The organism is Bacillus sp. HSf4 (assembly GCF_029537375.1).
GTDB classification, from domain to species: Bacteria; Bacillota; Bacilli; order Bacillales; family Bacillaceae; genus Bacillus; species Bacillus sonorensis_A.
This window is the reverse complement of sequence record NZ_CP120679.1, coordinates 167,501-282,843: the sequence shown is the minus strand read 5'-3', so window position 1 is coordinate 282,843 and position 115,343 is coordinate 167,501. Positions and strand designations below refer to the sequence as shown.

The window sequence follows — 115,343 nt, the reverse complement described above, 5'->3', positions numbered from 1 at the left end:
CGATGGAAAACAGGCCCGCAGCCGGGATCATGAGCAAAACGATCATCGTCAGCGGAAACTTTTCTCCGCCAAAAAATGAGAACATGCTCGGAAGCCGTGTGTCATGAAAGCGATTGTAAATGAAAGCGGCCGCCAAACCGGCGATGACTCCGCCGAACACGCTCATGTCAAGGTCCTGATTCATGATGCCGAGCCCTTCTTTTAATATGGTGATCGCCAAGTATCCCGTCAGTGCGGGTATTCCCTTATCTTTGGTTTTGGAGAGCCCCATGGCGATGCCGATGGCAATCAGCACGTCCATATTGCTTAAAATCACGCCTGACGCCTGAAAGAGCGGAATATCAAGCATGTCTTCGGCCGACAGACGCAGCAAGAGGCCTGCTATCGGAAGAACGGCAATCGGGATCAGCAATGACTTTCCTAATAACTGCAGAAAATGTTTCATACCGCGTTTCTCCTTATGTCAGATTTCTGAAAGGTACAAGCTGGACATCTGCAAGCGTCCGCAAACGGAGGACGACATCCGGATCGATTAAAAATTCAAGTTCATCGACCCGCGGATAAGTGTAGGAAGAGCCCGCCAACAGCTCCTTATCGAGATAAGCAGGGTGTGTCATGACCTCAACTGTATCATGGTGTTGAAACAGCCCTGCAATAGCTTCATCATCCTTTAAAGCGGTTTCGAGAACCGTCGCGAAAAAGTCTGTGGTATTCACATTTTTTTCTCGTAAAACGTCTGTCTCGATATTATGTCTGACCGGCAGGCGGTACTCTTTGGCAAGCGCCAAAAACACCTCGGAAATCTGCGGATAACGATTGATGTGATGATGGCTGTCCAAATGGTCGGGCTCAAGGCCAAAAGCAAGGCATTTTTCAATCTGCGCTTTCCATTCGTCGTACACTTCATCAGCATCTATCGTATATGCGCCTTGATAAAAGGCGAGATCGCGAAAGTTTCCCCGCGCATCGACAATGGTCCGATGACCGGGCAAAAGCGGCCTCCCGCAAGTGAGAACCAGATGAACGCCGACTCCCAACTCGGGAGATTCACGGGCCAAGCGGGCGGCATGACCTGCACCCGGCATATTCGTCATTAATGTGGCCGATGTCAGTATTCCCAGCTTATGGGCATCGATAATTCCGTAATTCACACCTCTTGAATAACCAAAATCATCAGCATTGATGATTAACTTTTTCATCTCCCATTCCCCTTCTCTATTTTGAATTCGCATTCGTTCTGCTCTTTTCAAAATATGCACAAGCAGCCGGTTTTATCATTGTCTCGGATGCCGCTTTGATTGACCGCAAAAAAAGAACCTGCTCCCGAAAAATCAAGTAACAGGCTCTTCTACTTTGGATGATTTTGTGCTCTCGCTTGACCTGAAGACAAACGCCACATCCCGCGATTCACGAATACCATGAACAGATCGTTTCTGTTGCGGATTCGTCATGTTTCACCAATTGACAAAAATGATCCCGTCTTTTAAACTATTTTTCATATATTTTTAAAAACTCTGAAAGGAGGCTGGGGTTCGAACGATAGAACCTCATTTTTTTATGAATCCCATCCAGTCAATCTTGAATCAATTCCCGCTCATCATCCTTGACGGTGCAATGGCCACAGAGCTTGAACGCCATGGCTGTGATTTGAATGACAGTCTGTGGTCTGCCAAAATCCTGATCGAAAATCCCGGCCTTATCAAACAGGTGCATGCGGATTACTTCAGCGCGGGGGCAGATTGCGCGATAACCGCCAGCTACCAATCTACCATTGCAGGCTTTCTAAAGCGCGGTCTGAGCGAAGAAGAAGCGCTTCACCTGATAAAAGAGTCCGTCCGGCTTGCCACCGAAGCGCGGGATGAATTTTGGTCTCTTCCTGAAAATCGGAACGGCAGACCGAAGCCGCTGGTTGCCGCTTCAGTAGGCCCTTACGGCGCTTTTCTTGCCGATGGTTCAGAGTACAGGGGGGATTACGGCGTATCCGAGGACGAATTAGTCGATTTCCACAGACCTCGCATGAGAGCGCTGATTGATGCGGGCGCCGACATTTTGGCCTGTGAAACGATCCCGTGTCTTCAAGAAGCGAGAGCCATCGTCAAGCTATTAAAAGAATTCCCCCAAACGTATGCGTGGATCAGCTTCAGTGCAAAAGACGGCCACCTCATCAGCGACGGAACGCCTGCCGCCGAATGCGCCGAATGGCTTGACCGGCAAGAACAAGTCGCCGCGGCGGGAATCAACTGTACGCCGCTCGAACACATTCCATCACTGATCAGTGAAATGAAAAAGCATACGGATAAACCGCTCATCGCCTATCCGAACTCCGGGGAAGCGTACGATCCCGAAACGAAAACATGGCATGGTCCCGCGTGCAGCGAATCATTCGGAGACAGCGCCCGCCTCTGGTACGACTCAGGCGCACGGCTGATCGGCGGCTGCTGCCGGACAAGCCCGGAAGACATCAATGCTGTTGCCGAATGGGCAAGAAAGTTGGAGGTATGATGGAACAATCAAACAGCAATCATCAGAACTTTCAAAGAAAAATGCAAAGCAGACACCTTGTGATGCTCTCATTGGGCGGTGTCATCGGAACAGGACTTTTCTTAAGCTCAGGCTATACAATTTCCCAGGCCGGGCCGGCCGGGACGATTTTGGCTTACTTGGTCGGCGCCCTGATCGTCTACCTTGTCATGCTTTGTCTCGGCGAATTATCGGTCGCAATGCCTGTCACAGGGTCGTTTCATATGTATGCCGCCAAATTCATCGGCCCCGGCACGGGATTCACGGTCGCCTGGCTTTACTGGCTGACCTGGGCCGTCGCCCTCGGCTCGGAATTCACCGCAGCCGGATTATTGATGCAGCGCTGGTTCCCGCATACTTCAGTCTGGATGTGGAGCGCCGTTTTCGCCGCCTTGATTTTCCTGTTGAATGCTTTCTCAGTGAAATTTTTCGCCGAGTCGGAATTTTGGTTTTCCAGCATTAAAGTGTTAGCCATTTTATTGTTTATTATTTTAGGCGGTTCAGCGATATTCGGCGTTATTCCCTTACAAAATGGCGATTCCGCCCCGCTGTTATCAAACTTTTCCGGAGAAGGCGGACTATTTCCAAACGGTATGCTTCCCATTTTTATGGCGATGCTTTCTGTGAATTTTGCCTTTTCAGGAACGGAATTGATCGGGATCGCGGCCGGGGAAAGCGCCGACCCGGAAAAAAACATTCCCAAAGCCATCAAAACAACGATTTGGAGGCTGGTGCTTTTCTTCATCGGTACGATCTTCGTGCTCTCATGCCTGATTCCGATAAAAGAAGCCGGCGTCGTCAAAAGCCCTTTCGTGGTTGTCTTTGACCGCATCGGCGTGCCATTTGCCGCTGATATCATGAACTTTGTCATTCTGACGGCTTTGCTTTCCGCGGCCAATTCAGGCTTATACGCCTGTTCCCGGATGCTGTGGTCGCTCTCCAAAGAAAACACGCTCCATCCTGCTTTTCGGAAGCTGACGTCAAAGGGGATACCGTTTAACGCACTGATCTTCAGCATGATCGGAGGAATTTTATCGCTTCTTTCGAGCGTCTTTGCTCCCGACTCGGTTTACATTGTCCTTGTGTCGATTTCAGGGTTTGCCGTGGTTGTTGTCTGGATGAGTATCGCTGCCTCACAATACATGTTTCGCAGACGCTTTTTATCTGAAGGAAACAACGCAGACGCTTTAAAGTACAGGACACCGCTTTATCCGGCCGTGCCGATTGCCGCATTTCTCTTGTGCCTGGCGTCCTGCATCGGCATCGCCTTTGATCCGAACCAGCGGATCGCCCTTTTTTGCGGTGTGCCTTTTATGGCGGCATGCTACTTGATTTATTACGTCAAAAATGGGAAAAAACATCCCGAAAATATAGATGAGAAAAAGAACATTCAAAAAAGCACGCCCATCTGATGATAGGCGTGCTTTAAAACGTGATCCGGCCGATTTGGCCGCACTCTTCTGCAAACCAGATCGATTTGTCAGGTCCGGCAGCAATGCCGTGGGGCTCGGAGTGCTTCGTCGGAATCGGATATTCTGTTATTTTTCCATCCACTGTGATTCGTCCGATTTGACCGGTTCCCCATTCCGTAAACCACAGCGCCCCGTCTCCGCCGGCAGTAATCGCATGGGGGCGGGCATTTTCGGATGGAATCTGAAATTCGCTGATGGTTCCGGATGCAGTGATCCTTCCGATTTGATTTCCGTTAATTTCCGTAAACCACAATGCTCCGTCAGGGCCCGATGTGATGCCGACAGGACCGGATTGCGTCTTCGGAATCGGGTATTCAGAAATATCTCCGTTCACCGTGATCCGGCCGATCGAATTGCTTTGATTCTGTGTAAACCAAAGCGCTCCGTCAGACCCTTTCACAATAAACGAAGGGAATGATCCCGGACTTGGCAGCCCATACTGTGTAACATGCCCCGATGGCGACATCCTGCCGATTTGATGATTCCCCATATCCGTATACCAGATGGCGCCGTCTGGTCCTTCAGCGACCCCAAACGGCGCCGCTCCGGCCGGAAGGGGGTATTCGGCGATCACGCCTTGAGCCGTGATGGTCCCGATTTTGCCCGCTTTATATTCTGTAAACCATAGATTGCCGTCTGTCCCCTGAACGATAATCGACACGCCTGCATTCGCAGTCGGAACAGCGTATTCTATCATTTCTCCGGAAGGCTTCATCCTGCCGATCCGATTTCCCTTTTGCTCCGTAAACCAAATATGTCCGTCCGTACATGAAGCGATTCCATACGGACCTGATGCAAGATCCGGAACCGGATATTCATTTATGCTGACCTGCATGCTATCCCCCCCCCCTTTTAGTGTTATCCAAACAAACCGAAGCTTGCGGCAGCTGGCATCCCATCTGCCGATACCCCATTTCCATGGCGAACCTCTTTTTTCCACAAATTCATTTTTTCATTCGAATGGCCTAAATGTCCTTGTATTCTTTTTAAGATTACACTATAGGGTAATTTAGTTAAATAGGAAATTGATTTTAATTCCAGTCTGTCGATATCATATCCGCAAAACATACTAGATCGAAATGACCTATACAGCCCCGCCTCGATTTAATAAGATGGTTTCATCGAATACCTTATTTTTCAAAAGATGGAATATTAGCGGACAGCTTGATCTTTCCATCTTATTATTTGACAGATAATTCATTTTTTCGCCCTATCAACTCAATAGCTGCGGCATATTTTGTTATGAAGATGGTCGCTGTCCCTTCCCGGGAAGGCCAAAAACTAAATTGGAGTGGATGTGGTCGATATGTTTGAAGATGATAAACTGGAGCATTTGATATTTCCCTATACCCCGCTTTATCAAAAAGACTTTCCCATCATTCTCTTTTGGATCCCGAAAAGCGGCTGCACGACGTTGAATCGCTGGTTCTTTTTCCAAAACGGACTCTGGGAAGATGCGGCGCAAACATCTGAAGGAGACATTCACCATTACAGAAATAAGATCTTTACACAACAACCCGACTACATGAATGATCTTTCTTTGCAATTGCTTGGAAGAAAAAAAGATACCTACAAACTCGTGCGCAATCCATTCCAACGGGCAGTCAGTTCTTTTCTGACAACGATCTGCTCGCCGAATTTTATCTGTCTTTTTGACCGAGACATCGACACCGGATTGTCGTTTACAGAATTTTTATATCACCTAAAGGATTTAGGCTCTGATATTCATGCTCTTGACCGTCATCTCGGGCCCCAGTATATAAAAGGGGAAGAGGAATTTGTCAATCATTATATCTACCTCGAACAATTCACCGCGCAAATCCGAGAAATCGAAAATAAATACAAATTGTTAAAATCACCGCTTTCACAGCTGTCAAAATCACCGCACCATTTGTCAGATCTGATGCTGAAAAAAGGGAAGTTCGCAGACACGGTCCTGACCATCTCATCATTCGACTGGGTCCTGCCAACTTATGAGAGCTTTTACAATCAGGAAACAAAACAATTGGTCCAAGATATATTTATGAAGGACTTTCAGATATATGGCTTTGATACGAAACATTTAAAATAAACATTACGATCTCCTTTCAATTCGATGACAAATTGGAAAATTGATGGCAAATGGTTTATTTTTAAGAACAAATCGGTTAGAATGCAACATTAGATCAACTCTTCAAGATCGACTTCTGATGAGAAGAAAGGAGATATCCATGAAAAAAATCATATCCTCTCTCATGATCGGTTTAATGGCTGCCGTATTAGCCGCTTGCGCTTCTCAGCCTGATAAGGATGCGTCTCAAAGCGGGCAGCCGAACCAGGAAGAACAAATGAAAGCCTTGCAGAAAAAGCTCGACAAGCAAAAAGTCGATGATACGAAAACCGTTGTTGTCGTAAACAAACAAAAGATCACCGGCCAAGACTATAACAGGCTGCTGTCAACCGCACAAATGCAGTATCAGCAAACCGGTCAGGATCCGACATCAGCTGATGCCGCCAAGCAGATCAAAAAACAAACGATCGACAGCTTAGTCGGACAAGCACTCATTTCCCAGGAAGCGGACAAAAAAGGCTATAAAGCCACTGCAAAAGAGATCGAAACACAGCTCGACCAAACGAAAAAGCAATATAAAGATGAGAAAGAATTCAATGAAGCCTTAAAAAAAGCCGATTTAAGCTTAACAACCCTTAAATCTGACATTGCCGACAGCATCAAAACCGAAAAATACATCGACAAAGAGCTGCCAAAAGATAAAGTCACAGACAAAGAAATCAAGGACTATTACGACCAGTATGCAGCACAGCAAAAAGAAAGCAATCAAAAAGACACGCCAAAGTTCGAGGATGTCAAATCCCAGATTAAAGAACTGCTTGAACAGCAAAAACGGCAGGAAAAACTCGGACAGCAAGTGGAGAAGCTGAAGAAGAACGCTGATGTGAAAGTGGAAATTTAGCAGCCCAGCATCTATGAAATCTAAGTCTGTACTGTGGGTTTTCATTGCTGTTCTCATCTTTGCTGCCGGTATATGGATTCGTACCTCAACACCGGAAGCATAACAGCAGGTTACGTTCTGCAATCCCTTGCTTTTACTTTAGCTTTCAGCCTTGTCTATTTTATGAGGTTCAAATATAAAAATAAATAAGCTTTCCAATAAACCGAACAGCCATCCTTTCGACAGGATGGCTGTTTCATTATTTATCAATATCTTCTTTTGACAAATGTCCGTCTTTCACAACGGTTTCGTTAATATTGCTTTTCGTGACCGCATATGGCTCAAGCAGAATCGATGGCACCTTTGTTTTTCCGTTTTCAACGGTTGTATCGGTTTTGATTTCTTCGCCTTTTGCCGCTTGAATCGCTGTTTCGGCGGCCTTTTTGGCGATCGTCGGAATCGGTTTGTAAACGGTCATCGTCTGCGTTCCCTTCACGATCCGCTGAACTCCTTCGAGTTCGGCGTCCTGTCCCGAAACCGGTATTTTTCCGGCCAGTCCCGCTTCCTTGAGGGCTTCAATTGCTCCGCCCGCCGTACCGTCGTTGGCGGCGATGACGGCATCGATATCCTTGTTTTGCTTTAACGCTTGTTTCATATTCTTTTTCGCTTGTTCAGGGAGCCAGTCTTTCGTATATTCGTCAAAGACGATATCAATTTTCCCCTGCTTCTTCAGCGGTTCGAGGACCTTCATGGCCCCGTTGCGGAATAATACGGCATTGTTGTCGAGAGATGATCCGCCGATATAGACAAAGTTGCCCTTCTTCGCTTTTTTGACAATGGTCTCTGCCTGCAGTTCGCCGACTTTTTCATTATCAAATGAAACATAATAATCAACATCGGCATTGCGAATCAGCCGGTCATAAGAAATCACTTTCACACCGGCTTTATGAGCCATGTCGACAATCTCAGCCGCAGCATCCGCATTCGTCGGGACAACGACGAGCACATCAACGCCTTCGTTGATCAAAAGCTCGGCTTGCTGGAGCTGAACATCTTGATTCCCGTTTGCCGCGAGCGTTTTGACTTCTCCGCCGAGGGTTTCCACCTCTTTTTCAAATGCCGCTTTGTCTTTGTACCAGCGCTCTTCTTTCAGCGTGTCGATCGCAAAGCCGACATATAATTTGTCAGAATCGGCAATCAGCTTTACTTTTTCCTCTTTTTCAGCACTCTTTTGCACAGTATTGAACGAGCACCCCGCTGCAGCGAACAGCAGGCCGAACAAGACGAGCGCAAACAGTCCTCTTTTCAAATTTGCTGTCAACATGAAAACCTCCCATTTCATTGAAACATCACAGTTTAAACCGCTTGATCATCCCGTTCATCCGCTCGACCATTTCTCCGAGCAGGCGGGCGCTTTCATCCATTTTTTCAATGGAACCGCTTTGTTCATGAACAGATGCGGAGATTTCTTCAGAACCAGCCGCGCTTTCTTCAGATATCGCCGCGATATGCTCAACTGAGCCGTTAATCTCTTCGCTTGAACGTTTGAAATTGGATAATGCGGCGGAAATGTCCGACACCCGCTCTTCCATATCCGTCACTTTATGCTTGATCTCTGAGAAATACCGGCCCGATGTTTCAATCTGGGTTTTTCCTTTGTTTACTTCAGAAAAACCGGTTTTCAAATCCGCTGCCATAGACGATGTCTCCGTTTGAATCGTACTGACGATCTCCGTGATGCTTCCGACAGAGTTTTTCACTTCTTCCGCGAGCCGCTTCACCTCGCCGGCCACAACCGCAAATCCTCGTCCGGCATCACCGGCTCTCGCCGCTTCAATCGACGCATTTAAGGCCAGCAGGTTCGTTTGCTCAGCCATGCCCGTAATCACTTCGACAAGCTGATGGATAGATTGCGTTTGTTCTTCCAGGATGCTGACCTTTTCAACAGACGCCTCCATCACATCGTTGATGACGTGCATTTGCTGCAAGGATTGCGTCATTTGTTGATCACCGTCGACCGAAACGTTCAGCACTTCTTTAGAAAACTTCGCCAATGTTTCTCCATTTTCATCGGCTTTCTGTATTTGTCCGGCCAGCGCTTGCGTCTGTTCGGAAATATTGGCCGCTTCATTGGCCTGATTGCTTGCACCGTTTGCCAGCTCTTCGACCGTGACGGCGACCTGTTCGCTTCCCTCTTTCACTTCGCTGGAGACATTCGTAAACGTGAGGCATTGCTTATCGACCTCATTGGCGATCTTGGACACCTCGACGATCATCTCGCGCAGGCTTTCCCCCATATCATTAATCGATTGTGAAAGCTGTCCGATTTCATCTTTCCCTTTGTAGTCAAGGGCTGTAAAGTTTAAATGGCCTTGTGCAATCTCATCGCTTGCGGCAACCACCCGATTGAGATTTTTCTTAATCTGTCTGCTGACAATCATGAGAAGTCCTGCGGAAACAACGGCTGACACAAGAATCGACACCACGAGGATCATAATGGTCCGCGAAATATTGGACTGTGCGTCCCCTATTGCCTCTACATTTGAACTGACAGCGTTTTCTTTCAATTTGTCACCGAGCGCCAAAGTTTCCTCTTTTAATTGATTCGCTTTTTGCTGCAGCTCCAAAAACTTTTTGGTATTGATCTGCTGTACATTCGGTACGATATTACTGAAAAAATATTCATCTAAAGCATGGTTGTTATCGATAATTTGATGAAACATCTCAAGCTGTTCATCTGAATGAAGCTCTTTTTTCAGCTTTTTTGCTGTATCGGCAAACTCCTGGCTGTATGTCATGTAGTCCGATAATTTTTCATCCTTGGCGTTGATAATATATTCGGGTATATGTAAATATTTATTTTGATAAAGCGACATCAGCTTAGCTGACTGAACCGCCGTTTCATTTTTTGATTTTGTATCCTGTATCGTCTGGCTTGTATTCTTCAACAGACTGTACGTCATCAAAACGGATGCTAAAAAAGCGGTTAACATCACAAAAAAGATGATGCCGTATTTGCCGCCGATCGTGATATTGTTCCACCTCGGTTTTTTCACATTGCTCCCCCTTCTTTTTTGCAAAGTCATTTTTTATTTATATCGGTAAAAGACTGAACTTTTTCAGAAATAACATGAGGAGCCATACAAATAACGCATCTTCAAGGGCGGATTCCCGATTATTCAAGCGATTCTATCGCCGCGATCACGTCAGCTTCGCGAAACGATCCCATGAGGGATAATGATTCTTCAGGTCTGGCCGCATGGGCCGCTATCGTTTGTTTTGCCTGCTCCACGTTTTCTGTAATACCTAAATCACATAGCCTTCTCGGAAAGCCGAGCGACTCGTAAAACGGAAGCAGCTCAGCAATTTCGTCCATCCGTCCTTCCAAAGCAAGCTGGACCAGGATTCCATAGGCAACTTTCTGGCCGTGCAGGACATGATGGGTTTCCTGAATAAATGTCAGACCGTTATGAACCGCGTGGGCCCCGGCCATTCTGCCGTACCGGCCTGCATAGCCGCCAACCGTTCCCGCAAGCGCAATAACCGCTTCCAAAACATTTGTTAAAGCTGGAGACGGCTCGCCTTTTTCAATGCTTTCCACAGCCTTGAGGCCATCTTTCAACAAGATGTCGCGAATGAAGACGGATTGCCTCAGCCCCGTCTGAACCATGATCGAAAGCGAATCAGCCGTATTTCTGATAATCGCTTCCGCTTCATACCATTTCGCCAGTGTATCACCGATCCCGCTTTTCACATAAGCGAGCGGTGAAGATAAAAGCAGCAGCGGATCAACCAATGTTAAATAGCTTGAGCGCTTATGGTATTGCACCCCGGAAAAGTTGCCTTCATCATCATAGATCACGCTCAATGGCGTGCTTGCCGCACATGTCCCCGGAATCGTCGGGATTGTCATGACTTCAGTGTGTAACAGATCAGCGGCGGCTTTCGCCGTATCTAACACAGTGCCTCCGCCGATGCCGATGATGATATCGGCTGTGCCGGCGCGCTCAGCCGCACGTCGTATCCCTTCCAGTGAGCTGTAGCCTTTATGCTGGATGACGGTCCAATCAGCGGGCAGCTGCACGTGTTTTGTAAAAGCCGCAAACGATTGAACACCGGTTATGATGACAGGACGGTTAAATCTTTCTAAAAGCGACGGCAGCTCTTTCGTGATGCCGGCTTTGCATATATATTGGTTCGGTCCGCTTCTGACGATATCTTCCGGCTGCATAATCCCCATCTCCTTCTATTATTTTCTAATTTTTATCATCTCACTTTCTTTAAAAATATGTCAAATTATATAACAAAGCGTTCTCCCGTTTCCTTTCGTTTTACATACATGACATCGTCTGTCCGCTCCAGCTCAAACAACTCCTCCAGATGAAACATTCCCCGCTGAAAAGCTCCGGCATACAAAGCGGAAGCAGCGGCAAACGCGACCCGCGCCGTGATCAATGATTCATTCTCACCGTACATGGAAAGACCGACGGCGTGATGCCGGCCGCCTTTCAGTCCTTCCGCATCCACTTTGACCGCGTACTCCGCCGAACCGATTTTCAGCGATTCCAGCAGCTTGACGGTCCACCCGCGGATGACGCTGTTTTTTAAAAGGCGAACAGCACCGCTTTTTCTCAAGCCCGCAATTGCCAATGTCGCCAGCCTGGAATCAAAACAAAGCCGGGTGGAAACGGAGGGGATCTCCAATGTCCGCGGCAATGTGGCCTGATCTGAAAAAGGGAACCGATAAGCAGTCCGGCATCCTAAACGGCCGCCAAAGTCTGTTTGCCGGCCGTCTGTGAAACTGCTCACCTTTTTGATGTCACCGTTTTCGGTGACGTCAAACACCGTATGCAAATGATCCACCGTCCATTCAATCGCCGCTTTCCCATGGCTGTCTCCCAAACCGAGCATGATTGTGATGTTGATGCGGCTCGTCTCATCTAATGTCTTTGCCGCTTCCTGCGCCAGCAGATTGGTGAGTCCCGGGGCCAAACCGACGCTCAGCAAACCTGTGCCCTCACAATGCCCGTGATTCAGCCGTTCAAGCTGTGCCAAAAACGGACCGTTCGCCGTAATGTCCAAATAATTCACACCGTTTGCCAAACATGTCTCAGCCAAAACCGTATCCACCTGATCAATGCACACGATCACAAGCTTCGTCTGTTCAAGCCAATCCCAATCAGCCGCATCATCTCTATTGAAATGCATCGGCTTCACTTTCCCGCCCGTTTCCCGGCAAAACCGCTGCGCGCGGTCCAAGTTTCTCCCCGCCGCATACACAAGCCCGGGGTATGTCTCTCCGAGCATCCGGCAGATGTGACCGCCGACATGTCCGTAACCGCCAATGACAACAATATGCTGTTTCAACATGTGCCGCCTCCTTTGACAGCGAACCAGCCATCAATTAAATAAGCGCTGAAAAACCGCGTCACATTCGTGAAACCTGATTCCTTCAGCAAAGCTTCCGCCTCCTCAGCCGGAACCGGATGAGACTGTCTGCCGATTGAAGCCGCAAAGCTTTCCCACTCCGGTTCAGAAATTCCGTTTCCCAGCATATGCTCCTTCCAGGCTTCCATCTGCCACCTGAATGACTCAGAATCAAGGTCGCCTTGAATCGCAGCCAGAAAAAACGGCGCCCCTTCCGTTAAGCGGGCCGCAATATTCTGCAAAAATGTCCGCTTGTCGCGAACAAAATGGAGGACAAGCATGCAAGTCGCTGCATCATATTGATGCTCCCGCTCCAGCTTCTTCACTTCTCCTTCAATGAAGTCGGCTTTGAGCTGGAGACGAGCGTTTTTCAGCCGATGCCGCGCCAAATTGAGCATATGAGCCGATGGATCGACCCCTGTATACGACCAATTCGGATGCCTTCTGCCCAGTGTCAGCAATTCCTGTCCTCCTCCCGCTCCGACAACCAGCACATCGGCTTCATCTTGATCAAGCCGAACCGTCAGCAGACGGTCCATCATATCGTATAACATGTGATAACAAGGGATTTTCAAAGCGATCTTTTTTTCATATTGCTGCACATCAGGATGATTCCAATCCATATTCATGACAAGGCGCACTCCTTTTAGTAAAATAATTAAGAATTATTCTCAATTATAAAGAGGTTTTTGAACAGCACCATCCCACAAATATGGGATTTTTAAGAGGAGGGAAGCAAATGGAACGGGCCTTAAAAGACCAATTCAATGAGCTTGAACGAACATCGCAAACTTCACCGCAATACATGGAAGCCGTACTCTCCGCGCTGCGAAGCGCCATTCCATTTGATGCGTCATGCTGTACAGCCGTCGATCCGAACACCCTCCTGTCCATCGGAGCGATCACAGACGAGCCAATTGAAAGGATGCATCCGCAATTATTTGCACTTGAATATATGGATGATGATGTGAATCAATACGAAACATTAATCAAAACAAAGCAGACAGCGGCGATGTTAAGCGGGGCGCTGGAAGGGGATCTTCACAAAAGCAAACGATACCGCATGGTTCTCGAACCGGCGGGTTTTGGGGACGAAATGCGGGCCGTTCTGTTAAGCAAGGGGGACTGCTGGGGCTATCTTACACTATGGCGAAAAAGCGGACAGCCGCCATTTCATGAGAAGGACCGATCCCTTCTCGCTTCACTTGCACCGATTATCGGCCGGCACTTGCAGCGTTTTCGACATCAAAAACCAAAAAAGGACTTGTTTCACATGAAACATGCCGGCGGCATTCTGATTATGTCGAAAGAGCTCAGACCTATCTCATGCAATGACGCCGCGCTTCATTGGCTAAACATCCTCCGAGACTGGGAAAAGATCGGCGGCACGTCAATACCGAGACCGATCAGAGCCGTCTGCTCCCGCGCCGCAGCGGAGACAGATGATCCGGCGAAAACGGTTATTTCCATTCCGGGCCGTCCCCTCCTGTCCCTCAAAGCGAGCCGCTTGGACGGTTTCGGCCCCTCAGGACAACTTGCCGTTTCCTTCGAGCCGGCTTCACCCGCGGATACGATACCGCTCGTTGCAGACGCTTACGGCCTGTCTGAACGGGAAAAGGAGATCGTATACCGGATCATCCGCGGACTTTCCACAAAAGACATCGCTGACGACTTGCACATCTCCGTGTACACCGTTCAAGACCATCTGAAGTCGATTTTTTTGAAGATGAAAGCGGGAAATCGGCGGGAGTTGCTGTGGAAGCTGCTTGATGATGTTCTGGTGTAGGAAAAAGGGCGGCGGACAGCACGCCCTTTAATCTCGGTTCTGCAAACTGAATACACACTGTTTTTCACTGTGTCTCTTTGTTCCAACAGACATATCACCCGAGTTCATCCTTCTCACAGAACTGGACGATTCCCCCCGTTTTTTGTTTTTTCCATAGTAATACACCACATGAGGCTCATCATGAAAAACGACCATATATTGTGTTTGGAAATCGTCTTGATTGATAGCTGTCTTCGGCAACATCACATGACGCTCTTTATAGTCATGAACATGATAGCCCAAGCTGTCCAAATGTTTTTCAGCATCTGCCTGTACCCACGCATTCATGATCGGATTGCCATGGTCAAGCAAATAAAGAACAGCATACGGGCCGATTAACAAGAGAAAACTAATTGTTCATAATATCACATTTAATTTCTTCATCATTCAACACCGTCATTCTCATGTATAAGCTCGTCCAAACGCGCCAGTGCATCCTGTTTTTCGAACGTGCTGAACCACAGATCGTCATAGGAATCGAGAATCCGGTAGTGGTGAGAAATCAAATTTTGCTGCAGACGAAAGTCGCCCTTTCTTGCGACTTCTCGCCACCACACCCTGCCGCCAAGCGTCTTCCTTTTCGGCCGGTCAATGCTTCGGTGTGCCACAGTTTCAACAACCTCCAAAGGTTCATCACCGAGCACAGACTGTAAAACCTCACTGTTTCGAAACAGCGCGCACACAGCCACAATATACGCCCAGCCAGCCGTTGACCTCCCTTTTTCGATTTGAACAAGCGTCTTCTTCGAAATCCCCAGGACATTAGCCATTTTCTCCTGCGTATAACCGCTTTCCGTGCGGATTAACCTTAATTTTGATGAGATGAGTGCTGTTATGTAGTCTTTGTCCATGACAGACCTCCACTCTTCACTTTTAGTGTAATTTTATACTAAAAGTGAAATTCATTCAACCAACTCGTAATTGATCTCTTGTGCTCCGCGACATCCATAAACAAATAGGGATGCCCGCTCCATCTTCACTTTTTTTCATCATACAAGAAACCCCCTTTTTTCGCTTCTTTAAGAGTTGAAGGATCACTCAGACCAGGCTCTTAGGGTGTAAAGTGCCTTTATTTAAAACTAGAAATTAAGTAATGAAATTGAATGGAATTTAGTTCCTCATGTTCATTTTTTTGAAAATAAATTTATGTTACCTTCATTTACGAGGTGATGAAAATGGCAAAAGGAAAGTTAACAATAAAACAGATGAAAAAAAATTTTATCACATGGGCTAGGCTCTTACCTCTTCTTACAACTGCTGCGTCTGTGATATTTGTCTTAGGACAGTTGCTGATAGGATATTTAAAAGGCAAACCAGTATTTACAGTTGAATTTCTTATTTTTTCAATCGGATTTATCATCTTCGGAGTTGTATTAGGTTTTACTCTAAGATACTTCTATTTAAAGATAGGAGATGCTTGGATAGATGATCGTAATGATTAAAATACGCTTATGCGTATTTTGAAAATATTACTAGAAAGGAAGAAAAGCAGTATGAAAAAATTTATGCTAATGTTCTTGATTTCTGTTGTGTCTATCATGCCTATTCATGTCGTAGCCATTGAAAATGGAAGTAATGACAAGGGAGATTGTACAGCTTGTACGAATAAAAAAGATAGGGAACAAATCATCACGGAAATTGAAGACGTTTACAATGTGAAAACTGAAGTGCTTAGTGAAAACGAAGTGAATAATGTTGAGCAGATAGCTCTTGATAGGAAAGAAAATTTTAAAAAATACATTGAAGAATATAAAGATGCAGGATATAAAAAAGTAGATCTTAAGGATAAAAGTTTGTTATTCAAGGGTGCCCAAATTGACGAAGAAGGTACAATATCTGACTTAGAATTTGTTTATGGAGCTTATAAAAATGATAAAGGGGATTCCATAATTTATACTTTAGGATACAGTAAAGAGACTGAAGAGTTTTTTAATTTCAGTCTAATAGGTATACCCAAAGACTTCAGCGGCAATTATGACGACCTTGATATACTGATTCAAGATCATAATAACTCATTTAAAGTTTTCGGAAAAAATCCCCATGATATCCAACAGGGTGAATTTCAATTAAAAAGTTTCAGCGTTTGGGGAAAGAACTTTGCTTGTGGAATGTTAGGTTTTTTAGCTTGCTCCCAATACTGTGGGGCTGTTGCTATGGTAAATGTAGGTGCAGGAGCTGCATGTGAATTAATTTGTGGAGCAGCGATGACTGCAGCCTGTTCATAGAATTCAAGCATGGAGACAGGAATTATGAAAGTGTACCCTTTGTAAAGGACATTTTTGAAAAAGACGATGTAGAGTTAATGGGATGATCTCTGTTATTGAACAGGGTTCATCTTCTTTTAACCCCTTTGATATCTGTGATCGTTGTAATATGTCATGAGTTTTGATTTCTTTTTTCAGCACGCCCCTAATGTCTTGTTTTTTCTGATTCATCATATTTAAGGCGCTCCATGATTAATTATAGTATCTGGAACGTGAAACTCCTGGAATTATACACAAGAAAATCATCGTATATTTCAATTTGATCTTTTCTATAACTGAATGAACGAGGTGAAATTCTATTAAATGGCACATTTTTCATCACCTCGGATTCCCTCTACTTAGCATCAACTTCTACTTTAGCTCCAAGTAAGTAGATTACGCAAACGATCTATCACTTCAACTATAAAGTCTCCCCTTCTTCATTTATCCATCTTTTATTCCCGCTTTAATATTTATTTATCATCTTTACCACTCCTTAATATCAAAAACGCAAATGATAAAAAGGTGCACTACAGCAACATCATACAAGAAATCCCCCAAAAACATGCTAAACTAAAAAAATCATCATACACAGGAGGCCCGCTCATGCGAAACGAAACCCGGACGCTTTTTCTGGATCCCGATCTGCAGGTTGAAGCTTACCGCTTCAAAGGCATCATGCAGAAGTTTCCGAATCACTTTCATGAATATTATGTGGTCGGCTTTATCGAGAAGGGGCAGCGCTATTTGCTTTGCAAGGGGCAGGAATACATCATCAATCCCGGTGATCTTGTGCTGTTTAATCCGCATGACACCCACAGCTGCGAGCAGATTGACGGGAAGGCGCTCGATTACCGCTGCATCAATATTATGCCGGATGTGATGATGAAAGCCGTCAAGGAACTGACGGGAGCAGAAAATCTGCCATACTTCACGCAAAACGTCTTGTTCCGCCATGAACTGACCTCAAGCTTGAAGGAACTGCACATCCACATTTTGCAGAAAGAAAAAGCGTTGAAAAAAGAGGAATTGTTTCTCCATCTGCTTGAAGAGCTGATCCGGACCTGCTCTGATGTCGCGTTTTTGGAAAACGCGCCTGAGCCGTCCGATCAAGTGAAAGCGGTCTGCGATTATTTAGAAGCGCATTACACGGAAAATATTACGCTGGACGATCTCAGCCGGCTGACGGGCTGGAGCAAGTACCATTTGCTGCGGTCGTTTACGAAGCAAAAAGGGATTTCTCCTTACAGCTACTTGGAGACCGTTCGCATCAACCATGCGAAAAAGCTGCTGGAACAAGGAGTTAAACCGATTGAGACAGCGTTTCAGACCGGCTTCAGCGATCAGAGCCACATGACCAAATTTTTCAAGCGGCAGGTCGGACTGACACCGAAGCAATATATGAAAATCTTTGAATGTGACAGACAGGAGATTAAAGGATGAATACTCGACGTGAAACCGCCGGACACCTTGCGGCTGTTTTAACCATTCTGATTTGGGGCACGACTTTTGTTTCGACAAAGGTGCTGCTTGAGGATTTTTCGCCAATGGAGATTTTGTTTTACCGTTTTCTGCTCGGATTGATCGTGCTGATCATCGTCCATCCGCACGTTCTGACAGTGAAAAGCTGGCGGGAAGAATTGCTTTTTGCCGGGGCCGGGCTCTGCGGTGTAACACTCTATTTTTTGCTGGAAAACATCGCGCTCACCCTTACCTATGCCTCAAATGTCGGCATGATTGTAGCCATCATTCCGATGATCACCGCGGTTCTGGCCCATTTTCTCCTTGCCGGCGAGAGGCTCAAACCGCATTTTTTCATTGGATTTGCCGCCGCTTTTACCGGCCTCGCACTCATTTTTTTCAATGGAAACGCGGTGCTTAAACTGAATCCGCTCGGTGATATGCTTGCGTGTGCCGCAGCGCTCGTTTGGGCCGTATACGCCATCTTCATGAAAAAAATCAGCGCATTTCGGTATCACACGATTCAATGTACACAGCGGATCTTCCTTTATGGACTGATATTCATGATCCCAGCCCTATTCCTGTTTGACTTCCGCTTCACGCTCAGCCCCTTCGCTTCCTCCATCAACCTGTTAAACATGCTGTTTCTCGGGGCTGGCGCATCAGCGCTTTGCTTTGTGACGTGGAACTGGTCAGTCGGTGTCCTGGGAGCCGTGAAAACGAGCGCCTACATATATATGGTGCCCGTGATTACGATTGCCGCATCCATCATCATTCTCCATGAAAAGCTGACATGGATCGCACTCGTCGGAGGATCGCTTACATTAACAGGCCTCTATATTTCAGAAATGAAGCCAAAACCGCTGCTGAAGGAGGAACAAATCTGATGAATGAAACAAAGTGCGCACTTGTGATCGACGAAACTTTGCCGCTCGGGCTGATCGCCAATACAGCGGCGATCCTGGGGGCGGCGCTCGGCAAAAACAACCCCGGCCTGCTCGGGGAAAATGTAACAGACGGGTCTGGGATTGAACACCTTGGAATCGTTAAAGTCCCCATTCCCATCTTAAAAGGGAATGCCGAGCTGCTTCATGAATTAAGAAGCAAGCTTCAGGCCGACGACTTTCACGACCTGCTGACAGTTGACTTCACCGATGTTGCACAAAGTATTCATCACTATGATGAATATACGGAGAAACTTCAAGCATCAACAGCTGCCGATTACCGCTATTTTGGCATTGGCATATGCGGGGATAAAAAGAAGGTCAATCGGCTGACCGGGAGTTTGGGATTGTTGAGATAAACAAAATACGGACATTGACTCTGCAAATAAAGCAGAGTCAATGTCCGTATTTTTTATGTCATACGTTTGCCACCTAATAGTGAAAGCACTAATAAAGAAAAGAGGGATCATTTATGGATCAAATGGTGTTGAAAACGCAGGAATGGCTAAACAAAACCTACAGCGGAAAACACGGTTACAACAAGGTTGAAGAGAACGGTAAACCAAGCTGGGAGACGATTTACGGTTTAACGAGAGCATTGCAGATTGAGTTAGGCATCGCAGAGCCCGCTGACAATTTCGGACCGGCGACAGAAAGTAAGTTTGTTCCGCTAAAAAAGCAGGAGAAAACTGAAAAACCGACAAACTTAAATTATATTCTGCAAGGTGCTTTTTGGGTGAAAGGAAAAGGATTTAATCCCGGCGGATTAACAGGCAACTTCTTTGAGGGTACAGAGGATGCCGTGAAAAGATTTCAGAAAGCCGCGGGCCTGGCTAAACAAGACGGTGTTGTCACAGCACAGCTCATGAAAGCACTGCTCAACATGAGCGCTTTTACATTGGTTCGAAACGGTGATACAAAAATTCGTCAAATTCAGCAAAACCTAAATCGGGATTACAATCATTATTTCGGACTCATGCCTTGTGATGGTGTTTATTCCCGAGAGACAAATAAGGCGCTGATTTATGCTTTGCAAAAAGAAGAAGGCATGAGTACAAGTGTGGCAAACGGCTTTTTTGGCCCAGGTACAACAAGCAAATGTCCGACACTCAAACCAGGTGATTCAAGAACCAAATTCGTGCTGATTCTTCAATACGCATTATATTGCAACGGCTATCCTTCGGGTGATTTTGACGGTGTTTATGATGCGGAAGTCGAATCTGCCGTCTCACGTTTTCAAAGCTTCATGTGCTTGCCTGTAACGGGAATTGCCAACATGGCGACGATCAAAGCATTATTGGCAAGCTCCGGCGATACTTCACGTGCTGCCGCGGCCTGTGACACTGCCACGATCCTAACGGCCGCCACTGCAAAAACTTTACGAAGCAACGGATATAAAGTGGTCGGCAGATATTTGACAGGCAATGTGCGGACAAGCAGCGGGCTTCAATCAAAAGCGATGACACCTGCCGAGCTTTCAATCATCTTTAATGAAGGTTTGAGAGTGTTTCCGATTTATCAGGACGGCGGCTACGAATCCTCTTATTTCGTACCAAACCAAGGAACAACAGATGCGTATGCCGCTGTCAACGCAGCGCAAGGATTAGGCTTCCCATCCGGCACCACCATTTATTTTGCCGTTGATTTCGACGCTTATGATTATGAAGTCACAGACAAAATCATCCCGTATTTTAATGAAATCAGAGCAGTGTTTGACAAAATGCAAAGCATTCCGAATTCGCCAACATATAAGATCGGCGTGTACGGGCCTAGAAACATCTGTATCAGAACAGCCGACGCCGGATTGACGGAATACAGCTTCGTCGCCGACATGTCAACCGGCTTCAGCGGCAACCTCGGCTACACGATGCCGCAAAACTGGGCCTTTGACCAATTCTACGAATATTCAATCGGCACAGGCAGCGGCGCCATCGGTATTGATAAAGACGCTTATTCTGGCAGAGACAAGGGAACAGCTAATGTCACCCCGTCGTCAGATCCGGTCTATGACGCACGAGTAAGAATGTTGAGAAATGTTTTGGCAAATATCCCGGCACTGAGCAGTATTTCTGAACTATTTACAACAATGTTTATTTTTGATAAAACTGAGACAGTTTACGAGTCTCTATACTTAGATATTACGTTATCTACTTCACTGAGATTTAAAAAGCCAAGTGAAACATCACCGGGCACACTACAAGTTAAAAACGGAAAGGTCGGAGCATCCATTACCGAAGTATTAGGAAACTCAAAAACATCATTGAGTTCTTCACAAATTCATTCGTATGATGAGCTTTTAAAGAATATCGGCTTGTCGGTTCGTAACGGATATATCATGGTAGACGTTTCACCTTCTGTTGAATCTTTGGATCTTTCATTAACGATATTCAGCGATGAAATTCCGGTAGTCGATGGTACAAAAACTGAAATGTCGGCTACAATTACCTTTAAAATTAAGAAATTATATGTCTCACCTAACAAACCAGTTGCAGCTCCTGTAGAAGCGTTACCAATCGATTGGGGAGCAATTGGGGTTGCAGTCGGAGGATTTATGGTAGCTGCTGTGGGTGTAGCAGCTGTTGTCATAGCGGGAATTGCAGCACCTGAAATCGCTATTGGCACGGCAGTGTCCGCTGTGTTATTTGCAATATTTGGTGAAACGACTGATTAATTTGTTTATTTAATGAAAACTGCATAAATACATAATATAATGTATTTATGCAGTTTTTCCAAATCTTTAATATATAAAATATCGTGGAGGTATTCATATTGAACACAGACAAACAAGTATTCATTGAAACGCAGAAAACAGCCAAAACCCTTAAAACTTACCGCGATAAGAGCGACGAAGAGCTATTAGCCTTTCTCGCTAAACAAGATTCACTGACCTTAAATCAGCTGAAAGTCTATTACTCAGATCCTTCATTTGCGCTTCATTATTTCATCAGTGCAGCATTTTTCAGTATAATATTGGCTTCGTTCATAACTGCAATTCTTTCTGGTCAAGCAGATTCGATATTCCCTTTCATTTCCGGCATCTCCATTATAATATTAGCTGTCATATTTACGGGGTGTTTATTCTGGGTGCTTAAACAGCTTGTCATCCTGAAAAAAAAGCCGATTCAATTCATTACACACTTTTCCAAGAAAGCCGAGTTTGCACGTATCGTAAAAATGATTGATTATGTTTTACAACAAAAATACAAAAAGGCATTAAAAAATATACCGAACCAATAAAATCTCATGTTTTTTATGAATAGGAGTGACAATCCAATGAGAAACGAAAAACAATTATTTCAAAAAGCTGAACATACAGCCAAACTCCTTGAGTCTCACAAAAGTGACGAAGAGCTGCTTACATACCTTGCAAATCAAGAATCTGTTACATTAAATCAGCTAAAAATCTATTTTTCAAATCCAAGTTTTACATTAACGTATTTGATTAAAGGGATTTTTTTTAGCAGTATGACTGCTGTCATTATGGCGACCTTTTTATCTGGTCAGATCTCCTCCCTCAACCATGGTCTTTCAAGGCTATTTTCATTCTTCTTCATGTTCTATCTGATCTTCTCTTTTCTTTGGATCGTCAAGATGCTGATCTCCTCGCGAAAAGGACCGATGCAAACAATCCTGCACTTCCAAAAAAGAGCGGAATATTCCAGAATCACGGGTATGATTGATTTTATTTTAGATGAACGTTTTAAAAAAGAGTTTGATTAAAAAGCAGAGAAACATTACCTCTGCTTTGGTTGGTCTATTAAACAAAAAAGAAGGACAAAAGACATGCAAACAGACAAACAATTATTCGAAGAAACAAAACAAACGGCTGAAGCTATATTGTCATCGAAAGCTGAAAACGATGAAGAGCTGATGGCATACCTCGAAAAACAAGATTTATCCACGTTAAACCGGCTGAAAGTTTATTTTTCAGGTCCAACGCTTAAAATCAGCCACGTGATCAAAGCTTCGCTTTATAGCTCCATTACCGCCGGCATTATGACTGCTATATTTTCTGGTCAAGTCGTCTCCATTTCATATGACATCGAGCATACTTTTTTTCCTTTGATATTAACCATATTACTTTTAGCCAGCTCCATCTGGGTGTTCGGCACGATCACTAAATCACAAAGAAACAAAGACCAAAACTTTTTACACTTTAGAAAAAAATCAGACCATGCAAAAATCATCGGGATGATGAATGTCATTCTGGAAAATAAATATAAGGATATGTTAACCACAAAAAAATAAAGAAGGCATCCTCTGATGCCTTCCCTCATCATATCACTCGCCACTAGACATATTCTGTCTTCTCTCCTGCTCGGCGATGATTTCATTATCTTCCGCATTGTCTCTCGTTACTTTCTGCGTCAAAATCGCACCGACCGCAACGAGAATCATCACAGCGATGTAATAGCCTTTTTCATTGAGCTGCAAGTTATCGGCGTTGTAAAGACCGATGCCGAACAAAAAGACCCCCGCAAAAAATGTGAAATATGACATGACTGTAAATGCCGTTGTGTTTCTTTTTCTGTATTTCTGCATCTTAATACCTCCTAAAGAATACAACTATTATACTTGATTTACATCTCCAGAAGAAGAATGATCTTCCTTTTCACACACAATTTAGTAAAATTGTCACACCGTGATCAAATAGGCCTATGCATATAAAAAACCGGGGATATCCCCGGTTTTTAATGCTTTTCGATTCCAAGAACAGCTTCTGCAATATTGACGGCATGGTCGCCGATTCTTTCCAGGTTGCTGGTGATATCGACGAAGATCACGCCGGCTTGTCCGCTGCATAATCCGTCGTTTAAGCGAAGAATATGCTTTTTGCGAAGCTTGCGTTCCATTTTATCAATTTGATTTTCTTTTTCGATGACACTTCTTGCAGCTTCTTCATTATTTTCGCCAAGTGCGGTGATGGACTCCTTAACGGTAGAAATCGTCAGATCAAGCATTTCCGTTAAATCGGCCATCGCTGCTTCGGAAATTTTCACCCGGTTGGATTGCTGGTACTCACCAAGCTCAACCAAGTTTTCGAAGTGGTCGCCGATTCTTTCAATGTCTCTGACGGTATCCATCAACTTATGATGTTCTTCAGATTCCTGTTCAGAAAGCGTAGTGGCTGACAGTTCGATCAAATAATCCGTAATCTTCCGGTCCAAATTGTTGATCGCATCTTCTATCTGAAATGCGTTTTGTGCATGCTTTGCCTGTTTTGTATTTAAAAATTCCTTTGTTTCCTCAAGCCCTTTTACCGCAAATTCACCCATCCGCAAGACTTCTTCTTTCGCCTGGCCGAGAGCGATAGACGGTGACTGCTGAATAAACAGCGGGTCAAGATGTGTTGCTTTATAATCGACGACCGAGTCCTTGCCTGGAATTAGCTTTGTGACAATAAAAGCCAAGACACCGACGAACGGCAGCTGAATCAGTGTGTTCGACGTGTTGAAGATCCCGTGGGCAAACGCGATCATCATCTTAGGGTCAAGCCCTAAAGAAGATTGAAGCATGAGGATCAACGCTGTGAAAGGCTTTAGCAAGATCAGGAAAATCGTTGTTCCAATCAGGTTGAACAAGACGTGAACGGCAGCCGCCCGTCTTGCAGCGACGGAAGCGCCAAGCGATGCCAATACAGCGGTAATCGTCGTTCCGATGTTGTCCCCGAACAGTACAGGCAGAGCGCCGTGAATATCAATTAATGAATCGGCAAACAACCCTTGGAGGATACCGATGGTTGCACTTGAACTTTGGACAAGAACCGTGAACAGAGTGCCGATAAGCACGCCAAGAACAGGGTTCGTACTCATGCTGACCGTTAAATCATGAAAAGCTTCAAACGTTCGAAGCGGCTTCATTCCGCTGCTCATCAATTCCAAGCCATAGAAAAGCGCACCAAATCCAAACAAAACTTGTCCGAGGTTTTGAAATTTTTTGTTCTTAAAGAAAAATAGCAAAAACGATCCAATGGCGATGATCGGCAGCGCATACGCACCGACATCAAAACCGATGATAAATGCCGTAACCGTCGTTCCGATGTTTGCCCCCATAATGACGCCGATCGCCTGGCGAAGGGTCATAAAGCCGGCGCTGACGAGACCGACAGTGATAACGGTCGTGCCGGAACTGCTTTGAATTAAAACCGTGACAATAATACCTGCCAAAACCCCCATCAGAGGGTTGCTTGTAAAACGATCTAAGATGTCTCTCAGCTTATCTCCTGCTGACTTTTGGAGCCCATCTCCCATAAACTTAATACCTAAAAGGAAAATACCGAGGCCGCCAATAAATTCAAAAAGCAATTTCTGCACATCTATTTCCAAAGTGTTACCCTCCTAATTCGACATAAATCAACAAACATGTATGATTATGATGGAGATTAAAGCTTATGTAAACGATTCATATTTAAAATTTACAATAACTTAACATTAGCCCTTTTGGATTTACATTCTCTTAACATTACCCACTTCCGAATAAAAATACGATGTGGATTGATCAGAACTTTTGGTTGAGTAAACCGTATATCAAAACAAAGGGGGACACGATATGCCACATTCAACCGACGGTTCAAACATCAAAATTCCGAAAACGAAAAGCGAACGGATTTGCGATGGAATTGGCTATCTCTTTTACATTGGATCGATTATTTTTTTGATCGCCGTTTGGGGAACGCTTCCCGAACAAGTGCCCGTACATTACAATGCTCTCGGTGACATCGATCGCTGGGGATCGAAGTGGGAGCTCCTTATTTTACCCGGAATCGGATTCTTTATCCTTCTGTTCATGCAATTGCTTGAGAAATTCCCTGAGATGTACAACTACCCCAAACGCCTGAACGAAAAAAACGCCGGACAGTTTTATTTGCTCAGCCAAAAGCTGGTCAATCGAATCAAAAACGCCTGTTTCATCATTTTTTCCCTCATCTTATTTGAATCGGCATCGATTGCTTTGCGCTGGGGAAGCGGATTTGGCGGATGGTTTCTTCCGGTGATCATACTCGGCATCGTCATACTTATCGCAATAAGCGTCATTCAGCAAAAAAAGATCAAATAATGTTCGCTACTATTCGTTCACAAACTTATGAGACACGATCGCGATTTGGTACAACAGCACCGGCCTATATGGCAATCGTTCTGAAAAACTTTGTCCTGGCTTATCCGCTGCAGCTATTCATTATTGGCCCCTTAGTCAGAAGTCTCTTCACTAGGTTTTTTCAAAGCAAGCTTAGGCGGCGGCGCCTCATTAAAAAAAGACACGAGCGGCCCCGAAGGAACACCACCGCAAAAAAGGCGGGCTTTCATGCCCGCTCCCTTTTTTACATCACATGCTTAATGCCTTTTTTCACTAGGTACCAATTGGCTGGATAGCTGGTGAAAAAACCGATGATCATGGCGATTTGCATCATCAGCCAAAAAACAGGGCTGTCCGGTTTCGGACTTTCCGCAAAGAATACAAAGTGCACAAGCGCCATCCAGCCAAACATCCCAATCTCAAACGCGATTAATGACCATGTATCCGCTTTAAGGGCGGCTGATAAACGGCTTTTCCCATGGGCGCCCATGCCGTAATATTGAAAGACGATCCCAAGAATAAACGCCAGAATAAATTCGACTGCAAACTCTGCAAACAGCATGCTCCCCAAAACAGTCCAGCCAAGGAGATAAACAAGAGGAGCGCCGATCAAGTCTCCTAATGAACAGCCGCTCGTGCAATGCGTCGTTGATATGAAAACGCTTTGCCAAAACGGTTTATGATCATTTCCCGCTTGTTCAGTTTGTCTTCCCAATGAATCGTACGCCCAAAAACCGATAATCGGAAAATATAAACCAGTCACCGGCCAGACAACATTCATGATCGGCAAATGCTGCGGTCGCCTGATGACATCTATTGTGATCACGGCTGCCTGAACAAGGCCTATGGCGATTCCTATATAAGAAAACATCTCTAGAACGGCCATATATGATCCCCCCACACTTCAACCTTCTGAGAAAACCATACCCGGAAGGCTTCCATTTAAAACACAAAAAAAGTGATGGACATGATCCACCACTCTTTTTTCTTATTCAATTGTCTTTTTCCTGCCGAACGGCCACCAGTTCCCTTCTCCAAATGTCACAATCAGCGCCGGAATCAACAACGGAAGGATGATGAGTCCGTAAAGCAGAAGACCGACAATCACAACGGTAGCCACTTGCATGAGCGTATTGACCCCTGACGGCATCATCGCCGCGAATGTGCCGGCCAAGATGATCGCTGCTGTTATAATGACAGAGCCCATCTTGCCCATTGACTTGACGATGCCTTGATGGATGCCGAGGTGCACCTCTTCTTTGAACCGATCGAGAAGGAAGATCGAATAATCGATTCCTAAAGCAATCAGAATCACAAAGCTAAAGAACGGCACAGCCCAGCTGACTCCGTCATTTCCCAGAAGATCAACAAACATGAACTCCGTGATCGACATCGACGTATAATACGTGATAAATAGAGATGCAATCATATAGATCGGCATAATCATAGAGCGGAACAAAATGGTCAATACTAAAAACAGCCCAATGATCATAATGACCATCGTCCGGGACAGGTCCGTTGTGGAGATGTCTTTTAAATCCGCGTTCTGGCTCGATACCCCGCCGTATACAATATCCGCATCATCAAAAGGTGTGCCGTCAGCCGCTTCATTCACGACTTTTTTAATCTGATTGACGGTCGCAATCGCCTGTTCTGAATAAGGATTGATGTCTAGGACGACGCTTAATTGAACACCTTTGCCATCTGAAAACGAGTAGTTGTTAATCGATTTTTTAAAATCTTTGTTTTTCATCACTTGTTCGGGAAGGAATATGCCTGTGTCCTTCACCGCAGAGCTTTTGCTCATGTTCTCCAGCATGTCAGCGGATGCCGTCACACCATCGGTGATTTTCACAAGACCGTCGTTTGCGCTCTTCACACCGTCCGCCAGCTGGCCGAGACTACCTGTTAAAGCGCCGGCTTGCTTTTGCTGTGACGAGAGCTCGCGGTCGGCTTGCTCAAGCCCGTTTTGAATCTGTCCCAGCTGTCCGCTGATGGCCGTCAGCTGCGGCACCGCTTGTGAGACATCGCCTGTTTGGGCCATCTGCCCGCTGACGAGCTGAAGCTGGCTGTTGATTTTCCCCAATCCATCCGCCGTATCAGCAAGCGAGCCGCCGGATGATCCATTTGCTGATGAACCGCCCGTTTGCCCCGCGATTTTTCTCAGCCCATCTTCCACAGTTGTTAGACCGCTTTGAACATCAGCAAGTCCTTTTGTTGTTTGATCCAGGCCGTCTGATACGGCTTTCAGCTGGTGATCAATACTTAAATCTTCTATTTCTGTTCCAGTCGGCTGTGTGATGGTCATGACCGAATCAACATGATCGACTTTCTCGATCGCTTTGCTGATGTTTCTGAGATAGGGGATCGTTTCCGCCGTCGTCAGCTTGTCATCCCCTTTGATGACGACATTGACAGGAAAAGCTCTCCCTTCGCCAAGACCTTCTTTAATCGCCTCCAAGCCTTTAACCGATCGATAGCTGCTGCTGATCTCTGAAGTCGAGTCAAAGGAGATTTGATCATCATGCGTCAGCATAAACGGCACGGTTATGATGGCTGTGATCACGAGAAACAGGAATGGCCGCGCCACCGAATGCCTTCCAAGAAAAGCCCACAATCGATTATCATGATGAGAAAGAACCTTTTTGGACGGCCAAAATAATTTATCGCCAAGTGTTGCCATAAACAATGGCAAGAGCGTATACAAGATGATCATCAAGACGCCGACTCCGACGGCGACGCCTACAGCGGATTGGAAGACGGCAAACTTGGCAAATCCCAAAACGGCAAATCCGATCAATACGGCAAAACCGCTGATAAACAATGTTTTCCCCGCCGTACGGTAAGCGATCAGCGTCGATTCGACCTTGTCATGTCCGTTGGCCAGCTCTTCGCGGAAACGCGTCAAAAGCAGGATGCAATAATCCGTCCCAATCCCGAACAAGATGGCGACGAGAAACGTTTGCGTAAAGGTCGAAATCGGAAAGCCAACATTGTCGACTAAAATCGCTAATAAGGATTGGCTGATCAAATAGGAAAAACCGACAACAATAATCGGAACGAAAGGCGTGACCACTGAACGGAAAACGACCAGAAGCAAGCCGATAATCAAAATGACCGTGATGACTTCCGTTTTCTTCAGCCCTTCTTCTGAACTGTGGGCAAAATCCTGATTGATAAGGGACGCTCCCGTAATATAGGCGGTCATATCATCGGGAACCATTTGATACATACGATCCGCCATTTTTTCCACCTGTTGATCAGACCCCGTCACCGTTACAGGAATGAGGACCGTTTTCCGATCCTTTGACATCAATTGATCGCGGATCTGCTTGTCGCCTGACAGAGGAGATGTGACACCTTCCACTCCATCAATCTTTTGAATTTGGTCTATGAATTCCTGCATATTCTCTTTTTCATTTTTCTTTAAGGCATGATCCAGCGCAAAGACAACACTGACCGTGTTGTTGTTTTCCCCGGCGCTTTTGAGAATATCCTTCGCCCTCTCGGAGATGGAATCAGCCGGAAGCTGAGCCTGCCCCTTTTCATTGGCGAGCTCGGTCAAGTTTGGCGAAAATATGCTCAATATGACCGTCAACGCTAAAACAACCGCCGCGATGATCCACTTACTTTTGACGATAAATCTCATGGCGTGTGGTCTCCTTTAAATTTATTCTTTAGAATTTTGAATATTTCAATAAAATCGTCCAAATGTTCCTCATCTGTATCATCAATCAGTTTTCTTAATGATTGAAAAACGGCTGAATTTAATTCTTCCATCATTTTTTCGCCTTTTTCCGTTATGTTGATCAGCTTGGATCGTTTGTCACGATTGACTTGCGAATCATCCCATTCGACAAACCCTTTTTCCAGCATTTTCTTCAATCTGTTGGATATAGCGCTTTTATGTACGTTTTGGATGAGCGCCAAACTTCCAGGTGAACAAGGTCCTTTGATTTTCAGAATCGTCAGCAGGTCAGCCTGTTCCCTGGAGATGTGCTGAAAGACATCGTCATTGATTTCACGCTGTACAAACTCCGTGCCTTCAAACAATACCTCTGCAAACAGATCGATCGCTTGACACAACTTTTTTTCATCCAACATTTTCACCTCTGTATTGGTTTATACCTCTAAACTTTATTCATAATGAATATAGTTTATACCTGTAAACTATATGATGTCAACTGGATGTTTAGACATAAAAAAAGAGCCTGAAGTTTTACAGGCTCTCTTATTGTTGCGGAGGACAACGCCGCTTATAACTTTGTCTCAGACATTCCAGCAACGATTTGCGCAAGCGCTTCTTTTATCGGAGTCAACGGGCGGCCAAGGACGTTTTCGAAGTCATCGCTCTCGACTGCAAGTGTGCCTTCGCGAATCCCTTTTTGGATGTCGACAAGCATCGGAACAAGGAAATCGGGTAAACCGGCGTTTTTCATCACTTCGGCATAGCCGGCGTCGTCAACGTGTTGAAGCGGCACTTCTTTGCCCAATACTTCGGACAGGACGGACACCAGTTCATCTTGCGTCAATAAGCGGCCGGAAAGCTCATAGACCGTGTTTTCGTGTCCGTCTCCCGCAAGCACTGCTGCCGCTGCGTCTGCATAATCCTGCTGCAGCGCCCAGCCCACTTTGCCATTGCCGGCCGATGTTACCCAAGGTGCACCTGCCAGAACGCCTTGGATGCTTGAGATTTCGTTTTCCAAATACCAGTTATTGCGCAGAAAGGAATAAGGAATTCCCGTTTTTAAAATGGCCTCTTCTGTCGCCTTATGCGTCGGCGCCAGGAAGTTTTCGCTTTCTCGCGCATTCGCGATGCTCGTATAAGCGATGAATTGAACCCCGGCGCGCTCTGCGGCAGCTACCGCATTGCCGTGCTGCCGAATTCTTGTTTCATTATCGCCATCCGCAGAAATCATCAGCAAACGGTCGACACCTTTAAACGCGGCATCCAATGTTTCCGGCTGATCAAAATCTCCATGGCGCACATCCACCCCGCGCGCTTTTAAGCTTTCCGCTTTTTCCGGATTGCGGACGCTGACCGCCAGCTGATCCACCGGTACAGTTTCCAGCAGTTTTTCCGCAATTTTTGATCCTAATTTTCCAGTTGCCCCCGTTACTAGCATTTTCATTTCAAATTCCTCCTGAATGTTTTAACCTCTATCTGTAACAAAATTTGTTACACTTTATGTAACTATCATAATTACAAATAGGCTGCTTTGTCAACAGGAATGTCCTTTAACTTGGAAGTAGACGACATATGCCCTCTCGGCCGTCTTGTCAATATGGAAATAATAGAGTAAGATGTTGTTATTGATTTTGGTCGACTGTATACCGTCGACCATTAGATTGCACGAAATCAGGTATTCATAAAGGAGAAGAAGGAACATGTTGATTGTGCTCGTTATGTTTTTATTAGGTCTTGTGCTTGGCTTTGTCGGAGCCGGCGGAGCCGGATTCGTTATCGCACTGTTAACGATGCTGTTTCACATTCCGATTCATACAGCATTGGGAACGTCTCTGGCCGGCATGGCTTTTACAAGTTTATCAGGCACGTACAGCCACTTTCGCGAAGGAAATATCAAGCTGAAAATCGGCTTAACCGTCGGCTGTTTTGCTGCAGCCGGATCCTTTGGAGGGGCTAAGCTGACTTCTCTTATACCTTCAAGTTCATTGCATTATATGACCGCAGGAATGTTATTTTTATCAGCCATCCTGATTTTAATCAGATTGTTCTTTTTGAAAGCAAAAGAAGCTACCCAGGAAACGAACCTTGCCTTTTGGATCAAGGCCAGTTTATTGGGAATCATGGCCGGCATTCTGTCCGGAACGTTCGGAATCGGCTCTGCGCCTTTTATTCAAATCGGGTTGATGATGATGCTGAACCTGTCGATTCGCCATTCCGTAGGAACGACGATGCTCGTCATTATTCCGCTCTCGTTAGGCGGAGGGGCCGGCTATATTTCAGAGGGATTCGTCGATTATATTCTATTGCTCAAAATCTTGGCCGGTACGATGTGCGGTGCATATGTCGGGGCTAAATTCACCAATGTCCTGCCGAAAGCCGTCTTGAAATCAGGTTTATTTTTAACTCCTGCCGTTTCAGGGTTCATTCTCTTGTTTTAATTCAGTGCCCGGCTTGCAGCCGGGCATTTTGTTTATCCTGCACTTGCAGTGGTTATAGTGGGAGATAACGAAGGAACCTGTGGTAAAATACGAAATGAGAACGAATACGAGGATGAGAAGCGTGATTGAAAAACCAAAACCGTTTTATGAACAATCCTACCACGCGATTAAGCGAATGATTTTTGAAGGGAAATTAAAACCCGGTGAACGAATCGCCGAAGCGAAGTTAGCCAAAGAGCTCGGCGTCAGTAAAAGCCCTTTAAGAGAAGCGATCAGGGTTCTGGAAAAAGAGGGGCTCATCGTCATCGACTCAAGAGTGAAGGTCTATCAGCCGACAATAAAGGACGTTGAAGAAATCTATTTTTGCCGGATGGCGCTTGAATCATTCGCTGCGGGATTGACGACAAGAATTGCAACGGCAGAGGAACTGAAAACGATTGAAGATATTTTGCAAAAAACGGAAGAAGCCATCCTTCAATCCAAGGATCAAAACACAATTATCGAATTAAATGATACATTTCACGACTTAATTATCCAATATACACAAAACAATCTATTGCGGAAACAGCTCAACGATTTGGAAGGGTTAATTTATTATTTCCGCATTTTGAATTTTCAAGGAGAAAAACGGGCTGAAGCCATTTTGGAACAGCATCGCGAAATTTTTCACCATATGAAACAAAGAGACGATGAGCAGGCATCAAAAGCGATGATCCGCCACCTTCAGCTTGATCTTGACCACTTAGTCGAAGTGCTGTCTCATCAATAAAAAGGGCGGCCTTTCTTACGGCCGCCCCCTATTTTTAATAGAAAGAAACAAATTCATTAACCGGCTTGCGATATCCTCTCAAGCGTCGGCTGCTTTCTTTTTCTTTGCCGATCGTTATCATGAGGACGATTTCATGTGTATCCGGGATCTCTAGCAACTCGCGGACCTGATCGCTGTCAAATCCGATCATCGGACACGTGTCCCATCCCCGGTTCTTGGCGGCGAGCATAAACATCATCGCAGAAAGAGAAGCATTGCGAATCGCCTCTTCCTTCATGAATTGCTCCCCTCGCGACTCGTAAAAATCGGTATTGTTTTCGATCATTTCCTGCAGCTCAAAGTCCTTAATAATTCCTAGATCCCTCATGCCTTCATTGATTTTTTCCGTTTGCCGGTAGGCGTAGCGGTCTCCCGTCACTAAAATCACAGCAGAGGCTGAATGCACTTTATATTGGCCATTCGCAGCTTCCCTGACTTTTTCTTTTAAATCCTTATCCAATACCACTTTATACTCTGCATGCTGCAAATTGAACGCCGAAGGCGCTAGCTTGATATCCTCAAAGATAGGCTCCAAATCTTTCACCGTGATTTGAACATCTTCCAGAAAATTATTTGCAGAGTGGCGCGTTTCGATAAGCTCGTTAAATTCCATTCTCAAAAACTCCATTCATCTATCCTTTTGCATAAATTTCCTTACTTATATGATCGGCGATAAGCTCCCGATTGTTTAGAGACGCTCTCGAAAATGGAGGAATGAATCAAAGAGAACGCGTTACAATCGGAAACCGCCGGGTAGTGTCGGGCTTCTGTTGATAGACATGTACAAATGCCTTGTGACCGGCGCCATTGCAGCTTCTGTCATCACGATTTGGTTCAGCATGAAGGTAAAACTGAGAGGGGTAACTTACCTTAACTATCACATTATGTAATATCATAATGCGCTCAAACGAACTCAGAAATAACTTTGTATGATAACTTGTTCATTTTATTTGTTCTTCGACCCTCGTATTACTCATCAATCAACCATGATACGCCAAAATCAAAATGCTATAATTGAGAAAAAATGTGAAAGAAAGCAGCGTGTGAACTATGCAGCCATCCTTTTTGCCCAGTAGCGCTTTTATTGATCCAAATGGCCAGAATATTAAGGAAATCTCAATTCTTGTTGATCAAATCGTCAAATTCGTCATTGAGCACGCAAGAAGCGCCGGGAATCACCGCACTTTGCCTTCCCCGGAACCATCGCATTACGGCAATATACCCGAGACTGGGGTCGAATTAGAAGAGCTTTTAAAAAAGTTGCAGGCGATTGTAAAAAGCTCCATGAATCCTCTAAGCCCGAATTATATGGGGCATATGGATTCCATTCCGACTCTAATGTCTTGTCTGGGCGAATTCGTCAGCACTTCAGTGAACAACAATATGCTGAGCCTGGAAATGTCGCCTGTCTTTTCAAAAATGGAAGTACAGCTTATGGGCACCATCGCCCGTATGTTTGGATACGATGATAACTCAGGGGGCGTGATGACAAGCGGCGGGAGCCTCGCGAATCTTCAAGCGCTTGCAGCAGCGCGCAATCATCAATTAAAGGTAAAGGAATCGGGATTATTCGATCTTTCCGAACAGCCGGTCATCTTTGCTTCAGACGTCAGCCATACTTCCTTGCATAAAGCAGCGATGTTGTTGGGCCTCGGTACCTCCAGCATTATCCCAGTGAAAAGCAACAGCGATTCGAAAATGGATCTTGACGATTTAAAAAAGAAAATCAGTCAGGCAAAAAATGAAGGCAAGTTGCCATTTGCGATTGCAGCCACGGCCGGAACGACGGTCACAGGAAGCATCGACCCCATTCGATCGATCGCTGACATCGCAAAGGAAAACGGATTGTGGCTGCATGTAGACGCAGCGTACGGGGGAGCACTCATTTTTTCAGAAGCTTACCGCGACAAGCTAAACGGTATCGAAATGGCCGATTCCATCACATTCAATCCGCAAAAATGGATGTACATTGCAAAGACCTGTGCAATGGTTCTATTCAAGAATCGCGGCGTTTTGGAAACCGATTTTCGCATTTCCGCCCCATATATGAACGAAACCGACTTTACAAACCTGGGTGAAATAAGCGTTCAAGGCACCCGGCATGCGGATATCCTAAAATTATATTTATCGCTTCAACACATCGGATTAAAAGGATACAGGGAGCTGTTGCATGGAAGCCTTGCATTAAAAGATGAGTTTATCAATCAAGTGAAACAGCGCCATTATCTCGAACTGTCCGGCGAGCCGGATACAAACGTTGTCTGCTTTAGAGGCATCCCGCAGGGCCTTGATGAAGCTCAAAGGGATAACTGGAATCTCGAATTGCAGCAGTTTTTGTTGAATGAAGAAAACGTCTTCTTTTCATTGCCTGCATTTAGGGGAAACCGCTGGCTCCGGGCCGTTTTGTTAAATCCTTTTATCTCAAATACCCTTATTCAAAGGGTATTTGAAAAAATTGATGAGTTTTATGCTCAGGGGATATCGCGTTAAATGAATAAACAGACTTTGAAAAGGAGGAGAAATATGACAAGGAAAGTTGGCACAGAGGAATCCATTCAAAGATGGAACCGATTTGCCGATGCGTATGCCGCCAATCATACCGAACAAGGAGACATTCACAAAGAAGTTTTTTTAAACCCGGCTTTATTTTCCTTAATGGGAAACGTCAAAAACAAAAACGTGCTTGATGCCGGCTGTGGTGAAGGGTATTTAAGCAGAATGCTGGCCAAAGCGGGGGCTCGCGTAACGGCAGTGGACTACTCGCCGAGAATGATCGAAATCGCCAAAGAAAGAACGCCGAACGGCCTGCCGATTCGTTATCAACAGGGAAACCTCGAGAACTTGCATGACTTGGAGGATCAAAGCTTTGATTTGATCGTGTCCAACATGGTGATTCAAGACCTCGCCGATTATGAAAAAGCCTTTCAAGAAATGCATCGCTTACTCGCAGACAGGGGCTGTTTTATTTTTTCGATTTTACATCCGTGTTTTATCACCCCGGAAAGCGGCTGGGAGAAAACAGCCGACGGCCATAAGCTCCACTGGAATGTTGACCGATACTTTTATGAAGGTGCGTACGAACAAAGGCTGGGTGATCAAGAAAAAATACTATTCTTCCATCGAACCCTGACAAGCTATATCAATACTTTGCTTCACACAGGTTTTCATGTAGAAAACATCGTCGAACCAAAGCCGGCAAAAGAGATGCTCGAAAAATACCCTTCATTTGCAGAGGATTTGAGGTGCCCTGATTTTATTGTTTTTCAATTAACAAACTAAAAAGCAGGCGGCTTTGCCTGCTTCATTTTTCCTTTGCTAACTTTATAAACAAGAAAAATATTACGATCACGATGCCATAATTTAAAGGATTACTAAAAATACTCATATTTAAAGCGATTTGCAAAAGAATCCACAAAACAAAAATAACAGTTATAGAAGGTAATATTAATTTATTCAGATGACATCACCTTTACCAAATTAAAATAACGGGGAACCTACATCTTCCCCTCGTTAGCTGTTCTTTTTACAAGAAGCCGCAGCACCGGTCAAGCCTCCGCCGACACCACCAATCATAAATTAACATAAAAAATAAGTCGCATCCGTGGGATTTCCAAATAAAAATATAAAAATGAATCCATCTTATTATCAATTGGTTACAAACCATTTTATAAGGAACTTTATTGCGGCCTAAAAAACTAATAGGATAAGCTTAGCTTAACTAACCAGTGCAGCTTATGTTGTGTTGTTCTTTGCGGATTAGATGTAGAAACAGTTCGCACCTAAGCAAAAAATCTCTAAAAATAAAAAAGTACTAGTCACGAATCAGCAACTAGCAAGTGGATTAACATTTTGATTGCTTCACTCTTGAGATGGTTATCCCATCGCCGATCGGCATCAAGAGGGATTCCAATTGAGGATGATTGGCGACGGTTTTATTGAAGACCTTCATCACGTCCGTATGCCGTCTCGGTTCAGCATCCTGATCTGCCACACTTCCGCCCGCAAGCACATTGTCGGCAATGATTAAAGCACCCGGCTCCGCCAGTTTTATGCAATACGCCAGGTAATGTTCATAGTTGCCTTTGTCGGCATCGATAAAGAAAAAATCAAACCGCTTCTGATCGCCGGCCAGCTTTTCCAAGCTTTCTAGCGCAGGTCCTGTCATATAGGAAACCTGATCGCCAAAGCCGGCTTTTGAGAGGCTGTTGTAGGCTAATTTTGCATAATTCTCCTTTAATTCAAGGGAAGTTAATCTTCCTTTGGAGCCGAAGCCTCTTGCAAGACAAATCCCGCTATAGCCTCCGAGAGCCCCTATTTCCAAAACATTTTGCGCCCCTGAAATCGATACAAGCATCGTCAAGAGCTTACCGGAGGAAGGAGAGACCGATATCGGGGGCATTCCGTTTTCTCTGATCGATGAAATGACTTCCTCTAACAGGGCATCTTGCTTAGAAAACACTGAATCGATATAACGGTTAATTTGTTTCATTCTTCTCCTCCCTCTCTAAAGACTCTTTCCTTTCCGTTTCGCTTTCATCGATTTCAAACAACCGGGTAAATTCGTTAATGATCATATCAATGGCTTTTAATTCACCGACTAATATTTGCTGAATCGACTGAAATTCTGGTTCTTCCAGCTGCTGCTTAATGGTGGCGCGCTTCAGATGCAACGTCTCTAAAAAAGTAATCGCTCTCCCCCGGCGAAAAGTTTTTGGTCCGCCTTTATGACGCTCACCGCGGTGATATCCGTCTTTTTTAAAGTCTTTATGTCTCATCGTAAGGCTCCTTTCATTCGTTATGTTTTGAATTGTATACAAACGTATACATGATGTCAATACAAAAGAATCCTTTGCAAAAACATGATTGATGATAAGTGACTATGCTTGCTCCCCCGCCTCGTGTGATTCGTCTGAAAAAGATTAGAGAGCTGTACAATAACAAAAAATCGCCCCTAAAATTGAATGGGCGATCTTCGCTTATCTCCATATTTACTCTTGTTTTTACTATTTGTTTGATCTATGTTTTATTGTTTTGAGACCTTTGAAAATTCCAATTTATCCACTTCTTTATGTTTTTTGAGAATATGTTCAATGGCGTCTGTAGCCGCCTGTAAAGCTTCTGTTTTGGATTCATACCACATTCGCCCGAATCCAATTTGTTCCAATTCAGCAGCGCCAGCGGACAATTGGTTTGAAAGATGGAAAGGAAGGTCAGGCCAAAACTGCTCATTTCTTTTAATTTGAAAAGAAAAAGACGCATTTTCCCCGGGGACATTCGCGATTTCAATTTCAGCAGCGGGAACTCCCCGAAAACGAAATCTGTATGTTTCCACCTTGCAAACAACACTGCCCACATGATCATGCTTGAGCGGGTAATCCGACATTACAAAGATACATCCCCCTTTTGCTTCATACGTTGATCTATGTTTGCAATTGCAGCTCTTAAACATCAGCTTTAGATTTCTTTTTGTAATCGGAGAGCCAACAGATCTTGTAGTAAAATTCTCGCTCCTTCAGGACTTAAGACAATTCCTCCTGATAGTGTTTTATTTAGATCTGTTACCTCACCGGTTACAAAGCAAGCTCTGCCTTCCAAATATTTACGAAATATAATTTTTTCACCTTCAATAAAAATCTCTATTGGATCTCTTTCGTTAATCTTCAATATCTTTCTTATTTTTTTCGGCAAGACCACTCTTCCTAAATCATCCATTTTTCTGATAAATGCTGCATTTTCCAAAAAACACCCTCCTTATCTTTCTGTTCATTTCTTGTTGTCAAACTGTCCTCAGGTAGAATGATTTTTAGTGAAATTCCGAAGGCAGTAGCACTTTGGCTGCATATAAATTCATTTTTCCACAGTTCGTACATACGATCGCAATTGAAGGAATGGCTTCAGCCCCAACGCTCAAAACAGAGGAATCATCTTGTAAATCCAACCTTGCAAAGGGCTCTATCATTACCATTTCATCATGCTTGCAATTTTCGCATGGTTTCAACAGCCCCCTTTTTTGAATAATGTCCATAATTTTATTTTTTAATCCTTCAGAAAATTCCATATATTCACCTCATAAAAAGCTAATGAATGAAAGAACGACTTGAAAAATTTGTCATGGAAAGAGTTTTATATGATAGTTGGCATTTTTATAACCAAAATCCATTTCATTAGTGGCAATTTGTATATTTATAACTTTTAATTAATTTTTATTTATTAAACAACAATTGATGATAACTGTCAATAAAATGAGACATCCATTTTTACCATTTAAATCATATCCATGCTTGCAGATGACCCTATAGAAAAAGACAGCAAGTGGTATGTCCAATAGTAAGTCATAAAATCTCACAATGTTTGCTTTAGATTCAAATAAGTCGCAGGGATTCCCTGCGACTTATCATCATACTCTTTTTCCGTAAATAATGTATCGTTTCGGCGCATTGCCGATATACGAAAAGGGATAACAAGTCGTAAGAACGAGCTCCTCTTTATCATGTTGCAATGTAATGATGGAGGTATCATTTTTATCAACAATTTTTGTTTTTTCGATCTGATATATGAAACTTCCATATGACAACAAAACTTTTAATTGGTCGCCCTTTCTTAGTTCTCCTGTTCGGCGAAACACGGTATCCCGGTGCCCTGATAATACGATTTGTCCGTTTTCATTTGGATAGTAGCTGCCTTTATAATGTCCGACACCTTTTGCCAAATCATCTGCATCAGTTCCCTCCACAATCGGAAGCTCCGCATTTATTTTAGGAATCTCCAGAATACCGACTGCTTCTCCGAACTTAGGCTTGAACGACGCTTGTTCTGTTTGAGGATGCCCAATCGCAAGCTTAGCTTCTTCCAAAGTGACTTCCGTCTTTTTGCTGGTATCTAAGACTTGCCAGATTGCATAACCTATAAGAACAAGTCCGGCTGCAATGAACAGTATTGGAATGTACTTTTTCACGGCAGGAATCTTAGACATTTCTCTTTCTGCGCATATACCAAAGGACCGCTCCTAATAACAACAATCCTAAACCAACAACAAGCAGGTTATACATATTTGTTGCCGTATCCGGAAGCTCATGTCCTCCAGCTGTATCCTGAGGATCTGAAGGATTTGGCTTTTCAGGATGGTTTGGTTGATTAGGTTCGCTTGGCTTTCCAGGATCCTTCGGTTCAACCGTGATGTTCTTTTCTGGCTGATCAGGCTTGTCGACATTGCCGCCTTTTACGACAGCTACGTTTTTAATCGTTTTGCCGGAATAGCCGGAATTGATTTTCGCTTGGAATGTCACGGTATGCCATTCGGTATCCGTCACATCGCCGATTTGACCGGATGCTTTGCCGTCAGTAACGTCGCCTTTGTCTTTATCTTTGGCGTCGCTCACCGACTTGCCGTCCACTTTCAGCGTGCCTGATACGTATTCCAGTCCTTCTGGCAGTTCATCGGAAATGACGAGGTTTTCGACTTGGCTGTCCGCTGTCGTGTTACGGGTTTTGATCGTGTAGACCACCATATCTCCAGCTTCATACTGATCCTTGCCGGTCTTCATGTTCTTCGCTGTTTTCTCTGACTCTAAGCCAGGTTCTCTCGGATCAACGACGATTTCATTGTGCGGATCCGGCGGATTTGTGTTGTCCCCGGTAATCGTTCCGGTATTTTCAATCGTCTTGCCGGATTGACCGGCTTTCACTTTCACTTCAAATGTCACGGTGTGCCATTCGGTGTCCGTCACATCCCCAATTTGGCCGGATACTTTACCGTCAGTAAAGTCGCCTTTGTCTTCATCCTTGGCGTCGCTTACTGACTTGCCGTCCACTTTCAGCGTGCCTGGCACGTATTCCAATCCTTCTGGAAGCGCATCGGCAATCACAAGGTTCGTCACCTTACTGTCTTCGATTGTGTTTCGCGTCTGGATTGTATACAGAAGCGTGTCTCCCACTTGTGGGTTGTCCGCTGTATTTCCATCCGCTTTCTCTTGGATGCTTGACGTTTTCTTTGATTCTAGGTCCGGATTGCGCGGATACACAACGATTTCATTGTGCGGATCCGGCGGATTTGTGTTGTCCCCGGTAATCGTTCCGGTATTTTCAATCGTCTTGCCCGCTTGGCCTGGCTTTACTTTCACTTCAAATGTCACGGTGTGCCATTCGGTGTCCGTCACATCGCCAATTTGGCCGGATACTTTACCGTCAGTAAAGTCGCCTTTGTCTTCATCCTTGGCGTCGCTTACTGACTTGCCGTCCACTTTCAGCGTGCCTGATACGTATTCCAGTCCTTCTGGAAGCGCATCGGCAATCACAAGATTTTCAATCAAGCTGTCTTCCACTTTGTTTCGCATCTGAATTGTATACAGGAGCGTGTCTCCCACTTCTGGATGATCCTTATCCGTGTTCCCATCTGCTTTCTCTTGAATGCTTGATGTTTTCTTCGACTCTGTATCCGGGTCTTTCGGATCAACGACGATTTCATTGTGCGGATCCGGCGGATTTGTGTTGTCTCCTGTAATCGTTCCGGTGTTTTTAATCGTCTTGCCCGCTTGACCTGACTTCACTTTCGCTTCAAATGTCACGGTGTGCCATTCGGTGTCTGTCACATCCCCAATTTGGCCGGATACTTTACCATCGGTAACGTCGCCTTTGTCTTCATCTTGAGCGTCGCTTACTGACTTGCCGTCCACTTTCAGCGTGCCTGGCACATATTCCAGTCCTTCAGGCAGCTCATCGGCAATCACGAGATTTTCAATTAAGCTGTCTTCCACTTTGTTTCGCGTCTGGATCGTATACAGAAGCGTGTCTCCCACTTGTGGGGTATCTTTATCTGTATTTCCTTCCGCTTTCTCCTGGATGCTTGACGTTTTCTTCGACTCTGTATCCGAGTCTTTCGGATCAACGACGATTTCATTATGCGGATCCGGCGGATTTGTGTTATCCCCAGTAATCGTTCCGGTGTTTTTAATCGTCTTGCCCGCTTGACCTGACTTCACTTTTGCTTCAAATGTCACGGTGTGCCATTCGGTGTCCGTCACATCGCCAATTTGGCCGGATACTTTACCATCGGTAAAGTCGCCTTTATCTTCATCCTTGGCTTCGCTTACTGACTTGCCGTCCACTTTCAGCGTGCCTGATACGTATTCCAGTCCTTCAGGCAGCTCATCGGCAATCACGAGATTTTCAATCAAGCTGTCTTTCACTTTGTTTCGCGTCTGGATTGTATACAGAAGCGTGTCTCCCACTTGTGGGTTGTCCGCTGTATTTCCATCCGCTTTCTCTTGGATGCTTGACGTTTTCTTTGACTCTAAGTCCGGATTACGCGGATACACAACGATTTCATTATGCGGATCCGGTGGATTTGTGTTGTCCCCGGTAATCGTTCCGGTATTTTCAATCGTCTTGCCCGCTTGGCCTGGCTGTACTTTCACTTCAAATGTCACGGTGTGCCATTCGGTGTCCGTCACATCGCCAATTTGACCGGATACTCTCCCATCGGTAAAGTCGCCCTTGTCATCGCCTTCCACGTCGCTTACCGCCGTGCCGTCCACTTTCAGCGTGCCTGACACGTATTCCAGTCCTTCAGGTAGCGTGTCTGAAATTGCGAGATTCGTCACCTTACTGTCTTCGATTGTGTTTCGCGCCTGAATCGTATACAGAAGTGTGTCTCCCACTTCCGGATGGTCCGCGTCTGTGTTGCCATCCGCTTTTTGTTGGATCGTTGACGTTTTTTTCGACTCTACAACCGGATTGCGCGGGTACACAACGATTTCATTGTTCGGATCTGGCGGATCCGTGTTATCCCCGGTAATCGTTCCGGTATTTTTAATGGTGTTCCCGGCCTGGCCTGGCTGTACTTTCACTTCAAATGTCACGGTGTGCCATTCGGTGTCCGTCACATCGCCAATTTGACCGGATACTTTCCCGTCGGTAAAGTCGCCCTTGTCATCGCCTTGAGCGTCGCTTACCGCCGTGCCGTCCACTTTCAGTGTGCCTGGCACGTATGCCAATCCTTCAGGAAGCGTGTCAGAGATTGCGAGATTTGCAATCAGACTGTCTGTGACAGTATTTCGTGTCTGGATCGTATACAGAAGCGTATCTCCCACTTCCGGATGGGCGGCGTCTGTGTTGCCATCCGCTTTTTGTTGGATCGTTGACGTTTTCTTTGATTCAAGTACAGGAGGCTTTGGCTCGAATACGGGTGTGGATCGAGATGCTAAATCATAAACTAGTTTATCTCCAACCGTGCCGAGATAAGTAGTGCTCAGAGTCTCAGGATCAAGTGTAAATAATGTAAAATTAGTAGCATCAGCACCAGAATTCAGTAACATCTGGCCGTTAGGTAAGAAACTGAGTCCTCTTACTCCACCTTCTAATGGTTTACCATCCGAATTTGTTATTGGAATAACACGTAAAACTTCTCCAGTCTCAGGATTCATTTGGGCAATAGTGCCGGTTACGTTTGGAGCGAACCAAATATACCCATCACTATCAAAGACAAGATCTCCTCCTAATGTTTCTGGATTATAACCACTTATTACTCTGTTGGTAAAATCCCCGGTAGTTAAATCATACGCATACAAGTAGTAATTATCGCCATTCTTAGATGCGTAGTAATATTTACCATTATAAATAGCACCGTTTGCACTTTCACCTAGCCCCTCCAGTTTTGTTATGAACTGAGCTGCTCCGGTAGGACTAATTTTATAAAAGTTTGAATTAACATCATGTGCATAAAAAGCATTTTCAGTATCCGATACAGCTAACCCATTCGCGACATCTCCTGAAATACCAGTAATAGGAACACTTGCTTTGATAGTTGTTGGATTAGTTCCATCTAGTTGATAAAGTTCCAAAGTTTGTCCATAAGAGATGGTGCCACCAATAGCATACGAATCTGTATCATTAATCGTCACTGTCCCTGCTGCTTGAACAGAATTAGGCAAAACAGTCAGCAAGTTCCCCATCATCAATAAAGTAATCATAAACAGCATGAAACTTTTTCTAATCTGCTTCTTGTTGCGTCTGCTCAATAAGTACCTGTTCACAACATTCTCCTCCTTTCAACAAAGATAGCTAGGATGAATTGCTAGATATTGCGGCAAAATTCTGTGTTAAATCCTGTAACCCGATCTAGAAAAATCCTCCTTTCTTTGTGAAAAAATATTACCAATAACCCATAAAGATGCTCAATGTGATTAAATACTCATTTTTCAAAAACCGCGGAGACAAAAAATCAGCGAAAAGAAGCGGGCAAAATATAGGTTTTTACCAGTCTTGCAATGTCCGCTCCTTTTATGTTTTCTTGATTTATCGTGTCCGCCGAGTTGCTGAAGTCTCTTTAGCCTGATCCAGATATTTTATAATAGACTAGGCTTATAGAGTGTTTGAACATGATCATTCATTAACAGCTCGTCCAATCAAGGAACGATCATAAAAGCTGAGCTAATTTACCAATATCACAAAAATCTATATCCTTATTTTTCAAGTAAAATTCCTGTTTATGAGAATATTTGTTTGACTTTATAAAATAAAAAATAATCCTTAGGACTCAATATCGGCCACTTCCTTCCGGAAAAACCAATTCAATTTATCATTCCTGGCAAATTTACAGATGTGGAAAAACGCATTCCTTACAGCAGCCTATTCAAGCGGATAAAAGGACACAAACTATAAACACACGTCAACACGGAAACAGCTGGCTTTATTGGAGGATATCGCTGCTTCTTTTCATTTTCTTCATAACTCCCTCCCTCATTTGTAAATTTACCCCTATTTCCTTCTCGGGAAAAGTTGTTGAAACAAAAAAACAACTCTATAATCTTGTCCAAGAAGGAGGTGAAAGCGAATCGTGAAAAGATTGTTGGTATTTATTGCAGCGATTGCTCTCCTTTCAGGGATATCAGAGAGTGCGGAAGCAAGCGGTCAGGTGTACACAGTCGGAACCTCGTCATTAAATGTAAGAAAGGCGCCTCACATCAATGCAGCGGTTATCGGTTCCTTACCGCGCGGTTCAGCGGTTCAGGTTGAACAGAAAAAATACGGATGGGCTAAAATCCTTTATCATGGTCGTACCGGTTGGGTCGCGACAACATATTTATATGAATCATCCGCCAATGGGGCATCTGCAAAATCCTACAGCGGGCAGATCTCTGTCTCCGGCAGCTATGTGCGTATCCGGACCGGACCCGGAACCGGCTATAAAGTGATCAGAATCACAAATCAAGGCGACACTTATCAGGTGCTTGATCGACAAGGACAATGGGTACATATACAAATTGATAGTACTCAGACAGGTTGGATTGCAGGATGGCTGGTGTCGGATTCGAATCAAGCGATATCTCGAACCTCGGTTCCTAAAGCAGCTGCTACGCAAACTTCTCATAGTTTAAGAGGAAAAAATATTGTGATTGATGCGGGTCATGGCGGGATCGATCCGGGAGCGACGGGATATCATGGCTCCCATGAAAAAAATCATACACTGGCAACCGCGTTGCATCTTGCCTCCCTTCTAAAAGAAAAAGGAGCCAACGTCATTTTAACGCGTTCTTCCGATCGTTATTTGAGTCTAAACAGACGCGTTGCGATCAGCAGTTCCTATCATACGGATGCTTTTATTTCGATACACTACAACTCGTCTGCTGCCCGATTAAGCCGCGGAGTTGAAACGTATTATTACGATGGAGGCACTGATAAATCGTTAGCTGAAAAGATTGTACGAAACGTATCCAACCAAACTGGATTTCAAAATAATGGAGTTCGATTCGGTGATTTTTATGTCTTGAGGGAAAACCCGAAACTGGCGGTGTTAGTAGAGCTTGGATATCTCTCAAACCCTAGTGAGGAATCGGCTATACAGTCAGAAACCTATCAAGATAGAGCAGCCAATGGGATTATGCAAGGGTTATCTGATTACTTTAGCTCTTAAAACATAAGCGAACGTTACGAACGTATCCATTTGTTTGAATTTTCTAAATTGCATTGAAGATCGGAGGGCTTTACGGGAAACATCATGCAATCAATGATGAAATCAGGAATATACGCAAACCCTCAAAAAAAGCGGTGGGAATATTGGATTGTGGAAGAAAACAGCCCTCCAATTCTTGTGTCATGGTTAAGCTGGGGTGCTTCCCAAACCGTTTATAAAAACTGGGCATCTGCTTTGCAGCAATAAACTAGTCAAAATCTCCGAATATGAAAATAGACTTGAAGCTGATTAAGATTGGCAGGAGGCTAAAAGGTTATGAAAAAAAAGATAGCGGCAGGCTTGGCAGCCTCTGCGGCAGTTGGAACATCATTGGCAGTATCGCCGGCGGAAGCCCAGACCATCAAGGTAAAGAACGGGGATTCGCTGTGGAAGCTTTCAGTTGAATATAACACAAGCGTCTCTGCTCTGAAATCAGCCAATAATCTGTCATCATCAATCATTTATGCGGGACAAACCTTGGAGATTTCAAGCGGAAAGTCGGAAAACAGGAAAAAGCCAAGCCCGGTTTCGGAAAAGACCACATACACGGTCAAACCGGGCGATTCCCTCTGGTTGATTGCGAGTGACTACAATACGACCGTTGCGGAGCTCAAGAAGTTAAACGGTTTAAGCCGTGATATCATTTATCCTGGCCAAAAGCTTGTCGTGAATGGAAGCAAAAAATCGGCAAGATCTAGCGCGAAAACCAAATCGGCTGATTCAAATACTGTAAAAAGCTCAAGCAATACCTATAAGGTCAAACTGGGCGATTCGTTATGGAAAATTGCCAACCGTTTAAATGTGACCGTTGCCGAGATTAAAACGCTGAACAACTTGAAGTCGGATACGATTTATCCAAATCAAGTCCTAATAGTAAAAGAGACTTTTAAAGTCAGAAGCAATACGCCAACTTCAACATCCGGCAAAACGAATTCAAGCAGCAGCGCGACTTACACCGTGAAGGACGGGGATTCGTTATGGAAGATTGCAAACTTGATGAATGTGACCGTTCAAAGCATAAAAGAAGAAAATCATTTAAAGACCGATGTATTACAAATCGGACAAAAGCTGAAAATGTCCGAAGCGCCAACATCGACCTCGTCAGGGCGCAGTGCCTCATTTAAGAAGTCGAATTCTTCAGCCGTATTGGCGGGATCAAAGGTGGAACGGATGATTGCCGAAGCTGAAAAACATCTTGGCGTCCCTTACAGATGGGGAGGCAACAATCCTTCAGGCTTTGACTGCAGCGGCTTCATTTATTATGCGCTGAACAAAGTCACATCTGTCTCAAGGCTGAGCGCAGCGGGATACTGGAATATCATGGACCCGGTCAGCAAGCCCGCAAGAGGAGATTTCGTCTTCTTTTCAACATATAAACCGGGCCCTTCACATGTAGGCATTTATCTAGAAAACGGAAAGTTCATCAATGCGAACGACTCGGGAGTCAGCATCAGTGATATGAACAATTCCTATTGGAAAAAGCGTTATCTCGGCGCGAAACGCTATTCTTTCTAAAGCCCTAACCGTTTTGGGTTGGGTTTTTTTGTTTGCAGTATATTCATTGAGAAAGGAGCATAAAAAAGCAATCATTATGAAAACATTAGCTGACAAAGACCTTGTAAATGCTTATCGATCAGCCAAAAAATTGTCAGATGCTGATCCTCATTTTCTTACGCTGCTGGAAACAGAACTGAAAAGACGTTCGATTAGCATAGATTCAATAAAAGAACAAGAAAAAAGCGCTATGGCTAATCAGAAGAAATCACCCCGCTGACTCGTTTCTGTGGGGTTGGGCATCAATCGTGTCTTGAATTAGCGCTTTAACATACTGCTCCTCGTTTATTGAACTATCCTAAATGCCACTGATGTCACATCACCTCCCCCCATTTGAATTTTTAACCAACCAAGGTTTGATGAATGGCAGCACCGTTTCAGGCTGCATCGTTTTCGTGTGATCCATATCCTCTCCTTTTAAGATTTCCACATCCCACCCTAGGGATTCTAGCTCTTGTTTATTTTGTTGGATGATACCGGCAATATCGACGGTGACATTGCCGAAGTTTTCTCCATACACAATCGTGTCTTTCTCACCGGCGAACGTCAGTCTTGGAATCGTGAGCAGATGCTGAATTGCTCGATCATCAAATGACGCTAAATGCTTATACATTGTGAAAAACTGTTTCGTTTGATTTTCATCAATCTTGACCTGTACATGATCCCAATCGACTTGTTCGGGGCTTTGTTGCTCATTAGATCCAGGAGAATTTTTATGAGACAACACCTGTTCGTATGTTTTAGCGGTCACCGCCAACATTTCTTGATACGGACCATCGATAGGCGGAAAACCGCCCATGATCAAGCTTTCTAATCGGTTTGTCCGAATCGCTAGCTGCAATCCTACTAAAGCTAACCATGAGTATCCGTAATAGTGAAACTTTTTAACGTTCATTTTATCAGCAATGGCCAGCAAATCTTTGACGATGTTTTCAGGCGTAAGATTCTCCGGGTTCGGATGCTGAAGGCGGTGGCCTTCATAGTCAAAATACAACACTTGAAAAGTATCGCAGAGGCCCTCGACAAAGTGTTTTCCTAATTCAGGGTCTACTCCCCACTGCTTTAAAAGTTCAGCTTCTTGACCGTATACGGTCTCTTTGGCTGTCGGCAGCATGACAGTTTTGCCGCCGGGATTTCCAACTAAACCAACCTTGATGTCTGATTCATCGATCAGTTTTATGAATTTCTCCATTCATCTCACTCCCAACTCGTTATACTACAACCATATAACATTCATGCAATCTTTCGGTTTTGTGCTTTTTTTCCCTTAATATGATAGGATTTCATTTAAAATATGTTGCCGTAGCACTTGAAGGTTTTACTTTAAATAAGGAGTGAAGGGATGGAAACATATACACCCAAACAAATGGCCAAAAAACTCAATGTAAGCACAACCACCTTGAGAAGATATGAAGAACAGCAGCTGATTCCGAATGTACCGAGAACGAAAAGAAAACACCGTGTTTATACACCGATCCATGTTCAAGCCTTTACGGCAATTAGAGCATTGCTAAAAGGCTATGACATCCCAGTTGTTTATCAAGCCATGCGTATGATAAAGAACGGACATTTTGAAAAAGCCCTTTGGTTAGTAAACGAACAGCAATTCCATATACAGGTGGAAAAGCAAAGAGTCGAAGAAATACTCACCATGATTCAAAAAGCTGATGTTACAACATATCAACATATAAAATTAAAAGAATATATGAGTATCGGAGAAGCCGCAAAAATTGCAGGTGTCAACACTTCGGCTATTCGTCATTGGGAATATGAAGGGCTGGTTCGCTCGGAAAGAAACCAAGACAATGGTTATAGAATGTTTACGCAATCTGAATTGCGGAAGATTTTAGTTATCAGCAGCTTGAGGAAGACGATTTATTATATTGAAAACATGAAGCAGCTTTTGGATGAATTAGACAATCAAAGCTACGGCCAAATCGAACGTTCCTTTCAATTGGCACTGGAAAATCTGAATCACAAGCTGCTGCTTCAATTTATCGGAATCACGGAGTTGACAACATACATGAACTTTTATAAGAAATCGTCACCTGAAAAACACTGATATGATAAAAAGCAGGCTTTTGAACCTGCTCTTTTTCCTTTAGTCTCTATACCTTAAAACATATCTTTTATACAATTCATCATTGTAGAGAATATCTTGTCCGTGTGAAGAACTGATGAGAGCCGGCTTTATTTCATCCATCACAGCTCCGCTGTCTATGTTCTCATTCATGTCAACGCTGAATTTTCTGATGGGCGGATGTAAATCTTCTTGACTTGTAATGAAAAGGTCTCCTGCTAAAAGGATGTTGTCGATTTCATGATGATAGACAACATGCCCTGGAGAATGCCCGGGCGTTAAATAAAATTGGATGGGCAAGTGATCAAGCGCTTGCTCTGTCAGCGGTCGGACAATATTGGCCACCCCTGTTTTTTCCACTGTATGTTTATTCGGATAAGGCGCCTCTCCATTGATATACATCAATTCTTTTTGATGTGCATAAATCGGAATATTAAACTGCTCTAACCACTTTGACGCACCTCCAATATGATCTCTGTGGCCATGGGTAAGCAAAATCGCTTTTGGCGTTCCAATAGCTAATGCAGCCTGCATTTGAGCATCTGCTAACTTTTCTGTTCCTGTATCGATGATATAAACATCATCACCATCTTGAATGAACCAAATATTAATGGGAAAGTGAACAGGCTCATCAAGCACAAATCCGCATTTAAATACATGTTCTGATATTTGCATCATGTTCAAGTAAGGCCACTTCCTTTGCATTTTGATATCATTAATGTAATACAAATGAATGGATCATGTAATGACGCACATTTTTGTGACTTAAGGGGTGGATGATATGGGAAACCGTTTAAATGGTTTTGGAGTCTGCAGTACAGAAGTCAAAAAGGCTTGTCCCGTGGAGCTGACTTTACATATGATAGGCGGGAAATGGAAAGGGATTATCATCGACATCCTGTCTGATCAACCGATCAGGTTTAATGAACTGAAACGATTAATACCGGGCATCACACAAAGGATGTTGACATTACAGCTGAGGGAACTCGAAGCTGATGGGATTGTAGAGAGAAAAGTGGAGAATACTCTACCTAGGAAAGTGGAATATTCTTTAACAGAACAAGGTGAGAAGCTTTATCCGATTATTGCAGCCATGAGAATGTGGGGAAATCAATATTTGAGTAAAAATAGTTGAAGTTCGAATGATACAACTTGGCAATAAGGTAAAATCCTGTTATTTTTCAACATGTCCACGCTCCCTTTGACTTATATTCGTGAAGTGAAATATAGACAAAAACACAACATCAAAAGGTTTTGCCAAACTGGCAAAACCTGAACAATTTTTTAATCTTAACGAGATGATTACACAAGCTGATGCTTTTTCAGGAGAATCCCCTTTCCCTGCAAGAACTCATAGTACTTTGACTAATCCCGCCAAACACTACTTTATTTTCATTGCCATCATCTATAGCCTTCTTCCTTCTTCCGCAACCGCTGCAGCCGCTTTGGTTGCATGAATGGTACCAAATGGATGGTTAGGAGGAGCATAAATCGAGTATAGCTTTAACGGTATGTTGCCAGTATTGATGAGATTATGCCATGTTCCGGCTGGTATTACGATGGCAGAATCATCGTAGACGTTTCTTTTAAAGGGTAAATGATCACTGCTCTTGCCCATCTGAACAATCCCCCGGCCTTGTTCTATCCGTAAGAACTGATCAACGTTTGGATGCATTTCCAAACCGATATCTTCGCCTACATTTAGACTCATTAAAGTAACTTGTAAATTTGTTCCCGTCCATAAAGCCGTACGAAAAGTGTTATTTTGCTTCGTTGCTTCATTAATATTAATGACAAACGATTTTGACCCATAGTCCGTTAACAAAAGTCTTCCATGACCATTCGACGAGCGACAATCATCAAACTGGTTTACATTGTACGGAAATCTTCCATCGTCATAGTTTGCTCCATTCACGTAATATGGATACAGATAAGGTGCATAATACACTTTTTCATCCCCCACAGTTTTAAACATGTCATGAAATTATCCTATGCAACGGTTAAAGGAATGTACTCAGATTTATATTGACCTGTTCAAACCATCGTTTTAAAAAAGAAGAGAACTGTCCTAAATGCCAAGACAATAATCAAAATTGGCCCAAATCAACACGAGCAAAAAGAAGCCCATCCAGCACTGGGATCGGCCTTCCTTTTCCCATAACGTAATTTATAAAAAGTCCAGCCAAATTTTAACGACTGTTGCTGAAATGAAAAGAGCCAACATCCATTGCAGGAATTTTGCATTTAATTTCTGCCCCGCTTTTGCCCCTATAGGGGAAGCAATTAAACTAGCGATCATAAGAACCAGAGCAGGTAAAAAAAGCACCTGACCTGTGATTACTTTTCCAACCGCTGCGCCAATTGATGAAAGAAAGGTAATCGCAAGCGAGGAAGCAATGGTGATTCTTACAGGAAGGTTTAACACGGACAACATAACGGGAACAAGGATAAAGGCGCCTCCAGCTCCTAAAATACCTGATACTCCCCCAATGATGAAGGCTAAGGAAGAAGCCAGCCATTTATTAAATGTGACTTCTTCTCCTTCTCTATGTTCTCGTCCTTTTTTAGGCATCAAAATTAAGATAACAGCTATAAGGCCTAAGATTCCGTATATGAAATGAATTCCTTTTTCAGGTATGAGATAAGAAAAGTAACTCCCCATGATACTTCCTATCAGGATACTGCTTCCCATATAAACAATTAATGCTTGATGTAAAGCTCCACTCTTGCGATAAGCCAAAACACCGCCGATAGTGGCAAAGAAAACTTGGATAGCTCCAATCCCTGACACTTCATGGGCGGTTAGTGACATGACTCCCACTAAAGGGGGAATGTACAATAACATTGGATAGTTCACAACAGATCCTCCTATACCAACCATTCCGGAGATAAAGGAACCCATAAATCCTATGATGAAAAGTGTGATCACAAAGGCCATATCCATTCGGATTCCCTCCTTTTCAAAGGAAAAGGGCATCTTTTCATTCGATACCCTTTCACATTGATTAGCCTTTTTGAATCCAGAATTTCAGGACCCCGCCTTCTTCTACATGTTCTAAAAGGTGATGGCCGCCTGATTGAGACCAAGCCGCCAGGTCATTTTTGATTCCTTTATCTGTTGCATGCACCTCTAAAATTTGCCCCGATTCTAATTCATTCAGCGCTTTCTTTGTTCTGACGATTGGCATTGGACATGCCAGCCCTTTTGCATCTAATAATTGATCTGATTTCAAGTTCATCTCTCCTCTGTTTAGGTCTTTATCGAATCGCACAACGGTTTGGTCCGATTTCCATTTCACGCTGTTTTTCTTCATCCGGGTTGATTTTTCCCATGTTCGTTTCGCGAATCTCTTGATATGCATTTGGCTGCGGCGGCAGATTGTCTGTCACTAAGTGTCTAAATTCTGTTTCATCCTCGATATTCAAACCGTGATTCTCCGCAAACAATGCCCCTAGTTTTTTACCAACGCTTCCATCCTCATTTAACTCGTCAATGATCATAAAGTGTGCCGGCAGCACGATGAACTCATTTGATAACGCTTTGTAACGGCTGTAAAGTGTTTCTCTTAAATCACCTACCCAATCTTCTGCCATACCGGCTAAATCCGGCCTGCCGATCGAGTCAATAAACAGGATGTCGCCTGAAAGGAGATACTGATTATCGACAATGAAAGAAGTGGAGCCAATGGTATGGCCGGGAGAATAAATCGGCTGAATCGCAATTGTTGTATCCCCAATGGCGACATCATTTCCTTCTTCCAGCGGCTGATAGTCGAATACCGCTTCTTCGGCGTCTTTCGGCGGTAACCAGTAAGTTGCTTTTGTTTTTTCGGCAATCGCTCTGCCGCCAGAAATATGGTCTGCGTGAAGGTGTGTATCAAACACATGTGTAATCGTCACACCCTTCTCCTTCGCAAAATTTAAAAAGACCTCCGCCATACGTGTAGCATCGATAATCGCGGCTTCCCCATCAGATAAAACCATGTATGATAGACAGCCTTTACCGATTCGAACAAATTGATAAATCTCTCCGCCGTCTTTTAAATCGCCGACTTTTACCGGTTCTAAATGCTCGCTCCACGCCTTCATACCGCCTTTAAGATACGATACAGAAAGACCGGCTTCTGAAAGCATCTCGGACACCATCACGGATGAGCCTTCTTTGGCGCAGACGACAAGTACTTCTTTATTCGAAGGAATGATATCCAAGATATCTTCCACGCCATCTAAAAGGTCGAAATAAGGAATATTCAAATGCTCAACATGATGCCCTTCAATCTTCCAATCGCTAAAATCATTTTCATTACGCACATCAAGGATGAATAACGGTTCTTTATTCAAGATTTTTTGTGTCACTTCTTTTGCGGTAAGTGCCTGTACGGTCATGTTTAAATACCTCCTTTTTCTGTTTTACCTGTCCAGTCACGCATACCTGGGACAACGTTAATTAACTTTTTAAAGCCTTGTTTTTTCATCGTTTGTGCTGCCATTTCACTTCTTCTTCCCGAATGGCAAATGATATACATTTCATCATCTTTGTTTAACTCATGAGAGCGCTGTTCCACTTCACCAAGAGGAATATGCGCTGCACCGGGGATATGAGCTTCTTCATACTCCTCCGCCTCCCGAACATCTAAGATGTTAAGAGGCTCAGCACTTTCGACTTTCTGTTTGAAAGCTTCTAATGAAATCTCCGGAACCGAAGATCCGCTTTTTGGCGAACGCTCTCCTCCTTTACGAAGAAAGTGACGAAGGACGTCTCCCTCTGTTTCAGTACCTAGATACTCATGACCTGAGCTTCTCGCCCATGCTTTTAGATCGGCGGTAAAGCCTTTATCCGTTGCTTGAATTTCTAATACGTCACCAGCCTCTAAATCCTTCATTTTCTTCTTCGTTTTGACGATAGGCATTGGACAGGCTAGGCCTGTGGCATTTAATACAACATTTGCTTGGATCATTTTATTTCCTCCTCATACTTTTATAGGGGCGGGGGTATATGACCGGTCAAAAAAATATCTTTTTCCGTCTAATGCCATGCATTCATACCGCCTTTTATATTTGTGACATGTTTAAACCCTTGTTTCTTCAATACCTTACTCGCCTTCATGCTTCTCATGCCACTTTGACAAATAACCAATACTTCCCGATCTTTCGAAAGTTGACTAGTTTGTTGAGGCAATATGGACAAGGGAATATTTTGAAATCCTTTAATATGCCTTGTACGAAACTCACCAGGTGTTCGAACATCTACAAACTGCTTCCCTTTATTTTTCAGCTCTGATTTTAATTCTGTCGTTGTGATTTGTTTCACACCTTTTACTGGTGAAAAATTCCGAATCACGATCCATAGTAAAAACAAAATAAGCAAGGTATAGATGATGACTCCGCTATCCATCGGATTGAATCCACCCCTCTTCAATTAAATAAATAAGTTGACATGACCGTCTTCAGCGTCTGCTAAATATGCAGCTACACCTGCGTATTCGATATCATCTAATAATTCTTTTTCCTGCAAACCAAGCAGATCCATTGTCATCGTACAAGCTACGAGCTTTACATCCTGTTCTTGAGCCATCTCAATTAACTGGGGCAATGTCATTGCGTTATGCTTTTTCATAACATTTTTCATCATTTTAGGACCCATACCTGCAAAGTTCATTTTAGATAAACCCATCTTATCAGCACCGCGAGGCATCATTTTCCCAAACATGTTTTCAAGAAATCCTTTTTTCACAGGAACCAGCTCTTCTTGACGTAAAGCGTTCAATCCCCAAAACGTATGGAAGATGGTCACTTCATGATCATAGGCGGCCGCTCCATTTGCAATAATATAAGCAGCCATCGCTTTATCATAATCCCCGCTAAATAAAACAATTGTTGTGCGTTTTGTTTGTTCTGTCATGCTTCTCCTCCTATCTCTAATTACCCTACGGGGTATATTTGATTCAAAAAATATATGCATATACCGGTACGGGTATTTTATAACGCTTATAAAAATCCGTCAACCATATAGGCTGATGAATTTTTTTATCGACTCTTTACCAATAACTCAACAGCCTCTTTGACTAAGTTTTCTGTATCCTCTCCTTTTGTCAGGCTTTCACGAACACAGTGTTCAAGGTTGGTGCTGACAATCACACCCAACGCACGGTCGATGGCATTTCGTGATGCTGCCAATTGGGTCACAACATCTCGACAATCTTTTTCTTGTTCCATCATCGTCAACACACCTTTAATTTGTCCTTCTATCCGGCGCAGACGGTTTTTAATCTGTTGATTATACTCCATATCGCAGAAATCCTTTCTTTGATTGATTTATACATTTGCATTTTGCCACCTCATAACTATGCACATGAATACCTTTGCGTTTTAAAAAACGCACTCCTAAATTTAATTCTACCCTATCCCCAGCAATTATGTGTATCTTATCTTGTGGAATATCTAAATAATAACGTTTTAAATACGCATAGGGAATGTGTAAAAGTGCAGCATCAGAGTAGTTGGATGTATCATGATAATGACGAATATCCAAGATCGTCATGTCCAAGCTCTTTAATTCATCCCTGTTGATACAAGCAATTCCTTTAACAGGATCATAACGTCTATACGCATCAAAGATGATCATGAACGGGAGCGGGATCAGCAAATAACTCATTTAACACACCACCTTATGAACGAATTTTTGTTCACGAACATGATATACCCTAATGGGTATTGTGGTCAAGTGTGAAGGTTTTTCCTTTTGAATAGATACAAGAACAGATTGATCGGTGAGAAGTCGCCATACCTGCTTTAGCCCATTTAACTGGTACTGATTTTTTAAAAGGTTCCTGCGAGTTCATTTATGCATTCATGGTATTTTTTTATCCAAGTGTGGTAAATTAAAACAATGAAAGAAGGTGACCCCATGCCAACGAACAGACTGATCGATGAGAAGTCCCCATACCTGCTCCAACACGCCCACAACCCCGTTGACTGGTATCCTTGGGGTGAAGAAGCATTTGAAAAAGCGAAGCGCGAGAACAAACCGGTTCTTGTGAGCATCGGCTATTCGACTTGTCATTGGTGCCACGTCATGGCCCACGAAAGCTTCGAAGACGAAGAAGTCGCGAAGCTCTTGAATGAGAAGTTTATCTCCATTAAAGTCGATCGCGAGGAGCGGCCTGATGTCGATTCGATTTATATGACGATCTGCCAGATGATGACGGGGCAGGGCGGCTGGCCGTTGAATGTTTTTTTGACGCCTGAGCAGAAGCCGTTTTATGCCGGTACATATTTTCCGAAGACAAGCCGTTTTAACCGACCGGGGTTTGTCGAAGTATTGAAGCAGCTTTCTGATACGTTTGCGAAAAACCGCGATCATGTGGAAGACATCGCCGAAAAGGCGGCCAACAATTTAAGAATCAAAGCGAAAAGCGAAGGCGGCGAGTCACTTGGCGAGGATATTCTCATGCGCACGTATCAACAGATGATCAACAGCTTTGATGCGGCGTTCGGCGGCTTTGGCAGCGCGCCGAAGTTTCCGATTCCCCATATGCTGTCCTTTCTGCTTCGCTACCACCAATACAGCGGGGAAGAAAACGCCTTGTACAGCGTCACGAAAACGCTTGACAGCATGGCGGACGGAGGCATCTACGACCATATCGGCTACGGGTTCGCCCGCTATTCGACCGACAACGAATGGCTCGTCCCCCACTTTGAAAAAATGCTCTATGACAATGCATTGTTGCTCATCGCCTATACAGAGGCCTATCAATTGACGAAAAACGAACGGTACCGCCGAATTTCCGAAGAGATCATCACCTTTGTCCAAAGGGAAATGACCGATGACAAAGGCGCTTTTTATTCAGCGCTTGATGCCGACACGGAAGGTGTAGAAGGCAAGTATTATGTATGGTCAAAAGACGAAATCCTGGAAGCGCTCGGAGACGACCTCGGCCGCTTGTACTGTGCCGTCTACAATATCACACCCGAAGGCAACTTTGAGGGGCACAATATTCCGAACTTGATTTATACGAGATGGGCAGATGTGAAGGCCGAGTTCTCCATAACAGATGCAGCGCTTCAAGAAAAGCTTGAAGAAGCGCGAAACAAACTGTTTGAAAAACGGCAGACCCGGACATACCCGCATGTTGACGATAAAGTGCTGACATCCTGGAACGCCTTGATGATCGCCGGCCTCGCCAAAGCGGCGAAGGTGTACGAGATGCCGGAATACCTTGATATGGCGCGGACCGCCGCTTCTTTTATCGAAGGCGAGCTGATCAAAGACGGACGGGTGATGGTGCGCTATCGCGACGGTGAAGTTAAACATAAAGGTTTCATCGACGACTACGCGTTTTTGCTGTGGGCATATCTCGAATTGTATGAAGCATCATTCGATTTGAATGAATTGCGGAAGGCAAAAGAACTGGCCGAAGACATGACCGGGCTGTTTTGGGATGAAGAGAATGGCGGCTTTTATTTCACCGGAAGCGACGCCGAAGCGTTAATCGTCCGGGATAAAGAAGTATACGACGGCGCCCTCCCTTCCGGAAACGGCGTCGCGGCCGTACAGCTGCTGCGGCTCGGACGGCTGACGGGCGATTTGTCACTAATCGACCAGGTTACGAAAATGTTTTCTGCATTTTATGGTGACATCTCATCCTACCCGAGCGGCCATACAAACTTTCTCCAAAGCCTGTTAAGCCATGTGATGCCGCAAAAAGAAATTGTCGTGCTTGGAAAACAAGATGACCCGGCACGGCAAAAAATCATCACGGCGTTGCAGCAGGCCTTTCAGCCGAACTACGCCATCCTGGCCGCGGAATCGCCGGATGATTTTAAAGGCGTTGCCGAATTCGCGGCAGAATACAAAGCTGTCGACGGCCAAACAACGGTTTATATTTGCGAAAACTTCGCCTGCCAGCAGCCGACGACTGATATAGGCGAAGCGCTGAACCGGCTCCTTTCCGTTTAAGAGACGGTGATCATGGGAATAGCATTTAAAAACCAGAAAGGGGTTTTGTATGCATGAAGCAAAAAAACGTCATGTCACGTCTCGCAGTTCCAACCGTTATCGCCGGAGTCACCGTGTATATGTTGAAGGATCAGGCCAATCGCCAAAAGCTGAAAGCGTACATCGAAAACGCAAAAGAAAAAATCCCTTATTTCTCGGGTAAACAAGAAAAAACCTCATTCCCGGTCGAGAAAGCAGGAAACCCGTCTCCGCAGGATATTGAGGACAATAAGATGGTTTCGGAAGGATCGATGTATCCGGTCCATTATTATGATCAAAAGAAAAAATAAGCATAAAAGGACTGCCGTATCACCACGGCAGTCCTTTTAGATTGTTGACAAAATCCTTAAACGGTTTAAAGTTTTAGGATTTTGTCTTCCCTTCAGCGTGATTGAAAACCCTTGCAGTCTAGGAAGGCCGAGCATCGGAGCGGAGCGAATGTTGTAATTCGTGAGCACCGAAGCGCAGGCCTGACAACGGATGCGAGGGTTTGTCGACACGCTGAAAGGACTGCCGTATCCCGACGGCAGTCCTTTTGCTATATCTTATTCTCATAACAATAATGATTCACCAGCTCTTCGATCAAATCATGCTCCGGAAATTCCCCGCGAAAATCAAACGGAATCTCCTCGACAAACTCCCCGCGCCGGTACACGTGAATCGCTCCGTTTTGCCTTGTGACACTGTACTCCGGTTCAAATGTATAGCCGTTCCTTTCGATCGCTCCCATCTATTCGGCCCGCCTTTCAAAACAGCAGTTCATACACTTCATTTAGTTCTTGCGTCCGTTTGTGATCCTGTTCATTCAGCGCATATGTGATCTCATGTTCGAGCACTTTATTCAGAAAAGCCATTTCGCGCTCATCCAAGTGTCTGACGAATTCTTCCTCATTCGCGTATTGCTGGGAGGCGATTTTTCTGTAAATGCTCTGTCCTGTGTCATGCTCAAGATGATTGGACAGCGATTCCCGGAGGTAGCCTAATGTGGTATCCATGATTCAATCTCCTTTTTTCCTTTAGGTTGGGTGAATTCGTGATGATTCATGCATGAGCGGCGCAAATTTTCAATAAGAAAAAGGCGATACACCATGATGCTGTGCAGATAAAAACTTTCTCCTTCCCATATGGTAAGCGCCTAAAGCCAAGAAGACTGAAAACGCGGCAATGAGAAAGATGACCTTTCCTCCGTACAAGCCAAGAATCATCCCACCCAGCCACGGCCCTAAAAACTCGCCGATGTTGTACACATTTTGCATGCCGTAGTAAGCGCCCTTCATATGATCTGGAGCCAGCTCATCCAAAAGGACATTCATTGAAGGGAAACATAAAATTTCGCCGATTGTCAGGACAAACATCGAAAACATGAAAAAAATCAAGCCATTTGCGACAGAAAATCCGATATACCCCAAAATGCAAAAAACGGTTCCTATTGATATCGTGGTTAAGGATTTGTACTTTTCAAACAAACGGGTGAGCGGAACTTGTAAAAGGATGACGGTAACCGCGTTTAAGGTGATTAAAGCCGAAAAGATGTTAACCCCGTTTGCAATGTCGTGATTCAAATACTGCAGCAAAGTGCTTTCCATTTGCGAGTAGCTGAACAACAAAAGGATGCCACCGGCTATGTAAAAGCGAAGTGCCTTGTCCTGCTTTAACGTTTTCACAACGGAACTTGCCCGAACTGGCTTCGGAGCGGTTTTTGTCTCTTCCACCGTGATGTGCCGCATCATTACGCTCAAAAATGCAGCATAGCCAAAATAGACAAGACCTGTGATGATAAACGGAGCTCCTGTTTTGGCAAAACCGAAATAAGTTCCCAATAAAGGGCCGACTGCGGCTCCGATATTGATGGCCAAATACCGCAAAGAGAAGATGCGGAATCTCATTTCCCGTTCCGATAACTCGGCCATCAAAGCCTTAGATACAGGTTCAAAACACGAATGGCACAGCCCGCTTAACATGTTTAACAATAAAAACCACATGAAATCATGGACAAGCCCGAAAAAAATAAACACAAAGCTCCAGATGAAAATCGCTGAAAGCATCACCTTTTTTCTGCCGACTCTATCTGAAAGCGCTCCTCCGACTACCCCTCCTACAGTGCTTGAAAAATAGCCTAAACCGATCACAAGCCCGATGGCTGCAAAATCAGCTCCCGTTTTCATATGCAGATAGAGCGCCAAAAACGGCGTTGTCATCGACTTAGCCGCCTTCGTGACAAGCGTGCCTATCAGCAAAAACCGGATCAGCGGATGAAGGCGGCTGAATGCTTTAAATTGTGTAAACATCAGAAGCTTTTCCCCATACGGTATGATCTTGAAACCACATTGCAAGCCGGTCAATGCTGCCGCTCAATTCAGCTTCTGTGCGCCCGGTAACCAGGCAGCTTGCAATCGCATCTACACTGGAGGATGAGCCGTGAAACCTGTCCCCGGGTTGAGCGGAAATGTGTTGTTTTGCTAACCAGCCGGCTGACGGAGCAGCCTTAATTTCTTTCAGCACGCCGTCTTTTGGAGGAATCAACAGCCAGCCGCTTAAATGACGCGGACCGTTGTTCATCTCGGGAATATGAAAGTCCAGGCCGCATTGCGCTTTGACACACACTTCATTGATATCAAAGCCGAAAGTTTGCGCAGTTGCTTCACGCACCATAGCGCCGCCTGTCCTGCTGGCCACTTCGCAGAACACCAACTCATCGTCCGGTGTGTGAAATACTTCAGCATGAAATGTTGTCGTCTCGGGAACAGGCAGGGCATCAAGCACTTTTTGAACAAAATCAGTCAACCGGCGGGTGAGCGGATTTTTCCGTTCAAGCTGGAGGCTGCCTAAAAACTGTTGCTCTTGAAACGCCAGACACCCGTTGATATAACGGGACGGCCAGCTCAGGATAGTCTCTCCTCCTAAAATGAGGCCGTCTATATGATACATATCTCCTTCGATAAACACCTCAACCTCCAGATGATCGGGAAGACCTTTCGCAAGAAAATCCCACATGTCCTGCCGGTTCCTCAAAACGGTTGTATCAACAGATCCTGAGCCGTAGACAGGCTTTACGATCACAGGAAAACCGAACGTTTGAACAAACATAGATAAGTCGGCGGCCGAGTCGATTTTCTTAAAATCAGGAACCCTTACACCCGCTTTTTTAACATGCTCTTTCATCAACACTTTGTTGCGGAACAGCCGGGCGCTTTCATAAGACTGCCCTTTTATCCCCAAAAGCGATCTCAGCTTCCCCGCTCTCAACATATCAAATTCCGATGAGGCAATAATCGTTTTAAAGTGATACGTTTCATTCAGCTCCAAAGCGCGCATTTCGATACACCCATTCACCGGATAATCGTCAAACGCTTCGATCACATCATAATTTCGGCATTCATTCACACGGTCTGCTGAAGTCAGCATCACCACCGGTCCGTCTAGTTCCTCCAGCCATACATCATACGGAGATTTGCCATAAGCGGTTTTATTCAGAATAAGCGTACTGATAACAGGTTCTCCTTTCTTGTAAAAGACGTTTTTCAATTTTATAATAATGAAAGTATTTAGATAACTCTAATATATCTTTATTAGATATTCATAAATCTTATTTATGATTAGAGGTGTGAAACATGAATCTTCATGCACTGCGGCTGTTCTATACGGTCGCTGAAACAGGCAGTGTCACCCAAGCCGCCAAACAGTTAAACATCAGCCAACCGGCCGTTACTTCTCAAATTAAGAATTTAGAACGCGATATCGATTGTACCTTACTCGTTCCTAAAGGCAGAGGCATCTTGTTGACACAGTCCGGCGCAGAGCTTGCAAAACAGGCAAAGCGGCTGTTTTCACTTGAAAAAGAAATTGAATCATATGTCAAAGAGGGTTCAATGGGAAAGCTGCGCATTGCCGCCACCTTTCTCCCCGCCAATTTTTTGCTGCCAAGATGGATCAGCCAATTTAAACAGCTATTTCCCAAGACAGAAGTGGAAATTACGACCACGAATTTTCAAAAGGCTTGTGAACAGCTGATCAACTATGAAGCGGACATAGGCCTGATCGGCGGAACAACGGAATTCGGCCCCTTCATAAAAGGAACGCTGCTTTTGGAAGATGACATGCTGTTTGTCGTCAATAAAGACCACAAGCTTGCATCACAGCACACAACATTAGAAGAAGTTGTGAAAGAACCGTTTGTCTTTCGGGAAGAAGGCAGTTTTTCCCGGGAGAAATTGATTTCGTTATGTACATTGCATCATGTAGACAAACCAAAAATAGGTGTACAAATCAACGGATTGAACGAAACGATCAGAACGGTTATGGAAGGGTATGGCGTGATGTTCGCCTCCGCTCTTGAAGTGAACGAATATATGGACCGCGGGGATATTGCAACGGTTCATGTCGAGAAAATCAACTTGAAAAATCCGATTTCATTATGCATGAGAAGAGAAGATTACCTTTCTGCTTCTGCCATTAACTTTATGCAAATGATGAAAACCGCTCCGTATACACCTTAATCGGCAGGTTTTTGGCATATGCCTGCAATCAGTCGACATGGGTTTTAAAGCGAAACCAATTGTTCGTACCAAGCAATTGGTTTTTTTGTGCTCGCTTGATTTTGTCACAAGTTTCTTCGCCAAAACTGCCGGAAGTATGGGCACGGCTTTATGTGCAAACACGTTACAATATTAGCAATGAAAGCGCAAACAATATGAGGTAATGGAGAGGAATGAATGCAATGAAACCACAGAATGTTTTAGATAAAATCGGCATTCCAAGTAAAATCGGCTGGGGATACTTGGGGATCCTAATTTTTATGATGGGAGATGGCATCGAGATCGGCTGGCTTAGCCCTTATTTGGTTGATCGTGGTCTGACAGTTCAGCTTTCAGCGACTTTATTTACGGCTTATGGAGTAACGATCGCGATTTCTTCCTGGTTTTCCGGTGTGCTGGTCGAGGCGCTTGGTGCGAAAAAAACAATGTTGACAGGGCTTTTGCTTTATATTCTCGGAACAATAGGCTTTGTCGGGTTCGGGATGCCTGACCTGTCGTTTTCTACCATGCTTGTGACATATGCCGTACGCGGCTTCGGCTATCCGCTGTTTGCCTATTCGTTTCTCGTTTGGATCGCCTACCGCAGCCCGAAAGAAAAACTCAGCACGGCCGCAGGGTGGTTTTGGTTTTTCTTTACAGGCGGATTAAATGTGCTTGGGGCATATTACTCGAGTTGGGCCATCATATATATGGGGCATTTAAACACAATGTGGAGCTCGCTGTTTTGGGTGACGCTTGGGGCATTTTTTGCCCTCGTCTTAAACCGTGACAAGCTTGAACGAAAAAAAGATACAACAGCGAAACAAAAAGTAAAAGAGCTTTTCAAAGGTGTGACGATTGTTAAACGGGAGCCTAAAGTGCTGCTCGGCGGCATCGTGAGAACCATTAACACAACCTCGCAGTTTGCCTTTCCGGTTTTTTTGCCGCTCCATATGGCGGATTTCGGTATTTCCACAACAACATGGCTGCAGATTTGGGGCGCTATTTTCACAAGTAATATTTTGTTCAATGTTTGCTTTGGCGTCATCGGCGACAAGCTGGGATGGCGGAATACCGTTATTTGGTTCGGCGGCGTATCGGCAGCCATTTCTACGTTGCTGTTATATTATTCACCGGAATGGACGAATGGCAATATCGTCATGATCACGATAGCCGGAATGCTTTGGGGGGCTTCTTTGGCCGGTTATGTCCCGCTGTCCGCACTTGTTCCTTCACTTGTTCAAGAAGAAAAAGGTGCCGCGATTTCCATCTTGAATCTTGGCGCCGGCCTGCCTGTTTTTGTAGGGCCTGCACTTGTAGGGCTGCTCATCGGAACGATCGGCTCGGCCGGGGTCATTTGGGTGCTGGCCATCCTTTATGTTATCAGCTCGATTTTGACTGTTTTTATCACCCTGCCGGAGTCTGAACAGCCGACACGGCAGCAGATAGACTGTATAAGAGAAACAAAGGCCTAGCCTGTGCGGGGGACGGCGCCGTCAGGACACTGGTCACTACTTATTGACATTTACAAATGAAACAGACGCTGGGATGCTATACAAAACGAAAAACAGCGTCTGTCAGATTGTCCGTATCATGTTTTAGAAAAACTTTGCAGGAAAAAAGGCCGAAACGCCTTCAGGATCTCCTGCTTGTCGTCGGTATGCCGCAATCGGCTGCTGATGCTTTCATCTGACAACACCGCCTTGATTTCATTCGCCGCACGAAGCTGTTGAGGGCTGCTCCCAGAAAGTCCGATCAGCAGATAAACCGGCGCGCCTTTAAAATAAACCCCTTCGGGAAACTGGATGATCACAAGTCCCGCCGTCTTGCCGGAACTGCGGAAAACAGCCGCTCCATTTCTGAGAACGGGATATTTTTCCAGCGTTCCGTCCGTACGATTTATGAAGCCGAGGGTCTGCATGCATTCACCCAGCATCATGATCGCTTCCGTTTTTGTTTCGGCTGTTTGCTTCAGCAGGATCAGCCGTTCATCACGATTTGGCGCAAGATATGAAAGGACCTTGTCATATTCTCTTTCATCAGCCAATGACAAAAGGCCGATATACGGAACATTAGGATTGTATTTTTTCACTTCCGGCTTTAGTTCCTGTTGTCCGATGATAACATCCGCATCTTGGGGGATTTGATGGATGGCGGCATAGCCAATCTGCAAATTCGGATATTTACGGGTTGTAAGCTTTTTTAAAATAGCGGCGCCCATCGCGCTTGAAGCAAGTCCGCCATCACATGTCACAATCAGCTTCCGGGGGTGACGTGCAGGAACCGGCTCATCATCGTCGGATGACATCGGCTCATCATGATGTCTTGAAGGGGACAAAATCAGTATAGATAACATCAATGAGGCTGCACAGGAAACGGCCATGCCAGCAGCTACAGACAGTATATCCCCTTTTGGTGATAACAATAAGATAAGCAGCACGCTTGCCGGGGAAGCGGTGGAAGCCAGTCCCGCGTTGAATAAAGAAAACACAGCGGTGCCCGCCGCGCCGCCTGCGATTAACGGCAGAAAGAGCAAGGGGCGCTTTAAAATGTATGGAAAATAAACCTCATGGATGCCGCCGATGGCATGAATCCCAATGGCTGTTTTTAACGCCAGACACTCTTCCTTTTTAAGACGGAAAAGACAGGCGATGAGCACGCCTAATCCCGGTCCCGGGTTAGCTTCAAGCAGAAAGAAAATGGATTTGCCCAGCTCTTTCGTCTGCTGGATGCCGAGCGGCCCAAGAAGGCCGTGATTCATCACATTGTTTAAAAAAAGCACCTTTCCCGGTTCAATCAAAAGAGCGGCTGCCGGAAGCCATATAGAATTTGCCACAGTCAGCACCAAGTGATAAAAATGTGTCATCGCGGTATTTAAAAACGGACCGGCAGCGTAAAAACAGAAAAGCAAAAACCCGGTCGACAAAAACGCACCCGTCACGTGGCTGACCAGCAGTTCCGTTCCAATCGGAAATCTGTTCTGTGTACATCTTTCGCAATACTTGTACAGCCAGCCAAACAACGGACCAAAAAGCATAGCGGCGAGAATCATCGAAAGATCACTGGACAAAATGATCCCGAGCGTGGCTGCCGCTGCCGCAATGCCGCCTCTTTGCCCTGCCGCCATTCTGCCTCCGGTGAATGCAAAAATGAGCGGGATGACAAAAAGATACAGGCTGTCGATGACAGGGGCGAATCGGGGAAGCGGCAGCCACCCGTGTTCGCCAAACATTATATTGACGACTCCCGCTGTGATCACAAGAATCATGTTTTGATAGACGACGGCGCTGTACATTCTGAATATCTTTTTCACGCTGTTACTTCTCCCCAATATGCTGAAGTCTTGTTTTGTATGCTTTGACGAGTGTGTGTTTGATTTGCTGTTTCACCTCTTCTTCACTTCCTTTTAAAAACACCTCGATATGCTGTTCATCAATAAACGATTGGCTGATTTCGCCCAATGCCGCAAAATGCTCGGCCGGTGCATCCGCCGGACCGGCCATCACCAAAATAGCGTCTGCTTCTTTCCCATTCCAAAAAAGCGGCCGATCGGAGCGGATCAGTTGCACAAATAAACTCCAAACTCCCGTTGATCGAGTATGAAGCACAGCCAATTTATTCACGATAAATCCGCCTTTTCCCTCCCGTTTCTGTAAATCCTCGACAAAAACAGAGCTGTTTTCCAGAGGCAAATCGGAAACATCAAGGTGGCGCTTGATCTCAAATTGGACTTTAGGCGGAATGCTGATCGAACTGACGGAAAAATGCCGGAAAATCTGCAGCATCCCCTCTCCAAATGCCGCCGTTTGCAGATATTTCATCTCCTTATTCACATCGATCGGGCTGTTGACGTTTGTTTTATCATGACGGCAATTGGCGATGCGGTTTTGTAAAAGGCCGATTTCCTTATCGGTTAAGAGAGGCGAAACGACGACCGTCTTTTCCTTCATCTGGTCGAGACGAATGGTCGAGATAATCAAATCAATGGTATCATGATCATTCAGCCACTCTGCCAGCTGGTGAGAAGCGACGATATCAACAATCACAAGATTTCTGATTTCTTTTTTCAATTTAGCGGATATAAAGCGGGAAGTGCCAAAACCGCTTGCGCAGACCACAATCGCCCTGCATTCCGATTGTTTCGTCTGCCTGTCGTAATAAGAGGCGCCGATATGCAATGTTAAAAACGCGATTTCCGCATCGGGAACGGGTGTGCCGATTTCCGCGGCGATGACCTTGGCGCCTTGTTCACAGGCGTTATAGACGGGCTTGTATTTTTCTTGAATTTGCCGCAGCAGCGGATTATGAATCGCCAGTCCTCCTATGATGCGTGTCAAGGCAGACCGCAAGTGGTTTTTCAGTCCTTCGAGCAAAGAGGAATTCATTAACGGTTCTTGGAGCGCTTCCTCTGTTTTCAAAATAAAAAGCTGTGTGAGATAGGCCGCAAACGCGTCATCGATCTTAACGGTTTGCTGCTCTTTTTCCACGCCTGCCAAATGATGTTTAACATGGTTGATGTCGTCTGGTGACAGTTGAATATCAAAGGTAGCTTCGATGCGCTTCAGCACATGAGAGGTCAGCGGGTAACCCACCGGCAGTGTTCGATTGTGTTCGATCTGGCGTCCCGAACAGCGGGTAATCGCAAGTGCCAGGTGAATGCTTAAATGAAGCATGTCTCTCTCGTCGAGCCGGACGCCTTCTTGTGAGAGTACACCTGTGATGACACGATGCACTCTATGAAGCAGCTCAATGTCGATCAGCCGCTGATAGCGATCAGGCAACAGCTGTTTTACACACGTTTTCGCATGATCCATTTTATGAAACAGCTCAATCCACGCTTCGGGAAGCATTTGTTCAAGCAGCACAGCCGCAATCGCTTGTCGTATGTCCATGTCTTCTCCCTGTATGTACACCCCGATGCCCGGTTTACGATGAAGCTGAATTTGAAAAGAAGCGAACCATGCTTTTAATTTTTCGAGATCATGGCTGATCGTTGATTCTGACACATGGTATTGGCGGCTGAAAACAAACAGCTTCGCAGGCTCATCCAGCTTTAACAAATCACAAATTAACCCCTGCTTTCGTTCTTCCGGAGAATAGTCCTTCATCTCAAAGAAAAAATCAAGATCAGATGCCAGACGTTCTTTCTTCGCTTTTTCTCCTTTCAGAACCATTCCCATGCCAAATGTTTTGGAGATATGAAGCTGATAGTGTTTCAAAATGTTTTTGATGGCGTTCATTTCCCGCTGAACCGTACGGACACTAATATTCAGGTCTTCGGCGATTTCTTTTAACGGGACAGGATTGCTTACATGGAGCAGACGATGGATGATCTGTTTTTGCCGTGAATTCATAACAATTTGTTGCTCCATTGTGACCGCTCCTTTCTTAAGCGCGTTTCAACGTTCGTAAATTCCATATTTACCCACCATCACATGAAGATCATGTAAACGTCAATATATCCATCTTGATCCAGCACCTATGTCAATTCCTCATCCGCATCATCAAGAAAAATAATCCCCTGTTCATGACCAGGGGAATGGAGCTTCACATCTTAATCTGAACTTTAAACAAATCAGAGCTTCTCGGTCCTCTTAAAAAGCCGACCGCTTCTTCCAACGTAAGCTTTTGCGAGATCAAATGCTCCACCTCAATCCGCTTTTCTTTCACCCAATGGAACGCTGGTAAAAATGTATAATTAATGGCCATCGATCCTAAAATCGTCCAGTCATTGTTGTACAGCTTAAAGGGATCAAGGCGTACCGACTCATTTTGCGCCGTCACACCGAACTGCAGATATGTCGCTGTTTTCCCCATAAACTGAAAGGCATTTTCGATCACGGCAGGAATTCCAGTGGCATCAACCACGACATCAAATCCGGTCGGAAATTCCTCAGGTCTAAGATCTTCGCTCAGCACACCTTTTGTCGCGCCCCACTTCAGCGCCATGTCGAGTTTCTCTTGAGAGATGTCGACAACCACAAGTTCTGAAGCACCCGCCATTTTTAACGACTGAATCAACTGCTGCCCCATCGCCCCTGCGCCAAACAGAATAACCCGGTCACCAACTTGGAGATTGAGCCGATTCATCCCATGTACAACACAAGCCATCGGCTCAATAAAGGCACCTTCCTCAAAGCTCATTGTATCAGGGAGCTTCACGACATTTCGGCTCGGCACTTTTACATACTCGGCCATGCTTCCATCTGTTGTATTCCCAAGGGCTCCCCAATTGCTGCATTGGTTGCCGCGGTTTGTTAAACAATAATCACACTCACCGCAAAACAAAGACGGATCAGCTGTCACACGATCACCAATTTTTACATTAGTCACGTCCTGGCCTGTTTCATATACCGTTCCGGAAAATTCATGCCCAGGAATAATCGGATAAGGTGACAGAAACTCACCTTTGAAAATATGAATATCGGTTCCGCATATTCCGATGTTTTCAACTTTAATTACAACATCTTTCGGACCCGGTGATGGATATGGCACCTCTTTTACCACCGCTTGAAACGGTGCTTCAACTACAAGTGCTTTCATCTTGGCAGACCTCCCGATATTTAAATGTTTCCGCTTTCAATACGATTGTAGCATGTTCAGCTTTTGCAAACGGCCGTCAGTTGACCGTAATTTGTCACCGGGTTATGTGACAGAATTGAAGAAACTCGATTGATCAAAATCCCTCTCTGGCTGCCCGCGTCTTCACTGATTTTCTATCATACAAAAGAAGGTAAATAATTCTATTAAACAGAAAATTACAAATATATAAATAATTAATCCTATTCCTCCATCTTTTTTTAATGTATACTCATTTTGATAAAGTTGAACGATTTAACCAAATGAACCGTTCTCTTTTGAAAAAGGCAAATCTATTGAAAAATAGAGGCGCAAAGTCACAGACCTACGGTGTATTCACTACGGTGGCTGGGCTGCCAAATGAAGAATCGGGTCAACACTCCGTTTTTACAGAGTGGATTCAGCGATTCTTCCTTTACAAAAACTTTGTTTTGGAGGGATTTTTTTATGTCGTTATTCAAAAAAGGCCGCATGATTGTTTCGACCGGTTTTGCCGCCGCACTTCTCGCTTTTGTATTTGGAACCGGACAAGCTTTTGCAGAAGAGCAGGACAACCAATCTGACGGACAAGAAGAAGAAACCGTTCAACAAGACACAAATGAAAATGAGGCCGAAGAAACGAAAAACACAGATGAAGCGGATACCGAACAATCAACATCTGTAAATGATGAGGACATACCTTCACTTCTGCCTGATGATTTCTTCTATTTCTCAAAAAGACTCATGGAAAATGTCCAGCTGGCCCTGGCCTTTGATGAAGTGAAAGAGGCTGAATTGCTGGCGTTTTTCGCTGAAGAACGCATCAAAGAAGCAGAGGCGCTGCTTGCGGAAGGTCAGGAAGAATTAGCCCGTGACATTCTTGAAGAGGCCGTTGAGCTTCAAGAGGAAGCACTGGAAAAATACGAGCAATCCGAACCAATGGATGATGGTGACAAACAAGAAGATACATCTGACCAGCTTGAAGAACAATTTTCTTCTAACATCCTCGCGCTGCAAAACGTGTTAAATCAAATCAACAATCCGGAAGCAAAAAAAGCGCTGCAAAAAAATATCGTCAAAGCACAAGAGAAGTTAGAAAAGAAACTCAACAAAAAATTAGCGAAAATCGAGCAAAAGGCTGAGGAAAAACGCGCCGAACTTGAAGAAAAACTGGCGTCCGGTGAAATGGATGAAAAAGAGTACAATGAGGAACTTCTTGAATTGAATAAAGAGCTGGCAGAAGAACAAGCCGATGCTGCTGAAGAAATCAACGAAGAAACGGCAGAAGCGGTTAAAGACGAAAAAGAGGAGTCTGACAGTAAAGCAGATGAAGAGGATAAAGAAGACTCCGACAATAAAACAGATGATGAAGATAAAAAAGATGCGCGTACGAATGCAGAAGTAAAACAACGGGAAGCGTTGAAAAAACAAGAAGAAAAGCAGCGGGAAGAAGCTAAGAAAAAAGAAGAACAAGCTAGAAAGGCTCAAGAGAAACAGCGCGAAGAAGCGCAAAAACGCGCTGAAAAGCAGCGGGAGGAAGCCAAGAAAAAAGAAGAACAAGCTAGAAAAGCTCAAGAGAAACAACGCGAAGAAGCAGAAAAACGCGCTGAAAAACAGCGGGAAGAAGCCAAGAAAAGAGAAGAAAAGGCACTTAAGGAAAAAGAAAAAGAAGACGAAGAGTAATATCTTAAACAATGGGTCACACAATACGTGTGACCCTCAGCGTGTCGACAAACCCTCGCATTCGTTGTCAGGCCTGCGCGTCGGTGCTCACGAATTGCAACATTCGCTCCGCTACGATGCTCGACCTTCCTAGACTGCAAGGGTTTTCAATCACGCTGAAAGAAGGATGACAAAATCCCAAAACTAAAAGCCGTTTTGGGATTTTGTCAACAATCTGGAAGGACCCGAAAACATATCGGGTCCTTTTTTCATTTTTGCACATCTGTCGAGGAACGCTTTCCGATCCTAAACACATAGTAGCTGACAGCCACAACCGCCAGAAAAATGATTCCGACAATCAAAGACACCCGCGTGTCATCGTTAAACCACATGCCGACCAACACCATCAATAAGAAGGCGATCGTCACATAGTTTGTCACAGGAGCGAAAGGCATTTTGAACGGATGACTGTCGAGTTCCGCTCCTTTCGCCTTTCTGAATCCAATATGGCTGAGCAGAATGACAAACCACGGGATCATCCCCGGGAGAACACTCGCACTGTATACGTACACAAAGATCTTAGGCGGTGCAATATAATTTAACACGACACCGACGGCCAGGCCGATCAAAACGGCAATCGTACCGTACAACGGCACGCCATTTCGGGAAATCTTCGTAAAGAACTTCGGCGCCTGCCCGTTTACACCCAATGTGTAAAGCATGCGGCCCGCGCTGAAAATCCCGCTGTTGCAGCCTGACATAGCCGCCGTAATCACGACAAAGTTAATGATTCCGGCTGCCGCGGTAATGCCGATTTTCGCGAATGTTGATACAAACGGGCTTCCGATCGAATTGAGTTCATCCCAAGGGTACACCGTAACAATCACAAAGATGGCACCAATGTAAAAAATCAAAATCCGCCAGATGATGCTTTGAATCGCATTCTTTAGCGTGTTTTGCGGATCTTTTGCTTCGCCGGCAGTAATGCCGATCAGCTCCACTCCCTGATAAGCCGCGATCACAAGAGACAACGCAAAGAAAAAGCCTGAGAAGCCGCCTGCAAAGAAACCGCCGTGCGACCAGAGATTGGACAAACCGATCGCTTGTCCGTCATTGCCGAAACCGAAGAAAATAATCCCCAGTCCGGCGATAATCATGAGGATGATCGTGACAATTTTAATCATGGCAAACCAAAATTCAAATTCGCCGAATGACTTCACGGAAATCAGATTGGCTCCTCCAAGAATCGCCATCGCGATGATGCCCGGTATCCAGGCAGGCAGATCCGGAAACCAGTACTGCATGTATTCACCGACGGCGATAATCTCGCTCATCCCGACAATGACCCACTGAAACCAGTTGCTCCATGCGGTCATATACCCTGCAAGCGGATGTATATATTGATGGCCGAATGTCGCAAATGAGCCTGTGCTGGGCTCGACATACAACATTTCTCCCATTGCACGCATAATAAAAAAGATAAAAATCCCGCAGATTGCATAAGCAAGCAGGACGGACGGGCCTGTCCACTGAATCGTGCTGGCTGATCCCATAAATAAACCAACACCGATTGTGCCGCCTAAAGCGATCATCTGAATATGACGCGCTCCCAGGCCCCGCTTCAGTTCTTCCTTCGCCACTTCATTTCCTCCTCTTTACGGCCAAATATCTGGAACTCCGCATTATTATGTTATAAAAATCTGAAAATTATCATTTAATCGTTTTATTTCCAAATTACTTATTTTATCATAATAAATTCCCCCAGTGAATACAATTGTTTTTTTCAGAAGAACACTTTTTTGATATATTGACTGTTTAAAAATATATTATTTTAATATGAATAATATTGAGATCATTCCAGACAAAAAACGTCTGCTGAACAATGCTCAAACAGGCGTCTTCCTCTCAACATTTAAAATCTGTTCCAGCTCATCGAGATGCTGGATTTGATACGTCGGAACAATGTCTGGATCACTCGCTTTTCTGCCTGGATTAAACCAGCATGTATCAAGCCCCGCCAGCCGTCCCCCTTTGATGTCGGCCGTCAAAGAATCGCCGATGATCAGCCCCTGCTCTGGGGAAAAATCAGGGATCCGCGCAAACACATAGTCAAAGAATTCCTTCATCGGCTTCTGAAAGCCGGTGTCCTCCGAAACGAAAATATCCTGAAAACTTGGGTACAGCCCTGAATCACGCAGGCGCTTATACTGTGTTTTGGAAACGCCGTTGGTGACAATGTACAGATCATAATCCCGGCGCAGGCGCTCGATCAAGTCAAAAGCTCCGTCTATCAGCTGATGCCCTTCCTCCAGGAAACCGCGATATTTTTTCTCAAGCAGCGCCCCGTCAGCCTCCAAGCCATATTCCTTCAATAAAAGGGAAAAACGGGTATTCACCACTTCATCGCGGCTGATGCCGCCGTCTTCAAAAGACCGCCATAAATGCTGATTGATTCTTTTGTAATCAGCTTTGATTTGATCTGTGAAAGGAATGTTTTGTTCCTCAAAGAGCAGGCGCAGCGCGGTGTTTTCCGCGGCGCCGAAATCCAAAAGTGTGTCATCGACATCAAACAATAAAGTGCGATACGTTTTCATAGGTATGCCTCCGCTTTTGTCTTTTGTTGGCCAGTGCCCTACAGCCAATGCCCAGGTTTCTTTAAAGCAGGCGGTAGTTGCGTTTTGCGATCACCCTTAGCCGAATTGACCTGAGCTTGCGTGAGAAAAATGCTTCCCAAAAGATTAGCCCCGCTCAAGTCAGCGTCTCGCAGATCGGCTCCGATCAGATCCGCCATCCTCATATCAGACCCTCGAAGATCAGCCGCAATCAAAAACGCCCCTCTGAGATCCGCTCCCCGAAGGTCGGCTCCTCTTAAATTGGCACCGATCATATCGATTCCCCTGCCTATCTTCATCCGCCGGTTCTGCTTTTTCGCTTTTGCCCGAACGAATTCGCTTGTCGAGAGAAGCAGGTCATTCACCATCGCCCGATGCCCTGGAACATCAAGATCAAGAAGTGATGCTGGATCCAGATTCGTGAGGGATTCCGTTTTTTCTATAGCAATCTGCAAATCTTCCTTAATGGGATGGGCCGCTTTTACATGAACCGCTTCATTCAGATAATACAGCATTTCATGAAGCTGCTGCATCACGGGAAACACGGCAAACATTTCTTCCGCCAATGCCGGGTGATCGCGCCAATCGTTTCCTTGATAGGCTTCTTGCGATACCTTTTGTCCGGCGCCGAAGCATTCATAAACAGCACAGCCCCGAAACCCTCTTTCCCGCAAATCGTGATGGATGCCGCACCTGTAATCCGGCTGCAAATTGGGACAAGGATCGCCTCCGTCTTTATCAAAAGCAAAGTCAGCAGACTTTGCATAAGGTAAAGCAACACAGCACAACCCGAAGCAATTCTCACAGTCCGCTCTTAAATGACCGGGAATACTGTCGTTGTTCATACTTACACTTCCTTCTGAAAATGGCTATGCTTAATCATAGTCTGATCTTGGAAAAAATACAATCGGGAATTGAAACAAGCCTTGCACGTGATGTGCAAGGCTTGCATCTCAGCTAAAATCAATCTCCTTGGCGCCGGATCGCAGATGCTGAACATGGACGAGGTACCGCTTCATCATGCAATGATCCCGACTGAAGTCTCCGCTTTCACTGATAAAGAAAGAAAAGATTGAGTAGCAATACACGACATCTTCGCAACATCCGCTCGGTCCATTTTGATGGCAATCATATGGCCTTTTGAGTAAATATAAGGATCTAAAAAGACGATTCATTTTGGTAATCCTCTCTTAATGGTTAGTTATTCATTTGCTATTAAAATGATGTGTAGTAAAATTAAGGTATTAAAGGTTTCTATTCCTATCTATTTAGTCGAACTTACGTTTAAAGGAGGATTTTTATGGCTAAAATCGGTTTGGTCGGCGGTTTAGGGCCCGAATCGACAGTTGATTATTATCAATCTATTATTAATGGCTACCAAGAAAAACATGGAAACAATAAAGTTTTACCACATCTTGTCATCAACAGCATCAATATGTATAAAGTGTTTGCGTTTATCGATGAACACAACACTCAAGGTTTAATTGATTATCTTACTAAGGCAGTTAATGAATTAGAAGCGGCCGGCGCCGAACTTGCTGCCATTTCGGCAAATACTCCACATATAGTGTTTGAACAAGTTAACCAACAAACCCGGCTTCCTATGATCAGTATTGTTGAGGAAACGGTTCAGGCTGTCCGTCAATATCATCTAAACAGTGTAGGACTAATTGGCACATGCTTCACGATGGAAAACGATTTTTTCAAAAAACCTTTCCGAAATGCAGGTATAAATGTAATTGTTCCCACCGAAAACGAACAAGCGCTAATCCATGAAAAAACAGTTGAAGAATTGGAAAACGGGATTGTAAATGAGGACACTAAAGAAGTTTTCCTAAATATTATCAATCGGATGGAAAACGAGGACCGTATAGAAGGTCTAATTTTAGGATGCACGGAGCACCCTATGCTTATTAAACCGGCAGATACCTCCCTGCCGCAATTCAACACAACAGCTATCCATGTCTCTACTCTCGTCGAACGATTAGATTAAGTTTAAAGTGTGTAGATTGGAGGTATTAGTTTGAGGGAATATATCGGTGAATGTAAAATCTGTGGAAAAGAAATTTATTGTGAAAATGGATTTTTTAATGGGGTATTACTCTCAGACCATGACTATCTTTGCTTTAAGTGTGATGAAAGGGAACAACATAAACCACAAGAAGGCTGCTAACATATTTGTCAGTAAGCTCTCTGATAATTTATGTGTGTAATATGTGAAAAGCTCGTGAACATCAGTAATTTCTGTTGCGAACGAGCTTTTGTGTTAAAGGTTAACTTTCTATTTAGCTTTTAATTTGTAATGGGTTCGTGCATTTTTATAAATTTGCTGCAGTAGACTAAAAAACACACAAATCCAAGCTGTGATTGCGATATAAACCATAAAATGGGGTATTATCATTAATTTACCGAAGTCTAATGCCTTTGATAATTGCAGTGTACTTGTTGTGTACATCGCAAGCGGAAAAACCATCCCCCAAAGCTGAGGGTCATATGAAAGTGGATAACGATTGATCAGATGTCTCCAAATCATAAGAATAAATAATAATGGAATCCACCATGTCCCAGTAATCCAAAAAAACAAAGTAAAGCCTTTTAAAAAAGGAGTAATCTCACTTAACAAGGACCAACTTTTTGCGTGAAGAATTAAGGTGGAGCCTGCTAATGTTGTGATTGCAACCGCACCCATATTAATCCAATATGGTGGTGTTAATGCTGAGAATTCAAGTTTTAAAAAAGTAAAGCGATAAAAAATTAACGTAATAATATTTAAATAAAGCATACACCCGAGAAAATACATACATAATGTAAAAAATAAAACAGCAACTTTTACATTGTCTACATATGGGGTAAGAAGCGTACCTAGGATGGAAATAGACTGTGTTGCAACAGCAGCTATTAGCCATGCACCATTAATTCCCTCTGAGACAGAAGGTTTATTTTTTCTAATCGTAACAGCTGTGAAGAAGGTGTACATGATAAGTAACCACAATAGGATTGCAAGTACCCACAAATAGACAGCAATTGAATATTGTTCAGTAACGACAATAATCTGACTACCGAACACACATGTTCCGGCAACATACGTAAAGAAACCGGGTCCACGAGTATGACTAGTGATATCTACTAGCATTCTTGGAAAAAAGAAATAAATGCGCAGGAGAGTAAGCACCCATAAAGCAATGTAAGCAACTATATTCACGTATAACAAAAGCTTTGCAAAGATTGTCATACCAAGAAGGTAAGATCCGATAGACAAGGCACCAGTCGCCATAACTAGTGCAAAATATCCTGGAAATAAATCTTTTAAATGAATTTTTATATACCGTAACACAGGCTCACTCCTAATTCACTATTTCACTAACCTTAACTTAGTTTTATGTTGTTTTTCTCGACTAATAAAAAGAAATGTAGATCCAAACTTCCTGCAGGCGGCTTATTAATTGTAAAGGCGATAACAAATTCTATCAAAGCGCAGATCAGTAACGATACCCCCATCATTAAGACACTATATTCAAGCTTTTTTAAAACAAAATCCTCCAAATAATTATTCCATTCTTGATGATTAATATAAAAATTATAACAAATATACAAACGAACAACTGTTAGTTATATCATTAACATACATGTCTAATAACAAATTTAGCATTAAAACATTTGAAAGAAAAACAATCTCCCGGGTTTCAAAGGATAAAGATATTTAAGGGTGATAGTGTAATTGGATGATATTTACAACAACTAATCTTCGATAATTCTTATTCGTAACAAACCAAAGTCATTTACTGTGTATTCAGCTTGATATGTTTGCCTAACTGAAGAGCCTGTAAATGAATGAATACATCTAAGCGATCGTCTTTTTCTCTGTCTTCCTCACGTCCCAGCAAGAGTAAACTTCAATATCTTCGTCCTCGGCAATATTTAAATTGGTATAGTTGAATAACGCCCTTATGTCATTTCCGGGCTGATGCAAACAGCCGTTGCCTCATATACAAATAGCTTGCTGCATATTGTTTTGGCCATTTCGTACCCTTGATCAATCTCGTCGATATCAATCAAACCTTCTTCTGTTTGATTCCGAAAACTCCCCAGCGGAAGCTCCTTACCGTGTCTTCTCTCTTCCTTCCTGTATAAAAAAGAACCCTGTTAAAGGGTTCTTCAAATCGATCATATTCCTGCTTAGCAGCTGTTTCCGTCAAGATCGCACTGCAAGCCGTCAACAGACTTTTGTTTGCTTTCCTTTTCAATTACCTGTTCAAACACTTCCCGAGCTGCAGCTCCGGCGATCCGCTCATTGCCGATGATAAAAGTCGGGACGGCTGTAATTCCGGCTTCTTCATAGGCATGCCTTAGCGCCTGCCGCTGTACGTCTTGATACTTTCTTTCAGCCAAAGCGTCATGAAATGCCTGTTCATCCAGTCCCGCTTCTTTGGCGAGTGTTGTTAACACATCGATATCGCCGATATTTTGGTCTTCTTGGAAAAACGCTTTGTAGACCCGGTCATTGTACGCTTTCTCTTTGCCATGCTCTTTCGCAAAGTGGTAACCTTCATGGGCCAAATCTGTATAAGGATGCGGAGAGACATTCGGGAGCTTCATATCGACGCCCCACGCTTCAATTCTCGGCTTAATGGCGCCGTCCCACATCGCCAATTTTGACGGATCGTTTAAAGGATCAAGCTGCTCCGTTGGACGCGGCCTCAGCTCGAACGGCAGCCACTCGACTTCAACATCCTTCCCTTCGATCGCTTTCTCAAACTGGTCTTTTCCAAGAAAACAAAACGGGCAGACGTAATCTGAATAGACTTTAATGTTCAAGGTCATGTTTTTTGTTCCTTTCTCATTTGTAACTACACAAGTTACATTATGTAATAATAATAGTTACACCTCTTTCATCTGTCAACCTTAAAGTTAAATAAAAAAAACGGCAGGCTTGGAAACCTTTTGCCGCCTATCTCGTAGTATGATTCGTTACAGAAAGGAGGCAAGCAAATGAAAACAGAGAACAAACCAACCAGCATAAAACCGTTCTTCTCATTGATTCTCTCATCCAACGTCCCTAAACTCGCATTAGCAATCGGCTTAAGCACAAGCCTGATTACGACATTGGTGGGGCTGTCCATCCCGCTTTTAACGAGGGAAATGGTTGACGGCTTTTCCGCCCAATCGATCAACATCGCCTTAGCGGGAATCCTCGCGCTCGTTTTTATCATTCAAGCGATTTGCGACGGGTTTTCCACCTATTTTCTTGCCTATGCCGGGCAAAAAGTCGTCGCTTCCTTGCGTGAGCGGATGTGGTTTAAATTGCTGCGACTCCCCGTTCGGTACTTTGACGAAAAGACGAGCGGCGAAACCGTCAGCCGCGTTGTCAATGATACCGGCATCGTGGAAGACTTAATATCCGACCATTTTCCGCAATTCATTTCAGGGATGATCACGATTATCGGAGCCGTTGTCATTTTGCTGATCATGGACTGGAAAATGACGCTCCTCATGCTGATTGCCGTTCCGATTACAACCGTGATTATGATCCCGCTTGGTATGAAGATGCACAACATCTCGAAAACGATGCAGGATGAAACCGCCGCCTTTACGGGGAATGTCCAGCAGACATTAAGCGAAATCAGACTGATGAAAGCATCCAACGCGGAGGAGACAGAAAAAATGAAAGGGTTATCAGGGATTTCAAAGCTGTTTGAATACGGCTTGAAAGAAGCCCGTATTTTTGCGCTCGTCTCTCCGTTCATGCACCTTGTGATCATGATTGTCATCGTTGCTATCATCGGCTATGGCGGCATCCGCGTCGCCGACGGAACGATGTCGGCAGGCTCGCTTATCGCGTTTTTGCTTTATCTCTTTCAAATCATTTTTCCGATTACATCATTTACAATGTTTTTTACTCAGCTGCAAAAAGCAAAAGGCGCCACAGAACGGATTGTCGACATTCTCAATACGGAAGAAGAGGCAGGACAGAAAGGGATCGAACGCGATATTGCGAATCAGCCGATACGCGTTGAACATGTTTCTTTCTCCTACAGCCATGATGAACCCGTCCTGCGCAATATCTCCTTTGATGTCGAACCCGGGCAAATGATCGCCTTTGTCGGTCCGAGCGGCGGCGGGAAAACAACGATGTTCGGCCTGCTCGAACGCTTTTATGAACCGGATTCAGGCGTGATTAAAATCGGAGACACACCCATTCACGAACTGTCGATGAAATCGTGGCGCAGCCAAATCGGCTACGTCTCCCAAGACAGCCCGATGATGGCGGGGACAATCCGTGAGAACCTTTGCTACGGATTGGACAACGCCGGCGAAATTGACGATCAGAAGCTATGGGAAGTCGCAGAAATGGCCTTTGCCGCTGAATTCATCAAACAGTTTCCAAACCAGCTGGATACAGAAGTCGGTGAACGCGGCGTCAAGCTCTCAGGCGGACAGAGACAGCGCATCGCTATCGCCCGCGCCTTCCTGCGCGATCCGAAAATTTTAATGATGGACGAAGCGACAGCCAGCCTTGACAGCCAGTCCGAAGGCATTGTCCAGCAGGCCCTCACCCGCCTCATGAAAGGACGCACAACCTTCGTCATCGCTCACCGCCTCTCGACGATTGTAAACGCGGATCAAATTTTGTTTATCGAAAAAGGCGAGATTACCGGGATGGGACGGCATCATGAGCTGGTTGCTTCGCATGCGCTGTATCGGGAGTTTGCGGAGCGGCAGTTGACGTAGGTTTTCCTCGAATATAAAGGAGTTTCAATTGATAAATGCGGGACTCCTTTATGATTTTTTGATTAATCCTTCGAAAGAACAGGTATCTCCACCAATACCTCTCCGTTGTTGTTAGCATTATTATCAAGCTTCATTCTTCCATTATGCTGCTTGATGACCTTTTCGGTAAACGTTAATCCCAATCCATAATGGCTGTTATTCGTCCGTCCAAAGTTTTCGGTGTAAAAAAGTTCAGTACCTTTTTTTAGAGCTTCTTCCGAAAAACCGGGTCCTTGATCGATGATAACAAATTGAATATGGTCTTTATCCTGCTTGACGATCATTTGCACTTTTTTAGGCGGCGGTGTTCTTTCTATTCCGTTTAATACAATATTATTGATTGCTCGAATAAGCAGGATGACGTCTATATAAAGGCTAGCCTCTTTATGTGTCCAATCTTCGACAATGATATTATTGCCCAAGCTTTTAACTTCGGCTTTTAGCTTGCATAAGAAATCGGTTACCGATACTTCTTCCATATTCGTATTGGCTTGTTTGTTGTCCAGGTTGATATCGATCACTTCCTGAATGTATCGTTCAATCTGCTGTATAGAATTTATAATGTCGCTCAAATTTTCCTTCTCGTCCTCATCTCCCATTGCTTCCAAAAGTTCTATATTCCCTTTTATCACAGTCAGCGGAATTTTTATATCGTGGATTAAATAACTGATCTGTTCTGCCTTTGAATTGGTAATCTCAATTTCCTTCTGAATGGATTTAACAAGCGCTTTTGATAAACTCTCCATTGCGCCCATTACATCTTTGTACTCATTAAACCGAACTCGCGGAAATTCGATATTTAAGTCTCTTTCTTTTATTTTACGGGCTACTTGGATAAGCTTTTGGTTTTCTTGGACAATCATTCGAGAAAAACTTCTGATATACCAAACTAAATAAACACAATAAATTAAGATTGAAAAAACGGATAGCCATACGCCAGGGTTCGGAAATACCCTTCTTAATTCAATATTGGCGAATTGAATTTTTAAACTATAATGAATCAAAATCGTTTCATAGCGACTGTCATACCTTATAAAGGAGCTCATGTTATCCTGACTAGGATGCTGATAAGCTTCTCTTGCTTTTACTTTATTTCTTGAGCTCATATTACTCTTTACGATTTTGTTTGTTTGCTTATTGAAAACGGCGTAATCCAGTTCTGGAGGAATGATGCTGGGATCAATATAATCGGCGCTTTCAACTTTACTCTGTATGTTTTCCGCTTTTTTTATCGGTTCGTTCGCCGGGAGAAAAAGTTGATGATTGAGTCCCCAAGTTACGAACCCGATATTCAGAGCCAACATTAACAAACCTGCAAAACCTAATTTTATGATCCATTTAACAAAATAAGCCGATAACGTATTCCTTATTCCCATATGTACCCCACACCCCAGACCGTACTGATAGGGGCTAAATTGAACTGGGCAATTTTTTTCCTTATGACTCTGATATGTTCAACAACCGTTGAAATTTGAGAATCGCTTTCTATTGAATAGACAGACTCATAGATATCTTCTTTGGAAAAGATTTTCCCTTTGTGTAATGCAAGCAGTTCACAAATTTTGTATTGAGTTTTAGTAAAGCTTACTTCCTCCCCTTTGATCATTACTTTTTTCGCTTCTAAATCAATCAGAATGTCACCATCGATAAATACACTTTTAACCCCCTTTTTCGGTCTTGCCTCCCGCCTTAAATGGGCCTCAATACGGGCATTCACTTCATGAATGCTGAATGGCTTTACAATATAATCATCTCCGCCAATGGATAAACCTTTAATTATTGAAGATTCATCACTTTTGGCAGTCATAAAGATGATCGGTATATCAATTAAAGACCTCATCTTCTCACAAATTTTAAATCCATCTTCATCCGGCATCATGACATCTAATAAAATGAGGTGATATTGATTCAATTCCTCTATCGTCATATCTTTTATACTTTGCAAAGTTGTAACCTCATGTTTTTTTAAGCTCAGCATTTTCCTGATCAGTCTTAGAATTGCAGCATCATCATCAATCGCCAAGATTTTGGCCATATTTGAACCACCCTTTAATCGTTTGTTTTCCTACCTGACCACCTATTTATCCAAACGATACTTAGTAGAATTATGCCTGTTGTCATAAGTAAAAAAGAATAACCTCCCATTAGAATTGTGGGATTACCCACCGGTTTTACATCTTTGATTTTCAAATACTCCGTTACATATTCTCCGAATCGGTTTGCCCACGCCCAAGGCAGGAGCCACCAGATTTTATCTCCTATTGTGGTCAAGCAAAGAGCGGTGATTATCACTCCTCCAAACCCGCATATACTGCACATCCCTATCCCATAATTATAACCAACGACTTGATAGAAGAAATATTGAAAGATGGAAGCTCCTGCAAAAATCATACCTGTTACATAGTAGAGAGAAAGGTCAACCTCATCGACGCCGGCCAGTTGTTTCAGAGCCAGGGTATAGATTGATATTGTTAAAAACAGTGCAGCAGTATAAAAGAATATCATCATTGTTGTTTGACTGATGAATGAAACGGTCCTGCTCTGAATCAATCCAAGTATATTTTGAAAATGGCCTGCCTCATTTTCAGAATCGGCCACCAGCCCGCAAATAATCGAAATGATGACCGGTGTACCGACTCCAATTAATTCGAAAAAAATGAGATAGCTTGCTTCCGCACCTACGGGTACATTCCTGAATAAGAAGTACATCACCAAAGCACCAGATAAAACGAGCGGAATGCTTAAGTGGGATAATAAAAATATACTTCGCTTTCTTTTTTTACATTCGCCCAGCAAACATCTGTAAAATTGCAGCATTAGTTCACCTCAAGTTTATTCAACGACTTAACCGTAATCAAAGTAAGGATAGTAAAAAGTGTAATGCTTAAAACTAGAGCGGTTGGAATTACTGAATAGCTCAGAAGTTCGTCATTTTGCGGCAAAGGGATTCCGTTTGAGTGCAGTTTCGTTAACGGCATTTGCACTCTTAAATGCCAGCTGTATGGAACAAACCACCAATATTCCGTAGGGGCAAAAACTGAACCTAGATTTAAATGAAGCATGCTATTTAACAGTAAGGTGATAAAAAGATTCGTTTTTCTAGAAAGCCACAAGCAAAACGGGATCTGCCATAGTGAAGTGATAAACATCAGGATCACCGCTAAAATACAAGAGGCAAGTGAAACCAAGTATGGACTTGTCTTAACCAGCAAACTCGTTAGGATGATAAAAATGATTAACAGAAGAGACCCTAGCCCCATTAATCCAGTTGTCAATAAAACTCTGCTCATTTCCTTTTTTTGAAGATCTATGGGTAAGCCAATAATCGTTTTAAAATTCGTCGATTTTTTTTCGAGATGATTTAAAAGCCCAGTGGAAAGGGCTGCAAACACGGATAGCCATAATATTCCCCAATGATTAATGATCGTTTCTGCACTCAGCCTTACGATCTCCGGACCGCCTAGAAAATTAAAACCTAGTGCAAGAATGGAACATATTAGGGGTATCACCAACAACATTTTTCTAATCATTGTTCTTTTTGTTTTTATGATTTCTGATTTTAAATATAAATACATTCGGCAACCTCCTATCGGGCTCTATGCTTTCGCACAACATCTGTAAATAGATTTTCTAAGTTATCATATGAATGATATTTACCTTCATAACCGAGTATTCCATTGCTGATAATGCCGACATCATCAGCTAAATGTTCAACTTCCGATAACAAGTGGCTGGATAAAAGAACGGTCATTCCCTGCTTCGGAAATGAAGCGATCAATTCTCTTAATTCTTGAATCCCAATAGGATCCAATCCATTAGTAGGCTCATCTAAAATTAATAGCTTGGGACGATTCAAAATGGCAAGGGCAATGCCAAGTCGTTGTTTCATTCCCATAGAAAAATTCATCACTTTTTTACTTCCCGTATTTGTTAACCCAACAATTTGAAGAACCTCCTGAATTCGCTCTTTTGGCAGGCCGAGAATCGTATTTATCACCTCAAGATTTTCTATAGCAGTTAAATTCCCATAAAGCGGAGCATGTTCAATTAAAGAACCGATATAAAGCAAATCTTTCCTTGTCCACTGATTTCCATTGAAAATTACCTCTCCTGATGTTTGTTTGAGCAAACCGGATATTATTTTTAGCGTCGTTGACTTACCTGCCCCATTTGGCCCCAGCAGGCCGTAAACAGTGTTCTTTCTTACATTCATTGATACACCGTTTAAAACAATCGACTTTTTGTATTTCTTGGTTAAGTGCCTCGTTTGCAAAATAAACTCATGATTCATCTTCAAATAACTCCTTTTCGCCTTTATAAAAAGAGTTTAGCAATTAAAAATCAAGACTCTTCCAACATTAAAAAAATGGTTAAACCAATTGTTCAACCATCTGTCTGAGTTGTTCTATTCGTCAGAAAAAAGCCGACTCTATGTTTCTGTTTTCCACACAATCAATTAAAATAAAATGTAATTCAAACCATACCGCTTCATTAATCCAAAAGCTTTTATTTTAAATTGTTAAAGGAGGTCATAAACATGAACTTTCAGCTTGATGAAGCAATCGAAATCCTCGAACGCACGCCGGAAACGCTGAGTCAGTTGCTGACTAGATTATCGCGTGAGTGGATCAGCAGTGATGAAGGCGAGGGTACCTGGAACGCCTTTGATGTCGTGGGACATTTAATCGAAGGTGAAAAAAACAATTGGATTCCGCGGATCGAGATGATCCTGACAAAAGGAGAAACGGAAACATTTCCGCCCTTCGACCGCGTCGGGCAGATGCAGCAAAACGCCGGGAAGACCATTGAGCAATTACTTGGCGAGTTTGCGGCGCTCCGCCGGGAGAACCTGAAGACATTACGGCAACTCGTTGATTCAGAAACCGACTTCGAACAAACGGGAGTGCACCCCGAATTTGGAATCGTCAAGCTTAGAGAACAGCTCTCGACATGGGTGGCCCACGACCTCACTCACATCTCGCAAATCGCAAGGGTGCTGGCAAAGCGGTATCAGGACGATGTCGGACCTTGGAAGGCTTATTTGCGGATTTTGGCGGACTAACAAAAACATCCGCTCGCGTCTGTAACGAGCGGATGTCAGATTTTTCGATTTGTCGGGCTGCAAGAAGCAAATGAATATGACAATGAAACCATTGAATCTTCAAGGCAAGGTATTATTGATTGATTTCTTTTAAATGTGGCGCTTTCTGTTTAAAATGGGACGTCATCAAAGCAGCGACAATCGCGATCATAACCCCCAATGCACCAATCCAGGTGATCGAAGCCAATGATACGTTCTCTACAAAAATCCCCCCTGCTCCTGCACCTACAGCCATGGCAAATTGCATCATCGACTGATTGATGCCAAGCAATACACCTGATAATTCCGGTTCGATTGTAGCCAGATGATATTGCTGTGTCGGGCCGGTAGACCATGCGGCAAACGACCATAGAATGAGAATCACCAACACACCGATATAGGAATGGGTGACAAGCGACAGCAAAATCAGTGTGATGACATGTAATGTCATCCCGCCGACGAGTGTAAAGGGCACTCCCCACTTATCTGTGCTGTATCCTCCAAACTTCGATCCAACCAAGCTGGCGATGCCAAAAATCAGCAGAACGCCGCTCAGCAAATGGCTGCTTATCCCTGAAACGGTCAGGAGATATGGTGATAAATAAGTATAAGCAACGGAATATCCCCCGAGCCAGAAAAAAGTGATCGATAACCCCATCGCAACTTTTCGCTTCTTCAAAAGGGAAAGCTGTTGACGTATAGGTACGGGCTTATCTCCTTCCGTATGCGGAATCATAAAGGAAATAATGATCATTGCGATGAATCCCAATAGAGCAATTCCGCCAAATACAGATTTCCAGCCCAACGTCTCCGCTGTCATTCTTCCGAGTGGAACACCAATGATGAGGGAAGCGGTAAATCCCATGACGACAGTAGCAATCGCACTGCCCTGCTTACCTTCAGGCGCGATCTTGGCGGCAATCGTCAATGCGGTTACAACAACCATACCTGCCCCCATCGCCATTATGACCCGTGCTGCAATAAACCATCCATAACCAGGCAGGACAAAGGCGAGGATATTTCCAACCACAAATAAACCGAGTGCATAAATCATGATTTTCCGTCTATCCATGCTTCCGGTCAGCGCCATGAGAATCGGTGTGAAAATAGCATATACAAGTGAAAAGATCGTAATCAGCTGGCCCGCAGCAGCTAATGTGATCCCAAGTGTATGAGCAATCTGATCCAAAATACCGGAAATGATGTACTCTGAGGTTCCTACCAGGAAGCTCACAATGGCTAAAATATAAATTTTCCAGGTGTTAGACATCAATGTTCACTCCTTCATCATTATGAATCAACATATCGCGAAATATCGATATTTTGATTTAAAAAAAATAAACACATCGCAATATGTCGATGTATAGGGCGTAAAAATAAACACCTTGAGATGTTTATTTTTATCATCATATCTCTGTTTTCAGAAAGTCAGCAAGTTTTTCAATGGCCTCTTCGTCTCTTTTGTAGTACGTATACTTTCCGATTCGTTCCGCCTTAATCAGGCCGGCTCTTAAAAGGATGGTAAGATATTGGGAAGCCGTTGATTGCGTCATTTTCAATTTGTCAGTGATTTGGCTGACACAGACCCCGATTGTGTTCATATCAATCCCTTCATGGGGTGTAAAATGACGATCAGGCTCCTTCAGCCATTGCAAAATCTGCAGCCTTGATTCATTTGATAACGCCTTGAAAATTTCAATTGGTTCCATAGGAATCATTATATCGTAATATCCCGATATGTCAATATGTGTTTACACCAAAACATCCCTTTCCCATGATGACCAATTCTATTCGGGCCATTAGCCTGCCCAAAACGGTGTTGTCCGCAGTTTAAATCCCCGTCAGCACGATCCCCGCCTATTCCTGCTCGATAAACAGATACTTCTCTGGACTTCCCAAAACAGAAAACAGCCCCGCGAATATCTTCCACCCCCGGATCGGACTTCCGCATCTAAACTTCAGCACTTCTCCTTCATCTAAAGTAAACCTTAATATTTGGCTTGTGCACCAATCAATTTTCACTTGGATAGTATGTTCGCCAGGCGGTAAATCCATTCGCACACTCTCTCCATCTTTGATTTTTCCTGCCTCAACCCCATCAATCAGTACAGAAAATCCTCTCCATTTATTCATGTACTGTGATGTCCTGCTCACTTCAATGTATGTCTTTTGATTCATGATTACACATCCTCAGGAATTTTAAAATCTATTATAAGAGCATCAATAAGACCGGCTCCCTATCTACGGGCTTTTTAACCCCTTTTAAGATTACCAAAAAAAGGCCGCGTGATCTATTGGTTTCTAACGAGACTGAACCCGACAGCCTATGATATAACCTATCAGTGAAAATAATAGAATGAAAAAATATGATCGCTTGATCGTTAAAACACATTTCTATGCTCTTTTTCAGCTCTCCATCATCAGGTAGAGTCAGAAGCTTCCCTCCGGAAATGAGCTTCTCGTTTTCACCTAAGGAAAAGCCATTCAGACATAAGCAAGCCGTTCCGCGGCATTGTCTCAACTGCGTTTATGAAGGCAGCATGATGGAAAGCGATCTTGCTTTACATCCTTTCCTTAAGATTACATAATGATCTATTGTAGGACATTTTTTCAAAGGAGAGTGTATGTGATGCGAAGTGAAACCGGAAAAACGTGTGTTCCGACTGGCGTTGACCTCAAGGACACGGGCTTTGGATATACGTTATCCTTAATAAGCGGCAAATATAAAATGATCATTATTTATTGGCTGTCTGAAAACAAGGTGATGCGGCATAATGAGCTGAAGCGAAGCATCGGTACCATTTCCTTTAAAACGCTCAGCATCATGTTAAGGGAGCTGGAGGCAGACGGCCTTATCATACGAAGAGAATTCCCTCAAATACCTCCAAAGGTTGAGTATTCATTATCTGAACGCGGTCTTTCTCTTGTTCCTTTGTTGAATATGATGTGCGAGTGGGGAGAGAAAAACAAATAGCCGGCTCTTTAGGGCCTCTTTTTTATGCTCCCATTACAGGCTGTCAATAAAATTCAAATAATCTTGTGCGCTTTTTTCCAATTCGCTTGCGCCAGGTGCATGTTCTTCTTCTTCGTTTCCGCCGGGATTGCTTTCTTTGCCGTAAAACGCAAAGAACGAGCGATAATCGGCATTGCAATACAGAAATGTCGTTTCAAACGGAACTAATATTTGCTCGAGCGTATATCGGTATCTTCCGGTTTCACGATAATCTTCTTTTTTGATTCCGGCAGTTACACCTAAAGCCACTTTGCGATTCTTTAATTGATTCCCGCCATTTGAACCGTAAGCCCATCCATAAACCAAAACATCATCAAGCCATTTTTTAAGAAGAGGCGGACAATTAAACCAATGGATAGGGAACTGAAGCACAAGGTTACCATGGGATTCAACCAATGTTTGCTCTGCTTTTACATCTATGTTTCCATCAGGATAAACCGTGGACAATTCGTGGACAGTATACTTTTCCGGATACTTTTGGAGTTCTTTTACCCAACGCCTATTAACGACTGATGTTTCGATCCTTGGGTGTGTAACGATAACAAGAGTTTTCAAAGACTTGCCCTCCTAAAAGGATATTTTCATTCTGAGTATAAAGGGCACACGGAAAATATGTAAGTATGCACTTTTACTACAGGTACTTACATAGAGGTAAGCATCAAGCGGTTCCAGCTATCGTTTATCTTTTATATCAAGGTGAAATCAGCGCTATTTCGTTACATAAGGTCCAACACATTGCAAAGCTCAATCAGCTGATGCACGCCGCGTAATTGCTCGCGGTTACGCTTATTGATGCTGGAAAGCGCCTTTTCCAAGACTTTTTTCACTTGTTCAAGACTCTGGTTTTCAATAGCCTCCACAAATTCTTCCATGTGTTTGAGAAAATAGACGGTCTTTCTCAGTGTGCTTATGAGGAGGATCTTTCGTATGTGCAGAGGCGTGAACAGCCGATAACCATTCTCCGGATCACGTTTTGGAGTCAATAACCCTTCCTTTTCCCAATGGCGGATCGCTGATGCGTTCACCTTCGTAAAGTCTGCGGCTTCACCAATTGTCATCATTTGTTTTATATTTGTTTCGTCAGTCGGCAACTCCAAGTTCTCTATTAACGCCAAGGTCTGATCTGCAGAGTTTTTTTCTTGTTGCAGGTTGGCTTGTTCTTTGTTGACAAGCCAAAACGCTTTGTCCATCTCAGCGTTTTGTATGGATCGCAGTACTTCACAGGTGACCCCCACCCCAAAGCCGGCAAACATGGTACGCAGACACCGAAAGTAAGCGAAGTGCACCTTAGTATAGAGGCGATAGCCGTTGACATCCCGAGCGGGTTTGGGAACCACTCCCCAGGATTCGTAGTGCCGCAACGCGCTTGTGCTGATGTTGAGTTCTCTGGCAATCTCAATCGGTTTGTAGTAACGCATCTCTTCTTCTTCCTTTCATCATCACAAGTGTAAATTTCACGATACCCCATGCACAAACCTTAGAGAAAAACATTAAAGTATATTGATAAAGTTTTTTATATTGATATGAAGAAAATCAAGGGTATGCTGACTTAACCTTCGCACTTGCATAAATGTTATACAATGAAACTAGATATGAAATGGAGGAGATTTCATTGGTAAGTGATCATATTGCTTCAACACCGCATTGGAATGCAAAGCCCGGCGAAATCATTACTTTTGGCACTTATCCGCAGACTGCTGACGGCACAGACAGATCGCCGATCAAGTGGCGGGTGCTGAAACATTCAGGTAAAGAGCTGTTCATTGTGAGCGAGTACATTTTGGATTGCAAGCGGTATCACGGCAAGTCCGTAAATATGACGTGGCGTGATTGCGTAGATATTACCTGGCGTGACTGTGATTTGCGCAAGTGGCTGAACGATGAATTCTATCACACCGCATTCAATACCGCCGAAAAAGAATTGATAAAAACGACTTATTGCACGGACAACGGAGAGAGCAGCCAGGATACAGAGGACAAGATTTTTTTGCTTAGCGTTAGCGAGATAAAGAATTTATCTGATATACTCGGCAACGATTTTCGGCGCGCCGTTGGAACGGACTTTGCCAAAACGAAAAAACCCGATGGATGCAACTTATATGTGTACGATAAAACGAATAAAAATGACTATATCATCAGAAACGGCGAAGAATTCGGCTGTTCCTGGTGGTGGCTGCGAACTCAAGGAAACAAGCCTTCGCGCGCGTTTTTTATCGGGACAAATTTCAGCATTCGCAGCTATGGAAACAACAGTATAGCTGGTTATGGTGTTCGTCCCGCTTTAAACATCAATCTTCAATGATAAGTTCCACAGGCTTCGTGGGAAGACCCCATTTCGCCGTGATAAACATAACACAGTATAGCTGAGAAATTGGACTTTTTACATCCTGATGAAAGAGTTCTAAGTGAGTTCCTTCAAACGAATCCCTCGTTTCTGTGGATTTACCGACTTCTCAACTCTATTCATTATAGCAGGTTGTCCTTTTCCTTCTTCTCCATCACACGTATTGTCTAGCATGTAGTCTCCAGAAAATAAAAAATATCTACCCATGCTTTCATGGGTAGATATTTTGCGAAGTGAACGCCTATTCCACCGTCACACTCTTCGCCAAGTTTCTTGGCTTATCAACGTCACAGCCGCGGTGCAGTGCTGCGTAGTATGCGATCAGCTGCAGCGGGATGACGGAGACGAGCGGTGCGAGCTCCGGATGCACTTCAGGCAGGACGAAGCGGTCGTCTGCTTCTTCCAGACCTTTCAGGGAGATCACGCAAGGGTTGGCGCCGCGGGCGGTCACTTCTTTGACGTTTCCGCGGATGCTTAAGTTGACGTGTGCCTGTGTCGCAAGAGCGATGACCGGTGTGCCTTCTTCGATCAAAGCGATCGTGCCGTGCTTCAGTTCGCCGCCGGCGAAGCCTTCAGCTTGAATGTAGGAAATCTCTTTCAGCTTCAGGGAGCCTTCAAGGCAGACGAAGTAGTCGAGTCCCCGGCCGATAAAGAAGGCATTGCGAGTGACGGTCAAGTATTCACGCGCGATCATTTCCATTTCATCCTTTTGGTCGCAAAGGGCTTCCATCGCGTTTCCGATGATGCCGAGCTCTTTAACAAGGTCAAAGCCGAGTTCATTGCCGCGGCTTTCCGCAGTGACGGCCGCCAGGATGGCCAAAACGGCGATTTGCGCTGTGTACGCCTTCGTTGATGCAACCGCGATTTCCGGTCCGGCATTCAGCAGAAGCGTGTAGTCCGCTTCACGGGAAAGCGTTGATCCCGGTACATTTGTCAGCGTCAGCGCTTTGTGGCCGAGCTCTTTTACCTGTACGAGAACGGCGCGGCTGTCAGCCGTTTCTCCGCTTTGAGAGATAAAGATAAACAGCGGGTTCTCAGAAAGCAATGGCATGTTGTAAGAGAATTCGCTTGCGACATGAACTTCAGTCGGAACTTTTGCCCATGTTTCAATGAATTGCTTACCGACAAGACCGGCGTGGTAGCTCGTTCCGCAGGCGATAATATAAACGCGGTCAGCGTCAGCCACGGCTGCGGCGATATCTCCCGGAATGGAGAGCTTGCCGTTTTCATCCTGGTATGTTTGAATGATTTTCCGCATGACGAGCGGCTGTTCATCGATTTCTTTTAACATGTAGTGAGGGTATGTGCCCTTCTCGATATCGCTGGCATCAAGCTCTGCAATATAAGAGGCACGGGACATGATTTCACCGTCAAGGTTTTTAATCATGACCTTTTTGTCAGTGACAATCACCATTTCTTTATCCATAAGCTCCACATATTCATTTGTCACTTGAAGCATTGCCATCGCATCAGACGCGACAACATTGAAATTGTCTCCAAGGCCGACAAGAAGCGGGCTTTTATTTTTCGCAACATAGATGGTTTCTTTGTTTTCATGATCGAATAATGCAATCGCATAAGAGCCTTTGAGCAGCATGAGCGTTTGGCGGAACGCTTCTTCAGTGTCAAGACCTTTGTTGACGAATTGTTCGATCACTTGCACAACAACCTCTGTATCCGTATCACTTTTAAGGGTTACACCTTGCAGATATTCGCGTGTCAGCTGAACATAGTTCTCGATGACACCGTTATGCACAAGTGTAAAACGGCCTGATGCGCTTTGATGCGGGTGAGCGTTTAAGCGGCTTGGCTCTCCGTGGGTTGCCCAGCGTGTATGTCCGATTCCCGCCTGGGATACCACGTTTTCATCAACGGCTGCGCGCAGATCGGCAATGCGGCCTTTCTCTTTGAATACGTGCACGCCGTCTTCGTTCGCTACAGCGATTCCGGCTGAATCGTAGCCGCGATACTCCAATTTTTCCAAGCCTTTTAATAAAATTTCCTTTGCATCAAGCTGGCCAATATAACCTACAATACCACACATATGTTTCTTCCTCCTAAAGTCGCAGGCAGGAGACGAAGAAAGTCTGCTTTTAAGGCGGGGACATTTCTCCGTCCCCTCCTACATGTTTTTATTTGTTGGAAGATCATGCGATTTCCCTTTGTTCAAAGAGTCGCCTCTTTGGTTTGAGGAAATCCTTGCGGCTGTGATCTTTGAGGTCAGCCGGGAGGCATCCGCCGAATACTTCGATAACCTCCATCCTCGTCAACTAAGCTTTGTCATCCGTACGCTTAGTCCGGGCGCTATAACTATCAAAAATTCTCTCTACCCTGCCTTTCCTTTTAAATAAAACAAGACAAGCTGATTTTACTACACGCATAATTGAACCGTCAAACAATTTTTAAAATGGTTCACATTTTTTTCAAGATTGCACCGGTTCCCTTTATCGTATGCCGAATCAGCTTGTCTTGTTCATTCGTCTTTTGCGGAAAATTACTCCGCTCCCATTTCCGCCTTCACGACATCGACAATGCGGCCTACATATTGCTCGCAAAGCTCCTTCGTTCTGGCTTCGGCCATCACGCGGACAAGCGGCTCCGTTCCTGACGGACGCACGAGGATGCGGCCGTCGCCGTTCATTTCCTGCTCCACCTGTTCGATGACGGCTTTAACTTTTTCGTTCTCTGTCACTTTATATTTATCCGTCACTTTGACATTGATCAAAAGCTGCGGAAACTTCTGCATTTCCGCCGCAAGCTCTGATAACGGCTTGCCCGTCATCTTGATCGTGTTCATCAGCATGATCGCTGAGAGCAAACCGTCTCCAGTTGTGTTGTAATCAAGGAAAATCAGATGTCCGGACTGTTCACCGCCGAGCGTAAACCCGTCTTTTTTCATCGCTTCCACTACATAGCGGTCGCCGACAGCGGTTTGAACGCTTTTAATGCCTTCCGCATCAAGCGCCTTGTAAAAGCCGAGGTTGCTCATAACGGTTGAAACCACGGTATTGTCTGCTAAACGGCCTTCATTCTTCAAATACTTCGCACATATGTACATGATTTGATCGCCGTCGACAATATGTCCTTTTTCATCCACAGCGATCAAACGGTCGCCGTCTCCGTCAAACGCCATGCCGACGTCCGCTCCCTTTTCTTTCACAAATGCCGCCAGAGCTTCTGGGTGTGTCGATCCTACCCCGTCATTGATATTTAATCCGTTCGGAGACGTCCCCATCGTTGAGACATCTGCGTCAAGATCGGCAAATAAATGGGTTGCAAGCGACGATGTCGCCCCGTGTGCGCAGTCGAGCGCGATATGAATGCCTGTAAAGTCCTCATCGGCAGTCTGCTTAAGAAATTGCAGATATTTCTGTCCGCCTTCAAAATAGTCGTTAACCATTCCGAGATCAGCGCCGACCGGTCTTGGGAGAGTATCTTCCGGCTGATCCATCAGACGCTCGATTTCAAGCTCCTGTTCATCGGACAGCTTGAAGCCGTCGCCGCCGAAAAACTTGATACCGTTGTCTTGGACAGGGTTGTGGGAAGCCGAGATCATCACTCCCGCTTCAGCATCCATGGCTTTTGTCAAATATGCGACACCGGGCGTCGAAATGACGCCAAGGCGCATGACCTCCGCTCCTATCGAGAGGAGACCGGCGACAAGGGCCCCTTCCAGCATATGTCCGGAAATACGTGTGTCACGGCCGATCAGCACTTTGGGACGTTCTTTATCTTTTGTTAGGACATATCCGCCAAAACGTCCGACTTTAAAGGCCAGCTCGGGTGTAAGTTCACTGTTTGCCACACCTCTCACACCGTCTGTTCCAAAATACTTGCCCATTAATATCGCTCCTTTTTGATTCATGAAGGTTGTGAATCTGTTTCAGAATGATCCTGTTCTTTTTCATCCTGACCTTTGTCATTTTCTTTTTGAGATGTTTTAGAAGAAATTCTCACTTTAATGCTCTTCTGCGGCAGCGACCACGCTACATTCTGCGGTCCGTTCACTTCAAGCTTGACATCGTGCTCACCGTCATCGAGATCAGCCACATTGATATACAGCTCTATGTCTGACGGCTGCAGATTTTCAATCGAGGCCTCAGACCCCTTTGCCGTAATATCAAGCTTACCCGTCTTTGGGTCGAGAAACTCGAGGTTGCGGCTGTCATTCAGCCCAACGGCCTTGATTGAAACGTTTTTCAGTTCTTTGTCCTCTTCCTTGTCTACTTTCACTTTAATCTTGACTTTTTCGGGCGACACTTTTTTAGCGCCGTCAGGCACCGGAACATCAGCTTCCAATTCAGTGTCATCTTTAATTTTACTTAAATCAAGCTCAGGGCCGTCGACAAATTCTAACGAATCGAGAACATTTTCCGGTCCGTAGACCGTTACTTCACCCGGGTTTGTATCCACACTGGATATGCTGATGCCGTCCGGAAGGCTCCCTTTCCGATCAAGTTTGATCGGGACCTTTTTGCTGGGGCTTGTAACCGGAACGGTGATGTTGACGACGGAAGGATCAACCTCCACCGGAAGAACATTGCCGTCCCGGTCATAGACCGTCAGCTTGGCCTCCCTTTCAACCGATTGATCGATGCCTTCCAAATTAATCGTCGCTTTTATGCTTGCTATTCTGTCGATCACGGCTTTGGAGCCTGTGACACTGACGTTTTTCGGATTGACAATCGGCTGTTCCGGCGTGTAGCCGTCTTTCATTTTGTTTTTATTGTAAAAGTCGACTTCAACCGGAAACTCTTTCGACGTTTTTTCTTCGATCGTCACAGTCGTTACCGATGGATTGATGGAGATGCTTAGCCCGTCGGCAACGTTTCTGGCTTTCAGTTCGACTTTGTGTCTTCCTGTCTTCAAGTCCTGCATGTCTGCGTAGACCTCAAAATCCTTAACCTGTCTTACTTTCTTTACAGTTCCTGTCGGCCCTTTGATCGTGACATTCACGGTTTGCGGTACGCCTGTAACAACGTAGTTTTCATCATCATAATACGCCTTTACAGGTATATCGGTGAGCGTTGCTTCATCTGTCGTCGTTGTCGGGAAAAACGATTCACCTGGTTTCTTCGGGGTCGGAGCTTGCGCACTGTGGACCGCAAAGTAAAGCAGGAACGCGAACAATAACGCGACAACCTTGACGGCCCAAGGATTGTTTAAAAACTTATCCATTTTTCTTCGCCCTCCAATACCAGCGATTTGAGGAAGCTTCCCGCGAATTTTTCTTGAACTCCGCCTCAAGCATGTTCGTCAAAGCTTCTTCCGATAAATCACGATGAAGGTCCCCGTTTCTGGCAACGCTGATTCCGCCGGTTTCTTCGGATACGATGATCGTCAAGCTGTCGGTCACTTCACTGATCCCTACCGCCGCCCTGTGCCTCGTGCCGAGCTCTTTAGAAATAAAAGGGCTTTCCGACAGCGGAAGGTAGCAGGCGGCTGCGGCCACCTCGTCATTTTTCATAATCACAGCGCCGTCGTGAAGCGGTGTATTCGGAATAAAGATGTTGATCAATAGTTCAGAGCTGACCTTTGCATTCAAAGGAATCCCCGTTTCTATGTAATCGCCCATTCCGGTTTCCCGTTCAATGGTTAACAGAGCACCGATGCGCCGTTTCGCCATATATTTGATCGCCTTTGTAATCGCATCGATCGTTTTCTGCTGCTGCTCTTCTTCAGGGGTTCCGCTCCGGGAAAAAAACCGTCCCCGTCCAAGCTGTTCCAGCGCTCTCCTTAATTCAGGCTGGAATATGATGATAATTGCCAAAAACCCCCATGTTATCGCCTGGTCAACCAACCACTGCAGGGTGCTTAAGCCTAAATATTGACTGGCCAGCCGGACGAGAACAATGACTACGATTCCCTTCAAAAGCTGAACCGCCTTCGTCCCGCGGATGACCATCATTAATTTATATATTACGTACCAAACAAGGAGAATATCAACGGCATCGCCGAGGTACTGCAAGAAAGGGATATCCTCAAAAGCCATTTCCTCGTCCTCCAAGAATTCAGTCATTAGTAAAGTTAATATGTTACAAAATCGTATGATATTTATACAGAGGCTATTATAGCACAATTTGATTTTCCAAGTGAAATGACTGCCTTCCCTAAAAAAAGAGCAAAGCCCCTAATGTCCGCTTTGCTCTTGATCTTTCGAGTGACCCCCGCCGAAAACCGCTTTTCCTGTTGACTTGATTTTGTACCAGATCCAGTCAAACACCTTATTGACTTCGTGGATCTGACCGGTGACTTGTCCGGCTGAAGCCGTATATTTTTCTCCGTTTACAATGGTTACGTCGCCATCTATTTTACCTTTTATAATCAGCTTGCCGTTTTTCACGGTTACATCGCCTTTGACAACTTCGCCCTCAGGTACGATGACCGTGTTGTTTTTCACGACGAGATTAGGCTGGCTGGACACACTGAAGTCGTGGTCATTTTGCCAGCTCGAAAAAAAGCTGCCGCCCATTAAAATCACAAATAAAGCTGCCGCCACAATAAACGGGTGGGCTTTCAGCCATCTGTTAATGGACACCGTCCGCTTTTCCTTCGGCAGATTTGCCAGCACATTAGCTGTAAAGTTTGCCGGAGCTGTAAGATGCGACGTGCTTTGCACTAGAGCGATAGACTTCTCCATTTCACGAAGGTGTTTTTTGCACCTTTCACATGATTGCAGATGCTCTTTTAGTCGCGTTTCATCTTCGGGTAGAATGTCTCCGTCAAGATATTTATGCATAAGCTGAACAATGTGCTCCGGACAGCTCATTTCATCACCCCACTTAAAGATCCCTTAATTGTTTTCTGAGAGCCTCTCTGCCCCTGTGTATTCTCGTTTTTACAGTTCCCACGGGAATATTTAAAATTTCACTGATCTCAATGAGTGAGAGCTCATCAATGTACTTTAATACGATGACCGTCCTGTATTTATCGGGAAGCCTTAAGATTTTTTCCTGAATGGTGCTGTGCAGCTCCAAAGAAATCACTTCATCCTCTGGAAGCGCAGCATCCGCCGCAACTTGGGAATACATCGTCAGTCCTTCTGTCCCTGCCACCTCTGCATCCAAATAATAGTCCGGCTTTTTTTTGCGAATGCGGTCGATGGTTAAATTGGTTGCGATTCGATAAAGCCACGTGGAAAACTTCCGGTTGATATCAAAACTGTCGATATTCACGTATGCTCTAATAAATGCTTCCTGCGCAATATCTTCCGCTTCATGCGCATTGCCGAGCATACGGTAGCAAAGCTGATAAATTTTGTCTTTATAGATATCCACGATGTCTGCAAATGCGTTACGGTCGCCTTTTTTCACCTGTTTGATTCTCTTTTTTATCATTGTTTCCATATTTATCTAACCTCTGCCTTCACCGGTCTTTATGTATACGAATTGATTTTTAAAAGGTTTCATGAAATGCATAAAAATATTTTATCAAATAAATGACAGGGTGTAGACGGTTTCCGCTGGATCGAGCGCTTAATATTAGCTTAAAATTATTATACGTAGTAAATAGATTGAATCCGAGACATATGCCGATTATAACAGCGGCCTCCGTAAGCCGCTGCCAATGTAATGTTTATAGTAACTTTTCGCCAAACAATGATCCCATTAAAGCAACTGCCGCTTCCGCGGTTTTGTTTTTCTCATCAAGGATCGGATTGACTTCAACAAACTCAGCCGATGTAATCAAATTGGATTCCTCAAGCATTTCCATCGCCAAATGACTTTCACGATAGCTGATCCCTCCTGCTACAGGAGTCCCGACGCCAGGTGCATCATGCGGATCAAGACCATCTAAATCAAGCGACAAATGAACGCCGTCCGTCCGGTCACGCAGATAATCAATCGTTTCCTCCATCACCTTCGTCATACCGAGGCGATCAATTTCATGCATCGTATACACTTTGATTTCTTTTTCACGGATCAATTTCTTTTCCCCATCATCAAGAGATCTCGCTCCAATGATGACGATGTTTTCCGCTTTGATTTTGGCACCTTTTCCACAGAGACCGGTCAGCTCCTTATGGCCGATCCCCAGGCTGATGGCCAGCGGCATTCCGTGAATATTGCCTGAAGGAGACGTTTCCCTTGTATTTAAGTCTGCATGCGCATCATACCAAATGACACCCAGATTTCGATAATGTTTCGCAAGCCCGGCAAGCGTGCCGATCGCAATGCTGTGGTCTCCGCCAAGCACGAGAGGAAATGAATCTTTTGCAACGATCTCGTCAACGGTGTTAGCAAGTTTCAAACTCGCTTTTGTAATCGCTTTCAAATTTCGTAATTCCTCCGCGGCTTCTTCTCCGCCTTCCTTCTCATCCTCTCTCTGCCCGATTGTCAAATCTCCCAAATCTTCAATCTCGCGGAAAAGGCATTCCAAACGTTCATTTACCCCCGCACAGCGGATCGCGCTCGGTCCCATATCGACTCCCCGCCTCAGCTGTCCGAGATCCATCGGCACACCAACCATTGAAATCCGTTGTTTTAACATGTGTGTATCCCCCTTTCAGACCTTCATTGTACCGTCCAATACAAAATTGACTCAACACGACATGTTTTTGAATAGTTATACAAAAAGGCAAAATAAAAAGGACATCCGACACAGGATGTCCAAAAACTGGGCTAGCTGGATTCGAACCAGCGCATGACGGAGTCAAAGTCCGTTGCCTTACCGCTTGGCTATAGCCCAAAAATGGTGGAGGGGGACGGATTCGAACCGCCGAACCCTGAGGGAGCGGATTTACAGTCCGCCGCGTTTAGCCACTTCGCTACCCCTCCAAAAAACAGTGCCGGCCAGAGGACTTGAACCCCCAACCTACTGATTACAAGTCAGTTGCTCTACCAATTGAGCTAGACCGGCATATTTTATCTTATGTTTTAACTCGTGCGGATGTGAAAACCGCTCCGAAAAATGGTGGAGGATGACGGGATCGAACCGCCGACCCTCTGCTTGTAAGGCAGATGCTCTCCCAGCTGAGCTAATCCTCCGAAGTACAGGACGTACAAGTGCATGCGTTGTAACAGGACGTTGCGCCTTTAGCATGCCTTCCTCTTCTGTCCAAAAAAGAATGGTGACCCGTACGGGATTCGAACCCGTGTTACCGCCGTGAAAGGGCGGTGTCTTAACCACTTGACCAACGGGCCAAAATCGTTTGTCCAGACAGCTCTCGTAAAGCTGACAAAAGTTATTATATACAGGATCATCCCCATTTGTAAAGGGGTAATTTAAAATTTTTATTTTCCAACTTTTCAGCTGAAAAAGACGGGAGATGATATAAAATATGAATATCTGATTTAGAGGAGAGGGGAACGTCTGAATGATATTGGTCAGCTCGTGTTTGGCAGGTGTTGAATGCCGTTATAACGGGACGCACAGCTATGTCGAAAAGATCAACAAACTCGTTCAAGAAAAGAAAGCAGCGGTTGTTTGTCCAGAAGTCCTCGGCGGTTTTGCCACTCCAAGGGAACCCGCCGAAATATCCGGCGGGACGGGTGAAGATGTTTTAAATGGAAATGCGGCCATCATCACAAGGTCAGGCGAGGACGTAACAGACCTTTATATAAAAGGCGCTTACAAAACGCTGGAAATCGCCAGGGACATCCAGGCTGACACCGTTGTATTAAAAGAAAACAGTCCGTCCTGCGGAAGCAGCCACATATACGATGGAAGCTTTTCCAGCCAAAAAGTAGCCGGAAACGGAATCACAGCAGCCCTTCTGAAAAGAGAAGGTTTCAGGGTGGTTTCCGAACATCAGCTTGATGAGCTGTAAATGCCCGTCAGAGCGCAGTCTGCAACTGCGCTCTATTTTATTCGCTCTTCAACTGATTCAGAACCATTATAAAACTAAATTTCATTATTTTTCTTTTCATGTTGAAATAAAATTCCAGAGTTAATATACTGAAAATTAAGAAATCATTCGCATTTGTGTCAGGAGGATTTGTTGATGGAAAACAGCAATTTAAGCTCCTTAACGACCGAGCGCCGAAATGAAAAGACGAAGCATATTCATCGAGCTGAGACAATCGATATACTCAAAATCATGAATGAAGAGGACAAAACAGTGGCTGAAGCGGTCGAAGCCGTGCTGCCCGACATCAAAACAGCCGTCGACTATGTGGTCGATTCGCTGAAAAAAGGAGGACGGCTCATTTACATTGGCGCTGGAACAAGCGGACGGCTCGGTGTCCTCGATGCTGCCGAATGTCCGCCGACATTCAGCATCCCTCCAGATACTGTAAAAGGAGTGATCGCCGGAGGGGAAAAAGCAATGTTCGAAGCTGTCGAAGGCGCCGAAGACCGTGAGACGTTTGGAGTGCGTGATCTGAAATCGATCCGCCTTTCTAAGAACGACACGGTCATCGGAATTGCCGCCAGCGGCCGTACCCCATATGTTCACGGCGGACTGAAATATGCCGGACAAATCGGCGCAAAAACTGTATCCCTCACTTGCAACAAAGGCTCTGCCATCAGCCAATCAGCCGACCATGCGATCGAAGTGGTCGTCGGACCGGAAGTCGTTGCCGGATCAACCAGAATGAAAGCGGCAACTGCTCATAAAATGATCTTAAATATGATCTCGACGACAGCCATGATCCAAATGGGAAAAGTCTACGAGAATCTGATGGTCGATGTCAGTGTCAGCAATGCCAAACTGAAACAGCGCGCAATCCGAATCATCCAAACTGTCACAGGGGCCGATCAAAAAACAGCGGAAACAGCATTGGCTGCTGCCGAAAATCAAGTCAAAACCGCAATCGTCATGCTCAAAACAAATGCCGATCTAACCACGGCGCAAAAACTGCTGAAAGAATCAGATGGCAGCATTGAAAAAGCATTAACCATTCATGGAGAACACTCTTAAAGGAAAGGAAGAAATGATGGCTACAGGAGGATTGGAAATCATTCGAACCATGCTTCACAAGCTGCCGCAGTCCGAACGGAAGCTAGCTGAGTACATTTTAGAAAATCCGCATGACATCGTAAACAGCACCATCCACGAAGTCAGCGCTTCGGCAAAGACAAGCGGCGCGGCTGCGATCCGGCTGTGCAAATCACTCGGACTGAAAGGATTCCAGGACTTAAAAATGCGCGTCGCCGGAGACCTGATGAAACCGACTGATCAGGGATACCGGGATATTGAACCGCAAGAACAGCTTTACTCAATCGTGCAAAAAACGGCCAACAATTCGATTCAGGCGATTCGCGATACATGTGAAAACATAGATCACGAACAGCTGCAAAAAGCCATTCAATTACTGATCGGTGCAAATACGATTCACTTTTGCGGAATCGGCGCCTCCGGCATCGTCGCACAAGACGCCCAGCAAAAATTTTTAAGAATTAATAAAAGAGCAACCGCCTTTACAGACATGCACCTTGTCGCAACATTAATCGCCAATGCGGATGAACATGATATCGTATTTGCCATCTCCCACTCCGGTGAAACGCAGGAAGTCGCTAATGTATTACAGCTTGCCAAAAGATACGGCATCAAATCGATTGGATTAACCCGCTTCGGCCAGTCTGCCGTTTCTTCATTAAGCGATATCATACTGTATACATCATGTTCAAATGAAGCGCCGTTTCGAAGCGCCGCAACCTCCTCTCGTTTAACTCAGCTTTATATGATCGATGTGTTGTTTTTAGGAATGGCCGCTGAGCGATACGAAGAAATCATTCAATATATTGATCAAACAAAAGCGGCCATCAGCTTGCTAGGCAAAATGGATGACTAAAGGGGGAACCTGTGATGAGCGGAAACAAAACATACGCCATCCTGGCAAAGCAGATTTTAGAACAAATCGGCGGTGCAGAAAACGTCGCCGGCTTCACCCATTGTATGACTCGTCTGCGGATCACACCCGTCAGCCGTCAAAAGGCAAATATCGAATCGATCAAAGCGCTTGAAGGCGTCATCGGTGTTGTCGAAGAAGAAACGCTGCAAATCATTCTTGGCACTGGCGTTGTTCAGCGTGTTTCAGATGAATTTGGCAAGCTGCTGGTTTCATCTGAACAAGATGATTTAAAAGAGGCGGCGGCCAAACATAAAGCGGCCCGCTCAAAGAAAAACGCAACACCCTTTAAACTGTTTCTGCGGCGAATCGCAAGCATTTTTATTCCGCTGATCCCCGCGCTTGTTGCCTCCGGCTTAATTACCGGAATTACAAAAGCCGTTGTCCAAGCCGGCTGGCTTGCCGAAACGTCTCAGCCCGCAATCATTTTAACAGTCATCGGCTCAGGTTTGTTTGCTTATTTGGGCATCCTCGTCGGGGTAAATACAGCGAAAGAATTCGGCGGTTCCCCGGCGCTCGGCGGTCTCGCAGGGATATTGATCATGAACCCTGCCGCAGGCGACATTAAACTGTTCGGTGAAGCCCTGCTCCCTGGAAGGGGCGGTTTGATCGGCGTTTTGTTCGCTGCCGCTTTTATCGCTTTTATCGAAAAACGAGTCAGGCGCCGCACCCCTCATTCACTTGATATCATTGTGACACCTACAGTCTCCCTTCTTCTCACAGGAATCGTCACCTACGTCATCTTCATGCCTGTCGGCGGCTTTATATCAGACGCAATTACTTCAGGACTTTTAGCCATATTAAATATTGGCGGCATTGCAGCGGGATTCATATTGGGCGCCACATTTCTCCCGCTCGTTGTCACCGGGCTGCATCAGGGACTGACACCCGTTCATATGGAATTGATCAATTCCATCGGAGACGATCCCCTGCTGCCGATTTTGGCCATGGGAGGCGCGGGTCAGGTAGGGGCCGCTTTTGCCATCTACTTTAAAACGAAAAAAGCCAGGTTAAAAAGAGCGATTGGCGGCGGTCTCCCGTCAGGTTTGCTCGGCATCGGAGAACCGCTGATATTCGGTGTGACCCTTCCGCTTGGACGGCCGTTTTTGACCGCTTGCCTTGGGGCGGGAATCGGCGGAGCATTTCAAGCCTATTTCAAAATCGCGACCGTATCAATCGGCGTCTCAGGACTCCCTCTTTCGTTCCTTGTTCATACACATCAAATCTTGCTGTACGTGGTCGGTTTATTGATTTCGTATGCCGCCGGATTTCTTTTCACATATGCTTTTGGCTTCAACGACGAAATGGCCGTTGAATTTGATTAAACGTTTGTTTAAACAAAAAAGGAGTGTCGGCATGAGAAAATGGATCACCGGAAGCATCGCAGCCTTCTTATCTCTTTCATTGATTCTGCCTTCCTCAGTTTCCGCTGAGACGACAATAGCTAAGGACAGGCAGCAGCAGACATACCCCACCTTAAAGAAAGCAAAGCAGCCTGAAGAAGCCGGCTTTTCTTCAGAAAAACTAAAACAGGTCGACGATTTAATCGAGCAGGATATCAGCAAAGGTTTCCCCGGCGCTGCGCTTATCATCATCAAAGACGGAAAGATCGTAAAAAAAGAAGCATACGGTTACAAGCAAAAATACAACGGACTCAATCCGCTCAAACATCCGAGAAAGATGAAAACAAATACGATGTTCGACCTGGCTTCCAACACAAAAATGTATGCCGTCAACTTCGCTTTACAGCATTTGGCTAGCAGCGGAAAGCTTGATCTAAATGCGAAAATCTCGCGCTATATCCCCGAATTTAAAGACCCGCCCGAAGACATCATCAAAGGAAAGAATCGAATTCGGGTGATAGACCTGCTTCATCATACGGCAGGATTCCCGGCAAGCTGGAACTACTACGATCCAAAAACGGCTGGCAGGCTTTATTCCCAAACGCGGGAGAAAACGCTGTCCTTTCTTTCAAAAACCCCCTTGGCATATGAACCAGGCACAAAGCAGCTTTACAGCGACGTCGATTATATGCTGCTCGGACTCGTCATCGAGAAAATCACAGGCCAGCCTTTAGATCATTATACGGAAAATCGACTTTACCGTCCTCTCGGTTTGCGGCATACCATGTTCAATCCTCTAAAAAAGGGATTTAAGCCTGCCCAATTCGCCGCCACAGAGTTAATGGGAAATACGAGAGACGGAACGGTATGGTTTCCCAATATTCGAACATATACATTACAAGGGGAGGTTCACGACGAAAAAGCGTTTTACTCGATGGAGGGCATTTCTGGGCATGCCGGTCTATTTTCAACAGTAGATGACATGGCGGTGCTTCTCCAAGTCATGCTGAACGGAGGAGGATACGGCGAGGAGCGGCTATTCAGCAAAAGGATTATTGCGCAGTTTACGAAACCGTCAAAAACAGATGCAACATATGGTCTAGGGTGGCGTCTCAACGGCAATACCGATATGGAATGGATGTTTGGAAAGCATGCCTCAAGCAGGGCATATGGACATACCGGCTGGACGGGGACTGTCACCATCATTGATCCAGCATATCAATTGGGGATTGTCTTATTGACCAACAAAAAACATTCACCTGTCATCGATCCTGCGAAAAACCCGAATCAGTTCGAGGGTGATTTATTTTCAACGGGAAAGTACGGCAGTGTGATCACTGCTGTTTATGAAGCGCTGAACAATCAATAGGAGGCGATTCTCCGAATGAAAACATTTTTTCGATGCACACTGGTCATTGTATTGCTGTCATCCCTTGCATTGCAGCCTGGCACTTCCGGTGCGGAAGCAAAACAATCGCAACAGAGCATTCAACAAATGGTGAGCGCAATGACACTGGAAGAGAAAATCGGGCAGATGCTGATGCCTGATTTCAGGAACTGGAAGAAAAAAGACGATTCCAGCGCAACAGGGTTTACGAGAATGAATGAGGAAGTAGCCGGAATCATTCAAAGGTATCACCTCGGCGGCGTGATTCTGTTCGCAGAGAATGTGACAGGCACTGAGCAGACAGTCCGATTAACCGACGGTCTGCAAAAAGCGAGCCCGGATATTCCGCTTTTGATTGCAATTGACCAGGAAGGGGGAATTGTCACAAGGCTGGAATCAGGCACGAACTTGCCCGGAAATATGGCGATCGGCGCTTCAAAAAGCAGGAAAAACGCTTACCGGTCAGGACAAATCATCGGAAAAGAATTAAAAGCATTGGGCATTAACGTCAACTTCAGCCCTGTCTTGGATGTGAACAACAATCCCGACAACCCGGTGATCGGCGTCCGCTCCTACAGCTCCAAACCGGAACTGGCCGCCCGGCTCGGCATCCAGACAATGAAAGGTCTTCAAGGCGAGCAAATCGCAGCCACCGCGAAACATTTTCCCGGCCACGGCGATACAGCGGTTGACAGCCATTACGGCCTGCCGCTTGTTCCACACGATGAAAAACGGCTCAGAAGCGTCGAACTCGTCCCATTTCAACAAGCGATCAATGCCGGAATGGACATGATCATGACGGCGCACGTCCAGTTCCCCGCATTTGACGATACAACCTATAAAAGCAAAAAAGACGGAAAAGACATCATGGTTCCGGCAACACTCTCCAAAAAAGTCATGACAGATCTTTTACGTAAAGATCTCGGTTTTGACGGCGTTGTCGTGACTGATGCCTTGAACATGAAAGCCATCTCCGACAATTTCGGTCAGGAGGAAGCCGTCGTCATGGCCGTCAAAGCAGGGGTCGACATCGCACTGATGCCGGCACAGGTCACATCCCTGGAGACGGAAAAAAACCTTGCCGCTGTATTTGATGCCCTTCTCAAAGCTGTCAGACAAGGAGAGATTCCGGTTGAACAAATCAATCACTCGGTGGAAAGAATCCTTTCCCTCAAATTGAAAAGGGGCATCCTTGACAGCGCGTCATCCGAATCGCTTCAGAAAAAAATCAAACACGCTTTAAAAACGGTCGGCAATCCAAAACACGCGAAAGCGGAAATGAAAATGGCTAGAGAAGGCGTCACCGTATTAAAAAACAACAGCCGCATCCTTCCGTTTAAGCCAAAAAAAGGGGACACCATTCTCATTCTCGCTCCTTATGAAGACCAAACAAAAGCGATCTCGAAAACAATCAAAAGCATCAAGAAAAAGGTTGTATTAAACGAATATTCCTTTGCAGAGAAAACCTTTAATGAAGATGTCCAAAAACAAATCGACCAGGCTGATTATGTCATTACAGGCTCATACGTCGTCAAAAACGACCCTGTTGTCAACGACGGAATCATCGACGATACCATTGAAGACTCAAGTAAATGGGCGACTGTCTTTCCGCGCGCAGCCATGAAATACGCCCAATCCAAACAGAAAAAATTTGTCATCATGAGCCTTCGCAATCCCTATGACACGGCAAATTTTGAAGAAGCCCAGGCGGTGATTGCGGTGTATGGATTTAAAGGCTATTCAAACGGGCGGTTCAGGCAGCCGAACATCCCGGCGGGTGTTGAAGTCATCTTCGGAAAAGCAAAACCTAAAGGAACATTGCCGGTCGACATCCCTTCCGTTACAAAGCCAGGGGAGATTTTGTACGAATATGGATTTGGATTAAATCTCAAAAACGGTAAACCGCTTCGATAAGGAGGGGATTGAATGAAAAAACAAGCGTTTTGGCTGATCACTGGATTGGTTGTCTTAAGCACACTGACGGCGGCGGCTGCCTATCCGGAAAAAGAAAAGAAAGCGAAAGTTTCACCAGGCATCGAAGTGCTCATAGAAAAGAAACGTTTTTTAAAAGGAAAGAAAGTGGGGCTCATCACAAATCCTACCGGTGTAAATGCTGAGTTGACGAGCAGCATCGATTTGCTTTACCAAGACCGAGATATTGAGCTGACAGCGCTTTTCGGCCCGGAACACGGCGTCAGGGGAGACGCGCAAGCCGGCGACGAAGTTGAATCATATATTGACGAAAAAACCGGTCTGCCCGTCTACAGTCTTTACGGTGATACGAAAAAACCCACACCGGAAATGCTGAAAAATGTTGATGTTCTTCTTTTTGATATTCAAGACGTCGGAACACGCTTTTACACCTATATCTACACCATGGCATACGCAATGGAAGCAGCCAAAGAAAACGACATTCCGTTTATCGTACTGGACCGGCCAAATCCGCAAAGCGGCACAAAAGTGGAAGGCCCGGTTCTCGACCCTGATTATTCATCATTTATCGGAAGATATCCGATCCCTTTAATACACGGCATGACAGCTGGAGAACTGGCAAAGCTTTTCAACCGGGAGTTTGACATCGGAGCTGATTTAACCGTCATCAAAATGAAGGGCTGGAAACGGAAGATGTTTTTTGAGGATACAGGGCTTCCTTTCGTCCTTCCTTCTCCAAATATGCCGACGGCTGACACAAGCATCGTTTATCCCGGCACAGGCTTAATCGAAGGCACCAACGTTTCCGAAGGAAGAGGAACAACCAAGCCTTTTGAGCTCATAGGCGCACCTTACATGAAAAGTACAGAGCTGGCAGACAAACTAAACAGCCTGAAGCTGCCCGGCGTTGTATTCAGAGCAGCATCCTTTACACCGACGTTTTCAAAGCATCAAAACAAACTGTGTCACGGTGTTGAGCTTTACGTGAAAAACCGCACCGCCTTTCAGCCTGTCAAAACCGGCATCGCGATCATAAAAACGATTCATGATCTTTATCCAAACGACTTTGAATTCCTCCCCAACAGCCATTTCAACCGCCTCATTGGCAACGGATGGGTCAAAACAATGATTGAACAAGGTGCTTCATTAGACGACACCGTTGCAAAATATGAAGCGGAGCAGAAACGGTTTATGAATGTCAGAAACAAGTATTTGCTTTATTAGGAAGAGCGGCAGGCGCTCTTCTTTATTTTTTAGGCTTAGACTGTTCAATAGCCCCCATCTCGTGTAAGATATGTAAAACTGCTTGAGGCAGGAAGTGGCATTTTAAGGGGGAGAGATTTCAACATGGAATTTTATCTTGTAGATGTGTTTGCAGAGGCAAAATACACAGGAAACCAGCTCGCTGTTTTTAAAGTCGAAAAGGACCTATCGAGTGACGAGATGCAAAAAATCGCGAGGGAAATCAATTTTTCCGAAACAACATTTATTTTTGGAAAACAGAGAAACGGCGGGTATGACGTCCGAATTTTCACCCCGGAAAAAGAAATTCCGTTTGCGGGCCATCCGACATTGGGCACAGCATTTATCATTCAAAATGAAATCGAAACTGGACTTTCTTCAAAGATCATTTTGAATGTAGAAGTTGGCGCCATTCCAGTGACGTTTGACAAAAGTGAAGATCAGGTCATTTGGATGAAACAAAACCCTCCTGTGTTTAACAAAACCTTTGACAAAGAAATGATGGCAGGCGTACTGGGAATCGATATATGCGATATAGACGCGAATTTCCCGATACAGGAGGTTTCCACAGGTCTTCCCGCGGTTATTGTTCCATTAAATTCGCTGAATGCAGTTAAAAAATGCAAAGTCAACAGAGAACGGTATGAAGCTTTTATAAAAGAAACAGAAGCCAGTCTGCTCGTTTTTTCTACGGAAACATATCATGAACAAAACGACATCAATGCCCGGGTATTTTGCGACTGTTTCAGCGTTCCGGAAGATCCTGCAACAGGAAGCGCAATCGGGGATCTCGCAGGATATTTACTGCATAACAGTTACTTAAGTAAAAATCATCTCAGCATAAGGGCTGAACAAGGGTTTGAAATAAACCGACCTTCCCTGCTTTATATTGAAGCGCAAACAACGGAAAACAGCATAGAGATCCATGTCGGCGGAAACGTTCACCTGATCGCAAAAGGAACTTGGAGAACTTGAAGATAGCGCGGGGTCTTTTTATTCGTCTTAAGCCTGTAAAGAGGCAAAATCAGAAAGAAGTATTCACTGACGGCCGGCGAAAAGCGACGAATAACCAAATAACATTCACGAAGGCTAACACAATGCAGATACCGATGATTCCTAATAATGAAGGCGTCGTTCCACTAAAGGCTCCAAATATCAAAATAATTGGAATCATCGCAATAACGGCCAATAGTCCGATTCCGCAAAGAACGGCCATCACAAACTTCATTGCATTAATTCCAATCATATATACAATAAGAGGCAGCATATAAAATAGCAAAACGGTTGCCATTGCCGCCCACATACCTAATGAACCAAACTGATTAACGTTAGGTCCTGAATCCGCAAGCGGGGAAAGTGAAGCAGAGACTAACAAAGAACAAAATAGGACTGCAGAGATTAAAGTCATGATCATCACACTTACTTTATTCGTTTTAATCATTTTTCTCTCCTTAACGAACTTCAATTTAAACTTGCAGGCGGAAACATTGAGTCTGACCTTCTATGAAGGCAGACTCGTTTTTTTATCGACATGACACGATTTCTTCAACTCGCTTCTTGCCAGCATTTGGCCAAACAACGCCGCCAATATTTGTTGAAACAGCATGCCGATCACGACCGGCACGGCCACTTTCGCCGGAAAAAAACTGGTGGCCAAGACGGCGCCTGCGCTGATATTACGCATGCCGCCAGTAAAAATTAAAGCAGTGATTTCCTCCTGCGGCCGTTTCAACAGCCTGCCTAATAGCCACGCTGTTACATAGCCTGTGAAGGCCACTAAAAATACCGTCACCGCTATTGTTAAAAACCGAAGGTCAACAGATTTCAGGTAAGGAGCGACAACTGAGCTGTTAATAGCAACGACGAGGGCCAAGCCGATTTTAGAAAACGGAGCACAATTGGCGCTTAATCGCGCTGTTTTTTCCGGATCTGAAAACTGATTGACGAGCATGCCCAACAAGGAAGGGATGACAACCATTCCGAACAAGCCCTTCATCATCCCCGCCACATCCATTTCCACATGAGCACCTGCAAGCACTGAAAGGCTGAACGGCACAATAAAAGGAGAGAGGATTGTATCAATTAAAATAATCGACAGGGTCAAGCCGACATTCCCTTTATGCATGGCCGCCCAAATCATGCTTGTTATACCGGTTGGTATCACAACGCCAAGAACGAGCCCCGTAATCGTTAATGAATCCCCATGAAACACAAGGTGACCCGTAGCCAATGCCAACAGCGGCATAAATATATGCAAAACAAACAGAGCCAGCAGCATTGGCAGGGGATGAATCACCGCTGCCTTTAGAGACTGAAAGTTGGCTGCCAAACTTCCGGCAAACGTCATAAAAGCAAAAATCCACGGTACAAAATCCGCAAACCCATTTAAATAGGCTGACAGCAGCACCCCGCTGACAACGCTGACAGGCGTCAGTAAAGGCATTATTTTTCCAAGTGTTTGATTGATGGTCTGAAGCATAGGTGTAAAACGCCCGCTCTCTTTAAAACATATTTACATTAATTATAACAAAAGATGGAATATTAAAACAGGAAGGGATTGAATAAGCGGAAGACTGTGTACAGAGGAGAACACGTATCTATGCATAATTAGCCGGATTTGTTCTTTTTTTATGCGGAAGCACAGCCAAAATGGCCTCGCTTTTAAACATTCTGATCTGGCGCTTTTGGAAACAGAATGCCTTCACATAACCATTTTTGATTTGTTTAACGAGAATCGTCCTTTTTGTGAATTCGCTTTTCTTCATATAAATGATATCGACCGGAAAACAGTCTTCCATGGCCCGCTGCAGCATGTTTTGCATCTTCTCACTCCTTTCATATATTATTTTATACGAACACTCGTTCTGTTTCAAGAGTAAATTTTGGCACACATGAAAATTTTAGCAGTAAATAAGAAACTTTTTAAGGAGATCATGCGTCAGTAAATACGTCACATCTTTTAGAAGGAGTACCGCCATGTCAAGAACGTACCGAACACGAATAAAAAAAAGAAAAAGGCATAACAGAAATCGGAGACTGCTCATTTTCGCCTCTCTCCTTATTTGCGGATTAATTTATATCGCTTTTCCAAAAGCCCCAAATGATCAACAGGAACATCATGTGCAGGCAACTGAAAAACAAACAAAACCAGAGAAGAAAAAGAACACGTCTCATAAGAAAAAAGAAGAAAAACAAAGTCATATCATAACAAAAAACGATAATGCACAATTGGACGACTATTTAAAAAGCATTGAATTCAGCGGTACAGCACTGATTGTAGACAAAGGAGAAGTTGTTACAAGCAAGGGCTATTCGTATGCAAACCGGAAACAACAGGTGCCGAATACGCCGGATACCGTCTTTTATATCGGTTCTTCTCAAAAAGCGATTATTGCAACTGCCATTCTTCAGCTTGAAGAAAAAGGACTGCTGTCAGTAAACGACCCGGTTTCGTTATACCTTCCGGATTTTCCAAATGGCACAAACATCACCCTCTATCATTTTCTGACACACACATCAGGCATTCGCGGGCATAAAGAAGGCACTGGCTATATTTCACCAGACGACCTTATACAAGACATTGAGGATCGCGGGGTTAAATCAGGGCCCGGACAATGGAATTACAAAGACTCCAACTATTCTGTTCTGGCTTACATTGTTTCAAAGGTAAGCGGCGAACCTTTAGATCAATATGTCGAAGAACATATTTTTAAACCTGCCGGCATGAAGCATGCAGGGTTTTATAAAACCTTTTCCGATCAGTCTTACCAGTCAACAGGTTATAAGCTCAATGCACTTAAAAAGCTGTATACGCCTGATATGCCTGATTTATCACAGCTTTACGGAGCAGGGGATATATACATGACCGCTTATGACATGTACTTGTTTGATAAGGCGCTTTACGACAGAAAAATTATTAGCGATGAAAGTTTCACAAAAATGTTTACGCCAAACAAAGCCACATACGGGATGGGCTTTTATATTTCTCCGGGAAGCTATTCAAGCCACGGCGTGATGCCCGGGTATAATATTTTAAACAGCTTCAGCCTGACAGGGGACAGATACGTGATACTCTTTTCCAATATCCAAAATAATATTAAATCATTTGGGACCGTCAACAATCGCATCTTCTCTATTTTAAACGGATCTTAAATTGAAAGGGATTTATTCGCTTTCGTCGAAGAAGTAATAAGACTAAAAAGACATGAGGGTTGTTTAGAATGTCAGCTTTAACGATTAGCAAATTACTGCTTGTCATCACAGTTTTAGGCTTATTTGTTTGGACTTTTAGAGGCCAAAAGCATTTCGATCAGGAAATATTCAAATACGGCAGGTACATGATCTATCTCTTGGTTTTAGAAATAGCGGCAATCGTATTATTTGGCTCCGGATAACAAAAGCAGGCATCGTGTGCCTGCTTTTGTCTTTTCTCTAACGAGGGTTCAGAATATATTCCCACTACAAATAACACATAAGGAAAACTTCCCGATAACCTAATTATTGCTGGCAAAACAAAAACACGGCCTCTAGCTTTTAACAAGAGACCGTGATTTGAGGATTCTTCCCTATTGTGATCACTTATTTAAACGTTTGTTTAAACCTTACGTTAAAGCGACCGCTGTATAATTCATCATCAAAACAAAAAAAGCTTTCTCATTCTTGAGAAACCAGATCGTCAGTTTTTATTAAGCTTCCAAGCGGGCTCGAACCGCTGACCTCTTCCTTACCATGGAAGTGCTCTACCTGCTGAGCTATGGAAGCATTGGCTCCGCAGGTAGGATTCGAACCTACGACCGATCGGTTAACAGCCGATTGCTCTACCACTGAGCTACTGCGGAATAAATTAAGCTTCATTTCATGCAAGGTAAAATATATAAATGGCTTGGCGGCGTCCTACTCTCACAGGGGGAAGCCCCCAACTACCATCGGCGCTGAAGAGCTTAACTTCCGTGTTCGGCATGGGAACGGGTGTGACCTCTTCGCTATCGCCACCAAACCTTATTTGAGAGGTGTTCTCTCAAAACTAGATAACGGTGTCGTAAGACATTCATTTGGTTAAGCCCTCGATCGATTAGTATCTGTCAGCTCCATGTGTCGCCACACTTCCACCTCAGACCTATCAACCTGATCATCTTTCAGGGATCTTACTTCCTTAACGGAATGGGAAATCTCATCTTGAGGGGGGCTTCATGCTTAGATGCTTTCAGCACTTATCCCGTCCGCACATAGCTACCCAGCGATGCCCTTGGCAGAACAACTGGTACACCAGCGGTGCGTCCATCCCGGTCCTCTCGTACTAAGGACAGCTCCTCTCAAATTTCCTGCGCCCGCGACGGATAGGGACCGAACTGTCTCACGACGTTCTGAACCCAGCTCGCGTACCGCTTTAATGGGCGAACAGCCCAACCCTTGGGACCGACTACAGCCCCAGGATGCGATGAGCCGACATCGAGGTGCCAAACCTCCCCGTCGATGTGGACTCTTGGGGGAGATAAGCCTGTTATCCCCGGGGTAGCTTTTATCCGTTGAGCGATGGCCCTTCCATGCGGAACCACCGGATCACTAAGCCCGACTTTCGTCCCTGCTCGACTTGTAGGTCTCGCAGTCAAGCTCCCTTGTGCCTTTACACTCTGCGAATGATTTCCAACCATTCTGAGGGAACCTTTGGGCGCCTCCGTTACCTTTTAGGAGGCGACCGCCCCAGTCAAACTGCCCACCTGACACTGTCTCCCTGCCCGATAAGGGCAGCGGGTTAGAAGGTCAATACAGCCAGGGTAGTATCCCACCGATGCCTCCACCGAAGCTGGCGCTCCGGTTTCCAAGGCTCCTACCTATCCTGTACAAGCTGTACCAACATTCAATATCAGGCTGCAGTAAAGCTCCACGGGGTCTTTCCGTCCTGTCGCGGGTAACCTGCATCTTCACAGGTACTATAATTTCACCGAGTCTCTCGTTGAGACAGTGCCCAGATCGTTGCGCCTTTCGTGCGGGTCGGAACTTACCCGACAAGGAATTTCGCTACCTTAGGACCGTTATAGTTACGGCCGCCGTTTACTGGGGCTTCAATTCGCACCTTCGCATACGCTAAGCGCTCCTCTTAACCTTCCAGCACCGGGCAGGCGTCAGCCCCTATACTTCGCCTTACGGCTTCGCAGAGACCTGTGTTTTTGCTAAACAGTCGCCTGGGCCTATTCACTGCGGCTCTCTCGGGCTTGCACCCTAACAGAGCACCCCTTCTCCCGAAGTTACGGGGTCATTTTGCCGAGTTCCTTAACGAGAGTTCTCTCGATCACCTTAGGATTCTCTCCTCGCCTACCTGTGTCGGTTTGCGGTACGGGCACCTCTCACCTCGCTAGAGGCTTTTCTTGGCAGTGTGGAATCAGGAACTTCGCTACTATATTTCACTCGCCATCACAGCTCAGCCTTGATGGGAAACGGATTTGCCTATTTCCCAGCCTAACTGCTTGGACGCGGATATCCAATACCGCGCTTACCCTATCCTCCTGCGTCCCCCCATTGCTCAAATGGTGAGGAGGTGGTACAGGAATATCAACCTGTTATCCATCGCCTACGCCTTTCGGCCTCGGCTTAGGTCCCGACTAACCCTGAGCGGACGAGCCTTCCTCAGGAAACCTTAGGCATTCGGTGGAGGGGATTCTCACCCCTCTTTCGCTACTCATACCGG

Annotated in this window: 109 protein-coding genes, 7 tRNA genes, 2 rRNA genes, 2 pseudogenes and 1 riboswitch (2 of these 121 running past the window's edge); of the genes and pseudogenes, 44 read left to right on the top strand and 76 right to left on the bottom strand. The window is 44.6% G+C overall.

Annotation, left to right across the window (positions count from 1 at the left end; genetic code table 11):
• Both P3X63_RS01560 and chbG read right to left on the bottom strand, forming a co-directional pair.
• Positions 1–445 carry the 5' end (the start) of a PTS transporter subunit EIIC gene (locus P3X63_RS01560; RefSeq protein ID WP_277692366.1) on the bottom strand. It extends 935 nt beyond the left edge of the window, so only the first 445 of its 1,380 coding nucleotides appear in the window; it begins with the start codon at positions 443–445; its stop codon lies off the left edge, out of view.
• 13 nt (positions 446–458) lie between these two features.
• Entirely contained in the window at positions 459–1,199 is a 741-nt protein-coding gene (chbG, locus tag P3X63_RS01555; protein WP_277692365.1) for a chitin disaccharide deacetylase, read from the bottom strand.
• A 358-nt stretch (positions 1,200–1,557) separates the two neighbouring features.
• Between chbG and mmuM the strand changes: the two genes are divergently transcribed.
• Together mmuM and mmuP are read left to right on the top strand one after the other, a co-directional pair.
• Positions 1,558–2,502 carry a homocysteine S-methyltransferase gene (gene mmuM / locus P3X63_RS01550; protein WP_026585706.1) on the top strand — a complete coding sequence of 315 codons (945 nt, stop codon included), beginning with the start codon at positions 1,558–1,560 and terminating at the stop codon, positions 2,500–2,502.
• Entirely contained in the window at positions 2,502–3,932 is a 1,431-nt protein-coding gene (gene mmuP, locus P3X63_RS01545; RefSeq protein ID WP_077735802.1) for an S-methylmethionine permease, read from the top strand. The genes mmuM and mmuP overlap by 1 nt, the downstream gene beginning before the upstream one ends.
• A 13-nt stretch (positions 3,933–3,945) precedes the next feature.
• Here the strand turns inward: mmuP and P3X63_RS01540 are convergent, their stop codons facing one another.
• Complete coding sequence (locus tag P3X63_RS01540; protein ID WP_277692364.1) at positions 3,946–4,827, bottom strand: Vgb family protein; 882 nt, start codon at positions 4,825–4,827, stop codon at positions 3,946–3,948.
• Positions 4,828–5,298: 471 nt separating this feature from the next.
• Between P3X63_RS01540 and P3X63_RS01535 the strand changes: the two genes are divergently transcribed.
• Both P3X63_RS01535 and P3X63_RS01530 read left to right on the top strand, forming a co-directional pair.
• Entirely contained in the window at positions 5,299–6,063 is a 765-nt protein-coding gene (locus P3X63_RS01535; protein WP_026585704.1) for a sulfotransferase family 2 domain-containing protein, read from the top strand.
• Positions 6,064–6,202: 139 nt separating this feature from the next.
• Positions 6,203–6,943, top strand: a complete 741-nt coding sequence (locus P3X63_RS01530; protein WP_026585703.1) for a SurA N-terminal domain-containing protein — start codon at positions 6,203–6,205, stop codon at positions 6,941–6,943.
• Positions 6,944–7,181: 238 nt separating this feature from the next.
• Here P3X63_RS01530 and P3X63_RS01525 read toward each other — a convergent pair whose 3' ends face one another.
• The 5 genes from P3X63_RS01525 to P3X63_RS01505 all read right to left on the bottom strand — a co-directional run bounded on the left by P3X63_RS01525 (position 7,182) and on the right by P3X63_RS01505 (position 12,978).
• Positions 7,182–8,246 carry a sugar ABC transporter substrate-binding protein gene (locus P3X63_RS01525; protein ID WP_277692363.1) on the bottom strand — a complete coding sequence of 355 codons (1,065 nt, stop codon included), beginning with the start codon at positions 8,244–8,246 and terminating at the stop codon, positions 7,182–7,184.
• Positions 8,247–8,271: 25 nt separating this feature from the next.
• A complete protein-coding gene (locus P3X63_RS01520; protein WP_277692362.1) occupies positions 8,272–9,978 on the bottom strand; it encodes a methyl-accepting chemotaxis protein in 1,707 nt (568 codons plus the stop codon).
• A gap of 119 nt (positions 9,979–10,097) precedes the next feature.
• Positions 10,098–11,153, bottom strand: a complete 1,056-nt coding sequence (locus P3X63_RS01515) for an iron-containing alcohol dehydrogenase family protein (protein WP_277692361.1) — start codon at positions 11,151–11,153, stop codon at positions 10,098–10,100.
• A gap of 65 nt (positions 11,154–11,218) precedes the next feature.
• The gene (locus P3X63_RS01510) at positions 11,219–12,292 is read right to left on the bottom strand and encodes a saccharopine dehydrogenase family protein (RefSeq protein WP_077735805.1); all 1,074 of its coding nucleotides are present in this window, start codon (positions 12,290–12,292) and stop codon (positions 11,219–11,221) included.
• The gene (locus P3X63_RS01505; RefSeq protein ID WP_277692360.1) at positions 12,286–12,978 is read right to left on the bottom strand and encodes a class I SAM-dependent methyltransferase; all 693 of its coding nucleotides are present in this window, start codon (positions 12,976–12,978) and stop codon (positions 12,286–12,288) included. The genes P3X63_RS01510 and P3X63_RS01505 overlap by 7 nt, the downstream gene beginning before the upstream one ends.
• A gap of 110 nt (positions 12,979–13,088) precedes the next feature.
• On the opposite strand from P3X63_RS01505, the gene P3X63_RS01500 reads away from it, so the two are divergent.
• Positions 13,089–14,135, top strand: coding sequence for a helix-turn-helix transcriptional regulator (locus tag P3X63_RS01500; protein WP_026585697.1), 1,047 nt, complete (start codon positions 13,089–13,091; stop codon positions 14,133–14,135).
• A gap of 422 nt (positions 14,136–14,557) precedes the next feature.
• Here the strand turns inward: P3X63_RS01500 and P3X63_RS01495 are convergent, their stop codons facing one another.
• Entirely contained in the window at positions 14,558–15,025 is a 468-nt protein-coding gene (locus P3X63_RS01495) for a helix-turn-helix transcriptional regulator (RefSeq protein WP_026585695.1), read from the bottom strand.
• A 324-nt stretch (positions 15,026–15,349) separates the two neighbouring features.
• Here P3X63_RS01495 and P3X63_RS01490 point away from each other — a divergent pair, with 324 nt between their 5' ends.
• The 9 genes from P3X63_RS01490 (at position 15,350) to P3X63_RS01450 (ending at position 23,070) form a co-directional block, all read left to right on the top strand.
• A complete protein-coding gene (locus P3X63_RS01490) occupies positions 15,350–15,616 on the top strand; it encodes a hypothetical protein (RefSeq protein ID WP_077735806.1) in 267 nt (88 codons plus the stop codon).
• Between the two features lie 51 nt (positions 15,617–15,667).
• The gene (locus P3X63_RS01485) at positions 15,668–16,399 is read left to right on the top strand and encodes a putative immunity/bacteriocin fusion bifunctional protein (protein ID WP_179115669.1); all 732 of its coding nucleotides are present in this window, start codon (positions 15,668–15,670) and stop codon (positions 16,397–16,399) included.
• Positions 16,400–17,023: 624 nt separating this feature from the next.
• Positions 17,024–17,860: an AraC family ligand binding domain-containing protein gene (locus P3X63_RS01480; protein WP_026585692.1), complete on the top strand. Its 837-nt coding sequence runs from the start codon at positions 17,024–17,026 to the stop codon at positions 17,858–17,860.
• A complete protein-coding gene (locus P3X63_RS01475) occupies positions 17,857–18,765 on the top strand; it encodes a DMT family transporter (RefSeq protein WP_277692359.1) in 909 nt (302 codons plus the stop codon). The genes P3X63_RS01480 and P3X63_RS01475 overlap by 4 nt, the downstream gene beginning before the upstream one ends.
• Positions 18,762–19,181 (top strand): DUF2000 family protein, encoded by a 420-nt coding sequence (locus P3X63_RS01470; protein WP_142246064.1) that lies wholly within the window; start codon positions 18,762–18,764, stop codon positions 19,179–19,181. Before P3X63_RS01475 ends, P3X63_RS01470 begins: the two co-directional genes overlap by 4 nt.
• A gap of 113 nt (positions 19,182–19,294) precedes the next feature.
• Positions 19,295–21,493 (top strand): glycoside hydrolase domain-containing protein, encoded by a 2,199-nt coding sequence (locus tag P3X63_RS01465; protein WP_077735811.1) that lies wholly within the window; start codon positions 19,295–19,297, stop codon positions 21,491–21,493.
• Positions 21,494–21,591: 98 nt separating this feature from the next.
• Positions 21,592–22,059, top strand: a complete 468-nt coding sequence (locus P3X63_RS01460) for a hypothetical protein (RefSeq protein ID WP_003178521.1) — start codon at positions 21,592–21,594, stop codon at positions 22,057–22,059.
• 36 nt (positions 22,060–22,095) lie between these two features.
• A complete protein-coding gene (locus tag P3X63_RS01455; RefSeq protein ID WP_277692358.1) occupies positions 22,096–22,542 on the top strand; it encodes a hypothetical protein in 447 nt (148 codons plus the stop codon).
• A 63-nt stretch (positions 22,543–22,605) separates the two neighbouring features.
• Positions 22,606–23,070 carry a hypothetical protein gene (locus tag P3X63_RS01450; protein WP_277692357.1) on the top strand — a complete coding sequence of 155 codons (465 nt, stop codon included), beginning with the start codon at positions 22,606–22,608 and terminating at the stop codon, positions 23,068–23,070.
• 33 nt (positions 23,071–23,103) lie between these two features.
• On the opposite strand, the gene P3X63_RS01445 is transcribed toward P3X63_RS01450, so the two are convergent.
• Both P3X63_RS01445 and P3X63_RS01440 read right to left on the bottom strand, forming a co-directional pair.
• Positions 23,104–23,364: a YiaA/YiaB family inner membrane protein gene (locus P3X63_RS01445; RefSeq protein ID WP_026585686.1), complete on the bottom strand. Its 261-nt coding sequence runs from the start codon at positions 23,362–23,364 to the stop codon at positions 23,104–23,106.
• A gap of 149 nt (positions 23,365–23,513) precedes the next feature.
• Complete coding sequence (locus tag P3X63_RS01440; protein ID WP_026585685.1) at positions 23,514–25,148, bottom strand: Na/Pi cotransporter family protein; 1,635 nt, start codon at positions 25,146–25,148, stop codon at positions 23,514–23,516.
• A 223-nt stretch (positions 25,149–25,371) separates the two neighbouring features.
• On the opposite strand from P3X63_RS01440, the gene P3X63_RS01435 reads away from it, so the two are divergent.
• Both P3X63_RS01435 and P3X63_RS01430 read left to right on the top strand, forming a co-directional pair.
• A complete protein-coding gene (locus P3X63_RS01435; protein ID WP_277692356.1) occupies positions 25,372–25,878 on the top strand; it encodes a DUF1648 domain-containing protein in 507 nt (168 codons plus the stop codon).
• Between the two features lie 62 nt (positions 25,879–25,940).
• A pseudogene (locus tag P3X63_RS01430) lies at positions 25,941–26,051 on the top strand (DUF2798 domain-containing protein); the annotation flags it as partial.
• Positions 26,052–26,140: 89 nt separating this feature from the next.
• Here the strand turns inward: P3X63_RS01430 and P3X63_RS01425 are convergent.
• The 4 genes from P3X63_RS01425 to P3X63_RS01410 form a co-directional block, all read right to left on the bottom strand.
• A complete protein-coding gene (locus tag P3X63_RS01425; protein WP_026585683.1) occupies positions 26,141–26,782 on the bottom strand; it encodes a DUF4396 domain-containing protein in 642 nt (213 codons plus the stop codon).
• A 102-nt stretch (positions 26,783–26,884) separates the two neighbouring features.
• Complete coding sequence (locus tag P3X63_RS01420) at positions 26,885–29,545, bottom strand: MMPL family transporter (RefSeq protein WP_026585682.1); 2,661 nt, start codon at positions 29,543–29,545, stop codon at positions 26,885–26,887.
• Positions 29,542–29,997, bottom strand: coding sequence for a MarR family transcriptional regulator (locus tag P3X63_RS01415; protein ID WP_277692870.1), 456 nt, complete (start codon positions 29,995–29,997; stop codon positions 29,542–29,544). The genes P3X63_RS01420 and P3X63_RS01415 overlap by 4 nt, the downstream gene beginning before the upstream one ends.
• Before the next feature lie 155 nt (positions 29,998–30,152).
• The gene (locus tag P3X63_RS01410; RefSeq protein ID WP_277692355.1) at positions 30,153–31,028 is read right to left on the bottom strand and encodes an SDR family oxidoreductase; all 876 of its coding nucleotides are present in this window, start codon (positions 31,026–31,028) and stop codon (positions 30,153–30,155) included.
• Positions 31,029–31,284: 256 nt separating this feature from the next.
• On the opposite strand from P3X63_RS01410, the gene P3X63_RS01405 reads away from it, so the two are divergent.
• Both P3X63_RS01405 and P3X63_RS01400 read left to right on the top strand, forming a co-directional pair.
• Positions 31,285–32,022: a sulfite exporter TauE/SafE family protein gene (locus P3X63_RS01405; RefSeq protein WP_077735814.1), complete on the top strand. Its 738-nt coding sequence runs from the start codon at positions 31,285–31,287 to the stop codon at positions 32,020–32,022.
• A gap of 112 nt (positions 32,023–32,134) precedes the next feature.
• Positions 32,135–32,791: a GntR family transcriptional regulator gene (locus P3X63_RS01400; protein ID WP_077735868.1), complete on the top strand. Its 657-nt coding sequence runs from the start codon at positions 32,135–32,137 to the stop codon at positions 32,789–32,791.
• Between the two features lie 34 nt (positions 32,792–32,825).
• Here P3X63_RS01400 and P3X63_RS01395 read toward each other — a convergent pair whose 3' ends face one another.
• Positions 32,826–33,443, bottom strand: a complete 618-nt coding sequence (locus P3X63_RS01395; protein WP_026585677.1) for a nitroreductase family protein — start codon at positions 33,441–33,443, stop codon at positions 32,826–32,828.
• 437 nt (positions 33,444–33,880) lie between these two features.
• Between P3X63_RS01395 and P3X63_RS01390 the strand changes: the two genes are divergently transcribed.
• Together P3X63_RS01390 and P3X63_RS01385 are read left to right on the top strand one after the other, a co-directional pair.
• A complete protein-coding gene (locus P3X63_RS01390; RefSeq protein ID WP_277692352.1) occupies positions 33,881–35,320 on the top strand; it encodes a pyridoxal phosphate-dependent decarboxylase family protein in 1,440 nt (479 codons plus the stop codon).
• 33 nt (positions 35,321–35,353) lie between these two features.
• Positions 35,354–36,109 carry a class I SAM-dependent methyltransferase gene (locus P3X63_RS01385; RefSeq protein ID WP_277692350.1) on the top strand — a complete coding sequence of 252 codons (756 nt, stop codon included), beginning with the start codon at positions 35,354–35,356 and terminating at the stop codon, positions 36,107–36,109.
• A 22-nt stretch (positions 36,110–36,131) separates the two neighbouring features.
• Here P3X63_RS01385 and P3X63_RS01380 read toward each other — a convergent pair whose 3' ends face one another.
• The 8 genes from P3X63_RS01380 to P3X63_RS01345 form a co-directional block, all read right to left on the bottom strand.
• Complete coding sequence (locus tag P3X63_RS01380) at positions 36,132–36,287, bottom strand: hypothetical protein (RefSeq protein WP_236251296.1); 156 nt, start codon at positions 36,285–36,287, stop codon at positions 36,132–36,134.
• Positions 36,288–36,671: 384 nt separating this feature from the next.
• Positions 36,672–37,319 (bottom strand): O-methyltransferase, encoded by a 648-nt coding sequence (locus P3X63_RS01375; protein WP_026585674.1) that lies wholly within the window; start codon positions 37,317–37,319, stop codon positions 36,672–36,674.
• Positions 37,306–37,605, bottom strand: a complete 300-nt coding sequence (locus P3X63_RS01370) for a hypothetical protein (RefSeq protein ID WP_026585673.1) — start codon at positions 37,603–37,605, stop codon at positions 37,306–37,308. The genes P3X63_RS01375 and P3X63_RS01370 overlap by 14 nt, the downstream gene beginning before the upstream one ends.
• Positions 37,606–37,853: 248 nt before the next feature.
• Positions 37,854–38,213 (bottom strand): hypothetical protein, encoded by a 360-nt coding sequence (locus P3X63_RS01365; protein ID WP_277692347.1) that lies wholly within the window; start codon positions 38,211–38,213, stop codon positions 37,854–37,856.
• Positions 38,214–38,284: 71 nt separating this feature from the next.
• Positions 38,285–38,569, bottom strand: a complete 285-nt coding sequence (locus tag P3X63_RS01360) for an AbrB/MazE/SpoVT family DNA-binding domain-containing protein (RefSeq protein WP_026585671.1) — start codon at positions 38,567–38,569, stop codon at positions 38,285–38,287.
• Between the two features lie 64 nt (positions 38,570–38,633).
• The gene (locus P3X63_RS01355; RefSeq protein WP_026585670.1) at positions 38,634–38,888 is read right to left on the bottom strand and encodes a hypothetical protein; all 255 of its coding nucleotides are present in this window, start codon (positions 38,886–38,888) and stop codon (positions 38,634–38,636) included.
• A gap of 339 nt (positions 38,889–39,227) precedes the next feature.
• Positions 39,228–39,785: a class D sortase gene (locus tag P3X63_RS01350; RefSeq protein ID WP_277692869.1), complete on the bottom strand. Its 558-nt coding sequence runs from the start codon at positions 39,783–39,785 to the stop codon at positions 39,228–39,230.
• Between the two features lie 10 nt (positions 39,786–39,795).
• Positions 39,796–43,806, bottom strand: coding sequence for an isopeptide-forming domain-containing fimbrial protein (locus P3X63_RS01345; protein ID WP_481748575.1), 4,011 nt, complete (start codon positions 43,804–43,806; stop codon positions 39,796–39,798).
• 857 nt (positions 43,807–44,663) lie between these two features.
• Here P3X63_RS01345 and P3X63_RS01340 point away from each other — a divergent pair.
• From P3X63_RS01340 to sda, 3 genes are all read left to right on the top strand, one after another.
• The gene (locus P3X63_RS01340; protein WP_277692341.1) at positions 44,664–45,740 is read left to right on the top strand and encodes an N-acetylmuramoyl-L-alanine amidase family protein; all 1,077 of its coding nucleotides are present in this window, start codon (positions 44,664–44,666) and stop codon (positions 45,738–45,740) included.
• A 315-nt stretch (positions 45,741–46,055) separates the two neighbouring features.
• A complete protein-coding gene (locus tag P3X63_RS01335) occupies positions 46,056–47,294 on the top strand; it encodes a C40 family peptidase (protein ID WP_026585667.1) in 1,239 nt (412 codons plus the stop codon).
• A 28-nt stretch (positions 47,295–47,322) separates the two neighbouring features.
• Positions 47,323–47,553, top strand: a complete 231-nt coding sequence (gene sda / locus P3X63_RS01330) for a sporulation histidine kinase inhibitor Sda (protein ID WP_026585666.1) — start codon at positions 47,323–47,325, stop codon at positions 47,551–47,553.
• Positions 47,554–47,652: 99 nt separating this feature from the next.
• Here the strand turns inward: sda and P3X63_RS01325 are convergent, their stop codons facing one another.
• Entirely contained in the window at positions 47,653–48,525 is an 873-nt protein-coding gene (locus P3X63_RS01325; protein WP_077735817.1) for an alpha/beta fold hydrolase, read from the bottom strand.
• Between the two features lie 150 nt (positions 48,526–48,675).
• Here P3X63_RS01325 and P3X63_RS01320 point away from each other — a divergent pair, with 150 nt between their 5' ends.
• Positions 48,676–49,395: a MerR family transcriptional regulator gene (locus P3X63_RS01320; RefSeq protein WP_026585664.1), complete on the top strand. Its 720-nt coding sequence runs from the start codon at positions 48,676–48,678 to the stop codon at positions 49,393–49,395.
• A gap of 39 nt (positions 49,396–49,434) precedes the next feature.
• Here the strand turns inward: P3X63_RS01320 and P3X63_RS01315 are convergent, their stop codons facing one another.
• Positions 49,435–50,097 carry an MBL fold metallo-hydrolase gene (locus P3X63_RS01315; RefSeq protein ID WP_026585663.1) on the bottom strand — a complete coding sequence of 221 codons (663 nt, stop codon included), beginning with the start codon at positions 50,095–50,097 and terminating at the stop codon, positions 49,435–49,437.
• Positions 50,098–50,194: 97 nt separating this feature from the next.
• Between P3X63_RS01315 and P3X63_RS01310 the strand changes: the two genes are divergently transcribed.
• Positions 50,195–50,548 (top strand): winged helix-turn-helix transcriptional regulator, encoded by a 354-nt coding sequence (locus P3X63_RS01310; protein WP_277692340.1) that lies wholly within the window; start codon positions 50,195–50,197, stop codon positions 50,546–50,548.
• 270 nt (positions 50,549–50,818) lie between these two features.
• Here P3X63_RS01310 and P3X63_RS01305 read toward each other — a convergent pair whose 3' ends face one another.
• The 9 genes and pseudogenes from P3X63_RS01305 to P3X63_RS01265 all read right to left on the bottom strand — a co-directional run bounded on the left by P3X63_RS01305 (position 50,819) and on the right by P3X63_RS01265 (position 56,038).
• A complete protein-coding gene (locus tag P3X63_RS01305; RefSeq protein ID WP_026585661.1) occupies positions 50,819–51,361 on the bottom strand; it encodes a cupin domain-containing protein in 543 nt (180 codons plus the stop codon).
• 219 nt (positions 51,362–51,580) lie between these two features.
• Positions 51,581–52,357, bottom strand: coding sequence for a sulfite exporter TauE/SafE family protein (locus P3X63_RS01300; protein ID WP_277692338.1), 777 nt, complete (start codon positions 52,355–52,357; stop codon positions 51,581–51,583).
• A gap of 61 nt (positions 52,358–52,418) precedes the next feature.
• The gene (locus P3X63_RS01295; RefSeq protein ID WP_277692336.1) at positions 52,419–52,646 is read right to left on the bottom strand and encodes a sulfurtransferase TusA family protein; all 228 of its coding nucleotides are present in this window, start codon (positions 52,644–52,646) and stop codon (positions 52,419–52,421) included.
• A gap of 25 nt (positions 52,647–52,671) precedes the next feature.
• A pseudogene (locus P3X63_RS01290) lies at positions 52,672–53,839 on the bottom strand (MBL fold metallo-hydrolase).
• Positions 53,802–54,371 carry a sulfurtransferase TusA family protein gene (locus P3X63_RS01285; RefSeq protein WP_277692334.1) on the bottom strand — a complete coding sequence of 190 codons (570 nt, stop codon included), beginning with the start codon at positions 54,369–54,371 and terminating at the stop codon, positions 53,802–53,804. Before P3X63_RS01285 ends, P3X63_RS01290 begins: the two are co-directional and overlap by 38 nt.
• Before the next feature lie 68 nt (positions 54,372–54,439).
• Positions 54,440–54,808 (bottom strand): rhodanese-like domain-containing protein, encoded by a 369-nt coding sequence (locus P3X63_RS01280; protein ID WP_026585657.1) that lies wholly within the window; start codon positions 54,806–54,808, stop codon positions 54,440–54,442.
• A gap of 24 nt (positions 54,809–54,832) precedes the next feature.
• On the bottom strand, positions 54,833–55,315 hold the full coding sequence (locus P3X63_RS01275; protein ID WP_277692331.1) for a DsrE/DsrF/DrsH-like family protein: 483 nt from the start codon (positions 55,313–55,315) through the stop codon (positions 54,833–54,835).
• Positions 55,316–55,440: 125 nt separating this feature from the next.
• Positions 55,441–55,701 carry a metal-sensitive transcriptional regulator gene (locus P3X63_RS01270; RefSeq protein ID WP_026585655.1) on the bottom strand — a complete coding sequence of 87 codons (261 nt, stop codon included), beginning with the start codon at positions 55,699–55,701 and terminating at the stop codon, positions 55,441–55,443.
• On the bottom strand, positions 55,691–56,038 hold the full coding sequence (locus P3X63_RS01265) for a sulfurtransferase (RefSeq protein WP_077735869.1): 348 nt from the start codon (positions 56,036–56,038) through the stop codon (positions 55,691–55,693). The genes P3X63_RS01270 and P3X63_RS01265 overlap by 11 nt, the downstream gene beginning before the upstream one ends.
• A gap of 282 nt (positions 56,039–56,320) precedes the next feature.
• On the opposite strand from P3X63_RS01265, the gene P3X63_RS01260 reads away from it, so the two are divergent.
• Both P3X63_RS01260 and P3X63_RS01255 read left to right on the top strand, forming a co-directional pair.
• A complete protein-coding gene (locus P3X63_RS01260; protein ID WP_277692329.1) occupies positions 56,321–58,372 on the top strand; it encodes a thioredoxin domain-containing protein in 2,052 nt (683 codons plus the stop codon).
• A 53-nt stretch (positions 58,373–58,425) separates the two neighbouring features.
• On the top strand, positions 58,426–58,701 hold the full coding sequence (locus P3X63_RS01255) for a hypothetical protein (RefSeq protein ID WP_277692327.1): 276 nt from the start codon (positions 58,426–58,428) through the stop codon (positions 58,699–58,701).
• 248 nt (positions 58,702–58,949) lie between these two features.
• Here P3X63_RS01255 and P3X63_RS01250 read toward each other — a convergent pair whose 3' ends face one another.
• The 4 genes from P3X63_RS01250 to P3X63_RS01235 form a co-directional block, all read right to left on the bottom strand.
• The gene (locus tag P3X63_RS01250; protein ID WP_026585649.1) at positions 58,950–59,141 is read right to left on the bottom strand and encodes a YbxH family protein; all 192 of its coding nucleotides are present in this window, start codon (positions 59,139–59,141) and stop codon (positions 58,950–58,952) included.
• A 16-nt stretch (positions 59,142–59,157) separates the two neighbouring features.
• Positions 59,158–59,406, bottom strand: a complete 249-nt coding sequence (locus P3X63_RS01245; RefSeq protein ID WP_077735831.1) for a sigma-G-dependent sporulation-specific acid-soluble spore protein CsgA — start codon at positions 59,404–59,406, stop codon at positions 59,158–59,160.
• 69 nt (positions 59,407–59,475) lie between these two features.
• The gene (locus P3X63_RS01240; RefSeq protein ID WP_026585647.1) at positions 59,476–60,699 is read right to left on the bottom strand and encodes an MDR family MFS transporter; all 1,224 of its coding nucleotides are present in this window, start codon (positions 60,697–60,699) and stop codon (positions 59,476–59,478) included.
• Complete coding sequence (locus P3X63_RS01235; RefSeq protein WP_256860251.1) at positions 60,683–61,816, bottom strand: ATP-grasp domain-containing protein; 1,134 nt, start codon at positions 61,814–61,816, stop codon at positions 60,683–60,685. Before P3X63_RS01235 ends, P3X63_RS01240 begins: the two co-directional genes overlap by 17 nt.
• 206 nt (positions 61,817–62,022) lie before the next feature.
• Here P3X63_RS01235 and P3X63_RS01230 point away from each other — a divergent pair, with 206 nt between their 5' ends.
• Together P3X63_RS01230 and P3X63_RS01225 are read left to right on the top strand one after the other, a co-directional pair.
• Positions 62,023–62,907 (top strand): LysR family transcriptional regulator, encoded by an 885-nt coding sequence (locus P3X63_RS01230; protein WP_077735832.1) that lies wholly within the window; start codon positions 62,023–62,025, stop codon positions 62,905–62,907.
• Positions 62,908–63,128: 221 nt separating this feature from the next.
• On the top strand, positions 63,129–64,400 hold the full coding sequence (locus P3X63_RS01225; RefSeq protein ID WP_026585644.1) for an MFS transporter: 1,272 nt from the start codon (positions 63,129–63,131) through the stop codon (positions 64,398–64,400).
• Positions 64,401–64,516: 116 nt separating this feature from the next.
• Here P3X63_RS01225 and P3X63_RS01220 read toward each other — a convergent pair whose 3' ends face one another.
• The 3 genes from P3X63_RS01220 to P3X63_RS01210 form a co-directional block, all read right to left on the bottom strand.
• On the bottom strand, positions 64,517–66,238 hold the full coding sequence (locus P3X63_RS01220) for a PTS transporter subunit EIIC (RefSeq protein ID WP_277692321.1): 1,722 nt from the start codon (positions 66,236–66,238) through the stop codon (positions 64,517–64,519).
• A gap of 4 nt (positions 66,239–66,242) precedes the next feature.
• Positions 66,243–68,297: a BglG family transcription antiterminator gene (locus P3X63_RS01215; protein ID WP_277692320.1), complete on the bottom strand. Its 2,055-nt coding sequence runs from the start codon at positions 68,295–68,297 to the stop codon at positions 66,243–66,245.
• A 175-nt stretch (positions 68,298–68,472) separates the two neighbouring features.
• Positions 68,473–69,468 carry a zinc-dependent alcohol dehydrogenase family protein gene (locus P3X63_RS01210; protein ID WP_077735835.1) on the bottom strand — a complete coding sequence of 332 codons (996 nt, stop codon included), beginning with the start codon at positions 69,466–69,468 and terminating at the stop codon, positions 68,473–68,475.
• A 312-nt stretch (positions 69,469–69,780) separates the two neighbouring features.
• Positions 69,781–69,865, top strand: a riboswitch (cyclic di-GMP riboswitch).
• A gap of 86 nt (positions 69,866–69,951) precedes the next feature.
• Here P3X63_RS01210 and P3X63_RS01205 point away from each other — a divergent pair.
• The gene (locus tag P3X63_RS01205) at positions 69,952–71,166 is read left to right on the top strand and encodes a DUF5667 domain-containing protein (protein ID WP_277692317.1); all 1,215 of its coding nucleotides are present in this window, start codon (positions 69,952–69,954) and stop codon (positions 71,164–71,166) included.
• A 248-nt stretch (positions 71,167–71,414) separates the two neighbouring features.
• Here P3X63_RS01205 and P3X63_RS01200 read toward each other — a convergent pair whose 3' ends face one another.
• From P3X63_RS01200 to P3X63_RS01190, 3 genes are all read right to left on the bottom strand, one after another.
• Positions 71,415–72,785, bottom strand: a complete 1,371-nt coding sequence (locus tag P3X63_RS01200) for an amino acid permease (RefSeq protein WP_026585640.1) — start codon at positions 72,783–72,785, stop codon at positions 71,415–71,417.
• A 246-nt stretch (positions 72,786–73,031) separates the two neighbouring features.
• Positions 73,032–73,739: a YjjG family noncanonical pyrimidine nucleotidase gene (locus P3X63_RS01195; RefSeq protein WP_077735838.1), complete on the bottom strand. Its 708-nt coding sequence runs from the start codon at positions 73,737–73,739 to the stop codon at positions 73,032–73,034.
• Positions 73,740–73,777: 38 nt separating this feature from the next.
• Positions 73,778–74,602: a pentapeptide repeat-containing protein gene (locus P3X63_RS01190; protein WP_277692313.1), complete on the bottom strand. Its 825-nt coding sequence runs from the start codon at positions 74,600–74,602 to the stop codon at positions 73,778–73,780.
• Between the two features lie 455 nt (positions 74,603–75,057).
• Between P3X63_RS01190 and P3X63_RS01185 the strand changes: the two genes are divergently transcribed.
• A complete protein-coding gene (locus P3X63_RS01185; protein WP_077735839.1) occupies positions 75,058–75,750 on the top strand; it encodes an aspartate/glutamate racemase family protein in 693 nt (230 codons plus the stop codon).
• 288 nt (positions 75,751–76,038) lie between these two features.
• Here P3X63_RS01185 and P3X63_RS01180 read toward each other — a convergent pair whose 3' ends face one another.
• Positions 76,039–77,091, bottom strand: a complete 1,053-nt coding sequence (locus tag P3X63_RS01180; RefSeq protein WP_277692312.1) for a tellurite resistance/C4-dicarboxylate transporter family protein — start codon at positions 77,089–77,091, stop codon at positions 76,039–76,041.
• 842 nt (positions 77,092–77,933) lie between these two features.
• Complete coding sequence (locus tag P3X63_RS01175) at positions 77,934–78,578, bottom strand: DsbA family oxidoreductase (protein ID WP_277692311.1); 645 nt, start codon at positions 78,576–78,578, stop codon at positions 77,934–77,936.
• 168 nt (positions 78,579–78,746) lie between these two features.
• Between P3X63_RS01175 and P3X63_RS01170 the strand changes: the two genes are divergently transcribed.
• Positions 78,747–80,486, top strand: coding sequence for an ABC transporter ATP-binding protein (locus P3X63_RS01170; protein ID WP_026585634.1), 1,740 nt, complete (start codon positions 78,747–78,749; stop codon positions 80,484–80,486).
• 62 nt (positions 80,487–80,548) lie between these two features.
• On the opposite strand, the gene P3X63_RS01165 is transcribed toward P3X63_RS01170, so the two are convergent.
• From P3X63_RS01165 to P3X63_RS01145, 5 genes are read right to left on the bottom strand one after another with little or no spacing between them, the layout of a single operon-like run.
• Positions 80,549–81,901, bottom strand: a complete 1,353-nt coding sequence (locus P3X63_RS01165) for a sensor histidine kinase (protein ID WP_277692310.1) — start codon at positions 81,899–81,901, stop codon at positions 80,549–80,551.
• Positions 81,892–82,560 carry a response regulator transcription factor gene (locus tag P3X63_RS01160; protein WP_026585632.1) on the bottom strand — a complete coding sequence of 223 codons (669 nt, stop codon included), beginning with the start codon at positions 82,558–82,560 and terminating at the stop codon, positions 81,892–81,894. The genes P3X63_RS01165 and P3X63_RS01160 overlap by 10 nt, the downstream gene beginning before the upstream one ends.
• Positions 82,561–82,574: 14 nt before the next feature.
• Positions 82,575–83,342: a lantibiotic immunity ABC transporter MutG family permease subunit gene (locus P3X63_RS01155; RefSeq protein WP_277692308.1), complete on the bottom strand. Its 768-nt coding sequence runs from the start codon at positions 83,340–83,342 to the stop codon at positions 82,575–82,577.
• Complete coding sequence (locus P3X63_RS01150; protein WP_277692307.1) at positions 83,342–84,100, bottom strand: lantibiotic immunity ABC transporter MutE/EpiE family permease subunit; 759 nt, start codon at positions 84,098–84,100, stop codon at positions 83,342–83,344. The genes P3X63_RS01155 and P3X63_RS01150 overlap by 1 nt, the downstream gene beginning before the upstream one ends.
• 11 nt (positions 84,101–84,111) lie before the next feature.
• Positions 84,112–84,816, bottom strand: a complete 705-nt coding sequence (locus tag P3X63_RS01145) for a lantibiotic protection ABC transporter ATP-binding protein (protein ID WP_026585629.1) — start codon at positions 84,814–84,816, stop codon at positions 84,112–84,114.
• A 246-nt stretch (positions 84,817–85,062) separates the two neighbouring features.
• Here P3X63_RS01145 and P3X63_RS01140 point away from each other — a divergent pair, with 246 nt between their 5' ends.
• The gene (locus P3X63_RS01140) at positions 85,063–85,587 is read left to right on the top strand and encodes a DinB family protein (protein ID WP_026585628.1); all 525 of its coding nucleotides are present in this window, start codon (positions 85,063–85,065) and stop codon (positions 85,585–85,587) included.
• Between the two features lie 112 nt (positions 85,588–85,699).
• Here the strand turns inward: P3X63_RS01140 and P3X63_RS01135 are convergent, their stop codons facing one another.
• From P3X63_RS01135 to P3X63_RS01125, 3 genes are all read right to left on the bottom strand, one after another.
• Positions 85,700–86,875, bottom strand: coding sequence for an MFS transporter (locus P3X63_RS01135; RefSeq protein WP_277692304.1), 1,176 nt, complete (start codon positions 86,873–86,875; stop codon positions 85,700–85,702).
• Positions 86,876–87,011: 136 nt separating this feature from the next.
• Positions 87,012–87,314 (bottom strand): ArsR/SmtB family transcription factor, encoded by a 303-nt coding sequence (locus P3X63_RS01130; protein ID WP_026585626.1) that lies wholly within the window; start codon positions 87,312–87,314, stop codon positions 87,012–87,014.
• A 148-nt stretch (positions 87,315–87,462) separates the two neighbouring features.
• Entirely contained in the window at positions 87,463–87,783 is a 321-nt protein-coding gene (locus P3X63_RS01125) for a hypothetical protein (protein WP_277692303.1), read from the bottom strand.
• A gap of 451 nt (positions 87,784–88,234) precedes the next feature.
• Here P3X63_RS01125 and P3X63_RS01120 point away from each other — a divergent pair, with 451 nt between their 5' ends.
• The gene (locus P3X63_RS01120; RefSeq protein WP_026585624.1) at positions 88,235–88,579 is read left to right on the top strand and encodes a winged helix-turn-helix transcriptional regulator; all 345 of its coding nucleotides are present in this window, start codon (positions 88,235–88,237) and stop codon (positions 88,577–88,579) included.
• A gap of 33 nt (positions 88,580–88,612) precedes the next feature.
• Here P3X63_RS01120 and P3X63_RS01115 read toward each other — a convergent pair whose 3' ends face one another.
• The gene (locus P3X63_RS01115; RefSeq protein WP_277692301.1) at positions 88,613–89,173 is read right to left on the bottom strand and encodes an NAD(P)H-dependent oxidoreductase; all 561 of its coding nucleotides are present in this window, start codon (positions 89,171–89,173) and stop codon (positions 88,613–88,615) included.
• A gap of 161 nt (positions 89,174–89,334) precedes the next feature.
• On the bottom strand, positions 89,335–90,036 hold the full coding sequence (locus P3X63_RS01110; protein ID WP_026585622.1) for a TioE family transcriptional regulator: 702 nt from the start codon (positions 90,034–90,036) through the stop codon (positions 89,335–89,337).
• 194 nt (positions 90,037–90,230) lie between these two features.
• Between P3X63_RS01110 and P3X63_RS01105 the strand changes: the two genes are divergently transcribed.
• Entirely contained in the window at positions 90,231–90,920 is a 690-nt protein-coding gene (locus P3X63_RS01105; RefSeq protein ID WP_277692298.1) for a DUF6273 domain-containing protein, read from the top strand.
• Between the two features lie 283 nt (positions 90,921–91,203).
• Here P3X63_RS01105 and glmS read toward each other — a convergent pair whose 3' ends face one another.
• From glmS to P3X63_RS01045, 12 genes are all read right to left on the bottom strand, one after another.
• Positions 91,204–93,006: a glutamine--fructose-6-phosphate transaminase (isomerizing) gene (glmS, locus tag P3X63_RS01100; protein WP_026585620.1), complete on the bottom strand. Its 1,803-nt coding sequence runs from the start codon at positions 93,004–93,006 to the stop codon at positions 91,204–91,206.
• A 450-nt stretch (positions 93,007–93,456) separates the two neighbouring features.
• Positions 93,457–94,803, bottom strand: a complete 1,347-nt coding sequence (gene glmM, locus P3X63_RS01095) for a phosphoglucosamine mutase (protein ID WP_277692296.1) — start codon at positions 94,801–94,803, stop codon at positions 93,457–93,459.
• Between the two features lie 20 nt (positions 94,804–94,823).
• Positions 94,824–96,140 (bottom strand): CdaR family protein, encoded by a 1,317-nt coding sequence (locus P3X63_RS01090; RefSeq protein WP_277692294.1) that lies wholly within the window; start codon positions 96,138–96,140, stop codon positions 94,824–94,826.
• Positions 96,133–96,954: a diadenylate cyclase CdaA gene (cdaA, locus tag P3X63_RS01085; RefSeq protein WP_026585616.1), complete on the bottom strand. Its 822-nt coding sequence runs from the start codon at positions 96,952–96,954 to the stop codon at positions 96,133–96,135. The genes P3X63_RS01090 and cdaA overlap by 8 nt, the downstream gene beginning before the upstream one ends.
• A 138-nt stretch (positions 96,955–97,092) precedes the next feature.
• Positions 97,093–97,731 carry an anti-sigma-W factor RsiW gene (rsiW, locus tag P3X63_RS01080; protein WP_026585615.1) on the bottom strand — a complete coding sequence of 213 codons (639 nt, stop codon included), beginning with the start codon at positions 97,729–97,731 and terminating at the stop codon, positions 97,093–97,095.
• A gap of 13 nt (positions 97,732–97,744) precedes the next feature.
• A complete protein-coding gene (gene sigW / locus P3X63_RS01075; RefSeq protein ID WP_026585614.1) occupies positions 97,745–98,308 on the bottom strand; it encodes an RNA polymerase sigma factor SigW in 564 nt (187 codons plus the stop codon).
• A 229-nt stretch (positions 98,309–98,537) separates the two neighbouring features.
• Entirely contained in the window at positions 98,538–99,452 is a 915-nt protein-coding gene (rocF, locus tag P3X63_RS01070) for an arginase (protein WP_077735844.1), read from the bottom strand.
• A 126-nt stretch (positions 99,453–99,578) separates the two neighbouring features.
• Positions 99,579–99,650, bottom strand: a tRNA-Gln gene (locus P3X63_RS01065).
• A gap of 4 nt (positions 99,651–99,654) precedes the next feature.
• A tRNA-Tyr gene (locus P3X63_RS01060) sits at positions 99,655–99,739 on the bottom strand.
• A gap of 9 nt (positions 99,740–99,748) precedes the next feature.
• Positions 99,749–99,821: transfer RNA gene (locus tag P3X63_RS01055), tRNA-Thr, on the bottom strand.
• 52 nt (positions 99,822–99,873) lie between these two features.
• Positions 99,874–99,949 (bottom strand) — tRNA-Val (locus P3X63_RS01050).
• Between the two features lie 81 nt (positions 99,950–100,030).
• Positions 100,031–100,105, bottom strand: a tRNA-Glu gene (locus P3X63_RS01045).
• Between the two features lie 173 nt (positions 100,106–100,278).
• Here P3X63_RS01045 and P3X63_RS01040 point away from each other — a divergent pair.
• The 8 genes from P3X63_RS01040 (at position 100,279) to P3X63_RS01005 (ending at position 109,633) form a co-directional block, all read left to right on the top strand.
• Positions 100,279–100,731: a 2-thiouracil desulfurase family protein gene (locus P3X63_RS01040; protein WP_026585612.1), complete on the top strand. Its 453-nt coding sequence runs from the start codon at positions 100,279–100,281 to the stop codon at positions 100,729–100,731.
• Between the two features lie 174 nt (positions 100,732–100,905).
• Complete coding sequence (murQ, locus tag P3X63_RS01035; protein WP_077735845.1) at positions 100,906–101,823, top strand: N-acetylmuramic acid 6-phosphate etherase; 918 nt, start codon at positions 100,906–100,908, stop codon at positions 101,821–101,823.
• Between the two features lie 16 nt (positions 101,824–101,839).
• Complete coding sequence (locus P3X63_RS01030) at positions 101,840–102,697, top strand: MurR/RpiR family transcriptional regulator (protein WP_026585610.1); 858 nt, start codon at positions 101,840–101,842, stop codon at positions 102,695–102,697.
• Positions 102,698–102,711: 14 nt separating this feature from the next.
• Positions 102,712–104,079 (top strand): PTS transporter subunit EIIC, encoded by a 1,368-nt coding sequence (locus P3X63_RS01025; protein ID WP_277692287.1) that lies wholly within the window; start codon positions 102,712–102,714, stop codon positions 104,077–104,079.
• Between the two features lie 31 nt (positions 104,080–104,110).
• Positions 104,111–105,466: a penicillin binding protein PBP4B gene (pbp4b, locus tag P3X63_RS01020; protein WP_277692286.1), complete on the top strand. Its 1,356-nt coding sequence runs from the start codon at positions 104,111–104,113 to the stop codon at positions 105,464–105,466.
• Positions 105,467–105,481: 15 nt separating this feature from the next.
• On the top strand, positions 105,482–107,398 hold the full coding sequence (locus P3X63_RS01015) for a glycoside hydrolase family 3 protein (RefSeq protein ID WP_077735847.1): 1,917 nt from the start codon (positions 105,482–105,484) through the stop codon (positions 107,396–107,398).
• A gap of 12 nt (positions 107,399–107,410) precedes the next feature.
• Positions 107,411–108,640 (top strand): exo-beta-N-acetylmuramidase NamZ family protein, encoded by a 1,230-nt coding sequence (locus P3X63_RS01010; RefSeq protein WP_277692283.1) that lies wholly within the window; start codon positions 107,411–107,413, stop codon positions 108,638–108,640.
• Positions 108,641–108,763: 123 nt separating this feature from the next.
• Positions 108,764–109,633: a PhzF family phenazine biosynthesis protein gene (locus P3X63_RS01005; RefSeq protein ID WP_026585605.1), complete on the top strand. Its 870-nt coding sequence runs from the start codon at positions 108,764–108,766 to the stop codon at positions 109,631–109,633.
• Positions 109,634–109,682: 49 nt separating this feature from the next.
• Here P3X63_RS01005 and P3X63_RS01000 read toward each other — a convergent pair whose 3' ends face one another.
• From P3X63_RS01000 to P3X63_RS00990, 3 genes are all read right to left on the bottom strand, one after another.
• Positions 109,683–110,099, bottom strand: coding sequence for a DUF5391 family protein (locus tag P3X63_RS01000; protein WP_372708730.1), 417 nt, complete (start codon positions 110,097–110,099; stop codon positions 109,683–109,685).
• Between the two features lie 60 nt (positions 110,100–110,159).
• On the bottom strand, positions 110,160–111,137 hold the full coding sequence (locus P3X63_RS00995) for a bile acid:sodium symporter family protein (RefSeq protein WP_077735850.1): 978 nt from the start codon (positions 111,135–111,137) through the stop codon (positions 110,160–110,162).
• A gap of 118 nt (positions 111,138–111,255) precedes the next feature.
• A complete protein-coding gene (locus P3X63_RS00990; RefSeq protein WP_277692279.1) occupies positions 111,256–111,480 on the bottom strand; it encodes a WYL domain-containing protein in 225 nt (74 codons plus the stop codon).
• A gap of 154 nt (positions 111,481–111,634) precedes the next feature.
• Between P3X63_RS00990 and P3X63_RS00985 the strand changes: the two genes are divergently transcribed.
• Positions 111,635–112,810 carry a serine hydrolase domain-containing protein gene (locus P3X63_RS00985; protein WP_277692277.1) on the top strand — a complete coding sequence of 392 codons (1,176 nt, stop codon included), beginning with the start codon at positions 111,635–111,637 and terminating at the stop codon, positions 112,808–112,810.
• 536 nt (positions 112,811–113,346) lie between these two features.
• Here P3X63_RS00985 and P3X63_RS00980 read toward each other — a convergent pair.
• The 4 genes from P3X63_RS00980 to P3X63_RS00965 form a co-directional block, all read right to left on the bottom strand.
• Positions 113,347–113,419, bottom strand: a tRNA-Thr gene (locus P3X63_RS00980).
• 2 nt (positions 113,420–113,421) lie between these two features.
• Positions 113,422–113,496 (bottom strand) — tRNA-Asn (locus tag P3X63_RS00975).
• 42 nt (positions 113,497–113,538) lie between these two features.
• Positions 113,539–113,654, bottom strand: a 5S ribosomal RNA gene (rrf, locus tag P3X63_RS00970).
• Between the two features lie 55 nt (positions 113,655–113,709).
• Positions 113,710–115,343 (bottom strand): 23S ribosomal RNA (locus P3X63_RS00965); it runs 1,298 nt beyond the window's last position.

What these genes read in the sequence shown, in the direction of transcription:
- P3X63_RS01030 (WP_026585610.1), top strand. Translation starts at nt 101,840, where the DNA reads ATGGCTACAGGAGGATTGGAAATCATTCGAACCATGCTTCACAAGCTG.
- P3X63_RS01005 (WP_026585605.1), top strand. Translation starts at nt 108,764, where the DNA reads ATGGAATTTTATCTTGTAGATGTGTTTGCAGAGGCAAAATACACAGGA.
- P3X63_RS01495 (WP_026585695.1), bottom strand. Translation starts at nt 15,025, where the DNA reads ATGGACAAAGACTACATAACAGCACTCATCTCATCAAAATTAAGGTTA.
- P3X63_RS01530 (WP_026585703.1), top strand. Translation starts at nt 6,203, where the DNA reads ATGAAAAAAATCATATCCTCTCTCATGATCGGTTTAATGGCTGCCGTA.
- P3X63_RS01370 (WP_026585673.1), bottom strand. Translation starts at nt 37,605, where the DNA reads ATGAGACATAAAGACTTTAAAAAAGACGGATATCACCGCGGTGAGCGT.
- P3X63_RS01270 (WP_026585655.1), bottom strand. Translation starts at nt 55,701, where the DNA reads ATGGAGTATAATCAACAGATTAAAAACCGTCTGCGCCGGATAGAAGGA.
- P3X63_RS01230 (WP_077735832.1), top strand. Translation starts at nt 62,023, where the DNA reads ATGAATCTTCATGCACTGCGGCTGTTCTATACGGTCGCTGAAACAGGC.
- P3X63_RS01210 (WP_077735835.1), bottom strand. Translation starts at nt 69,468, where the DNA reads ATGAAAGCACTTGTAGTTGAAGCACCGTTTCAAGCGGTGGTAAAAGAG.
- P3X63_RS01150 (WP_277692307.1), bottom strand. Translation starts at nt 84,100, where the DNA reads ATGTATTTATATTTAAAATCAGAAATCATAAAAACAAAAAGAACAATG.
- P3X63_RS01185 (WP_077735839.1), top strand. Translation starts at nt 75,058, where the DNA reads ATGGCTAAAATCGGTTTGGTCGGCGGTTTAGGGCCCGAATCGACAGTT.
- P3X63_RS01215 (WP_277692320.1), bottom strand. Translation starts at nt 68,297, where the DNA reads ATGGAGCAACAAATTGTTATGAATTCACGGCAAAAACAGATCATCCAT.
- pbp4b (WP_277692286.1), top strand. Translation starts at nt 104,111, where the DNA reads ATGAGAAAATGGATCACCGGAAGCATCGCAGCCTTCTTATCTCTTTCA.
- cdaA (WP_026585616.1), bottom strand. Translation starts at nt 96,954, where the DNA reads ATGGCTTTTGAGGATATCCCTTTCTTGCAGTACCTCGGCGATGCCGTT.
- P3X63_RS01320 (WP_026585664.1), top strand. Translation starts at nt 48,676, where the DNA reads ATGGAAACATATACACCCAAACAAATGGCCAAAAAACTCAATGTAAGC.
- P3X63_RS01245 (WP_077735831.1), bottom strand. Translation starts at nt 59,406, where the DNA reads ATGGATACCACATTAGGCTACCTCCGGGAATCGCTGTCCAATCATCTT.
- P3X63_RS01395 (WP_026585677.1), bottom strand. Translation starts at nt 33,443, where the DNA reads ATGGAATTTAACGAGCTTATCGAAACGCGCCACTCTGCAAATAATTTT.
- P3X63_RS01130 (WP_026585626.1), bottom strand. Translation starts at nt 87,314, where the DNA reads ATGGAACCAATTGAAATTTTCAAGGCGTTATCAAATGAATCAAGGCTG.
- P3X63_RS01390 (WP_277692352.1), top strand. Translation starts at nt 33,881, where the DNA reads ATGCAGCCATCCTTTTTGCCCAGTAGCGCTTTTATTGATCCAAATGGC.
- glmS (WP_026585620.1), bottom strand. Translation starts at nt 93,006, where the DNA reads ATGTGTGGTATTGTAGGTTATATTGGCCAGCTTGATGCAAAGGAAATT.
- P3X63_RS01455 (WP_277692358.1), top strand. Translation starts at nt 22,096, where the DNA reads ATGAGAAACGAAAAACAATTATTTCAAAAAGCTGAACATACAGCCAAA.
- P3X63_RS01135 (WP_277692304.1), bottom strand. Translation starts at nt 86,875, where the DNA reads ATGTCTAACACCTGGAAAATTTATATTTTAGCCATTGTGAGCTTCCTG.
- P3X63_RS01120 (WP_026585624.1), top strand. Translation starts at nt 88,235, where the DNA reads ATGCGAAGTGAAACCGGAAAAACGTGTGTTCCGACTGGCGTTGACCTC.
- chbG (WP_277692365.1), bottom strand. Translation starts at nt 1,199, where the DNA reads ATGAAAAAGTTAATCATCAATGCTGATGATTTTGGTTATTCAAGAGGT.
- P3X63_RS01435 (WP_277692356.1), top strand. Translation starts at nt 25,372, where the DNA reads ATGCCACATTCAACCGACGGTTCAAACATCAAAATTCCGAAAACGAAA.
- P3X63_RS01265 (WP_077735869.1), bottom strand. Translation starts at nt 56,038, where the DNA reads ATGATCATCTTTGATGCGTATAGACGTTATGATCCTGTTAAAGGAATT.
- P3X63_RS01475 (WP_277692359.1), top strand. Translation starts at nt 17,857, where the DNA reads ATGAATACTCGACGTGAAACCGCCGGACACCTTGCGGCTGTTTTAACC.
- P3X63_RS01355 (WP_026585670.1), bottom strand. Translation starts at nt 38,888, where the DNA reads ATGGAATTTTCTGAAGGATTAAAAAATAAAATTATGGACATTATTCAA.
- P3X63_RS01400 (WP_077735868.1), top strand. Translation starts at nt 32,135, where the DNA reads ATGAGAAGCGTGATTGAAAAACCAAAACCGTTTTATGAACAATCCTAC.
- P3X63_RS01405 (WP_077735814.1), top strand. Translation starts at nt 31,285, where the DNA reads ATGTTGATTGTGCTCGTTATGTTTTTATTAGGTCTTGTGCTTGGCTTT.
- P3X63_RS01255 (WP_277692327.1), top strand. Translation starts at nt 58,426, where the DNA reads ATGAAGCAAAAAAACGTCATGTCACGTCTCGCAGTTCCAACCGTTATC.
- P3X63_RS01365 (WP_277692347.1), bottom strand. Translation starts at nt 38,213, where the DNA reads ATGTCGGATTACCCGCTCAAGCATGATCATGTGGGCAGTGTTGTTTGC.
- glmM (WP_277692296.1), bottom strand. Translation starts at nt 94,803, where the DNA reads ATGGGCAAGTATTTTGGAACAGACGGTGTGAGAGGTGTGGCAAACAGT.
- P3X63_RS01170 (WP_026585634.1), top strand. Translation starts at nt 78,747, where the DNA reads ATGAAAACAGAGAACAAACCAACCAGCATAAAACCGTTCTTCTCATTG.
- P3X63_RS01280 (WP_026585657.1), bottom strand. Translation starts at nt 54,808, where the DNA reads ATGGATAGCGGAGTCATCATCTATACCTTGCTTATTTTGTTTTTACTA.
- P3X63_RS01535 (WP_026585704.1), top strand. Translation starts at nt 5,299, where the DNA reads ATGTTTGAAGATGATAAACTGGAGCATTTGATATTTCCCTATACCCCG.
- P3X63_RS01195 (WP_077735838.1), bottom strand. Translation starts at nt 73,739, where the DNA reads ATGAAAACGTATCGCACTTTATTGTTTGATGTCGATGACACACTTTTG.
- P3X63_RS01160 (WP_026585632.1), bottom strand. Translation starts at nt 82,560, where the DNA reads ATGGCCAAAATCTTGGCGATTGATGATGATGCTGCAATTCTAAGACTG.
- P3X63_RS00990 (WP_277692279.1), bottom strand. Translation starts at nt 111,480, where the DNA reads ATGCAAAACATGCTGCAGCGGGCCATGGAAGACTGTTTTCCGGTCGAT.
- P3X63_RS01000 (WP_372708730.1), bottom strand. Translation starts at nt 110,099, where the DNA reads ATGATTAAAACGAATAAAGTAAGTGTGATGATCATGACTTTAATCTCT.
- rocF (WP_077735844.1), bottom strand. Translation starts at nt 99,452, where the DNA reads ATGTTAAAACAACGGATTTCAATGGTTGGTGTGCCGATGGATCTCGGA.
- P3X63_RS01485 (WP_179115669.1), top strand. Translation starts at nt 15,668, where the DNA reads ATGAAAAAATTTATGCTAATGTTCTTGATTTCTGTTGTGTCTATCATG.
- P3X63_RS01525 (WP_277692363.1), bottom strand. Translation starts at nt 8,246, where the DNA reads ATGTTGACAGCAAATTTGAAAAGAGGACTGTTTGCGCTCGTCTTGTTC.
- P3X63_RS01465 (WP_077735811.1), top strand. Translation starts at nt 19,295, where the DNA reads ATGGATCAAATGGTGTTGAAAACGCAGGAATGGCTAAACAAAACCTAC.
- P3X63_RS00995 (WP_077735850.1), bottom strand. Translation starts at nt 111,137, where the DNA reads ATGCTTCAGACCATCAATCAAACACTTGGAAAAATAATGCCTTTACTG.
- rsiW (WP_026585615.1), bottom strand. Translation starts at nt 97,731, where the DNA reads ATGAGCTGTCCGGAGCACATTGTTCAGCTTATGCATAAATATCTTGAC.
- P3X63_RS01540 (WP_277692364.1), bottom strand. Translation starts at nt 4,827, where the DNA reads ATGCAGGTCAGCATAAATGAATATCCGGTTCCGGATCTTGCATCAGGT.
- P3X63_RS01040 (WP_026585612.1), top strand. Translation starts at nt 100,279, where the DNA reads ATGATATTGGTCAGCTCGTGTTTGGCAGGTGTTGAATGCCGTTATAAC.
- P3X63_RS01420 (WP_026585682.1), bottom strand. Translation starts at nt 29,545, where the DNA reads ATGAGATTTATCGTCAAAAGTAAGTGGATCATCGCGGCGGTTGTTTTA.
- P3X63_RS01490 (WP_077735806.1), top strand. Translation starts at nt 15,350, where the DNA reads ATGGCAAAAGGAAAGTTAACAATAAAACAGATGAAAAAAAATTTTATC.
- P3X63_RS01450 (WP_277692357.1), top strand. Translation starts at nt 22,606, where the DNA reads ATGCAAACAGACAAACAATTATTCGAAGAAACAAAACAAACGGCTGAA.
- P3X63_RS01010 (WP_277692283.1), top strand. Translation starts at nt 107,411, where the DNA reads ATGAAAAAACAAGCGTTTTGGCTGATCACTGGATTGGTTGTCTTAAGC.
- P3X63_RS01275 (WP_277692331.1), bottom strand. Translation starts at nt 55,315, where the DNA reads ATGACAGAACAAACAAAACGCACAACAATTGTTTTATTTAGCGGGGAT.
- P3X63_RS01510 (WP_077735805.1), bottom strand. Translation starts at nt 12,292, where the DNA reads ATGTTGAAACAGCATATTGTTGTCATTGGCGGTTACGGACATGTCGGC.
- P3X63_RS01025 (WP_277692287.1), top strand. Translation starts at nt 102,712, where the DNA reads ATGAGCGGAAACAAAACATACGCCATCCTGGCAAAGCAGATTTTAGAA.
- P3X63_RS01110 (WP_026585622.1), bottom strand. Translation starts at nt 90,036, where the DNA reads ATGCGTTACTACAAACCGATTGAGATTGCCAGAGAACTCAACATCAGC.
- P3X63_RS01140 (WP_026585628.1), top strand. Translation starts at nt 85,063, where the DNA reads ATGAACTTTCAGCTTGATGAAGCAATCGAAATCCTCGAACGCACGCCG.
- P3X63_RS01285 (WP_277692334.1), bottom strand. Translation starts at nt 54,371, where the DNA reads ATGATCCAAGCAAATGTTGTATTAAATGCCACAGGCCTAGCCTGTCCA.
- P3X63_RS01300 (WP_277692338.1), bottom strand. Translation starts at nt 52,357, where the DNA reads ATGGATATGGCCTTTGTGATCACACTTTTCATCATAGGATTTATGGGT.
- mmuP (WP_077735802.1), top strand. Translation starts at nt 2,502, where the DNA reads ATGGAACAATCAAACAGCAATCATCAGAACTTTCAAAGAAAAATGCAA.
- P3X63_RS01325 (WP_077735817.1), bottom strand. Translation starts at nt 48,525, where the DNA reads ATGGAGAAATTCATAAAACTGATCGATGAATCAGACATCAAGGTTGGT.
- P3X63_RS01515 (WP_277692361.1), bottom strand. Translation starts at nt 11,153, where the DNA reads ATGCAGCCGGAAGATATCGTCAGAAGCGGACCGAACCAATATATATGC.
- P3X63_RS01385 (WP_277692350.1), top strand. Translation starts at nt 35,354, where the DNA reads ATGACAAGGAAAGTTGGCACAGAGGAATCCATTCAAAGATGGAACCGA.
- P3X63_RS01375 (WP_026585674.1), bottom strand. Translation starts at nt 37,319, where the DNA reads ATGAAACAAATTAACCGTTATATCGATTCAGTGTTTTCTAAGCAAGAT.
- P3X63_RS01090 (WP_277692294.1), bottom strand. Translation starts at nt 96,140, where the DNA reads ATGGATAAGTTTTTAAACAATCCTTGGGCCGTCAAGGTTGTCGCGTTA.
- P3X63_RS01310 (WP_277692340.1), top strand. Translation starts at nt 50,195, where the DNA reads ATGGGAAACCGTTTAAATGGTTTTGGAGTCTGCAGTACAGAAGTCAAA.
- P3X63_RS01250 (WP_026585649.1), bottom strand. Translation starts at nt 59,141, where the DNA reads ATGGGAGCGATCGAAAGGAACGGCTATACATTTGAACCGGAGTACAGT.
- P3X63_RS01165 (WP_277692310.1), bottom strand. Translation starts at nt 81,901, where the DNA reads ATGGGAATAAGGAATACGTTATCGGCTTATTTTGTTAAATGGATCATA.
- P3X63_RS01505 (WP_277692360.1), bottom strand. Translation starts at nt 12,978, where the DNA reads ATGAATATGGATTGGAATCATCCTGATGTGCAGCAATATGAAAAAAAG.
- mmuM (WP_026585706.1), top strand. Translation starts at nt 1,558, where the DNA reads ATGAATCCCATCCAGTCAATCTTGAATCAATTCCCGCTCATCATCCTT.
- P3X63_RS01500 (WP_026585697.1), top strand. Translation starts at nt 13,089, where the DNA reads ATGGAACGGGCCTTAAAAGACCAATTCAATGAGCTTGAACGAACATCG.
- P3X63_RS01345 (WP_481748575.1), bottom strand. Translation starts at nt 43,806, where the DNA reads ATGCTGTTTATGATTACTTTATTGATGATGGGGAACTTGCTGACTGTT.
- P3X63_RS01425 (WP_026585683.1), bottom strand. Translation starts at nt 26,782, where the DNA reads ATGGCCGTTCTAGAGATGTTTTCTTATATAGGAATCGCCATAGGCCTT.
- P3X63_RS01205 (WP_277692317.1), top strand. Translation starts at nt 69,952, where the DNA reads ATGTCGTTATTCAAAAAAGGCCGCATGATTGTTTCGACCGGTTTTGCC.
- P3X63_RS01335 (WP_026585667.1), top strand. Translation starts at nt 46,056, where the DNA reads ATGAAAAAAAAGATAGCGGCAGGCTTGGCAGCCTCTGCGGCAGTTGGA.
- P3X63_RS01015 (WP_077735847.1), top strand. Translation starts at nt 105,482, where the DNA reads ATGAAAACATTTTTTCGATGCACACTGGTCATTGTATTGCTGTCATCC.
- murQ (WP_077735845.1), top strand. Translation starts at nt 100,906, where the DNA reads ATGGAAAACAGCAATTTAAGCTCCTTAACGACCGAGCGCCGAAATGAA.
- P3X63_RS00985 (WP_277692277.1), top strand. Translation starts at nt 111,635, where the DNA reads ATGTCAAGAACGTACCGAACACGAATAAAAAAAAGAAAAAGGCATAAC.
- P3X63_RS01190 (WP_277692313.1), bottom strand. Translation starts at nt 74,602, where the DNA reads ATGAACAACGACAGTATTCCCGGTCATTTAAGAGCGGACTGTGAGAAT.
- P3X63_RS01125 (WP_277692303.1), bottom strand. Translation starts at nt 87,783, where the DNA reads ATGAATCAAAAGACATACATTGAAGTGAGCAGGACATCACAGTACATG.
- P3X63_RS01155 (WP_277692308.1), bottom strand. Translation starts at nt 83,342, where the DNA reads ATGCTGCAATTTTACAGATGTTTGCTGGGCGAATGTAAAAAAAGAAAG.
- P3X63_RS01410 (WP_277692355.1), bottom strand. Translation starts at nt 31,028, where the DNA reads ATGAAAATGCTAGTAACGGGGGCAACTGGAAAATTAGGATCAAAAATT.
- P3X63_RS01145 (WP_026585629.1), bottom strand. Translation starts at nt 84,816, where the DNA reads ATGAATCATGAGTTTATTTTGCAAACGAGGCACTTAACCAAGAAATAC.
- P3X63_RS01225 (WP_026585644.1), top strand. Translation starts at nt 63,129, where the DNA reads ATGAAACCACAGAATGTTTTAGATAAAATCGGCATTCCAAGTAAAATC.
- P3X63_RS01260 (WP_277692329.1), top strand. Translation starts at nt 56,321, where the DNA reads ATGCCAACGAACAGACTGATCGATGAGAAGTCCCCATACCTGCTCCAA.
- P3X63_RS01480 (WP_026585692.1), top strand. Translation starts at nt 17,024, where the DNA reads ATGCGAAACGAAACCCGGACGCTTTTTCTGGATCCCGATCTGCAGGTT.
- P3X63_RS01235 (WP_256860251.1), bottom strand. Translation starts at nt 61,816, where the DNA reads ATGCTGACTTCAGCAGACCGTGTGAATGAATGCCGAAATTATGATGTG.
- sigW (WP_026585614.1), bottom strand. Translation starts at nt 98,308, where the DNA reads ATGGAAACAATGATAAAAAAGAGAATCAAACAGGTGAAAAAAGGCGAC.
- P3X63_RS01445 (WP_026585686.1), bottom strand. Translation starts at nt 23,364, where the DNA reads ATGCAGAAATACAGAAAAAGAAACACAACGGCATTTACAGTCATGTCA.
- P3X63_RS01240 (WP_026585647.1), bottom strand. Translation starts at nt 60,699, where the DNA reads ATGTTTACACAATTTAAAGCATTCAGCCGCCTTCATCCGCTGATCCGG.
- P3X63_RS01175 (WP_277692311.1), bottom strand. Translation starts at nt 78,578, where the DNA reads ATGACCTTGAACATTAAAGTCTATTCAGATTACGTCTGCCCGTTTTGT.